The sequence below is a fragment of the Alteromonas sp. KUL106 genome, assembly GCF_009811415.1.
In the GTDB taxonomy this organism is placed as follows: domain Bacteria; phylum Pseudomonadota; class Gammaproteobacteria; order Enterobacterales; family Alteromonadaceae; genus Alteromonas.
On sequence record NZ_BLIG01000032.1, the window covers coordinates 1 to 115,343 of the forward strand.

105 protein-coding genes (1 of these 105 running past the window's edge) are annotated in these 115,343 nt (G+C 45.0%); 58 read left to right on the forward strand and 47 right to left on the reverse strand.

What is annotated here, in order from left to right:
• From ftsY to ftsX, 3 genes are all read left to right on the forward strand, one after another.
• On the forward strand, positions 1 to 965 hold a 965-nt coding region (gene ftsY / locus GVO63_RS11700; RefSeq protein ID WP_236552132.1), incomplete at its 5' end, for a signal recognition particle-docking protein FtsY.
• A 26-nt stretch (positions 966 to 991) separates the two neighbouring features.
• A complete protein-coding gene (ftsE, locus tag GVO63_RS11705) occupies positions 992 to 1,705 on the forward strand; it encodes a cell division ATP-binding protein FtsE (protein WP_159492892.1) in 714 nt (237 codons plus the stop codon).
• The gene (ftsX, locus tag GVO63_RS11710) at positions 1,702 to 2,682 is read left to right on the forward strand and encodes a permease-like cell division protein FtsX (protein WP_159580046.1); all 981 of its coding nucleotides are present in this window, start codon (positions 1,702 to 1,704) and stop codon (positions 2,680 to 2,682) included. The genes ftsE and ftsX overlap by 4 nt, the downstream gene beginning before the upstream one ends.
• A 21-nt stretch (positions 2,683 to 2,703) precedes the next feature.
• Here ftsX and GVO63_RS11715 read toward each other — a convergent pair whose 3' ends face one another.
• Together GVO63_RS11715 and GVO63_RS11720 are read right to left on the reverse strand one after the other, a co-directional pair.
• On the reverse strand, positions 2,704 to 3,945 hold the full coding sequence (locus GVO63_RS11715) for an EAL and HDOD domain-containing protein (RefSeq protein WP_159580048.1): 1,242 nt from the start codon (positions 3,943 to 3,945) through the stop codon (positions 2,704 to 2,706).
• Between the two features lie 152 nt (positions 3,946 to 4,097).
• Positions 4,098 to 5,327, reverse strand: a complete 1,230-nt coding sequence (locus GVO63_RS11720) for an EAL and HDOD domain-containing protein (protein ID WP_159492895.1) — start codon at positions 5,325 to 5,327, stop codon at positions 4,098 to 4,100.
• A 601-nt stretch (positions 5,328 to 5,928) separates the two neighbouring features.
• On the opposite strand from GVO63_RS11720, the gene rpoH reads away from it, so the two are divergent.
• Positions 5,929 to 6,783 (forward strand): RNA polymerase sigma factor RpoH, encoded by an 855-nt coding sequence (gene rpoH / locus GVO63_RS11725; RefSeq protein ID WP_159580050.1) that lies wholly within the window; start codon positions 5,929 to 5,931, stop codon positions 6,781 to 6,783.
• 102 nt (positions 6,784 to 6,885) lie between these two features.
• On the opposite strand, the gene GVO63_RS11730 is transcribed toward rpoH, so the two are convergent.
• From GVO63_RS11730 to pip, 3 genes are all read right to left on the reverse strand, one after another.
• Positions 6,886 to 7,797 (reverse strand): bifunctional GNAT family N-acetyltransferase/hotdog fold thioesterase, encoded by a 912-nt coding sequence (locus tag GVO63_RS11730; RefSeq protein ID WP_159580052.1) that lies wholly within the window; start codon positions 7,795 to 7,797, stop codon positions 6,886 to 6,888.
• A 117-nt stretch (positions 7,798 to 7,914) separates the two neighbouring features.
• Positions 7,915 to 8,352: a D-aminoacyl-tRNA deacylase gene (gene dtd, locus GVO63_RS11735; RefSeq protein WP_159492898.1), complete on the reverse strand. Its 438-nt coding sequence runs from the start codon at positions 8,350 to 8,352 to the stop codon at positions 7,915 to 7,917.
• Positions 8,349 to 9,326: a prolyl aminopeptidase gene (gene pip / locus GVO63_RS11740; protein WP_159580054.1), complete on the reverse strand. Its 978-nt coding sequence runs from the start codon at positions 9,324 to 9,326 to the stop codon at positions 8,349 to 8,351. Before pip ends, dtd begins: the two co-directional genes overlap by 4 nt.
• Positions 9,327 to 9,514: 188 nt before the next feature.
• On the opposite strand from pip, the gene GVO63_RS11745 reads away from it, so the two are divergent.
• Together GVO63_RS11745 and GVO63_RS11750 are read left to right on the forward strand one after the other, a co-directional pair.
• Positions 9,515 to 9,757, forward strand: a complete 243-nt coding sequence (locus GVO63_RS11745) for a hypothetical protein (protein WP_159492900.1) — start codon at positions 9,515 to 9,517, stop codon at positions 9,755 to 9,757.
• Complete coding sequence (locus GVO63_RS11750; RefSeq protein WP_159119347.1) at positions 9,754 to 10,392, forward strand: DUF2959 domain-containing protein; 639 nt, start codon at positions 9,754 to 9,756, stop codon at positions 10,390 to 10,392. Before GVO63_RS11745 ends, GVO63_RS11750 begins: the two co-directional genes overlap by 4 nt.
• 181 nt (positions 10,393 to 10,573) lie before the next feature.
• On the opposite strand, the gene GVO63_RS11755 is transcribed toward GVO63_RS11750, so the two are convergent.
• Together GVO63_RS11755 and metF are read right to left on the reverse strand one after the other, a co-directional pair.
• Complete coding sequence (locus GVO63_RS11755; protein ID WP_159492902.1) at positions 10,574 to 11,458, reverse strand: virulence factor BrkB family protein; 885 nt, start codon at positions 11,456 to 11,458, stop codon at positions 10,574 to 10,576.
• 207 nt (positions 11,459 to 11,665) lie between these two features.
• Entirely contained in the window at positions 11,666 to 12,553 is an 888-nt protein-coding gene (gene metF / locus GVO63_RS11760) for a methylenetetrahydrofolate reductase (protein ID WP_159492903.1), read from the reverse strand.
• Positions 12,554 to 12,712: 159 nt separating this feature from the next.
• Between metF and metJ the strand changes: the two genes are divergently transcribed.
• The gene (gene metJ / locus GVO63_RS11765) at positions 12,713 to 13,045 is read left to right on the forward strand and encodes a met regulon transcriptional regulator MetJ (protein WP_105932194.1); all 333 of its coding nucleotides are present in this window, start codon (positions 12,713 to 12,715) and stop codon (positions 13,043 to 13,045) included.
• A 166-nt stretch (positions 13,046 to 13,211) separates the two neighbouring features.
• Here metJ and GVO63_RS11770 read toward each other — a convergent pair whose 3' ends face one another.
• The gene (locus tag GVO63_RS11770; RefSeq protein WP_159580056.1) at positions 13,212 to 14,447 is read right to left on the reverse strand and encodes a malic enzyme-like NAD(P)-binding protein; all 1,236 of its coding nucleotides are present in this window, start codon (positions 14,445 to 14,447) and stop codon (positions 13,212 to 13,214) included.
• Between the two features lie 637 nt (positions 14,448 to 15,084).
• On the opposite strand from GVO63_RS11770, the gene GVO63_RS11775 reads away from it, so the two are divergent.
• Positions 15,085 to 15,402 carry a hypothetical protein gene (locus GVO63_RS11775; RefSeq protein ID WP_159580058.1) on the forward strand — a complete coding sequence of 106 codons (318 nt, stop codon included), beginning with the start codon at positions 15,085 to 15,087 and terminating at the stop codon, positions 15,400 to 15,402.
• Between the two features lie 136 nt (positions 15,403 to 15,538).
• On the opposite strand, the gene rpmE is transcribed toward GVO63_RS11775, so the two are convergent.
• Positions 15,539 to 15,751 carry a 50S ribosomal protein L31 gene (rpmE, locus tag GVO63_RS11780; protein ID WP_014977577.1) on the reverse strand — a complete coding sequence of 71 codons (213 nt, stop codon included), beginning with the start codon at positions 15,749 to 15,751 and terminating at the stop codon, positions 15,539 to 15,541.
• Between the two features lie 370 nt (positions 15,752 to 16,121).
• On the opposite strand from rpmE, the gene priA reads away from it, so the two are divergent.
• The 3 genes from priA to GVO63_RS11795 all read left to right on the forward strand — a co-directional run bounded on the left by priA (position 16,122) and on the right by GVO63_RS11795 (position 19,847).
• Positions 16,122 to 18,311: a primosomal protein N' gene (gene priA / locus GVO63_RS11785; RefSeq protein WP_159580060.1), complete on the forward strand. Its 2,190-nt coding sequence runs from the start codon at positions 16,122 to 16,124 to the stop codon at positions 18,309 to 18,311.
• Positions 18,312 to 18,442: 131 nt separating this feature from the next.
• Positions 18,443 to 19,021, forward strand: coding sequence for an SPOR domain-containing protein (locus GVO63_RS11790; RefSeq protein WP_159580062.1), 579 nt, complete (start codon positions 18,443 to 18,445; stop codon positions 19,019 to 19,021).
• A gap of 85 nt (positions 19,022 to 19,106) precedes the next feature.
• Positions 19,107 to 19,847, forward strand: coding sequence for a hypothetical protein (locus GVO63_RS11795; protein WP_159580064.1), 741 nt, complete (start codon positions 19,107 to 19,109; stop codon positions 19,845 to 19,847).
• Here GVO63_RS11795 and GVO63_RS11800 read toward each other — a convergent pair.
• A complete protein-coding gene (locus GVO63_RS11800) occupies positions 19,844 to 20,464 on the reverse strand; it encodes a DUF1294 domain-containing protein (RefSeq protein WP_159580066.1) in 621 nt (206 codons plus the stop codon). The two genes, GVO63_RS11795 and GVO63_RS11800, sit on opposite strands and share 4 nt — an antisense overlap.
• 303 nt (positions 20,465 to 20,767) lie before the next feature.
• On the opposite strand from GVO63_RS11800, the gene hslV reads away from it, so the two are divergent.
• Entirely contained in the window at positions 20,768 to 21,292 is a 525-nt protein-coding gene (gene hslV, locus GVO63_RS11805; protein WP_014950969.1) for an ATP-dependent protease subunit HslV, read from the forward strand.
• 82 nt (positions 21,293 to 21,374) lie between these two features.
• Complete coding sequence (gene hslU / locus GVO63_RS11810) at positions 21,375 to 22,703, forward strand: HslU--HslV peptidase ATPase subunit (RefSeq protein ID WP_159492910.1); 1,329 nt, start codon at positions 21,375 to 21,377, stop codon at positions 22,701 to 22,703.
• Between the two features lie 100 nt (positions 22,704 to 22,803).
• Here the strand turns inward: hslU and GVO63_RS11815 are convergent, their stop codons facing one another.
• The 5 genes from GVO63_RS11815 to GVO63_RS11835 all read right to left on the reverse strand — a co-directional run bounded on the left by GVO63_RS11815 (position 22,804) and on the right by GVO63_RS11835 (position 27,900).
• Positions 22,804 to 23,775, reverse strand: coding sequence for a RimK family alpha-L-glutamate ligase (locus tag GVO63_RS11815; RefSeq protein WP_159580068.1), 972 nt, complete (start codon positions 23,773 to 23,775; stop codon positions 22,804 to 22,806).
• Between the two features lie 115 nt (positions 23,776 to 23,890).
• Positions 23,891 to 24,103 (reverse strand): hypothetical protein, encoded by a 213-nt coding sequence (locus GVO63_RS11820; RefSeq protein WP_159580070.1) that lies wholly within the window; start codon positions 24,101 to 24,103, stop codon positions 23,891 to 23,893.
• A gap of 47 nt (positions 24,104 to 24,150) precedes the next feature.
• A complete protein-coding gene (locus tag GVO63_RS11825; protein ID WP_159492913.1) occupies positions 24,151 to 24,462 on the reverse strand; it encodes a helix-turn-helix transcriptional regulator in 312 nt (103 codons plus the stop codon).
• Positions 24,449 to 26,644: a peptidase domain-containing ABC transporter gene (locus GVO63_RS11830; RefSeq protein WP_159580072.1), complete on the reverse strand. Its 2,196-nt coding sequence runs from the start codon at positions 26,642 to 26,644 to the stop codon at positions 24,449 to 24,451. Before GVO63_RS11830 ends, GVO63_RS11825 begins: the two co-directional genes overlap by 14 nt.
• Positions 26,645 to 26,646: 2 nt before the next feature.
• Complete coding sequence (locus GVO63_RS11835) at positions 26,647 to 27,900, reverse strand: HlyD family secretion protein (protein WP_159580074.1); 1,254 nt, start codon at positions 27,898 to 27,900, stop codon at positions 26,647 to 26,649.
• Positions 27,901 to 28,324: 424 nt separating this feature from the next.
• Between GVO63_RS11835 and GVO63_RS11840 the strand changes: the two genes are divergently transcribed.
• Entirely contained in the window at positions 28,325 to 29,869 is a 1,545-nt protein-coding gene (locus GVO63_RS11840; protein WP_159492916.1) for a hydroxymethylglutaryl-CoA reductase, read from the forward strand.
• Between the two features lie 37 nt (positions 29,870 to 29,906).
• Here the strand turns inward: GVO63_RS11840 and GVO63_RS11845 are convergent, their stop codons facing one another.
• The 10 genes from GVO63_RS11845 to GVO63_RS11890 all read right to left on the reverse strand — a co-directional run bounded on the left by GVO63_RS11845 (position 29,907) and on the right by GVO63_RS11890 (position 43,660).
• Entirely contained in the window at positions 29,907 to 30,857 is a 951-nt protein-coding gene (locus tag GVO63_RS11845) for a VWA domain-containing protein (RefSeq protein WP_159580076.1), read from the reverse strand.
• A gap of 13 nt (positions 30,858 to 30,870) precedes the next feature.
• On the reverse strand, positions 30,871 to 31,929 hold the full coding sequence (locus tag GVO63_RS11850) for a vWA domain-containing protein (protein ID WP_159580078.1): 1,059 nt from the start codon (positions 31,927 to 31,929) through the stop codon (positions 30,871 to 30,873).
• Positions 31,930 to 31,944: 15 nt separating this feature from the next.
• Entirely contained in the window at positions 31,945 to 32,715 is a 771-nt protein-coding gene (locus tag GVO63_RS11855; RefSeq protein WP_159580080.1) for a MotA/TolQ/ExbB proton channel family protein, read from the reverse strand.
• 125 nt (positions 32,716 to 32,840) lie between these two features.
• Positions 32,841 to 34,823 carry an SUMF1/EgtB/PvdO family nonheme iron enzyme gene (locus GVO63_RS11860; protein ID WP_159580082.1) on the reverse strand — a complete coding sequence of 661 codons (1,983 nt, stop codon included), beginning with the start codon at positions 34,821 to 34,823 and terminating at the stop codon, positions 32,841 to 32,843.
• An 11-nt stretch (positions 34,824 to 34,834) separates the two neighbouring features.
• The gene (locus GVO63_RS11865; protein ID WP_159580084.1) at positions 34,835 to 36,283 is read right to left on the reverse strand and encodes a hypothetical protein; all 1,449 of its coding nucleotides are present in this window, start codon (positions 36,281 to 36,283) and stop codon (positions 34,835 to 34,837) included.
• An 86-nt stretch (positions 36,284 to 36,369) separates the two neighbouring features.
• On the reverse strand, positions 36,370 to 37,626 hold the full coding sequence (locus GVO63_RS11870; RefSeq protein ID WP_159492922.1) for a hypothetical protein: 1,257 nt from the start codon (positions 37,624 to 37,626) through the stop codon (positions 36,370 to 36,372).
• A gap of 23 nt (positions 37,627 to 37,649) precedes the next feature.
• Positions 37,650 to 38,180, reverse strand: a complete 531-nt coding sequence (locus GVO63_RS11875; RefSeq protein ID WP_159580086.1) for a hypothetical protein — start codon at positions 38,178 to 38,180, stop codon at positions 37,650 to 37,652.
• A 206-nt stretch (positions 38,181 to 38,386) separates the two neighbouring features.
• Positions 38,387 to 41,722, reverse strand: coding sequence for an amidohydrolase family protein (locus GVO63_RS11880; RefSeq protein WP_159580088.1), 3,336 nt, complete (start codon positions 41,720 to 41,722; stop codon positions 38,387 to 38,389).
• 356 nt (positions 41,723 to 42,078) lie between these two features.
• The gene (locus GVO63_RS11885; protein ID WP_159580090.1) at positions 42,079 to 43,332 is read right to left on the reverse strand and encodes a type II toxin-antitoxin system HipA family toxin; all 1,254 of its coding nucleotides are present in this window, start codon (positions 43,330 to 43,332) and stop codon (positions 42,079 to 42,081) included.
• Entirely contained in the window at positions 43,322 to 43,660 is a 339-nt protein-coding gene (locus GVO63_RS11890; RefSeq protein ID WP_159492925.1) for a helix-turn-helix transcriptional regulator, read from the reverse strand. Before GVO63_RS11890 ends, GVO63_RS11885 begins: the two co-directional genes overlap by 11 nt.
• A 313-nt stretch (positions 43,661 to 43,973) precedes the next feature.
• Here GVO63_RS11890 and GVO63_RS11895 point away from each other — a divergent pair, with 313 nt between their 5' ends.
• A complete protein-coding gene (locus tag GVO63_RS11895; protein ID WP_201281910.1) occupies positions 43,974 to 46,163 on the forward strand; it encodes a molybdopterin oxidoreductase family protein in 2,190 nt (729 codons plus the stop codon).
• Positions 46,164 to 46,339: 176 nt separating this feature from the next.
• Here the strand turns inward: GVO63_RS11895 and gorA are convergent, their stop codons facing one another.
• From gorA to GVO63_RS11920, 5 genes are all read right to left on the reverse strand, one after another.
• A complete protein-coding gene (gene gorA, locus GVO63_RS11900) occupies positions 46,340 to 47,689 on the reverse strand; it encodes a glutathione-disulfide reductase (protein WP_159580094.1) in 1,350 nt (449 codons plus the stop codon).
• A gap of 251 nt (positions 47,690 to 47,940) precedes the next feature.
• Entirely contained in the window at positions 47,941 to 49,245 is a 1,305-nt protein-coding gene (locus tag GVO63_RS11905; protein WP_159580096.1) for a response regulator, read from the reverse strand.
• 73 nt (positions 49,246 to 49,318) lie between these two features.
• A complete protein-coding gene (locus GVO63_RS11910; RefSeq protein ID WP_159580098.1) occupies positions 49,319 to 50,992 on the reverse strand; it encodes an ATP-binding protein in 1,674 nt (557 codons plus the stop codon).
• A gap of 11 nt (positions 50,993 to 51,003) precedes the next feature.
• The gene (locus GVO63_RS11915; RefSeq protein ID WP_159580100.1) at positions 51,004 to 51,828 is read right to left on the reverse strand and encodes a phosphate/phosphite/phosphonate ABC transporter substrate-binding protein; all 825 of its coding nucleotides are present in this window, start codon (positions 51,826 to 51,828) and stop codon (positions 51,004 to 51,006) included.
• 20 nt (positions 51,829 to 51,848) lie between these two features.
• Positions 51,849 to 52,409, reverse strand: coding sequence for a response regulator (locus GVO63_RS11920; RefSeq protein ID WP_159492931.1), 561 nt, complete (start codon positions 52,407 to 52,409; stop codon positions 51,849 to 51,851).
• 259 nt (positions 52,410 to 52,668) lie between these two features.
• On the opposite strand from GVO63_RS11920, the gene prlC reads away from it, so the two are divergent.
• From prlC to GVO63_RS11960, 8 genes are all read left to right on the forward strand, one after another.
• Positions 52,669 to 54,705: an oligopeptidase A gene (gene prlC / locus GVO63_RS11925; RefSeq protein WP_159580102.1), complete on the forward strand. Its 2,037-nt coding sequence runs from the start codon at positions 52,669 to 52,671 to the stop codon at positions 54,703 to 54,705.
• 6 nt (positions 54,706 to 54,711) lie between these two features.
• Positions 54,712 to 55,401, forward strand: coding sequence for a DNA-3-methyladenine glycosylase I (locus GVO63_RS11930; RefSeq protein WP_159492933.1), 690 nt, complete (start codon positions 54,712 to 54,714; stop codon positions 55,399 to 55,401).
• A gap of 112 nt (positions 55,402 to 55,513) precedes the next feature.
• Positions 55,514 to 56,311 (forward strand): bifunctional demethylmenaquinone methyltransferase/2-methoxy-6-polyprenyl-1,4-benzoquinol methylase UbiE, encoded by a 798-nt coding sequence (gene ubiE / locus GVO63_RS11935; protein WP_159580104.1) that lies wholly within the window; start codon positions 55,514 to 55,516, stop codon positions 56,309 to 56,311.
• The gene (locus tag GVO63_RS11940) at positions 56,311 to 56,955 is read left to right on the forward strand and encodes an SCP2 domain-containing protein (RefSeq protein WP_159580106.1); all 645 of its coding nucleotides are present in this window, start codon (positions 56,311 to 56,313) and stop codon (positions 56,953 to 56,955) included. The genes ubiE and GVO63_RS11940 overlap by 1 nt, the downstream gene beginning before the upstream one ends.
• Positions 56,956 to 56,968: 13 nt before the next feature.
• Complete coding sequence (ubiB, locus tag GVO63_RS11945; protein WP_159580108.1) at positions 56,969 to 58,597, forward strand: ubiquinone biosynthesis regulatory protein kinase UbiB; 1,629 nt, start codon at positions 56,969 to 56,971, stop codon at positions 58,595 to 58,597.
• A 293-nt stretch (positions 58,598 to 58,890) separates the two neighbouring features.
• Positions 58,891 to 59,100: a cold-shock protein gene (locus GVO63_RS11950; protein WP_012519905.1), complete on the forward strand. Its 210-nt coding sequence runs from the start codon at positions 58,891 to 58,893 to the stop codon at positions 59,098 to 59,100.
• A gap of 234 nt (positions 59,101 to 59,334) precedes the next feature.
• Entirely contained in the window at positions 59,335 to 59,991 is a 657-nt protein-coding gene (locus tag GVO63_RS11955; RefSeq protein ID WP_159580110.1) for a hypothetical protein, read from the forward strand.
• Positions 59,992 to 60,072: 81 nt separating this feature from the next.
• Positions 60,073 to 60,555 (forward strand): Lrp/AsnC family transcriptional regulator, encoded by a 483-nt coding sequence (locus GVO63_RS11960; protein WP_159492938.1) that lies wholly within the window; start codon positions 60,073 to 60,075, stop codon positions 60,553 to 60,555.
• Positions 60,556 to 60,756: 201 nt separating this feature from the next.
• Here the strand turns inward: GVO63_RS11960 and GVO63_RS19525 are convergent, their stop codons facing one another.
• The 4 genes from GVO63_RS19525 to GVO63_RS11975 form a co-directional block, all read right to left on the reverse strand.
• On the reverse strand, positions 60,757 to 60,921 hold the full coding sequence (locus tag GVO63_RS19525; RefSeq protein ID WP_012519908.1) for a hypothetical protein: 165 nt from the start codon (positions 60,919 to 60,921) through the stop codon (positions 60,757 to 60,759).
• A gap of 389 nt (positions 60,922 to 61,310) precedes the next feature.
• Complete coding sequence (locus GVO63_RS11965) at positions 61,311 to 62,318, reverse strand: cytochrome d ubiquinol oxidase subunit II (RefSeq protein WP_159580112.1); 1,008 nt, start codon at positions 62,316 to 62,318, stop codon at positions 61,311 to 61,313.
• Between the two features lie 11 nt (positions 62,319 to 62,329).
• Complete coding sequence (locus GVO63_RS11970) at positions 62,330 to 63,703, reverse strand: cytochrome ubiquinol oxidase subunit I (protein WP_159580114.1); 1,374 nt, start codon at positions 63,701 to 63,703, stop codon at positions 62,330 to 62,332.
• Positions 63,704 to 63,714: 11 nt separating this feature from the next.
• Positions 63,715 to 64,272, reverse strand: a complete 558-nt coding sequence (locus GVO63_RS11975; protein ID WP_159492941.1) for a GbsR/MarR family transcriptional regulator — start codon at positions 64,270 to 64,272, stop codon at positions 63,715 to 63,717.
• A gap of 223 nt (positions 64,273 to 64,495) precedes the next feature.
• On the opposite strand from GVO63_RS11975, the gene GVO63_RS11980 reads away from it, so the two are divergent.
• Positions 64,496 to 67,222 carry an ATP-binding protein gene (locus GVO63_RS11980; RefSeq protein ID WP_159580116.1) on the forward strand — a complete coding sequence of 909 codons (2,727 nt, stop codon included), beginning with the start codon at positions 64,496 to 64,498 and terminating at the stop codon, positions 67,220 to 67,222.
• A 109-nt stretch (positions 67,223 to 67,331) separates the two neighbouring features.
• On the opposite strand, the gene GVO63_RS11985 is transcribed toward GVO63_RS11980, so the two are convergent.
• From GVO63_RS11985 to ubiD, 5 genes are all read right to left on the reverse strand, one after another.
• Entirely contained in the window at positions 67,332 to 68,357 is a 1,026-nt protein-coding gene (locus GVO63_RS11985) for an ABC transporter substrate-binding protein (protein WP_159580118.1), read from the reverse strand.
• A 217-nt stretch (positions 68,358 to 68,574) separates the two neighbouring features.
• Entirely contained in the window at positions 68,575 to 69,969 is a 1,395-nt protein-coding gene (locus tag GVO63_RS11990; protein ID WP_159492944.1) for a M28 family metallopeptidase, read from the reverse strand.
• A 151-nt stretch (positions 69,970 to 70,120) separates the two neighbouring features.
• The gene (locus tag GVO63_RS11995; RefSeq protein WP_159580120.1) at positions 70,121 to 71,467 is read right to left on the reverse strand and encodes a hypothetical protein; all 1,347 of its coding nucleotides are present in this window, start codon (positions 71,465 to 71,467) and stop codon (positions 70,121 to 70,123) included.
• Between the two features lie 316 nt (positions 71,468 to 71,783).
• On the reverse strand, positions 71,784 to 72,479 hold the full coding sequence (gene fre / locus GVO63_RS12000) for an NAD(P)H-flavin reductase (RefSeq protein WP_159580122.1): 696 nt from the start codon (positions 72,477 to 72,479) through the stop codon (positions 71,784 to 71,786).
• Between the two features lie 99 nt (positions 72,480 to 72,578).
• Complete coding sequence (gene ubiD, locus GVO63_RS12005) at positions 72,579 to 74,045, reverse strand: 4-hydroxy-3-polyprenylbenzoate decarboxylase (RefSeq protein ID WP_159580124.1); 1,467 nt, start codon at positions 74,043 to 74,045, stop codon at positions 72,579 to 72,581.
• A gap of 245 nt (positions 74,046 to 74,290) precedes the next feature.
• On the opposite strand from ubiD, the gene GVO63_RS12010 reads away from it, so the two are divergent.
• The gene (locus GVO63_RS12010; protein ID WP_159492947.1) at positions 74,291 to 74,542 is read left to right on the forward strand and encodes a TIGR02647 family protein; all 252 of its coding nucleotides are present in this window, start codon (positions 74,291 to 74,293) and stop codon (positions 74,540 to 74,542) included.
• Positions 74,543 to 74,716: 174 nt separating this feature from the next.
• Positions 74,717 to 75,361 carry a tetratricopeptide repeat protein gene (locus GVO63_RS12015; RefSeq protein ID WP_159580126.1) on the forward strand — a complete coding sequence of 215 codons (645 nt, stop codon included), beginning with the start codon at positions 74,717 to 74,719 and terminating at the stop codon, positions 75,359 to 75,361.
• A 107-nt stretch (positions 75,362 to 75,468) separates the two neighbouring features.
• On the opposite strand, the gene GVO63_RS12020 is transcribed toward GVO63_RS12015, so the two are convergent.
• The 3 genes from GVO63_RS12020 to GVO63_RS12030 all read right to left on the reverse strand — a co-directional run bounded on the left by GVO63_RS12020 (position 75,469) and on the right by GVO63_RS12030 (position 77,646).
• Positions 75,469 to 76,035: a cytochrome b/b6 domain-containing protein gene (locus tag GVO63_RS12020; protein WP_159580128.1), complete on the reverse strand. Its 567-nt coding sequence runs from the start codon at positions 76,033 to 76,035 to the stop codon at positions 75,469 to 75,471.
• Positions 76,036 to 76,136: 101 nt separating this feature from the next.
• Entirely contained in the window at positions 76,137 to 76,418 is a 282-nt protein-coding gene (locus GVO63_RS12025; protein WP_159492950.1) for a PepSY domain-containing protein, read from the reverse strand.
• 313 nt (positions 76,419 to 76,731) lie between these two features.
• The gene (locus GVO63_RS12030; RefSeq protein WP_159580130.1) at positions 76,732 to 77,646 is read right to left on the reverse strand and encodes a LysR family transcriptional regulator; all 915 of its coding nucleotides are present in this window, start codon (positions 77,644 to 77,646) and stop codon (positions 76,732 to 76,734) included.
• A gap of 122 nt (positions 77,647 to 77,768) precedes the next feature.
• Here GVO63_RS12030 and GVO63_RS12035 point away from each other — a divergent pair, with 122 nt between their 5' ends.
• From GVO63_RS12035 to GVO63_RS12055, 5 genes are all read left to right on the forward strand, one after another.
• Complete coding sequence (locus GVO63_RS12035; protein WP_159580132.1) at positions 77,769 to 79,217, forward strand: NAD-dependent succinate-semialdehyde dehydrogenase; 1,449 nt, start codon at positions 77,769 to 77,771, stop codon at positions 79,215 to 79,217.
• Between the two features lie 19 nt (positions 79,218 to 79,236).
• The gene (gabT, locus tag GVO63_RS12040) at positions 79,237 to 80,520 is read left to right on the forward strand and encodes a 4-aminobutyrate--2-oxoglutarate transaminase (RefSeq protein WP_159580134.1); all 1,284 of its coding nucleotides are present in this window, start codon (positions 79,237 to 79,239) and stop codon (positions 80,518 to 80,520) included.
• A gap of 187 nt (positions 80,521 to 80,707) precedes the next feature.
• The gene (locus GVO63_RS12045; protein ID WP_159580136.1) at positions 80,708 to 81,586 is read left to right on the forward strand and encodes a LysR substrate-binding domain-containing protein; all 879 of its coding nucleotides are present in this window, start codon (positions 80,708 to 80,710) and stop codon (positions 81,584 to 81,586) included.
• A 254-nt stretch (positions 81,587 to 81,840) separates the two neighbouring features.
• The gene (locus GVO63_RS12050; RefSeq protein WP_159580138.1) at positions 81,841 to 84,144 is read left to right on the forward strand and encodes a TonB-dependent receptor; all 2,304 of its coding nucleotides are present in this window, start codon (positions 81,841 to 81,843) and stop codon (positions 84,142 to 84,144) included.
• 108 nt (positions 84,145 to 84,252) lie between these two features.
• Positions 84,253 to 85,677, forward strand: coding sequence for an APC family permease (locus GVO63_RS12055; protein WP_159580140.1), 1,425 nt, complete (start codon positions 84,253 to 84,255; stop codon positions 85,675 to 85,677).
• 119 nt (positions 85,678 to 85,796) lie between these two features.
• Here GVO63_RS12055 and GVO63_RS12060 read toward each other — a convergent pair whose 3' ends face one another.
• Both GVO63_RS12060 and GVO63_RS12065 read right to left on the reverse strand, forming a co-directional pair.
• Complete coding sequence (locus GVO63_RS12060) at positions 85,797 to 85,988, reverse strand: hypothetical protein (RefSeq protein WP_236552133.1); 192 nt, start codon at positions 85,986 to 85,988, stop codon at positions 85,797 to 85,799.
• Positions 85,966 to 86,130, reverse strand: coding sequence for a twin-arginine translocation signal domain-containing protein (locus tag GVO63_RS12065; protein ID WP_159580142.1), 165 nt, complete (start codon positions 86,128 to 86,130; stop codon positions 85,966 to 85,968). Before GVO63_RS12065 ends, GVO63_RS12060 begins: the two co-directional genes overlap by 23 nt.
• A gap of 304 nt (positions 86,131 to 86,434) precedes the next feature.
• Here GVO63_RS12065 and GVO63_RS12070 point away from each other — a divergent pair, with 304 nt between their 5' ends.
• The 26 genes from GVO63_RS12070 (at position 86,435) to GVO63_RS12195 (ending at position 110,550) form a co-directional block, all read left to right on the forward strand.
• Positions 86,435 to 86,794, forward strand: coding sequence for a HigA family addiction module antitoxin (locus tag GVO63_RS12070; RefSeq protein ID WP_159580144.1), 360 nt, complete (start codon positions 86,435 to 86,437; stop codon positions 86,792 to 86,794).
• A 324-nt stretch (positions 86,795 to 87,118) separates the two neighbouring features.
• A complete protein-coding gene (rnr, locus tag GVO63_RS12075) occupies positions 87,119 to 89,530 on the forward strand; it encodes a ribonuclease R (protein WP_159580146.1) in 2,412 nt (803 codons plus the stop codon).
• Positions 89,531 to 90,271: a 23S rRNA (guanosine(2251)-2'-O)-methyltransferase RlmB gene (gene rlmB / locus GVO63_RS12080; RefSeq protein WP_159580148.1), complete on the forward strand. Its 741-nt coding sequence runs from the start codon at positions 89,531 to 89,533 to the stop codon at positions 90,269 to 90,271.
• Between the two features lie 568 nt (positions 90,272 to 90,839).
• On the forward strand, positions 90,840 to 92,504 hold the full coding sequence (locus GVO63_RS12085) for a S8 family serine peptidase (RefSeq protein WP_159580150.1): 1,665 nt from the start codon (positions 90,840 to 90,842) through the stop codon (positions 92,502 to 92,504).
• 354 nt (positions 92,505 to 92,858) lie between these two features.
• On the forward strand, positions 92,859 to 94,253 hold the full coding sequence (locus GVO63_RS12090; RefSeq protein WP_159492961.1) for a DUF4397 domain-containing protein: 1,395 nt from the start codon (positions 92,859 to 92,861) through the stop codon (positions 94,251 to 94,253).
• Between the two features lie 127 nt (positions 94,254 to 94,380).
• Entirely contained in the window at positions 94,381 to 96,489 is a 2,109-nt protein-coding gene (locus GVO63_RS12095; RefSeq protein ID WP_159580152.1) for a GAF domain-containing hybrid sensor histidine kinase/response regulator, read from the forward strand.
• A gap of 221 nt (positions 96,490 to 96,710) precedes the next feature.
• Entirely contained in the window at positions 96,711 to 97,079 is a 369-nt protein-coding gene (gene rplN / locus GVO63_RS12100; RefSeq protein ID WP_012519228.1) for a 50S ribosomal protein L14, read from the forward strand.
• Between the two features lie 12 nt (positions 97,080 to 97,091).
• On the forward strand, positions 97,092 to 97,406 hold the full coding sequence (rplX, locus tag GVO63_RS12105; RefSeq protein WP_014950912.1) for a 50S ribosomal protein L24: 315 nt from the start codon (positions 97,092 to 97,094) through the stop codon (positions 97,404 to 97,406).
• 17 nt (positions 97,407 to 97,423) lie between these two features.
• Positions 97,424 to 97,963: a 50S ribosomal protein L5 gene (rplE, locus tag GVO63_RS12110; protein ID WP_159492963.1), complete on the forward strand. Its 540-nt coding sequence runs from the start codon at positions 97,424 to 97,426 to the stop codon at positions 97,961 to 97,963.
• Between the two features lie 12 nt (positions 97,964 to 97,975).
• A complete protein-coding gene (gene rpsN / locus GVO63_RS12115) occupies positions 97,976 to 98,281 on the forward strand; it encodes a 30S ribosomal protein S14 (protein ID WP_105932243.1) in 306 nt (101 codons plus the stop codon).
• Between the two features lie 13 nt (positions 98,282 to 98,294).
• Complete coding sequence (gene rpsH, locus GVO63_RS12120) at positions 98,295 to 98,687, forward strand: 30S ribosomal protein S8 (protein WP_105932244.1); 393 nt, start codon at positions 98,295 to 98,297, stop codon at positions 98,685 to 98,687.
• Between the two features lie 13 nt (positions 98,688 to 98,700).
• Complete coding sequence (gene rplF / locus GVO63_RS12125) at positions 98,701 to 99,234, forward strand: 50S ribosomal protein L6 (protein WP_159492964.1); 534 nt, start codon at positions 98,701 to 98,703, stop codon at positions 99,232 to 99,234.
• Positions 99,235 to 99,246: 12 nt separating this feature from the next.
• Positions 99,247 to 99,600: a 50S ribosomal protein L18 gene (gene rplR / locus GVO63_RS12130; RefSeq protein WP_105932260.1), complete on the forward strand. Its 354-nt coding sequence runs from the start codon at positions 99,247 to 99,249 to the stop codon at positions 99,598 to 99,600.
• A gap of 9 nt (positions 99,601 to 99,609) precedes the next feature.
• The gene (rpsE, locus tag GVO63_RS12135) at positions 99,610 to 100,110 is read left to right on the forward strand and encodes a 30S ribosomal protein S5 (RefSeq protein WP_012519221.1); all 501 of its coding nucleotides are present in this window, start codon (positions 99,610 to 99,612) and stop codon (positions 100,108 to 100,110) included.
• 6 nt (positions 100,111 to 100,116) lie between these two features.
• Entirely contained in the window at positions 100,117 to 100,296 is a 180-nt protein-coding gene (rpmD, locus tag GVO63_RS12140) for a 50S ribosomal protein L30 (RefSeq protein ID WP_012519220.1), read from the forward strand.
• Positions 100,297 to 100,299: 3 nt separating this feature from the next.
• Positions 100,300 to 100,734 carry a 50S ribosomal protein L15 gene (gene rplO / locus GVO63_RS12145; protein WP_159580154.1) on the forward strand — a complete coding sequence of 145 codons (435 nt, stop codon included), beginning with the start codon at positions 100,300 to 100,302 and terminating at the stop codon, positions 100,732 to 100,734.
• A gap of 5 nt (positions 100,735 to 100,739) precedes the next feature.
• Entirely contained in the window at positions 100,740 to 102,059 is a 1,320-nt protein-coding gene (secY, locus tag GVO63_RS12150) for a preprotein translocase subunit SecY (RefSeq protein WP_159492966.1), read from the forward strand.
• Between the two features lie 38 nt (positions 102,060 to 102,097).
• Complete coding sequence (gene rpmJ / locus GVO63_RS12155; RefSeq protein WP_012519217.1) at positions 102,098 to 102,214, forward strand: 50S ribosomal protein L36; 117 nt, start codon at positions 102,098 to 102,100, stop codon at positions 102,212 to 102,214.
• A 174-nt stretch (positions 102,215 to 102,388) separates the two neighbouring features.
• The gene (rpsM, locus tag GVO63_RS12160; protein WP_071816100.1) at positions 102,389 to 102,745 is read left to right on the forward strand and encodes a 30S ribosomal protein S13; all 357 of its coding nucleotides are present in this window, start codon (positions 102,389 to 102,391) and stop codon (positions 102,743 to 102,745) included.
• 14 nt (positions 102,746 to 102,759) lie between these two features.
• Positions 102,760 to 103,152 carry a 30S ribosomal protein S11 gene (rpsK, locus tag GVO63_RS12165; RefSeq protein ID WP_159580156.1) on the forward strand — a complete coding sequence of 131 codons (393 nt, stop codon included), beginning with the start codon at positions 102,760 to 102,762 and terminating at the stop codon, positions 103,150 to 103,152.
• A gap of 24 nt (positions 103,153 to 103,176) precedes the next feature.
• Entirely contained in the window at positions 103,177 to 103,797 is a 621-nt protein-coding gene (gene rpsD, locus GVO63_RS12170; RefSeq protein WP_012519214.1) for a 30S ribosomal protein S4, read from the forward strand.
• Positions 103,798 to 103,816: 19 nt separating this feature from the next.
• Positions 103,817 to 104,806 carry a DNA-directed RNA polymerase subunit alpha gene (gene rpoA, locus GVO63_RS12175; protein ID WP_105932247.1) on the forward strand — a complete coding sequence of 330 codons (990 nt, stop codon included), beginning with the start codon at positions 103,817 to 103,819 and terminating at the stop codon, positions 104,804 to 104,806.
• A 41-nt stretch (positions 104,807 to 104,847) separates the two neighbouring features.
• Complete coding sequence (gene rplQ, locus GVO63_RS12180) at positions 104,848 to 105,249, forward strand: 50S ribosomal protein L17 (protein WP_012519212.1); 402 nt, start codon at positions 104,848 to 104,850, stop codon at positions 105,247 to 105,249.
• 280 nt (positions 105,250 to 105,529) lie between these two features.
• The gene (locus GVO63_RS12185) at positions 105,530 to 106,885 is read left to right on the forward strand and encodes a flagellin (RefSeq protein WP_159580158.1); all 1,356 of its coding nucleotides are present in this window, start codon (positions 105,530 to 105,532) and stop codon (positions 106,883 to 106,885) included.
• A gap of 209 nt (positions 106,886 to 107,094) precedes the next feature.
• Positions 107,095 to 108,501 (forward strand): mannose-1-phosphate guanylyltransferase/mannose-6-phosphate isomerase, encoded by a 1,407-nt coding sequence (locus tag GVO63_RS12190; RefSeq protein WP_159580160.1) that lies wholly within the window; start codon positions 107,095 to 107,097, stop codon positions 108,499 to 108,501.
• Positions 108,502 to 108,684: 183 nt separating this feature from the next.
• Positions 108,685 to 110,550 (forward strand): hypothetical protein, encoded by a 1,866-nt coding sequence (locus GVO63_RS12195; RefSeq protein ID WP_159580162.1) that lies wholly within the window; start codon positions 108,685 to 108,687, stop codon positions 110,548 to 110,550.
• A gap of 66 nt (positions 110,551 to 110,616) precedes the next feature.
• Here the strand turns inward: GVO63_RS12195 and GVO63_RS12200 are convergent, their stop codons facing one another.
• Genes GVO63_RS12200 through GVO63_RS12210 form a run of 3 tightly spaced genes read right to left on the reverse strand, consistent with a single transcriptional unit; the run spans position 110,617 to position 113,551 of the window.
• Positions 110,617 to 111,375: a CatB-related O-acetyltransferase gene (locus GVO63_RS12200; protein WP_201281911.1), complete on the reverse strand. Its 759-nt coding sequence runs from the start codon at positions 111,373 to 111,375 to the stop codon at positions 110,617 to 110,619.
• Positions 111,376 to 111,395: 20 nt separating this feature from the next.
• The gene (locus GVO63_RS12205; protein WP_159580164.1) at positions 111,396 to 112,757 is read right to left on the reverse strand and encodes a hypothetical protein; all 1,362 of its coding nucleotides are present in this window, start codon (positions 112,755 to 112,757) and stop codon (positions 111,396 to 111,398) included.
• Between the two features lie 26 nt (positions 112,758 to 112,783).
• Positions 112,784 to 113,551 carry a hypothetical protein gene (locus tag GVO63_RS12210; protein ID WP_159580166.1) on the reverse strand — a complete coding sequence of 256 codons (768 nt, stop codon included), beginning with the start codon at positions 113,549 to 113,551 and terminating at the stop codon, positions 112,784 to 112,786.
• A gap of 75 nt (positions 113,552 to 113,626) precedes the next feature.
• Here GVO63_RS12210 and GVO63_RS12215 point away from each other — a divergent pair, with 75 nt between their 5' ends.
• Positions 113,627 to 115,343, forward strand: partial view of a glycosyltransferase gene (locus tag GVO63_RS12215; protein ID WP_159580168.1) — the 5' portion only. 1,055 nt of this gene lie beyond the right edge of the window; only the first 1,717 of its 2,772 coding nucleotides appear in the window; it begins with the start codon at positions 113,627 to 113,629; its stop codon lies beyond the right edge, outside the window.

Consider the following 115,343-nt stretch of genomic DNA (forward strand, 5'->3'; position numbering starts at 1 on the left):
AAAAGCCGAAAGAGAAGAAGTCTCTATTTGCGCGTTTGAAAGAGAGTTTGTCTCGTACAAAAGAAAACTTAGGTAGTGGCATTGTTAGCCTATTTAAAGGCAAAGCCATTGATGACGAGTTGTACGAAGACTTGGAAACTCAGCTTTTAGTTGCTGATGTAGGTATGGACACTACCCAGAAGATCATCAACCATCTTACCGATAGTGCCTCGCGCAAAGACCTTAAAGATGCGGAAGCCTTGTTAGAGATAATGAAACAACAAATGTCTGGTATGTTGTCACAGGTCAATCAACCCCTACCTGAAGTGATAAAGGCACATGACGCCAGTGAAGGACCGTTCGTTATTTTAATGGTTGGCGTAAATGGTGTAGGTAAAACCACCACCATTGGTAAGCTGGCTAAGCAATTCCAGCAAGAAGGGAAAAAAGTCATGCTTGCTGCAGGCGACACATTCAGAGCTGCAGCGGTTGAGCAACTTCAAGTTTGGGGTGAACGTAACAATATTCCTGTAATTGCACAGCATACAGGTGCAGACAGTGCATCTGTACTTTACGATGCACTTGAGGCAGCAAAGTCTCGTGGTACAGATATTTTAATTGCGGATACCGCAGGGCGTTTACAGAACAAGAACAACTTGATGGAAGAGCTCAAGAAAGTGGTTCGCGTAATGAAGAAGATTAATCCCAACGCACCTCACGAAGTTATGCTGACTTTAGATGCCGGCACCGGGCAAAATGCAATTAGCCAAGCGAAGTTGTTTAACGAAGCAGTGGGTTTAACGGGTATTACCTTGACCAAGTTAGACGGTACTGCAAAAGGCGGTGTTATTTTCTCTATTGCTGACAAGTTTAATATTCCTATAAGGTATATTGGTGTGGGTGAGAGTATTGATGATTTGCGCCAGTTCGACGGGCAAGAATTTATTGATGCGCTATTTAGCGAGATGGAATCGCCTGAAAGCTAAGAATGGTAAAGCGGTAGGGAAAGAGAATGATAAAGTTTGAGCAGGTAAGCAAAACCTATCCGGGCGGTCAGCGCGCGCTTAGCAAAGTGAACTTTCATATAGCTCCTGGTGAAATGGCCTTTTTAACAGGGCATTCAGGTGCGGGAAAAAGTACGCTCCTCAAACTTATCAGCTTAATGGAGCGTCCTACGGTCGGGCGTGTTTTGATAAATGGTCATGATCTTAATGCCATTACCCGCCGAGATATCGCCTATATTCGTCGCGATATTGGGATGATTTTTCAAAGTCATCAGCTTTTGATGGATAAGTCTGTTTTTGACAATGTGGCCTTGCCGCTAGTGATTGAGGGTTATACTCACAAAGAAATACGTAAGCGCGTTGAAGCTGCACTTGAAATGGTTGGCCTTCGAGATAAAACTCGGTGTTTACCCATCACCTTATCGGGTGGTGAACAGCAGCGCGTGGGAATAGCACGAGCAGTTGTTAATAAACCTCCACTACTTCTTGCCGATGAACCTACGGGTAATCTCGATCCCAAACTCTCTATGGAAATCATTCGCCTGTTTGAAGACTTTAATCAAGCCGGTGTATCAGTGTTAATTGCGACCCACGACCTCGGCCTTATTGCCCGAATGCGATACCGCACGCTGACGCTAAAGAATGGCCAAATGATTACTGATGGCCTGACAGACGGCCTCGACAATGGTGCAGACGGCAGTAGTGAAGGAGCCTGGTCATGAGTATTTTGTTCAAAGGACGAGCGAAGGGGGCGACGTCAGCGAAGGTTGGGATTGTTCAATCTATCGTTATGTTCTTCGTTAGCCACGTGCGTCAAGCGTTATCAAGTTTAGGCGAACTCTGGCGTCAACCGCTAGCATCATTAATGACAATTGGTGTATTGGGGCTAAGTATTACGTTACCTAGCACCCTTTATATTATGGTCAAAAATACGGAAAAAATTACCGCTGGCTGGGATCAGGCCTCGGAAATTTCGTTATTTTTAAAGCCCACTACTAACGCTGCAAGTTCACAGCAATTGGTGGCTAGGCTGAACGCATGGTCTGAAATAGACAGCGTCGTTTATATTCCCGCTGACGATGCACTCAAAGAGTTCCAGCATTTATCAGGGCTTGGTGATGCGATAGCATATCTGGAAAAAAATCCACTACCAGATGTGGTGCTCGTTACTCCTGCTGAAAAGCATGCGTCCCCCACGGCTGCAAAAGCGTTATTAGATAAGCTTCGCCAGCAGCGAGAGGTCGATATGGGTAAACTGGATATTGAGTGGTTAGAGCGTTTATATGCAGTTATTGATATTGCTCGCGATCTTGTTACTTTAATTGGGCTGCTGCTCTTTATTGCCGTTGTGCTGATTATCGGCAATACCATTCGCCTTAACATCCTCAATAAATACGATGAAATTGTGGTAATGAAGTTGGTAGGCGCCACCGATGCGTTTATTCATCGCCCTTTCCTCTACACGGGGTTCTGGTATGGGTTATTAGGCGGGCTAATGGCATGGTTCGCCGTCATTATTATTCTATGGTGGATGGATAGCAGTATTTCTACCTTTGCAGCCATGTACCAAAAAGATTTTAATATCACCGGTTTAACGGGAACAGCGTTGCTAACAATGCTTGGACTGTCTGTGCTTCTAGGGTTACTAGGCTCACTTATATCAGTTCAGCGCCACGTTAGAGAAATAGAGCCTAAGTAGCGGCTTAGTGCAACGGCATACTTACGATTGCGCGATGGCCCGAGGGTAGTGTGAGGTTACCGCACTGCGTACGCCATTTCCCCATACAATGGCTTGGTTATACAACATGTGAAGCTGCTTTTGGTCGATATTTAGCAGTTTCGCTTGTTTTATCACGTTCATCCAAAGCGCACTTTCAAAGGCGCGGACTAACGTCATGTAATTGGCAATTTCAACGTTTTTACCAAGTAGCGCCTCGTTCACTTCTTCTGAGAGCGGCAGTTGCTTTAAAATATCAGTCATCGACTGGTCAAGCAGCCCTTCAAGCAATGAGAATAAGCCGACTAAGAATGCTAAAGGAGGATCGTTTTTCATTCCTCTTCGCTCGGCCAAAAGGTCAAAGAACTTGGCGCGAACCAGCGACATGTGAATGATCTCAAGTGGCTTCTCGTCGCCTAAATTCGTCAAACTTAACAAGGCAATAAATTTTTTAATCTCCACTTCACCCATATAATTTAGGGCGTGTCTTAATGAAGTAATTTTATAGCGCTTGTTGATGGTGGGGTTATTAATAAACTTCAAGAGTAAAAAGCTAAGCGATGCATCACGCTCAATAATCTGACCAATGCGATTAATGTCAAACGTGTTGTTAGAACTTTCACCCATTAAATCGACAATGTTCATTTTAGACGCAGGAAGCTGTCTTAAAATTCGCGCTTCTGGCTGAGAAAAAAAGTAGCCTTGGAAAAAGTCGAACCCTAATTCAACGCACGTTGAGAAATTGTCTTGCGTATCGACTTGTTCAGCTACTAATTGAACATTCGCGTCGTGGTAGCGTGGAATGTGTTTTTCGATGGTTTCAAAGCGCGCCTTCGATACATCAACTTTAACGATATCAATTAGAGGGAATATATCGTGTTTCGATGCCATCATCATCGGGTCGTCTATTGCCAACTTGAACCCTAATTGTTTTATATGTTGGCAGGCTTCAAATAAGCCGCTGGACGTGTCAGTTGGATCGGCGAGTTCGACAACGACAGACTCTGGGTTCATTGTAGTGGGAAAACGGGAAATAAGCGTTTCGGAAGAAAAAGAAATGAAAGATGTTTTCTCACCACTGATATCATCAAGGCCTAAAGGATGAAAATGTTCAGAGATAAACTTTGCTTTTTCCTCTTTATGTTCAGGGTAGGCGCCACCTTTGCCATCTCGGAACAAAAGCTCGTAGGCAAATACGCTTTTGCTTTTATCTAGAATAGGCTGACGGGCTATAAACGCGAACATAATTTCTTCCTGCTGAAAACGAACTTACATCGTTATTAATTCTAATTCCAAGATTAACTCAACAAACGTTAAGCTACTCTCTAGTCTATGATATGTATTCGTAATCTAACAACTATTCAATCATTAATTATCAACTCTCTGCTAAACGATACTTATTCGGTACCGTTTAATGCAGATTGATGAATATGTTTGGCCCATTTAATCGCTTCGTTGTAATAGCTGTGTAAAAGGTCTTGGCTGATAGCATATTTTGCTGCAAATTGTTGTATTCCAGCCCATTTTGCACGTTCAAATAACTGAACCAATGTTAAGCAGTGTCTTAGCATACCAGGCCCTCCGCATAGTGCGGTTTTTACATCGTCACTAATGGGGACTTTACTGACTAGGTCGTCAATACGCTGCTCCATCATGGCGTCTAGCAAGGAGAGTAAGCCGGTGAGAAACCCTTTAAGCGGGTTATCTGAAGCTTGCAGCTGAGAAAATACTAACTCGCAAAATTTTGCGCGAACTAATGCCATTTGCAATAGCTCTGTAGGTTGTCCATCACTTAAATTGGCAAGAGCAAGCAGCGAAATAAACTTCTTCACTTCAACTTCGCCCATAAACGTCAAGGCGTGCTTGAGAGAAGTAATTTTATGTCGCTTATTCACCATTGGGTTGTTGATAAAGCGCAATAATAAATACGTAAGTGACGGGTCTCGCTCAATAATTTTGTTCACTTCATCAAAATTCAGCTTCGCTTGGCTACTGAGCGAGAGAAGCTCCATCATAGTGAGGCTACTTGGACCTAGCTTCCGGTGCTTAACAATTTCTGGCTTTGCTAAAAAGTAACCTTGGAAAAAGTCGAAGCCCATCGCTTTAAACTTATTGAACTCTTCATACGTTTCGATTTTTTCTGCGACAAGCTTTATGTTTTGAGACTTGAATCGTTCCACCAACGCCGGAATTTTTTCGTGTGCTATTTCGGTAATGTCGATTTTTACGATACTGGTAAAAGGGAGAAACGCTTCCCACTTTCCCTTCATGTCGTAATCATCCAGGGCAATAGGGTATCCAAGACCGCGAATGTGTTTACAAGCAGAAACCAGTGCCTCATCTACTTCAACCGTTTCTACAATCTCAATGACAACCTTATTGGCATCCAAAGATGTAGGAAAGCGAAACATAAGCGTATCACGGTGAAAGTTTATAAAGGCTTTTTTATCTCCGGTTATCTCTTCGATACCTAAGCTCAAATGCGTTGAGGTTAATATCTTTGAGGTGGCTTCATCGGGCGGGATGTCAGGAAAGCAATTCTCTTCGCCAATACGAAAAAGTAGTTCGTATGCATAGACCTCTCGGTCTACATCGAATATGGGCTGTCTAGCGACGTAAGCAAACATCAAAGTCCTCTTTGCTTCACTTGCCTTACTTCCTTGCTTAAGTATTTCCCTATTCAGCGCTGTGTCTATGTGTCTGGAAAATGCGTTGCTGCAGTTGTAGTGCAAAATCGATTAATCCAATCTATTATCTTCAGTTTTAAGAACGAAAAGCAAGCGTTATAATTGCAAGCGACGTATCAGAAGTTAGCTCAGTACTTAGCGCCAGTTTTGAAGCACGATCCCCCCGCGTTTAAGTTAGATGAAAGCGTTAGAATTCATGTCACTGAGATTAACGTTGTAATGACTTTTTTTAATTTACGTATTATAAAAGTGTGGTGAAAGTTTGGCTTTGGCGGTTAAATGCGTGTAAAAGCTGCATCAGCAATAACGCGTGTGACTTCAACCATTGCCATGGATGACGGATGATATCGGGGTATTTGCCAATTAAATAATGCAAAGACGATATATTGAACGTTAATTTGAACTTTTTTTCATAATTCAGGTCTTGATATTGTAGAAAGTGCCACCATACCTACATATCGGTAGAACTTCATATCTTAATTAGGTCTCGCGCAGCTTCGGTTACTTTGTTAATATGAAGCAGCAATAAATGAGGTGAATAATGAGCAACAATTTGCAATCTATGGCCCTGTCAGTGCCACACAGCGGTAGCATTGAAGGCTACATTCAAGCTGTAAGCAGCATTGATATGCTTAGCGCTGAGGAAGAGCGTGAGTTGGCAGTGCGCCTTCGCGAAGACGAAGACTTACAAGCCGCTCGTAAGCTAGTAATGTCACACCTTCGTTTTGTAGTGCACATTGCAAAATCTTACTCAGGTTATGGCTTACCACAAGCCGACTTAATTCAAGAAGGTAATATCGGTCTAATGAAAGCCGTTAAGCGCTTCGACCCAACGGTGGGCGTGCGTTTGGTTTCTTTTGCGGTGCATTGGATCAAAGCAGAAATTCATGAGTTTGTACTTAAAAACTGGCGAATAGTAAAAGTTGCGACGACTAAAGCGCAGCGTAAATTGTTCTTCAACCTACGCAAGGCGAAAAAACGCTTAGGTTGGTTTACTCACGCTGAAGTACAAACAGTGGCAGACGAACTTGGGGTCAGCACAAAAGAAGTGCTTCAGATGGAAGCACGTATGAGCAGCCAAGACCAAGCGTTTGACCTAACTGCAGACGAAGATGAAACGGGAAATTTCGCACCGGTTCAGTATTTAGAAGACAAGACTTCAGATGTAGAAACGGATGTTATCAATAATGACTGGGACTCTGCAGCAAGCAAGCGTCTGTATTCGGCCATAAAAACCCTAGACGAGCGTAGTCAAGATATCATCGAAACACGCTGGTTGGCAGATAACAAAATCACGCTGCAAGACTTGGCTGATAAATATCAAGTGTCTGCAGAGCGTGTTCGTCAAATTGAAAAGAATGCGATGAAAAAACTACAGGCAGCTATGGTTGCGTAGTAAAAGCAAGAAACTAAGATATAGTTATTGAAAAGCGCCCAAAGGGCGCTTTTTTATTGATTCAGATAAATTGCAGTTCAATCACCCGTTTGGTGAAAAATTTTACGCTCCCTGTTTCGCAACCGGCAATACGTAAAATACCCCTTCAAACTCGGCTACTGGCGAGTCACCATCTAATATGGCAACGCTCAACTCGAAACGCGCTTTATTGTCATTTTCTAATGGTTTGAATTTGCCCGATAGTGTTTCGATATTGCAAATAGCCCTAGGCTTCATTGTAATCGGTTTGTGATAGTGAATATTACCATCGCCCAACACAATATCACCATCTAGACCACGTTCCTTAAGCTGAAGGTAAATCATCCCCCACCCAGTGAGTGTGGCTAGCGAAAAGATACTTCCTGCGAACATCGTACCGTGAATATTAATATTTTTATTAAGCGATGCGCGGGTTTCAAGTGTGCGTCCCGTGTATTGATATAACTTAATCCCCATATGTTCAGTAATGGGAATGGTTTCAGACCATGTTTCTTGAAGTAGTTTGCACCATTTTGGATGAAGCACTAAGGTATTATTTTCGGTAAACTTTTTGACCATCTGTTGGCGTTTTAACATGCCGAGTTCGTTGGGCGCTTCTCGTTCTACTTTAAAACCACAGGCACTGAAGAAGTCGATTGAAATCTCGCGACTGTTTGTTACTGCCCGCTCTGCGCCAAGATCTTTCGCAACGTTTTCAAGCGCTGCCATCATCATTTGACCCAGCCCTTTGCGCAGATGTTGTGGGTGAACGGCAATGTGTCTGATTTGTGCTTCTTCAGCCGTATTTAAATGTACACGACCACATGCAACAACGTCTCCATTGCGATTGGTAATAATACGGTGCTCTGCGACTTGTTCATATTCGTCTTTCTCTGAACCTGGAGGGAAGTTCCACGGCTGGCGCAGGTGTTCCCACCGAAAATGAAAATAGGCTTCAAATTCGGCATCGCTTTTTGGCGTCACTACCTTATACACAATAAACCGGCCTTATTAAAAAAATGAAAGAGTATTTAAACGTAAGAATACACACGGTACAAGTTTAATTATATAAGCAGAATAAGGAGACCAGTACGGTGTTTAGTTACCGTACGACTATACGGTGAATTGAAATGTGACCGGCCCGTCGTTAATCAGTCCAACTTGCATATCAGCCCCAAATTCGCCAGTTGCCACTGTCATGCCTTTTTTTCTGAGTGTATGAACAAACTTGTCGTAAATGATTTGGCCATGTTCAGGGGAAGCTCCACGTGAGAAGCCTGGCCGGTTGCCTTTCTGTGTATCAGCTACGAGAGTGAACTGGGATACGACCAACATTTCCCCGCCTACTTGCTCAATATTAAGGTTCATTTTGCCGTCTTCGTCGTTGAACATGCGATAACGACAAAGCTTATTAGCAAGCTTTTCAATTTCTTCGTCACCGTCTTTTTTTTCAACACCTAAAAGCACCAGCATGCCGTTTCCAATTTCACCAATTACTTCACCTGAAACTGTTACGTTAGCTTCTGATACTCGTTGTATTAACCCTATCACTTACATGACTCCTGAATAAAACGTGACATATCACGGGTAGCGCGGCAGAGCGCGTAGCCTATACTCGGTTCTGACGTACTGTGGCCTGCATCTGGTATGATTTGTAGTTGGCTTTGAGACCATGCTTTGTGAAGCGTTTCCGCCGCTTCCGTTTTACAAATCATATCGTATCTTCCGTGGATGATCGTGCCGGGAATATGGCTTATTTTACCTATGTTGTTAAGAATATAGTTTTCTTCTAAAAAGCATTTGTTGGAGAGAAAATGACATTCCAGTGTGGCCAAGCAGGTTACCAAATGCATGGGATAATGGGTGGTGGAATCACCGACTCCTGGCGGCAGGGATAGGCGCGACAGACGTTCCTCCCATTGGTACCACCGTTTGAGGGCAGCATGACGAAGTACTTCATTGCTAGAGCGAACCATTGCGCTATAGAAGTCACAAACGGCTTTCGATGTGACGGGCGTTGGGACATCTTTGATGAACTTTCGGTAGTGTTCAGGAAATAATTGGGCTGCGCATCCGGACGGTGATAAAAACCAGTCTCGGTCTTGTTGCCTTGCCAGAAAAACACCGCGAAGTATGAGACCTGTTACATGCTCGGTATACGTCAGCGCATAGAGTAATGCGAGTGTAGAGCCCCATGAACCACCAAATAAAAGGAATTTGGATATATGAAGATGTACCCGTAAGGCTTCAATATCTTCGACATTCATCCATGTGTCATTATTAAGCGTATCTGCGATAGGTGTGGAGCGACCGCAGCCTCTTTGTTCGTAGCCAATAATGCGATACTTATTACTGTCGAAGAAGCACTTGTAATTAGGTGGTAGTCCGGCTCCAGGACCGCCATGAATAAAGAGTACGGGGATACCGTCTGGGTTGCCACTTTGTTCAAAGTAAAGCGAGTGCCCATTTCCTACTTCGATAAATCCATTCTCATAGCAGGTAACATCGGGGTAAAGTCGTTTCATTTTGTTTCTGCGCGTTGTGTGAGTGCCTGTTTTAGTTTAGTTTATTGTTATACAAACATTTGCGTGCTGACTGCTTCAACGCTGTTTATGCTTACATTTTATGTGTTAAACACAAATTGTATACTATAGAACAAATGTCATTACGTACTAGCTAATCATATTATAGTCATAAATGCGAGGATGTTTATATGGCGGGTCAAGGATCGGGCGGTAACGTAATTGCCGCAATTTGTAACTTTTTTATTCCTGGGTTAGGTCACTTGGTACAAGGTCGAGTATTGGGAGCCTTGTTTTACTTTGTGGCGGTTTGGGCTTGCTATGGACTTGTTTGGACTGTAATCCTCGCACCGCTCTTTGGCCCACTTGGGTTGATATTACATCTAATCAGCATCATAAGCGCAGCACGTTATAGAGGTGGAGTAACCGCATGAAATTAATCGCATCGGCATTGGTTGCTATGCTTGCCCTAAGTGGATGTCAGTCTGCATATTACGCGGCATGGGAAAAGGTAGGCGTTGAAAAGCGCGATATCTTAGTAGACCGTGTTGAAAACGCCAAAGAATCGCAAGAAGACGCGCAAGAGCAGTTTAGTTCAGCCCTTGAGGCGTTTAGTGCAGCCGTTGCTTTCGATGGCGGCGAATTAGAAGATATTTACGACCGTCTTAACGGACAGTACGAGGACAGTGTGGCCGCATCAGAAGAGGTAAGCGCACGTATTGATAAAGTCGAGAGTGTGGCTGAAGCCTTGTTCGATGAATGGTCTGAAGAGCTGGAAAAATACGAGAATGCTTCGCTCAAGCGCGACAGCTCAGCAAAGCTTCGTGAAACTCAGCGTCGCTATGCGTCACTGATGAAAGCCATGCGCAAAGCAGAGAGTAAAATGCCTCCCGTGCTCAGCGCACTGCAAGACAATGTGTTGTACTTAAAGCATAACTTAAATGCTAGCGCCATTGGTGCATTGCAGGGAGAGCTTTCTACGATTGAAAACAATGTTGCTCAACTCATTGGTCAGATGAATTCGGCCATTGCTGAGTCTGACGCCTTTATTGCATCAATGAAAAATTAGTCGTTAATTGCACTAAAAAAAGGGAGCAATAGCTCCCTTTTTTTGCAACCAAGACGCTCTGCTTATCGCATAATAACAACTGTCCCCATAGATAATTACCCGCTCAGCGAGACTTTAAATGTTGGTCATGGCGACGTGTTACCTCAAGTATACTTGGTTCAATCTGTTGCAAACGTGTTTGCTACTCTCTTGGAACTTTGCGAGGCGCGTTCTCTGCTTTCTTGTTCTCAAAAGCTTCACCTAAACTGCAGGTGAACTCTGCGCCAAATAGCACGATTATCCATGATAGATACACCCACAAAAAGAGAATGGGTACCACCGCCAGCGCGCCATAGATGAGCTCATAGGATGGAAAGTTCGTGACGTAAAGGGCAAATCCAGACTTTGTGATTTCAAAAGCAATAGTGGCAACGATTGCGCCAACGAAGGCGTGTCGCGCATAAACGCGTCTATTGGGCACAACCATATACAAAATTGCGAAAGCCAGCAGGGCTGCGCCGCTTGGTACCAGGCTTAATAAAAAGGTTCCAAGACCGGGAGTGTATTCTTCGGTGAACGCTGCAAGGCCTGTTAAATACGAGCTTACTACCACGCTTGATCCCATAAGCAAAGGACCAAGGGTAATCACCATCCAATATATGGCAAAGGTATATACTACAGGTCGGTCGCTCTGCGTGCGCCAAATTCTATTAAGGGTTTTGTCGACGTTAGAAATAAGCATTAACGCCACAACCAACAGAGACAAAATACCAATGGCGCTCATTTGAGAGGCATTTCCCACAAAATCGGTCATGTATTTGTGAACCACATCACTGGCAGTGGGAACGAAGTTGCTAAAAACAAAATGCTCTAGTTTACTTCGCACAGACGCAAAAGCTGGAAAAGCAGACATGATGGTAAAGGTCACCATAATAAACGGCACCAAAGATAACAACGTTACATAGGCTAAATGCCCGGCAGAGATAGTAATATTGTCTTCCTTGCAGCGTTTTATAAAAATGCTGAAGAGATCTCTCACCTGAGGAGCAACATTGTTATATAAGGTTTTAACCTTGTCTGAATCCACTCAACTTCTCCTGACGGTACCTTTAAATAAAAATAAAAAACCTATTGATGACAGGCCTTAGGGTATCGATAGCTCATGACTTGTTATTTCAGATGGTAACTGGGGGCGGCCTTGCTGGCAAAAGTTTAATATAAATTTTATACAAGAAAGGCGCATTAACTGCGCCTTCTTACCTTTGCTCTTAGCACCTTTGGGGGAATAAAGTACTTAAGCGCCAGAGCGCACACCCAGCATGTGACAGATGGCATAGCTTAGTTCACTGCGGTTGAGCGTATAGAAATGAAAATGCTTCACGCCTTCTTTAGCCAGTACTTTTACCTGGTCCATCGCAATGTTAGCGCCTATCAGATTGCGGGTCGCTTGGTCGTCAGCATCAAGGCCATCAAACATCTTGTGCAGCCAGCCAGGCACATGCACGTTTGTAAAGCCAGCGAACTTCACTAAGGTTTGGTAGTTGGTTACAGGCAAAATTCCAGGCACTAAATCTAAATCTACGCCTGCGGCCGCCGCGCGGTCTCTGAATCGCAAAAAAACGCTGGTATCAAAAAAGAACTGAGTGATGGCTTCAGTCGCTCCAGCTTCAGCCTTGCGCTTAAGGTTAAGCAAGTCGAATTGCGCATTGGGTGCTTCAGGGTGCTTCTCGGGATATGCGGCAACAGAAATATCAAAATCGGCAACGTCTTTTAAAAGCGCAACTAAGTCAGAGGCATACATTTCTGTTTTCTCTACCCCTTGTGGCAAATCACCTCGAAGGGCAACGATGCGGCGTATGCCTGAATCCCAGTAGTCTTTTGCGATTTGTTTAAGTTCATCTCGACTCGCATCAACGCACGTTAAGTGAGGAACCGCGGCTACGCCGGTTTGCTGCTGAATGCGTTTAACAACGTCGTGGGTTCTGTCACGTTCGCCACTGTTAGCGCCGTAGGTTACCGACATATAGCTAGGCTTTAATGGCGCTAGACGCTCAACTGATTTCCAAAGTGTTTGCTCCATGGCTTCTGTTTTAGGCGGAAAAAACTCAAAAGATACATCAATATCACGCAGTTCCGACAGGGACTGGTTTAATGCATCGATACCTTGTGCGTACGAAACCATGGTTATTCTCTCAAAAGTTTGTTCTTATGGACGTTTAGACGTCTAAATTAAAGAATATATGTCTAGACGTCAAGAGGTTTACACTGCTCAATTGACCTTTTCGTGAACTTGTTTAGAATTTCCGTTCATAATATAAAAAGAGTAGACCGAGTTAGCATAATGGCAGAATGGAATGGCAAATATATACACCCCTACGCAGAGCATGGCAAAAAAAGCGAACAAGTAAAGAAAGTCACCGTCTCTATCCCAATTAATGTACTTAAAGCACTGACTGACGAGCGCACTCGCCGCCAAATAAATAATTTGCGTCATGCCACTAATTCTGAGTTACTTTGCGAAGCGTTTCTGCATGCGTTTACCGGGCAGCCGTTACCTAACGATGATGATTTGCGAAAAGATAACCCTAATCGCGTGCCGGCAGAGGCTAGGCGTATCATGGAAGAAATGGGGATTGATCCGAGTTTTGAAAATAACGTGACCGAAGACGACTAGGTTTCACGTTTTAAGTAAACAATACTAAAGCGACGCCCTTACTGCGAATGACTCCGCAATAAGGCGTCGCTTTTTGCTGTCTGTAATGCTCGTGACGTAAACCGTTTGTTGAGAAGCCAGCGTGTGCGTTTTGCTCACGCTGCTTTCAACATCAGGACTATTGCATTTATTCGCCAGCGCTTTCAGGTAAACGGGCTACGCCAGACGCAATAGCCGCTTTTGATACTGCAGTGGCAATACGTTCACAAAGGCGAGGGTCCATAGGTTTTGGAATAATGTACTCCTTACCAAATGTCAGGCTAGCACTTTTACTCGCGGCTAAAACTTCCTCTGGAACGGGCTCTTTGGTAATACTGCGAAGCGCTTCTACTGCAGCCACTTTCATTTCATCGTTAATGGCCGTCGCACGCACGTCTAAAGCGCCACGGAAGATGAACGGAAAACATAAAACATTATTCACCTGATTCGGATAGTCAGAGCGGCCTGTCGCCATAATAAGGTCTTTACGCACTTCATGAGCCAGCTCTGGTTTGATCTCAGGGTCTGGGTTAGAGCAGGCGAATACGATGGGGTTTTCAGCCATCAAGGCCAGAGTTTCTGGTGGAAGAACATCCGGGCCTGACACGCCAACAAAAATATCCGCACCTTCCATGACATCTTCAAGGGTGCGCTTGTCAGTGTTATTAGCAAATAGTTTTTTATGCTCTGTTAAGTCTTCGCGGCGAGTATGGATAACGCCCTTTCTGTCTAACATGTAAATACGCTCGCGTTGAGCACCACATTTAATAAGCAGCTCCATACAGGCAACCGCTGCGGCTCCTGCACCCATACAGACGATTTTTGCGCTCTCTATGTTTTTGCCCTGGATCTCTAGGGCATTAAGCATACCTGCTGCGGTTACAATAGCGGTGCCGTGCTGGTCATCATGAAACACAGGAATTTTACAGCGTTTGATAAGCTCTTGCTCAATCTCAAAACATTCTGGTGCTTTGATGTCTTCTAAGTTTATACCGCCAAACGTATCAGCAATATTGGCCACCGTATTGATGAATTCTTCGGTCGTGCGATGTTTGACCTCAATATCAATAGCATCAAGTCCGGCAAAGCGTTTAAATAGCAAAGCCTTACCTTCCATAACAGGTTTCGACGCTAGAGGGCCTAAATTCCCTAAACCTAAAATCGCTGTTCCGTTACTTATAACGGCAACAAGGTTGCCTTTACCCGTGTATTTGTAAGCATTATCAGCATCTTCGGCGATCTCTCTTACCGGTTCGGCAACGCCTGGACTGTAAGCGAGGGCAAGATCGTCTACGCTATCTGCCGGTTTTGATAGTTCTACGCGGATTTTTCCAGGCGTGGGTTTAGCGTGATAATCGAGTGCGCGTTGTCTAAAATCTGACATGTAAAAAGGTATCCTTAGATGTAGGGTTCATCAGTGTTTTCGTTCACGCTCTACCGCTATTTTATTGTTGTTATCGTTAAGGGTAGGTGAACGTAAGCGCGTTATAACCAAGTAGTAACAAACGTTATTGTAAATAGTTGTAAGCACCTGGGCCTATAGACGGTTGGCAGTTAATTAAGAGGTAACCTCTTCTATCACTGCGTTATTACCTTGTTTGGCCTCTACCGTCACACGTTATCCATAAACGCCCTACAGGCCCTGATAGTTGAGCATTATTCATAGCATTAATGTCCACTATCAAAGTGCTGATCGCAACTCTAACACAGCCAATCACTGTGTACATATCTGATCAGAATTCTCACTTACCAATGTAGGTTAGGCATACTAATTAGACCAGTAAAATAGGGCTATAATTGCCATTCACACTATTTATTTTAATGTCTATTGTCATTCCTTTGATCTATCAGATATCGTGGGGTGTTGCTATCGACATTGCGTTCAACTCAACGCTAACGTCGGCCACCCGTGCAACGCTGAAAAATACTATGCAAATTGCTTCGAGTGCCAAATTTATGTTTTACTTTTTATAATAAACGTTTGTGAAACCCCACTTAACATTCGCATTACAGGCGAGGATATGACAGAGAGAAAACTAATAGATGTGCTAACTGAGGTCTGCGAAAACGTTAAGCATGATGGCAATGGCTTTTTATGGCTTACCCATGTAGGGCATTGGAGAGCGCCGCAGGTTATCGCTGTTTTTAATACTGAACAAGAGAAACAGCGGGCATTGTCTAACGGATGGGATATGGACTTCATAAACCGAGTGAATATTGCACTGGCGTCAATTAAGTCTATTCCTGCGGGTATCTATTTTGATAGCGAGGAGGCATGTAAAAAAGCCAGTAGCGGCAATTGGGAAAGGCATTTATCTAACGTTAAACATGTCCATTGAGCATATGTGACCTTGTTCTTAGTATGATTGTCGGTCGGCTCTGCGCATGGACTGGCATCACGGTTTTAATGTAATACCGAATTTTAAGCAATAAAAAAGCGCCGTAAAAGGCGCTTTTTCGAACTCGATATCAGGCTTACTTTTTGCCCAATGCACCGAAACGCTTCTTGAAGCGATCAACACGACCACCAGTATCAACGTTACGTTGCTTACCAGTGTAGAATGGGTGACATGAAGAACATACGTCTAGGTTGATGTCTTTACCAAGCGTAGAACGAATGTTCATTACGTTACCACATGAGCAAGTTGCTGTGATTGCTTCGTACTTAGGGTGGATATCTTGTTTCATGGGATTACCTCACATAATAAGGCCGTATCGCTATACAACCCGAAGTCGCACACCATACGTTACTTAATTCAAATGATAAGTCGTTCAAAGAACAGCCTATCGCAAAAAGAGCGGCGCATAATAAAGGATGGGAAGGGCTTGATCAAGGGGTTTTTGGCTAATTGCTACACAAGAAGGTCAAACAAAAAACATTCCTTTTATGCTTAACTGTAAAGTATGTTTAAATATTTAGCTTTCAAGGCAAGGTCAACACGATTGGGTAGCAAAAAAACTACAAGTAACAGCGAATGCTGTAATGTATTGCCACCTACGTGTTTCAACGAGCGCACAGCGCGCTGTAAGCATCATCAGATAAGGTAGAACGTTCGCAATGGCCTTTATTCAAGTTGCCGTGCCAGTGCCACTGCGCCAACTTTTCACATATACCCACGATAGTGCGCTTCGTGCCGGAGTGAGGGTGATTGTGCCCTTTGGTCCGCGCAAACTTGTAGGCGTTGTCGTTGAAACACTACAGAAATCTGAAAGCGACATCGACAATTCCAATAAGCTAAAGGCCATTGAATCGGTACTCGACGATAGCCCTATTGTAGATGAAGTTTTGCTGAAAATGGCCCAGTGGCTGTGGCAGTATTACCATCACGCACCCGGTGAGGTGCTGCACGCCATGTTGCCCGTTTTATTGCGTAAAGGGGAGTCAGCAGAACCCACGCCACAAGATATGCTAAAGCTTACCGAAGAAGGTAAGCAAACATCCGCAGATACTCTGTCGCGTGCGCCAAAACAACAAGCCTGTTTTACTGCGCTGGCTGGCGGTGCTTTATTAGCATCACAAGCACGTAAGCAGTATGGTACGCCTGCCGTCAAAGCCCTCGTTGAAAAGTCATTAGCAAATATCGAAGAGGTTGCGCCAGAGTATAAGCCAAGCAGTTGGCTTGCTTCGTTATCGCTGTCTGAAAAGCCGATACCGGACACGGAGCAGTCGGTTGCCATTGCCGCTCTGAATCGTCAGCAAGGCAATTTTGCTGTGAGTTTGCTTGAAGGAGTAACGGGTAGCGGTAAAACCGAAGTATACCTTCAGACCATTGAGCCCCTACTGCGCGAAGGGAAGCAAGTGCTTATCCTTGTGCCAGAAATTGGGCTTACGCCACAAACGGTCTCTCGTTTTGAAAAGCGCTTTGGTATTGCGGTGGGCGTATTACATTCTCAGCTTTCCGATAAAGAACGGTTACATGTATGGCAGAGAGCCAAGGCCGGTGAACTCGGTATTATTATAGGCACGCGCTCGGCTATTTTTACTCCACTGCACAACCCCGGCATGTTGATTGTAGATGAAGAACACGACGAGTCTTTTAAGCAGCAAGACGGGCTTCGTTATCACGCCCGTGACCTGGCAGCAATGCGTGCCAAGCAGCATAATATTCCGCTGTTACTAGGAAGCGCCACGCCCGCGCTTGAAACACTTAATAATGCGCTAAGCGGCCGCTATGCTCATTTGCAGCTCACACGGCGAGCGGGAGGGGCGAAAAGCACGCATCAGCATGTGCTGGACGCGCGCGACCAACCCATTCACTACGGTATTTCCCAAGGTCTGCTAACGATAATGCGCCAGCATATCAGCGCGGGGAATCAGGTATTGGTGTTTGTGAATCGCAGAGGCTATGCGCCCGCGCTGCTGTGTCATCATTGCGGTGAAACCGCTATGTGTAAGCGTTGTGACCGCTCTTATACCGTGCATAAAGCGCAAAATCGATTACAGTGTCATCATTGTGGCGGCATGCGGTCAATGCCATCAAGTTGCGAAGCGTGCCATCATAATGAATTAGTGACAGCGGGCACAGGGACCGAGCAAGTTGAGCAAGGCCTCGCAAGCTTATTTCCCGGTGTTAAACAGGTTCGAATAGACAGTGACACCGTGCGGGGCAAAGACAAACTGCACCAAACACTTGATGCAATTAACCGCCAAGAGTACCAGTTGCTAGTAGGTACCCAGATACTATCAAAAGGTCACCATTTTCCTCACGTAACGTTAGTGGCGGTACTCGATTGTGATGGTGCACTGTTTAGCGCCGATTTCAGAGCGCCGGAAAAGCTCGCTCAGCTTGTGACGCAGCTTGCTGGAAGGGCGGGGCGCGCGAGTAAACCCGGTGAAATGTGGCTACAAACCCATAACCCTCACCATCCTTTACTACAAGATTTAGTACACAATGGCTATGGGCACTTCGCCAGACATGCACTAATGGAGCGTAAGGCAGCAGGACTACCGCCCTTCATCAGTCAGTTTGTTATTCGAGCAGAGGCAACCGATAGCAGTTTAGCGTATCGCTTCTTGCAAGAAAGCAAGCAGGTGTTTAATCAGCAGCATGCCATAGAGACGAACGGCCCATTTCCCTGTTTAATAGAAAAGCGACAAGGCAGGTTTCGGTTTATGCTGGTATGCAGTCATGAAAAGCGCGCGCCACTTCACCATGCCCTGCGTTTGGCACTGCCGTTTTTACAGGCGTTGCCCCAAGCAATGAAAGTAAGATGGTCAATAGATATTGATCCTACCGATTTCAGTTAGCTTGTTGTGATGCAATACGTTAAAATTTTGGCTCGATAAACGGTGCGGTAATCACTTTCCCTCGCCAAATTTGATATACGACGTTTCCTTACGAATACAAACAACGATAACAAGTAGGAATATAGCCGACTATGGCCCAACGCGATTATGTCTCTCGTGGACGCTCTACCCAAAAAAAGAAGTCTGCAGGTAAAGGCCGAAAGCCTGCTGGAAATGCCCAAATCAATGGGGCTGCAGGTGCTAAGCTACCTATAATTCGACTTATCGGCGTGTTTGCTCTTCTCATTGGCTTTGGTGTGTTTTTGTGGTCAATTAAAGATAATGTAGAGGATGACGTTGACACGCAAGTATCACGTCCTGTTGCCCCTACAGAAGAGTCGTTGCCCGAATTGCCCGAAGAAGAGTGGGAGTATATTAAGACTCTGCCAGGATACGAAGTTGAAGTAGACGTGAAAGAACAGGAGAAATCCGACAAACGCTATTTGATGCAGTGCGCTTCATTTAGAACCCGTGCACAAGCCGAAGAGATGAAAGCTAAAATTGCGTTCCAAGGTTTAGAGGCGTTGATTAAACAAAGCTCTGGCAGCAATGGCGATTGGTTTCGCGTTATTCTGGGCCCTTACGAGTCTAAGCGTGATGCTGAAAAAGCGAAGCATAGTCTGCGTAAAGTGAATATTGCGACATGCCAAATTTGGTACTGGAATTTGTAGCAGTTTATTGTAGGCAACACTTAATGCGTTGTATACGGCGCTGAAATAGCGCGTAGAGAAAGGATGCGTTTACAAGGAAGTATCAATGAGTATTGCCAACACCGAACAACCAAATTACGCCGCTTATAGCATAGAAGAGCTTGAGGACGTTCTGGAAAATATTGATAAGCAGGCCTTTCCAGAGCGCTACCAGGCAGCAAAGAATGAGCTCGCTTCGAAACGAGCAACGCAGCCACCTGAGAATGATGCGGACAGCGCCCATCATGATGAGCATGTTACTCGACCTAAATGGTCTGAGCTTCATCCAATAACACGTATCAGTAACGGTACTTTTTTTGTACTTATTGGCGCTTTATTTGTGACGGCATTCACTGACTTTGTCGTGATTAACGCGTGGCTAAATAATTCGACATGGGCCATTGTTTTACTTACTTTTATTTATAGCGCCCTTTATTACCTTTCTGTTTTCCTCGATAAGCGGCACGGGCAATTTGTGACTAAAGATTTGCGTGGGAAAATGACATTAGTTGGTATGCCGCTATTAGCCTTTTTCTTAAGCTTTAGTTTTGTTGATACGGCATTGCCTTACACGCTTCATTTAGCCTCCGATAAACAAAAGACAGAAAGAAAATTTGCTTATGAAAAAGGCAGCGGTTCTAAGCAATGTCGACATCCACTTTTGCTAAAAGAGAACGGCCCCCTGTCTGATGGGCGCTTATGCTTAAGGGAAAGCGAGCACAAACGCCTACCGAATAAAGGGTGGGTGTATGTAAAGGGATATGAAAGTGGTTTTGGTTTTAAAATTGAAAGATATCGATTTCGCTAAATTTCCATCTTAAATGCTTGCGTATTAATCACTTCAAATGCGATTAGCCCAAGCAAAAAAAGGTTAACTACTACCGTTACCCAATAAACCTTCATAAATGACGATTTACTACGCTTGTGTTTAAACATCTGCTGGGCTAGCAATGCGCCAGGCCAGCCCCCCACTAAACTTAATAGGTGCAGTTTTGCTTCTGAAATTCGCCACATGTCGTTTTTAGCTGCCCATTTATCAATACCGTAAAACACTAGGGTAAGCATACTTAACGCGCCATAAAAGATCGGTACTATAGAGGGTAACTGACCTGATAATGTGAGTAATGCAAGTGCACCGAAGAAAATACTCAGAATGATAATATTACGTTTTCTTTGCGAGGTTGGCTTATTGGCGCGTGAACGTTTTGCTTTGTGGTCTTTGAGTAAGCTGATGTTGCAGGCGCGGTGATTGCCTTTTCTATCCTGCTCAACTTCATAAACAATCATGTCGCCATTAACAGGGCGCCTAGAGCGTTGTTTAAACGCTTTGATATAAGTAAACGCGCGCGTGCCTCCACCGTTAGGCTCTACAAAGCCAAAACCTTTAGCATCATCCCACTGTTGAATTCTTCCCTGATACTTCACTACCACTCCTTTAATATCATTATATAGCGACTTCAGTGTTGCTACTTTATCTGCATTTTATTACCTAGGCATTATTTAAAGTGGCCGTAGGGTTTGTTGGCGAGAGTATGCACTCAATAAATGATGTATTCAATACACTGGCGAACACGCTAAGCCCATAGAGTAGGCAGTTCAGAGCGCACATTCTTTTGTCTTACCCTTGAAATTAAAAAGCCTTCCCCCACTTACTTGTTATTGAATTTGAATGCTGCTGCCTTTGCTAGACGAAAAACGCAGTAGCGCCCAGCTAAACGGGGAATTAACGTGACAACGATTGTATCTGTACGACGTGGGAATCAAGTGGTAATGGCCGGTGACGGGCAGGTATCACTGGGCAACACCGTAATGAAAGGTAATGCGCGCAAAGTGCGCCGTTTATACCACGACAAGATTTTAGCGGGCTTTGCTGGTGGCACAGCCGACGCATTCACGCTGTTTGAACGCTTTGAAGCAAAGCTTGAAGCTCACCAAGGCCATTTAACCAAGGCGGCGGTAGAACTTGCGAAAGACTGGCGAACTGACAGGGCGCTTCGCAAATTAGAGGCTCTGCTTGCCGTAGCAGACGAAACTGCATCGTTTATCATCACCGGTAACGGCGATGTTGTGCAACCTGAACAAGATCTTATTGCTATTGGTTCAGGTGGTAACTACGCACAAGCCGCAGCTACTGCATTACTTGAAAATACAGAGCTAAGTGCAAAAGAGATCGCGGAAAAAGCATTGACCATTGCAGGTGATATTTGCGTATTCACTAACCATAGCCAAACGGTTGATGTACTAGATTACTAAGTAATAGCTGAATGCTGTTATCGGCTTGCTGTCGCTCATTTTAATACGAGTACAACAAGCCCTGTTAGAAAAGGGTTTATTCATGTCTGAAATGACACCAAGAGAAATTGTTCACGAGTTAGACCGCCATATTATCGGTCAACAAGACGCTAAGCGCGCTGTGTCTATTGCACTTCGAAACCGCTGGCGTCGAATGCAACTTGAACCAGAGCTGCGCCAAGAAGTTACGCCAAAAAATATTTTGATGATTGGCCCAACGGGTGTGGGTAAAACTGAAATTGCTCGCCGTTTAGCAAAACTCGCTAACGCGCCGTTTATTAAGGTTGAAGCGACAAAATTCACCGAAGTGGGTTATGTAGGTAAAGAAGTAGAGACGATCATTCGCGATCTTGCCGATATTGCGGTAAAGATGACGAAAGAAAACGAAATGAAGAAGGTGAAATTCCGTGCAGAAGAAGCAGCGGAAGAGCGAATTTTAGACGTTTTATTGCCTCCACCAGAAGATGCGTGGGGCAATAAAGAAAACGTTGAAGATCGCGGCACGCGTCAGGCATTTCGTAAAAAGCTTCGTCAGGGCGATTTGGACGACAAAGAGATTGAAATTGATGTAGCACTTCCGCAGGTGGGCGTAGAAATTATGGCGCCTCCAGGTATGGAAGAGATGACCAACCAGCTTCAAGGCATGTTCCAGAACTTGTCGGGTTCGCAAAAGAAAAAGAAAAAGCTGAAAATTAAAGATGCCTTCAAAATGCTGATAGAAGAAGAGGCGGCGCGCCTTGTGAATCAAGAAGATTTGAAGGAAAAAGCGCTTGAGTCGGTTGAGCAGCACGGTATCGTGTTCATCGATGAAATTGATAAAATTTGTAAGCGCGAAGGTAATTCGTCAGCTGATGTATCTCGCGAAGGTGTTCAGCGTGACCTGCTTCCGCTAGTCGAAGGTTCAACGGTATCGACAAAACACGGCATGGTTAAAACTGACCATATCTTGTTTATTGCTTCGGGCGCATTCCAAATGAGCAAGCCTTCGGACCTTATTCCAGAGCTTCAGGGCCGTTTGCCTATTCGCGTTGAGCTTTCTGCCCTTAAAGTCGGTGACTTTAAACGTATTCTTACCGAGCCGAATGCGTCGTTAACGCACCAGTACATAGCGTTAATGAAGACAGAAGGCGTGGATATTACGTTCGATGATTCTGGTATTCAACGTATTGCCGAAGCAGCATGGCAGGTGAATGAGCGCACTGAAAACATTGGTGCCCGCCGCTTGCACACCGTGCTTGAGCGTCTTATGGAAGACATCTCGTTCGACGCTTCAGAGAAGAGTGGAGAGTCGTTCGTGATTGATGCAGACTACGTTAATAGCCACTTAGAGACTTTGGTGGATAACGAAGATCTGTCGCGCTTTATCCTTTAATTTACCGCTAGGTTGAGGCCTCCCGAAAATAGTTGGGTTATCCAATTCAAAGGGAGGCTTTATTATTTATCGCATACAAAGTCCTCATATCAGCTGTCAGTCAAGTCCTCACCAGCAGTGCTACCAACTTTTCTGTAATATCCAAGCCAGTATCGTTTTCTACTTTCAAAAAATAAGGGCTGGGGTTGGCCTCTAAAAAAAAGTACTTTCCTTTCGCACTTTTGCGCCAGTCTATCGCGCACCAGTGCATACCTAATGCTTTACATATTTTGACAGCTAACTGCTGAACGTCTCTGGGAACTAGGGTTACTGACACACTGGCGTTGTCGTCGTTCCTGTAATCCAATTCACTTGAGTCAATTTGTACGCTGAGTACGTCATTGCCCAGCACATAGCTTCGTATGTTTACACCCGCAATATATTTTTGAAAGGTAACAGGGCGTTCACTGAGTAAGTTGTTGAGTAAAGGGCGCATATTGGGTTGTTTATTTACAAATTGTGCAGTTCTTCCGCCGCGTACAGGCTTATAGATAACCTCGCGCATATTACTGCAAAACTGCGTGGCGACTTCGGGCGCATTGCCTACAAAGGTGTAGGGAATATGTGCGCCTAGTTTACCAGCAATACGCGATTGATAAGGTTTGCACTGGTGGCTTCGGACAGCGTCGATAGGGTTGACCCACTTAATGTCAGCATAACTGAACCAGCAAAGCAAAGTGCTGGCGCGTTCCTGTTCAACCCAACCGTCATTTACGAGTACACTCGCGCGCCGACCTTGCGCTTCTTCTTCCTTTCCCCCAGATTCACTTTTATTGTCTCGTGAAAATCCGGGCAGGTATTCATGCCAGTAAGCGGCTTTGGTATTTGAAAAGGTCACTCTAGGCTGGTCACATAGCGACGATGAACTGAAATGAATGAGTCCGTCATCAAAATCGGGGTCATAACTGATGGTCCAGGAAATGCCAAAGTAGCGTGTATTGGCGATATAAAAAGGTATGGCAATTTGACGTAGCGCTTGTGCTATATGCTGAATTTGGGGGTCTTGTTCACTTCCTAATAATGCGACGTGCATCCGTGCTCCTTGTTTGTGTAAACATAATCAATGACGAATGATAAAAACAACACGTGCATGCACATAGATCCTCCGTGCATACATGTGTTGTTGCGGGATTCATTGGTGTCTGGGGTTAGGACAATATGTCAGGCAGTTTGCCGCCGCCCTCGCCAATAGCCAATGTGATATACACAGGCTCTTTAGGCTCGGGAACGATCGCCGGTGGGGTTTCAATCAATCGTGCTCGTACGCCCCCAGACACCTCAAAAAGCTGGGCTTCGGCAAGTTGAACAGGGGGTACGTTCTTATTGTGTTTGTTGCTAGGTTGATGTGGGTGATTTTTCATAGTTTACGCTCCATGTAGTGGCGTGTTGAGTGACAAGACAATTTCACCTAAAGTGATATCGCCTCTTGGTAAAGGGTTCTAAAGCAGCCTGCGATAAGCGCAGAACGATTTGATATATTGAGCTTTTTATAGATGTTGGCGCAGTGAAATTTCACTGTCCTTTCGCTAATAAATAGCTCTGAGGCGATGATTTTATTAGAGCAGCCTTCCATAATTTTGTGCGCGACTTGCCGTTCTCGTTTAGATAGACAGTTAATTGGGATCACGCTGCCATAGGCGGTAATACCATGGGTATCTATCTGCAAACGTTCAGCGGCTGTTATCAATACCGCGGGTTCATTTATTTCATGGTTTTTCATTAGATTTCTCCGTTTTTACCTGATATTGCGTCCCAATTACGTCAGCGGGAGAGCAGGGGTGTAATACGCCGTCTACCAGACGATAAACCTTGTCTGCCATGGCGATTGACTGTGGACGATGAGCCACAACAATTCTTGTCATATTTAAAGATTGAAGGTGATGATTTATTCGTGCTTCATTAGCGGTATCTAAATGGCTGCTAGCTTCATCTAGAAAAAGAATGTCAGGGTTTTGATAAAGTGCTCTGGCGAGGAGTAATCGCTGCTTTTGACCGCCGCTTAAACTGCTGCCCATGTCCCCCACCAACGAGTGGTATTGCATAGGCAGTTTCATGATGTCCTCGTGAATACATGCAAGATGGGCAACGTGAACCATTTTTTGGACATCAGCCGGTTGTTCAAAGCAGCAAATGTTCTGGGCTATGGTGCCGCTCAGGCAAGCGTCTTCTTGTAGCACTGACGCGATGACAGGATGTTGCGCGTTCGGGTAGGTAACGCTGCCTTTTGATAGCGGGTAAAGGCCCATTAAGCACTTTAATAATGTACTTTTTCCGCAGCCACTTTCACCAATAATCGCCACGATATCGCCTGCGTTGATTGAAAGATTGATCTGTTTAAATACCCACTCACTCGACTCACTGTATCGATAGCCAAGGGATTGGGCGTTAAGTGCGATATGGTTTGATAGGGTATCGGTTGGGAGCGTTTCAGAATCGCTATGTGAGGGATTGTTGTTCAATACCAAACGTGTATTTGGCGTTACTTGAGCAGGCGTTAGCAATATATCGCTGAGGCGAGTGAAATGGACGCCTAGCATATTGAGCTCAATCACTTTGTTAACTACCCCGTCAAGCGCGCTCACGAAGCGAGTTTTATAGGCTATAAAAGCGAGCAACATACCGATTGAAAGTGTGCTTTCCATGACGAGACTCGCGCCGATGTAGACAACCACCAAGTTCTCAGCGCCAAATAAAAGCTGGTTGGAAAGCGTGCTGCCTATATTAATCTTACCCAGGGTTATATCTTTATTTAACGTAGCAACCAGCTTGTTCTGCCAGTGACCGTGGCGCTGCACTTCTTGCCCGTAGACTCGAATAGGCAATATTGCCCTGACGCTCTCCATAAAGTGACTTTGTTCTGAAGCGGAAAGTGCGATACGTTCTGTTGTAAGCCGCTTGATTAAGGGCAACAGGCCCAGTCGAATAGATAAATACACCAGCATGATGGCGACGACCACAAGGGTGAGTTTTATCGAGTACAGCATCATTACAGCCAGCGTGATCACGGCCATGAGCCCATCGAGCAGTGCGGTAACCACGCCAGTCGTTAAGAACTCTCTAATGCTTGCTAGCGACCCAAACCGAGACACCACATCGCCAATGTGGCGCTTATCAAAGTAATCTAAGGGAAGTGAGAGTAAGTGCTTAAATACCGATGCCGACATCTGAAGTTGAAGGCGAGAAGACACCGATAAAATAACCAATTTTCGAATGCCGCTGGTAAAGGTTTCTACCACTAAGAGTAGAGCAAAACCCATGGCGAGTGCCTTGAGTAACGCATCGTTGTTGTAAATTAATACGTCATCGACCACCGTTTGCATATAGTAAGGTGCTGCAAGTGCAAAGAGTTGCAACACTATCGACAATGCGAAAAGGGTAAGAAGATTGCGTTTGAAACCTATCGCGCGCGAGAAAAACTGTGTCAGACCAAGGCGAGGCGTAGACTTTTTGGGGCTAAATGTATCGCTTGGTGAGACTTCTAGTGCAATACCCGTGATGTATCTTGAAGCTTCTTCAACAGTGAGTGTCCTTTGTCCAAGCGCGGGATCGTGGATGGTGATGGTTTTCCCTTTCACTTTTGTTAACACCACAAAGTGATTCATACTCCAGTGCAAGACCGCAGGGCAGGATAATTGCGCAAGATGCGCCATTTCTATTTTAATTGCGCGGGTTTGAAAGCCTAAGGTACTCGCAATACGCATAACATCTTTTAGGGTTGTGCCTCTCAGCGATACAGACATGGTTTGGCGCAAGGCATTAAGATCTCGCTTATCAGAATAATATTGGGCAATCATGGCCATACAAGCGAGTCCACATTCCGCTGCTTCGCTTTGTAAAATAACCGGAACACGCTTTGTGGGTTGAAGAAATTGCGTAGAAAGAGGGTGTGTCATACTCATCATGATTAAAGCTTCCCTGTAATGCTATAAAGCGGTTCCATTAACCATTCCATTAGGGTGCGCTGGCTTAAATGTACGTCGGCAGAGAAAGTCATACCGGCTTTGAGCGAGATACGGTTGCCGTAAGCCATAATTTCTTTTGTACTTAACGTCGCGGTCACTAAATAGGCGGGTTCGCTAATTGAAATCGGCACGTCGACAAGTTCGCCCGGCAAGACTAATGAAGGTGAGATGTTGGTAATTTCCCCAGACTGCACACCAAACTTCTGATAGGGAAAAGCGTCATAGCGGATGTGCAGGGCTTGCCCCTCGTGCAAAAAGCCAGCTGAGCGCACCGGCACGGCGATACGAGCGTGGATGTCCGTATTGACAGGAAGCAAAGTTAGTAAGGGGCGCGTACTATCAACGGTATAGCCAGCTTTAACATAAAGGCCTGATACTCGTCCGCTACGAGGCGCATAAATGGTTTCTTCCGCATGGCTGTTGTGGTTAACAATTTGTTGTTGAAGATCGCTCAGTGCGTTCTCTAAATCCGCCAGTTCGTTTGCCTGACGCTTAGGTAGTGTCGCAATGTCATGATGTAAATTCTTAATATTGGCCCGTTCTATTCGTCGGTCTTTTTTAGCCAGTGTAAGCTGTTGTTCTGCGGTTAAACGCTGCAGCGTTTGGTTTTCAACATCAGCGCGACTCAAATGGCCTTGGTTCAAGAGCGCCTGTGCAACTTCCCATTGCTTTACAGCCATGTTCCAGTGTGTTTCAGATAGCTTGACGATGGCGTTCAAATCGTCGAGTGTGCGCTCAGCCTGTGATAGCTGATCGTTCAAACTCTCGACTTGTGCGATGTGAAGGGCGCGAAGCCGGGTGATATTTTCTAGCGTTCGTTCTCGCTTAGCTTCAAGCTCTTTAAGCAGTTGGGTGCTCACACGATTACCTGAAGCATCACTATTACTATAATCAATGGTGATCAAAGGCGTGCCTTTCTCAACATGCTCTCCGTCATGGACTAGCACATCAATGACTTTTCCTTGCCGTGTGTCGGCGTAGAGCTTAAATACGCCATGGCTCGGCTCTAACCATCCAATCACAGATGCCTTCCTAGCATAGCTCCCCATGTTAAGGTAAATAACCAATGCTGCTATCCACACAATAAGCAACAGTGCGACTGTCGAATAAACAGGTTTAGGGGTCATTAAGAAACTGCCGTCGAGTGTGTTCGACTGTTCATCCACGGCTTCTTTTCGAAATAGTCCTGTTCTCATCTTCGTTCCTTGTATTGAGGCTGTGCTTATATGTTGTTGTGTTTGTGAAAATCCCTTTCACGTTCCACACATAGCGTATCTGGCTGCCGCTTCCCTACCGGCTGTTCATCCATGGCATCGCAATCCTTGATGCCTCCTTTGTCGTACTGCCAGATACTTGGTGGTCAACACTACTGCGGTGACGGTTTTCACTTTAGAGGGATAGGTAAGTTGATGAATTTCTTGAGAGGTCTATATTTTAAGTACACAGGGTTCATTGATGCTTGGCGCATTTTTAAAAGTGCTTGGCTCAATTTTAGAGATTGATTTGACGCAAATAATTAGCACGCAAATAAAAAGAAGTCATAGATCTGTATAAAGAATGTGCTATAAAAAACGAAGAAATATGAAAATAACACGATAAAAATACACAGAAGGAAGCCTCATGTTTGTGCCCAGCATACTTTTAAAACAACTCTACACGCGCGCGAGTCTAACCAAGACAGAAAAAGGCCTATCGTTTTCTCTGAAGAACAGATTAAAAGACGCAACCATCAAAGAATTGAATTGGATATCTCTTGATGGGGAAAAAATTCCAGAAGACAAAATATCTCTTCAGCTTACCGCCGATACCTGTATATCAATGGACGCGCTAAACAAATCTGGTGGTGAACCCTTTGGTTTGCGTCAAACCATTACTGTGCATTTAGACATTGACGAGGCTCCTTGTCCTGAAAAGCGCAAACTGGGTATTTGTTTTTCTGCATCTCCTTTTGGCAAACTCAAATTTGAAGTAGAAGATAATATTACTGCGCCAGGGCAGCGCAGCGCCTCTATCCCTCGTGATGACTTGGATGACTACGGTGAGAGCATTATAAAAACACGCCAAGAATATTTCGAAAGCGCCACGGGCAAGAAGATTGACCATGTAGGTAAGTACTCCATCGATCCCCAGGCTCTACAAGGGAATATCGAGCACTTTATCGGCGTTGCCCAAGTGCCCATCGGTATTGCAGGGCCCCTAAAAATAAACGGTGAACATGCGCAAGGTGAATTTGTAGTGCCGTTGGCGACTACAGAAGGAACGCTGGTAGCTTCCTATAACCGCGGCATGAAACTCCTCAACATGAGTGGCGGTGTAACAGCAACGGTGGTTGACGACGCTATGCAGCGCGCACCGGTATTCATATTTAAAGATGCTCGAGGCGCAAGAGACTTCGTCAAGTGGGTCAAAAAGAATTTTGACAAGATAAAGGAAGAGGCTGAAGCCACGTCGAGTATTGCTAATCTGACATACATCGATAATTTCCTGTCTAACAAATTTGCATTTTTGCGCTTTAACTTCAAGACGGGAGACGCTGCGGGTCAGAACATGGTTGGGCGAGCGACTTTCGCCGCTTGTGGGTGGATACTGGACCATTATGAAGGGATAGAAAACTTCTATCTCGAGTCTAACTTTGCTACGGATAAGAAAGCGTCACAGATAAACATTATGCGCACTCGCGGTAAGCGGGTTACTGCCGAAGCCACAATTAAGCGGGAACATTTGTTAGAGGTAATGCGCGTAGAGCCTAAACAAATTGACTACCACGGTCGTGTTGCCGGTGTCGGGTCGTTCTTGTCTGGTGTCAATAATACGGGCCTTCATTCACCAAACGGTATAACGGCTATGTTCATTGCCACAGGACAGGACGTGGCAAACGTGTCTGAATCGTCGGCAGCAATCATGTATTCAGAGTTAACGGAAGACGGAGACTTGTACGTTTCTATCACCATTCCTTCGCTTATCGTTGCGACCTATGGTGGTGGCACCGGTATCGGCACCCAGCGGGAGTGTCTAGAGCTTCTCGATTGTTACGGTCGTGACCGCGTGTATAAATTCGCGGAAATCGTTGCGTCAGTAGTGCTAGCTGGTGAGATATCGCTGGCTTCTGCTATTAGCTCATCAGATTGGGTATCGTCTCACGAGCAGTACGGAAGAAACCGATAAAACATAGGCGGCGGTCTCTTTTATCGGTCAATCAGAGTTAGAAGTATTGGCCGATAAAAGCGCCGCGGTTGCGTTTTGCTACCGCCTGCATAAAGGCACTAAAGCGCTGCGCATTGCCGTTACTGCGGCTAAACCCAACACCGTGAATTCGAATCACGGGCTGCCCGTTAGTGCCTTGGTTAGCTTGCGTAATTTGGCCAACAATTTGGTCTAAGTTAGTCCTTTGATAATCATCACCAAATACGTAAAGGCTTACACGGCCCTTGGTATTTTTATACAGTTTTATGGCTTTTAAAATTCCCGCTTCTGGCTGACTTGCCCCGCCTTTAAAGCTTTTCATTTGGCTCATTGCCGTATCTCGCATGGTTTTTCTGTCATCTAACCATTGACCTGCTTTACTTGAAAACATAAAGCTGCCGTCGGCGGACATAATTTGAAACCCCTTCATTTTGGGGTGATTCTTTAAGATGTCGTTAACCACTGTGATTACGCGATTCCATCCGCTACCTGAAGACATGGACCCTGAATTATCGATAGCGAAAATGACATATTCAGCGTCGGTGGGAATACCGCCTACATCATCATCAGGGGTATCTGTGGGGTTGGGCGTGTTTAACATGGCCGTAGCTTGACGTATTTCTCGGCGCAGAGACGACGCTTTATCCTTCATCTGATTAATCGTTTGTTGCGCCCGGGGTATCGAAGCCTCTAAGTTGTCTTTTTTCTCTGTGACTGACGCGGTTTTACTCTGCGCAGCTTGGAGTTCTTGCTGCTTATCCGACAGGGCTCCTTTAAGCGTTTCAACGTCAACTTGAGCTTGTAATACCTGATCGATCAATACGCTCACATTACTTGGACCGCGCTCGGTATCCTCGGTACCGTTTTTGGCCAGCAGTACAAGCATCACTACCGCACCAAAGGCACAAGAAATGATGTCAAGAAAGGCAATGTTGAATACCTCAACAGGGGCACGCTGAATTTTCCTCACGGTTTCATTCTCACTATGGCCACTCCGGAGCAGGTGAAAGGAAAGTGCCGCTGGTTGCACGGGTCCATTCCCAGTACATCGGAGATGCAAACGGATCGCCTTCTATCGGCAGCAAAATCACGTTGTAGTGCACGCCTTTTTTAGCCCGTTTGACGGTTTCAACAAATAGGGTCTTACGGCAATCAGATGAGATTGACTTTTTGCTACTAATGAAATTTTTACAGCTTAGTGGCAATCCATCGCCAAGCGTGGGCAAGCCATCGGTGACGATATACACGTCGGTAATATTTGGGTTAGCCTTAAATAAAATGGTTAAGCCTTCTTGGAGGTTTGTACCGCCGTTTGGCACTATGCCGCCAAGGTCCTTAACCATTGCGTTCATCGAACCGCTCACTTTCGCGCTGTTTACGTCGCGAAGGCCCAAGGTTTTGGCTGTATCTGAGAACGCCACCATGGTAACTTTTGACTCTAACGGCACGCGAGCTAACATCCACTGCGCAACACGTTTTGTGCGCACCCACTTGGGTGTTGAGACTTTTTGTCCGTCACTTAATGCCAGCTTGCCTAGAATATCCAACAAGTTGTCGCCCATCATTGACGCGCTTTTGTCGATAAGGAGGCCTATTTCAGCGCCTTCTATTTTCATGCCGGTGATATAGTTTTGCTCGCCCGTACCTTGCATTTGGATATTGGCTGACTTTTCTACTTCTTTCGACAGTGCTGCAAGTTGATTCTCTAGATCTGCCACTACCGCCATTTCGGTAGACATATCTTGAAGCAGCTTCGACTGGTCTTGAGTACTATCTGCTCGGGCTTGTTGAGCGTCATCTTGCTTTGCTGACTCAAGTGCAATTTTGTCATTTATTTCGTCAATCGACTTTTTAAGCTTCTGCTGTTCTTGCTCTGCTGCCGCGAGTTCTTGTTCTAATTTTTCTTTCTCTTCTGTTGGCGTAGGCGTGAAAGCTTTAAAATCGACCAGAATAAAAATCAAAATGACCGCGCCAAGACCACAGGCCATCACATCCAAAAAGGCTAGGTTGAATCCGTCTTCGGCTTTACGCACTTTAGGCATTGGAATATCGCCTAATTAATTGTGAAGGTGTGACAGTAAGTGATGTTCGCACGACTCTTGAGTGCGAATAACCATTTTGTCCTGACGGCCATTTAAAAGATGCATTAGCAACATCAAAATCAGCGAGATGAAAAGCGCCACTAACGTTGAATTAAAGGCAACACCTAGCGAGGCGGTCATACCGGCAATGTCGCCATCTAACGCGGCATCTGCCTGGGCCAACGCTGCGCCTATGCCTCGAACGGTGCCGACGAAACCAATAGAGGGGATTGCCCAGATAATGTAGCGGATCACGTTGTTACCACTTTCCAATTGCGCCGCAATGTTTTCTACCGATGCATGAATAGCGTCGGCGGCATGCTGTACATTTTGTGTATTTTTAAAACGCCTAATACAGTTAATCCACGTGCTATAGGCTGGTGTATCGCTGTATGACGACGATGAGAGCTCATTGAGTGCTTTGTCTACATCAAGTGGCGTATCTTTGTTATGTTCAGGTAAGAGATCACGTGAATAGATTTCCTCTTCATCGAGGAGCTTCCAAAGCTTGTAAACCATCAAAAAAATACAGAACAACATGAGTGATAGACAGACTTGCTGCTCAACATCTTTGAGAATAACCCAAATAGAAGAAAGGGACGCAGTCCCCGCTGTCGCCATGACTTTCTCTGCAGCGGGGCGAATAACGCCTGCGAATAGAAAATGCACCAAGGCGAAAATAAACAGAAATACCCCACCGCTTACAAGAAAGCTGGGGTTCATTGACAATGTATTCTCTTTACGCATGCTCGGTCCTTGATACCTAAATATTGGTCGGGAAGTCTTGTGGCGAATCTAGCGATACAAAGTATGCGCTGGCTGTTCCCGCTATGCCTAAAAGCACAGCAATGATTAATAGTTTCTTTTTCATATTAGTTCTCGTATCTCGCTATGCGAAAGCCTATGTCGTCAGCTGGCGCAGATTCACCACTACGTACACTTGCGCGAATATTTTTAAGCCTGCCAGTTTGGTAAGATGCGCCTTTTACCACATGTTTACCCTGACCCACAGGGCCTAAATAATCGGTGTAGCTCCCAGATTGGGCCGACAGTGCAACATCGTAAGTATCGTGAACCCACTCACGCACATTGCCATCTAAATCATAGAAGTCGCCGCGTTCGGCTTTAAAAGACCCCACCGGGGCTTTGCCAGCAAATCCATCATCATAGTCTTTTAATATAAAGGTTTGCTTGCCATTGAGTGAGGCGTCGGCGAAGTTTCCCTGCTTGTCTCGTAGACTATACTGGTTACCCCACACAAATGTTGTTGGCGACGCGCGGCGGTTCAATTTGGCGACAAACTCCCACTCAGCTTCAGTGGGCAGGCGGTATCCTTTTGAAGTAGCGTCAACACCTGTCACACGTCCATTTTGAATAACGTAAAATGGCGTCAAACCTTCTTTTTGACTTAACCAGTTTGTGAATGCAGCGGCTTCACTCCAAGAAATATTGGTGACCGGCAGTGCGCTACCTCCCCCTTTTCCGGTGAAAGCGGCAAACTGGGCCTGTGTTACTTCATGCTTGGATACCCAGAACTTGCGAGAAAACGACACGTCTCTTTGCACTTCATTGCGTTGACGATCTTTTTCGTTGGCTGGAGAACCCATGGTAAAAGATTTTGGCGTTATCAGCGTTAGTTGAATACCCAGCGTAGTTGCGAAAAGAGGTTTACCTTCACGGCGTCGGGCTTCAAATTCAGTGAGCATGTCTGCATGCACGTTCACCGGGCGTTTCGCGCTAGGTGTTATTGTTTTTGTTACGCTGCGATAACCGTCGCGCTCAAAGGTAACCGCATGTGGCAAGGCTTGAAGACTCAAACTTAACGGCGTTTGGCCCTGAGGTGCGCCGTTAATGGACACCTTTGCATTCAGTGATGCCGTTATATCCACTTGGCCGAGTTCTTTGCTAAGGCTAAACGTTAGCGTTCTGTTTTCACCAGGTGCTAAGGTGATTTGCTTGCTTTGCGAAATGAACCCTGTCCTTTCGTATTTAACTGTATGTTGTGTGTTGGCATCGACACGGGCGTTATTGTCAACCGGTTGATTGTTTACGGTAAGCACGCCGCCTTGGGGGGTGGTGGATACAGATAGCTGCGCTTGTAGCGGTTGAAGATTGTAGTTTCGAGACGGTGAAAGACGCTGATTAGTCACTTCAATCATATCCTTCAGAGGTTCCAAGCCTGCTTTTGTTACCACAATCGCGTACTTCCCACCCTCCGCATTATAGGTAAGCGGTGTGAGACCTATATCCTTTCCGTCGAGAGAAACAGACGCGCCAGAGGGAGTAGAATTTATCGTGATCGCGCCTTTAAGCGCAGACAAGGATATCTCTTTTTCAATAATTTGCGCGATGTCAGCGTCAAACGTTACCTCACCCGTCTGAAAGTGCGGATGGCTGGCGCGAACCGTATAGCTACCCTGACTCAGCGCTGTGGTAAACGTGCGTGATACCGACATCTTCTCTTCATTCAAATACCATGTAATGCCGTCGAGCGAGGGAATGGTTGATGCTGTGAGTTCGGCTGGCAGTGGCGTAAGTGTCACCTTGACGGTACTTGGCGACGTATCGTCAATGACAACACTTGCAGTTTGATATTTAGGCGCTGCTACCTGTATTTCTGCGTCACTGCCAAAAACGTATAATTTATCGCCGATAAACAGAGCGTTGCCACTGGTAACCGCAAATTGCGGCGCTGTCGCGGCTCTTTCTGGAGCAACAGCAAAGGCATAACCTTTAGTAAGAAACAGCCAGCTAAAATAAATTACAAGTACAGCAGCCAGACCTATGAGTGAAGCGATAGCTACGCCTTTTCTACGTTTTTTTCCTTTAGCAATGGCGTCATCAATACTGCTCACTAGATAGATCCTTATACTTTTTCAGTACATTCAACATGCACTGTCAGGTTGTTAGCTGATGGTGATACAATAATTTCTTTAATCACAGAGCGGTAACCCTCGCGACTTCCTTCAAGTCGATATGTCCCCGGTTTAAGTTGAATGGTTTTACTTTTGGTTTCACCAACAAGTCCAACCCCAAGCACCTTGATGTAGGTGTCGTTGTCAGACGTAATAGTGACAGGGCGAGGCTGATTAATGTCATCGATAATCTGCTCTAGCGAAGTAATTTGTGCACGTAACTTGGCGCTTCTATCGGCATAGTTGCGAGCCTGTTCGATATCTTGCTGGGCTAGATTTCTTATATTGTCATCGGACAATCGTTCAGGTTTTTGTTGATAAGCGTCTATCCGCTTGCTCGCATTTATAATTGCATCGGCGTCTTGTTTTGCTTTAAGCAATGTCGGGCTGGTCGAAAAAGAAGTAAGGCCTTTACTTGCCAAAAGCTGAACGGTTTTCCATTCATCTGCGTCCGCAAAAAGAGTGACTTGGTTTTCAATTTTTTGCTGTTCACTACCGGCGATCAAAGAGGCTAATTTTCTGCTGATGATAGTGAGCTCGCTACTTGAAGATTTGAGAGTTTTAGCCTCATTGATATGTTGTGTTGCTGCGCTGAAATCACGAACATCGATAGCTTTGTTGGCTTTGGCAAGTAAAGTGTTAAATCGGCTATCAAGCAGTTGACGCTCAATTGCATCTAGCGCTTGCTTGGCGTCTTCTCGAAATGGGTCAAGCGAGACGATCTTTGCGTAGGCATCGCGCTGTTTTTGTATGTTATTTTCAACACGGCCAACGCGTGCCTGTTCATAAGCGTCCTGCACGTCGTTATACACATCGATACGCTGCTGCAATACCTTGGCTTTGTCGAAATCCGGGTTCGTTGTAAGCGACAGTCTGTTTGAGTTAAAAGCCCCCGAAATATCATCGTTCTTAAAAGCAAGGAGCGCACTTTCGTAAGGGGCGGTATAGGCGTTTTCGTAATCAAGGCTTATAGTTGCAACAGACGCATTGATTTGTGCTAAGGCGCTTTCAACCTCGCCATAGTTAGATGCGCTGTAGTTGTTAAACGCGTCGTTTAACGCATCGTCAACAAGGTTTACTTTTTCTGAAAATTCTTTTGAATGTGTAACCCGCTGCGCAAGCTCGCTCACCCGTTGTTTGCTATCACTTAGCGCCATTTGAAGTGCCTTTCGTTCTTCTGGACTAAGCAGGGGGGAAGTAGGGCTTTTAGATGGCTGACGTAACGCTTCTGATTCATCAACGGCTAGATCAACGTCTGGTGAAGCGCTTGGCATATAAGCGATAAGGACGGCGCTTGCCATACCAACAAACAGCACTACCGCGAAGCCCAGCATTGTCTTTTTAATGATCGTTTTTTTCTTGGCTCTGCTTTGCTCGATTTGCTGTTCAACGCTTGGCATGCGTAGTCCTTTGTTTTCTTATCTTCACGTGAAATGAAATGGCGGTGGAACTCAATATTGAATCAACATTAAAAAAATGACTACGCTTAAAGCGCAGTCATTGGTGTTGATTCCATTTCATATATATCTTTAAGGCGAGATCGCAGCTGGTAGTACTGTTCGGCAGCGGTGCCTTGTAGTTCGATGCGCTGGTTGTCAATTTCAACAATTTGATCAGCAACTTGAATATCAAGGTTTTGCCCCATTTCGTCAAACAAGTCACGTTGGGCGTGAAGTTCTTTATTGGTTTGTATTGCTTGGCTAAGTGAACCAATAGCGGCAATACCAGCACCAGCAGCGGCCACTTGACCAACGGTAGAGCTAGAGTTAGAGCCTAACAGCACAGAAGCCACTGCAAACAAACCAGCGGTTACCTGTTTGGTAGTGCGCTCAGCTTCAAGTTCCCGGATTTTCTTGGCTTCAGGTAGCGTTTCTTTCTGGTATTTTCTATAAGGCGCTTCTGTCGTCACCCAGAATGAATCGTAGGTTTCTTGAAGGCTGTCAATAAACTGCTCGTCTTTTGCTTGAATGGCGCGTATGCGACGAAGCATTGGGTCGCTTTCAGAAGGTGCACTAACAAGCTCAATCTCGCCTTTTCGGTTCTGAGATAGGTACTGGCTAAACGATTCTGGGCTATACATTTGCGCGTAGCGTAAATCAGATACCATCTGTACTTCTTGCTTGTAAGCCTCTGACTTCTTAATCAGCAGGTCATAAACAAATTTAGCAATTTGCTCGAACACTGGGCCATTCGGGTTTTCTCCACGAGACATTGCATCGCGGTACCAGCCTTCACTGACACGGTATTCAAATTCTTCTTCGCCCCATACGGTGTTTTTGGCGTCCATGACTTTTACGCCAATTTCTACCGTTTCGGTATCTGAGTAATTGATCTTTCCAAGAACGTACACGTCGGCAAGTGCAGACGCGTCAGGCGTCACATTGATGCTGCCAAACGATTTGGTTTCGCCTAACGCTTCTTTGGTAGCAATGGCAAAACGGTTCGCTTCTAATCGGCGAACTTGTGGCCAGATGCCTTCTTCTTCTATTTCGTCGTAATCGATAGAGCCATCACGATCGGTAGGAAAGCCAGGATCGAAAACGGGAACAGCGACATCCATGTAAATTTCTGAGTTGTAGTTATAGCTATTTCTCTGTGCACCTAAAGGCTGGCCAACGCTAGGACCTACCATAGATGGACCAACGCTGGACACATTCGTTTGCGTTGAACCACAGCCACCTAAAAGTATAAACGATGCCGTTGCGACCACTGTAAACAGGGCCTTTGGTTTAAATGAAGACATTTCCTTTCCTTCCTCTGAGTTTATTAGCAGCCGTATTGCTCTTTTAATGCTTGGAAGTGAGCCTTTTCAGCCTCATCTTTTGCTCCTTGTAAACCGGCAATTACGGCGCCACATACCGCTGAACTACCACCTTTCGCTTGTCCGCCAACGGATTGTTTGGAAGGATCAGAGCTTGATGTCGTAGTTTGTGTATTCGTTGATGAATCTTGAGATTCTGTACTGCTTTGCGAATTAGCTTGCCCAGCACCCGCGCCAGAAGATGCGGTAGGCGATGAATTTCCAGAGCCTGCGCCTTGTCCAGCTGCATTCGCAACGCTTTGTGCACTCGATTGAGCGGCGGCGTTCATGCATTCTTCGCTTTGATTTAATGCGCCGAAAAGAGAGTCATCTAGCGCTTGTATTTTTTCCGCTTCCGTCATAGTCGACATATCTTGTTCACCGAAGTCGAGTATGGAGCAGTCTTTATAATAGGTAGGAGTGACGCTTGATTGTGCGAAAACAGACGTTATCGAAAATACACAAAGTAATATAGCAAAGGGCAGATAGTTCGGCATGGCCATTAAGTCCTTTTAATTGCGATATTTTGAGACATATGTAATACCTCGCTCCTTTTTTTATATATAGCATCCTTTTAGCCAAGACAAAACACAGATTTTAATTTAAATAAAAGCAATAAAATAAAAAGCCGATAAAACTCAATCTTTTATCGGCTTATCGGCTTATCGGCTTATCGGCTTTTTGATGTCATAGCATTAATTAACTAATGCGCCCAATGATAGTGGTGTGCTTTCGCTTCCACATCATCTGCTGTTTGCTGCGGCATAAAGGTCGCATTGTCTTGTTCAAAGAAGAACGGCTTGCGCTTTTCTTTGCTGCCCACTTCATTCATGGTAGCCGACTCGTATACGCGTCCATTTAGTACAGTGTATTCGACGAATTCACTCTTTCTAATGTCGCTCAGTACGTCGCCATCAATCACGACTAGGTCAGCAAGCTTACCTTCCTCGATACTGCCAATATCTTTACCCATACCTAGGTGTTTCGCACCATCAATAGTACCGCCGCGTAGCGCTTCCCAAGGCGTGAAGCCGCCTTGTTCCATGATCCACAACTCCCAGTGAGCGGCTAAACCTTCACGCTGGCCGTGAGCACCAATATGTACACTGACCCCATTGTCTCGAAGCGTTTTGGCGTAGCTTGCTACGTTCTGGTGGTTGTACTGATTTTCTGGTGCAGTAGGTCGGCGAATGGCGCGGCTGTCTAGAATAGTCGATGGGGTATAACGAAGAAGGCGGGGGTTCTTCCACACTTCTGTTTTATCGTACCAGTATTCTTCACCCATCATGCCGCCGTACGACACAACGAAGGTCGGTGTATAGCCAAACTCAGTAGCTTTCCATAGCTGAGTGACGTCGCTGTAGCCTTTTTCAACAGGAATGCTGTGCTCAAGACCCGTGTGGCCATCTACCAGCATAGTCAGATTCTGCTGAAGCTTACCGCCCCCTTCAGGGACCACCATCATCTCTTGATTTTTTGCCGCCCAAAGGACCTGTTGGCGCTGATCACGACGGGGCTGATTGTAGCTTTTCACTGAAATAGCACCGGCTTCTTTCAATCGCTCGACGTGGAAGTAGGCGTCTTCATAATTGTTGATAATGGCTTTGTAGCCTAGCCCTTCTGCACCGTATAAGATGGTGCCGGTGGAATAGATACGCGGTGCAACAATATCGCCTTTGCGTTGCAATTCAGCCGCAGCAAAAATTTCTGTCGTGTCGTTTGATGGGTCGTGAATAGTTGTTACACCGAACGACACATTCGAGTACTGACTCCAGTTTTGCTGAGGGATAATCTCGTTGCGGCCCTGCGAGCCGTGTGCGTGGGCATCAACAAGCCCAGGAATGATGGTTTTACCCGAGGTGTCTATCTGCATGGCGTCATCAGGAATGGTCACTTCGCCACGTTTGCCAACCGCTTCAATGCGGTTGTCTTTGATGAGTACAACACCATCTTCAATCACTTCTTGTGTATTGTCAGCATCGCGCATGGTTACCACTTTGCCGCCAACCAAGGCTTTGTATCCAGATGGCTTGTCAGCTTTCGTCGTAAACGACAAGTCCATCCCTTCAGCTACCGGCTCAGGCAAAGTTTCAGCGGCACCATCAACAAAGGCAAAAGCTTCATCCAGTGAACGGCTAAATAGCGTGGGGCCATTAAACCAACTTAAGGTTTTGTTGTCAGGCGACCACGTGAGGTACTCACCCGCGCGGCTTGAAAGCTGCGTAACTGGTAACGAGGTCATATTCGGACCAATAGTAATACGCTTGCCATTTTCAACAAAAGGCGCCACGTAAGTTTTGAACTGGTAAACAAACGCAACCCACTTCTTATTGTGAGAAAGCTTGTACTCACTTACTTTATCTGCGCCATAAAGGTGAGTTCGCTTGTCGTTGCCTTTAAGATTCACGCTGGAAAGTTGCGTTTCATAATAGGCTTCACCGCCCGCTGACTCGGTGAAATACACCCGGTCATCGCTACCCGCGAAATGCGCGTTGTAGCCGCCTTCGGTCACTTTTTCTACCGTATCTTCTTCAAGGTCAGCTACGTAAATACCTGGCTCAACCGAATATTTGGGGTCTAGCAAATAACCGCCCGTAAACTTGCGGAAAACCACCTTCTCGCCATCGGCAGAAAACGACGGTTCAATGTAGTGGCCAGGCTGCTGGGTAATGATTTTTCCTTTACCACCGCGGGCAGAAACCACGCGAACGGTGCCTAAATCTTGGTCGTTCCATGTGGTATACACAATCGACTTGCCGTCGTTAGAAAAGCGCGGATAGTATTCGTCGTGATCGTTTTGTTTAGTTAAACGTTTAATTTTGCCTGACTTCACATCGCGCACATAAAGTTTACCAAGGGCTTGGAAGAGCACGGTTTTACCGTTGGGTGACATCTGAGACCAGCGAATCATGCGTACGTCAAATTCATCTGGTGCCACATCAACGTCAAAGCGAAGGGCATCTGCGAATTTCACGGTACCTTCAACGGTTACGTCCATTGTGCTAGTGATTTTATCTTTTACGTCGATGGTGTGGAATTTACCGCCTGTCCAATATACGATTTTGCTGCTGTCAGGCATCCAGTCGAAGTAGGCAAAGTAGCCTTCCGAACCAAAGCCTTCCTGCATATCACGCTCTAATTCCAACGTCAGCGGTGTTTCCACACCTGTTTTTATATCTTTGATGAAAAGTGCGGTTCTATCTTTAACGCGACGAATAAACGCAATGTGCTTGCCGTCAGGAGAAGGGGTAGGGACTACAGCGCCGCCGGTACCGCTGATATAGCGGCTCTCTTCGCCGGTTTCGCGGTCGTAGCGAGTAATAGCAAAAATGCCTTCTAACGGATCACGGTTATATTCAAAACGGGCGCCTGGAACCGTATTTTCGGTGAAGTAAATGTACTTTCCGTCGTGAGAAAATACAGGGTCGGCAATGTTTTGCTGGTCGCGTTTTCCGCTGTTACGTGCTTTGATTTGAAGGCCGTCGCCACCCGATTTGTGATACATCCAAATCTCGCCTGCAGGAATACTGCGGCTAGACATAATGCCTTTGGTGACGACTAAGTATTCACCGTCTGGGCTCCATTTAGGCGAGTGAATAAGATTGCTTTTCTCTTTGGTTATTTGACGAAGATTACTGCCATCAATGTCCATAACCCATACGTTGCTTAACCCGTCTTTATCCGAGATAAACGCGATGTGCTTTCCGTCCGGAGATATGGAAGGATGGATATTCCATGCGAAGTCTTGCGTAAGTGGCGTCGCGTCGCCACCCTTCATACTAACTTTGTATAGGTCACCGAGCATGTCAAAAACCATAAACTCGCCGTTAGGTGCTATGTCTAAGCTAGACCAGGTCGTCTCATTGGTTTTGATCGTGACTTCATTAAGGGCATAAGGTGGGTTATTTACGTCCCACTTTTCAATGTCAGATTCTGTTTTTTCTTCACTGTCGTTTTGGGCGTATAAAGTAGGTGCAACACCTAAACCCAAGGCACTTACTAGCGTGATGGCCAGTAAACGTTTCTTTGTCGTTATCATAATTGTGTTTCCAACCGCTTATTATTTATTTTGTGTCTACATCAGAGTACATGAGTTAGCGTAAACTGCCGCACTCTTGAATTGTAAAGCTCACGTTAATACTACTGCAAAGTGTAAGAGTTTTATTTAGCTAATGCGATTGTAAGTCTGATTTTAGCGTTTAACTATCATTGAACTATTCTCGATAATCGTTACTTTTAGTGCTTATTTCACATTTGTCTCGCTGTATGTAAGCAATATTGTGAGACTTTGGGTACGACAACTACAACTTGTTATAAAAGCGCTACTCAGCGGCTGGTCTAAACCAACAGCACAGCCACCCCGCCGCGCTTAACGGGAAATAGCGACGCTGGGTGCTATTGTGTTATTGAGTAAGGGTTTAAAAACTGCCGCCGCCAAAACAACCGCTTATCGATTTCAGACAGTTCAGCTTCGGCACAGACGGTATCAAAGTTAGCTTTAATTATCTGAATTTGATGTTCAAAAATAGCCTTCGCTTCCTCCTGCGATAGCAGAAAGTTATGCGCGGTTTGAAGGCAAGTTGCGAGTTGGCTCATTTTATTGCTACCTGCAATTAGCATGGCCTGAGACGCTTCGTTTCCGGTACGCCCCTGAGGGCATACATCATAGGCCGGTGTTAACGTTAGTGTGTGGCCATTCCAAAACGCTGCATGATTGCGAGCATGATCGTCTGTATTGCCGCAAAGAATATTAAAGGTCAGGCGGCCAAACAGTTCCCGAAGTGTCTCTTTCGGTCTAGTAAATCTGTGTCGAATGATTTCTGCCAGTGTCTCATAGCTGGCATACCGCGCCATCATGTCATCCAGTGCAAATAGGGTAAGTGCTGACACAATAGATTTTCTTTCCCAGCCTTTCTCTGAAGCTACACGATCAAACCTTTTTACTAGCAGTACGTCTTTATTCGCGGCTTTGGTTAGTTTGACCGGCGCCACATCAAGTCCAGCCAGTTTGGCTAATCGCATGGCGATGTATTCAGCCTTTACGACACTGTAGATATCATTACTGGCAGAAAACTTTGCGATGTATTTTGTTCCGTCCTCTTCAATCAGGGCTTTAGGGCGTGCGCCACCAATTGAACTTCCGTGAAACAGGGCTTGGTCTAGTTCGGGCGTTAGCGGTACGCCTTTTTCAACGCGTTCTGCCGATTTTGCTAGCTCCTCCATGGAGACATTCATCGCAGAGCGTGGCACGTATTCGGTAGGAGAAAGCTGAAAATCTAGTGCACCAATGCGGTCAGACCCAGACTCCAGAAGATAGGTCAGCTCATCTAGCTGAGTTGTATCGATATCATCACCTTTACACCCGAGACGTCGGTTAATAATAACACGTCTGCCCCATGCATCTGGCGCACTGTCACGGATACAGCCGGGCACACTGAGCCCGTCTAATAACGAGAGTGAACCTGGACGCAGGGGGAGTTCAGGTTCATAGATAGGTACTGCATCCTTTACTCTCTCTAAGTAACTTTTACCGTAGTTGAAGATCAAATTATCGCCATCAGGAGCGAGACGACCTGCCACGACAGGCTTGGTCTCCTCGGGCAACCAAATCCAGACGAATGCTTCTTTATATTCCTGTTTAGAAGTCATCTATCACTTCCATCTTCGTTTTTCGTGCACTTTTAGGCAGCAGTGACAGCTTTTCTTCAATTTGCCTGACCTGCATAGTCAGTCGGCTAGGTTCTGCCTCAAATAATGTTACACCGACGATTCTGGCTACCTCAAAAGTTGCTCCTATTTCGCATTTAGGATCTGCCTTTTCTATGCGGGAAAGCATCCCTCTGGAAATACCTGCTCGGTCTGCCACCTCCTGCGCGCTCATCTTTTTCTCGAGTCTTGAGGCTCGAATGAGCTTCGCCAACAATGTTAGCGCTTCTTCGGTGTAACTGGAGTAACTTCTGACTATAGATTTTGGCATTTGAGTCGCATATAGAACATTTAAATGGTTAATGAGCTATATATAGTGCACGAAAATGGACTAGTCAAATCTGATGACTATTAATTTGTTCTATATATGGTACGTAATGATTTTATATGTTCTATATATGGCGCAATATTTTTAAATTATATGGCAACTTGGTGTAGGGCTTATCAAATTATATAAACGAGACTTCCGTTCGCGGGGTTATCACAAGCTTCCACTCATCATCACTTTCAGTGATGCTTGTCTATTACAGCAAGAACCGCTAATTTCTAACAAGTTATTAACAATGAATTGTGTAGGAATTACCGTGAGCAACGCTGAACAACAATTGCATTATTCTACTTGTACGCTTTGTGAGGCAATGTGTGGTATTGAGGTAGCGACAAAAGGCCAACAAATACTGTCAATTAAAGGGGACAAAGATAACCCATTTAGCCAGGGGCATATTTGCCCTAAAGCGAGTGCCCTTAAAGATTTGTACGATGATCCCGACCGTCTAAAACGTCCTGTGAAGAGAGTTGACGATACGTGGGAAGAAATTACGTGGGATGAAGCCTTTGATTTGATTGCAAACAACTTACACCACATCCAGCAGGCACACGGGAATAATGCGGTAGGTGTGTATTTAGGCAATCCTAATGCGCACAATATGGGTTCTATATTGTTCGGTCCATATTTCTATCGTGCTCTTAAGTCGCACAACCGATATTCCGCTACATCCGTTGACCAGTTGCCACATCACATTGTTAGTCGACGACTTTTTGGTCATATTTCTCAAATCCCCATTCCTGACATCGATAACACACAACATTTTATGATCATTGGCGGCAATCCGCTGGCCTCTAATGGCAGTATTATGACAGTGCCAAACGTGAAAAAGCGTTTGAAAGCCATTCAAAAACGCGGTGGTAAAGTGGTCGTTATTGACCCCAAACGCAGCGAAACCGCCGATATCAGCTGTGAGCATCACTTCATTCGCCCCGGAAGCGACGTGTTGCTGTTACTGGCAATGCTGCACGTGCTGTTTGAAAAACAGCTACACAGAGTGGATGCAATTTTACCTTATGCCGAAGACATCAAAGAGGTTGAAAACTACGTTCGCGATTATTCACCACAAAAGGTCAGCGAGTTTATCGGTATTTCGGCTTCACAAGTCACTCAGCTTGTTTTGGACTTCTGTCACGCTGAGTCAGCAGTTTGTTATGGCAGAATGGGGGCTAGCGTACAGGCGTTTGGAACGCTCACTCAGTACCTTATCATGCTGTTTAACATGCTCACTGGAAACCTAGATAAGCGAGGTGGCATGATGTTTACCCAGCCAGCCGCTGACGTACTACCGGTATCAGGCAAGGGCAGCATGGGCGGATTTACCTCTCGCGTAAGAGGGCTTCCGGCGTTTGCTGGTGAGTATCCGGTAGCGTGTTTAGCCGAGGAAATTTTAACCCCGGGAGAAGGGCAAATTAAAGCCATGGTGATCGGAGCGGGCAACCCAGTGGTTACTACACCCAATGCAGAGCAGCTTGATAAAGCATTTGCTCAGCTCGACTTTATGGTTGCGGTAGATTTCTACATTACCGAAACCTCTCGTCATGCGGATGTTATTTTGCCTCCGGTAACCGCGCTAGAACGCGACCATTACGACATTGTTTTTCACAACTTTGCAGTGCGAAATTTTGCTAAGTACTCTGAAGCTGTTGTGGACATTGACAAAGACCAGCTGACCGATTGGCAAATCTATCTGTCTTTAGCCGAGCGGCTAGACGCGTTAAATGGAAAAAGCACGGCTCACTATGCCGCACTTTGGGAAAAGCAACCTAAAGGTGTGGTTGATGATTTATTGAAAGCTGGGCTTTATGGACGAAACGCAAATAAATACAAGGACGCGGATACTCACTCAAATGAAACCTCAACCGTTATTCCAGCAGAGGGGCTGTCTATCGAAACGCTAAAAGCACATCCCCACGGTATTGACTTAGGGCCACTTCAACCGTCTTTGCCCCACGCATTGTTCCATGAGGATAAGAAGGTTCACTTGGATTTTGATTATTTCATGGCGGATTTAAACAGGGTAAACACCCATTTCTTTGAAAGAGAGAACCAATCTCAATCAATGGTTTTGATAGGTCGTAGGCATATTAAAACTAATAACTCGTGGCTGCATAACAGTCCGCGCATGGTGAAAGGAAACAATCGATGTACGCTACAGCTGCACCCAGATGATGGCGCGAAATACGGCATTGGAGATGGTGACGAGGTAAACGTGAAATCGCGGGTAGGTCAGCTCACTATTGAGGCTGAAATTACGGACGCGATGATGCCCGGCGTAGTGTCTATTCCTCACGGCTGGGGGCACAACAAGAAAGGTATCAAGTTGTCTGTAGCAAGTCAGCACCCGGGGGTTAACACCAACATTCTCACTGACGACCTGCAGGTGGATGAACTATCAGGAAATGCAGTGCTAAATGGCGTGCCGGTGATACTAGAAAAAGTAAGCTGAGCTCATAAAAAAACCGGCATTTACATGTGAGGAAATGCCGGCTTTTGTGAGAAAATTTTCAAGGAGTAAACCTTCTCCTCATTGTGCTTTTACCAGTAACCTTGCTTGTGACTAACCTTTCAGAAGTCCGCAAAAAGAACTCATCTACATCAAGTTAATCAGTGAATGGCACACCGTTATGTCATAGTAACAAACTCTTCAGCACTGGTAGGGTGAATAGCGACACACGCGTCAAAGTCAGCCTTTGTTGCGCCCATTTTAATGGCAACAGCAAAACCTTGCAGAATTTCATCCATGCCGTGACCAATGCCGTGAAGGCCTACTACTTTCTCGTCTTCACCTGCACACACAAGCTTCATTTTGGTCATTTGGCGATGGCGGGTGACAGCGGTGTACATCGACGCAAAGCTAGACGTGTACACTTTAATACTGTCCTCGCCGTATTCTTCAATGGCTTCTGGCTCAGTTAAGCCAATGGTGCCAATGGGAGGATGACTAAACACGACAGTAGGAATAAGCGAATAATCCATGTGCGCGTCTTTTTGACCGTTAAACAAGCGCTCGCTCAGCAAGCGACCTGCTTTCACTGCCACCGGAGTAAGTTCTGCTTCACCGGTAATATCACCGACAGCGTAAACATTTTTCGCAGTGGTATTTTGATATTTATCCACTTTCACCGTACCGTTATCGTTTAATTCAACGTCGGTATTCTCAATATCAATTTTATCAGTTGAGGGTTTGCGGCCAATGGCCCAAATAAGGCAGTCAGCTTTTAGCTCTTCACCATTGGTTAGGTGTATTGAAAGCTCACCATCGTCGGCCTTTTCCACCTTCTCAACGCTGGCGTGAGTGTGCAGTTTGCAGCCTTCGGCGTGGATCATATCCACCAAGGTTTCATGAATAATAGGGTCGAAATTTCTTAATGGAGCGTGCTTGCGAACGACAAGGTGTGACTCTGTGCCAAGAGCGTGAAGTACGCCGGCCAGTTCAACACCAATATAGCCTGCGCCAACCACTACCGCCCGCTTAGGCTGCTCTTTTAATGCAAAGAATCCATCTGAATCAATACCGTACTCAGCACCTTCTATATCTGGAATAATAGGGCGGCCGCCAACGGCAATCGTTATATGATCAGCCGTATACTTTTCACCGTTGACTTCCACGGTGTTGTTATCGATAAACTTGGCGAAACCACGAATTAAGGTGACATCATTTGCAGTAAGCACACGGTCGTAAGAGGCATGAATGCGCTCAATATAGGCTTGGCGGCTAGCAATAAGGCTGTCCCAGCTAAAGTGATTTACCGACAAGTCGAACCCGTATTCCGGCGCATAGCGATGAATAGCCTCAGCAACCTGAGCACCGTACCACATGGCTTTTTTAGGCACGCACCCTACGTTTACGCAGGTGCCACCGATATCTTTTGCTTCAATGATGGCGGCTTTCTTGCCGTGTTTCGCCGCGCGATTAGCAGACGCTATACCGCCGCTACCACCACCAATACAAATATAATCAAAATGTGTCATACAAAAAGCCTTTTCTGTCGGTTAGGCGAGCGCAGACCGATAAACGTTATTCATCATTATTACGGTTCGCTCGCAAAGCAAAGTTGACGCTGCTGCGTTTCACCTAGAAGAGTATTCTAGAGACCAGAACTCGCTTCAAGGTATTTCAACTAGTTTATCAATGGGGATAGAAGTAGCGAAATAAAAGGTTGAACGAGATAAACATGCTTTACGTGTTTACCCCGCTCTGCATAAGCGCCCTAGATGTTGTTCTAGCTATTTATAGTTTCAGAAAGGTTTTCTGGTTCTATTTGAATACTAAAAGCTTTGCCTCGCTCTACTTCAAAGTGCACGAGTTTCTGTATGGTGGCGTCACTTAACACGTGACCTTCAGGAAGTATAAGAATGTGGCTGTCGTTATAAAGGTTTTGAGCCAATATCATACCGGCTTTAAGCTGTGACGCTTTCAACGACGTTGAGAGCAGTTTAGACGTAGTCACGTCCTCAGCCTCTAAGAGAAGGTCCAGAAACTCTCCATCATAACGCGTGTTTCGGTGTTTTTTCATCTCTAGTTTCGCATCGCGAGGGCTCATCTCAATGCCGCTCATTCGACCGGTCACAAGTCGCCAATAGTCGCGCGCAATAGCAAGTATACGAGCCCCTGCCGGAATTTCTTTGGCGACTTTATTGTAAAGACCTGAGCCATTGTAGTGCTCAAACTGGAACTCAATGATATCTGATACTTGGTTAAGTTCATGGGCTGGCGCCAGGATCAGCGCGGCTTGTTTAGTTTGCGATAAATAATTTTGTTGCTGTTGATATTTGAGCTTTGAAAATGGCGCTTTAAAATCTTCGGTTTCTAACCCTAAAAGCCCGATTTCACAGATCAAACCCGCATAGCGAACGTGCTTTATATCGTCTTTATCAAAGCGAGCGATGCGCGCAATTTTTGCGGCTAGTTCACTCACTTCAATAGCAAACTTACCATCTATGTTGGGGTTGATACTGATAACATTAAAAAGCACCTGCTCCATTGCAATATTGTGCTTCTCAATTTTATTCAACGCGGCTTTTATTTGGCGGGTGCGCTTTTGAACAACCTGCTCTAGGGATGCGTTAACATCACGGAGTTTTTTATTCTGTAGTCGGGTGAGTTTCTGCAGGCGTAGATTTTCTGTTTTTAATTTTACTCTTTCCAGCCCTTCTTCAACTACCGCAATTAATTCCTGATTATCCCATGGCTTTTGCAAATAGCGGTGGATTTTACCTTGGTTAACCGCCTTGATAGTTGACTCGATGTCTGCGTACCCGGTGAGCACAACTCTGAAAGTATCTGGATAGTTAGTTGCCACTTGCTCTAAAAGTTCTGCGCCAGACATCTGCGGCATTTTCATGTCAGAAATTACCACGTGAACTTCGTTTTGACTCATAAGCTCTAACGCTTTTGCTCCGCTATCAGCGAGAAGCAGGGTAATGTCCATAGTGAAAAGCGCGCGTTTTATCGCACGAAGAATATTGGGTTCGTCGTCGACAAATAGCACCGTGTAGGTTGTCGCTTTTGCGTTAGGCTCTGTCATAAATAATAATCCTTATGCACGACACTGTAGCTGTTACTTGTTATAAAGCATGAAATCACCGAGGCCGCGTCCATTATTCGTGTTCTCCCTCAGCGTGATTTTCTGACGCCTCTGAGTTAATAGGAAGCGTAAGAACGAACGTACTGCTTTTTCCTTCAATGCTCGTTGCTGAGAGGGAACCACCGTGCTCTTGAGCAATTCCGAATGAAATTGAAAGGCCAAGACCTGTGCCTTGTCCTTCAGGTTTTGTCGTGAAAAACGGGTTAAAAAGCTTATCGAGATGACTGGCAGGAATACCACACCCCGTATCTTCTACGCGCAGTTCAATGAAGTCGTTCAGCTTACACGTGGTAATTATAATTCTGCCGTTTTTGCCAGTTGCCTCGATTGCCTGACCCGCATTGATCAATAAATTCGTAATAACTTGTGAAATTTTACCCACGTTCATCAATACATCAGGTACCTTGCCTAAATGCGTCTCCACAGTACAGATATATTTTAATTGGTTATTTACCATAGCCAATGTGGTACGAACGCAGTCGTTGATATTGTGCTGCTGCATTTGGTCGCTATCAACACGGGAGAACAACTTAAGTCCTTTCACAATCTCAGCAACACGATGAAGGCCTTCTTGCGAGTCAGCCAATAGTTCTGTTATATCCTCATTGATAAACGCCATATCCTGATTAGCTAACATGTTTTCTAGCTCCTTGAGCGCAGCGTCTCTCGCCTTATCTTCCTTGGCTTTAAGTGCAACGTTTATTTGTGAAAAAATCATTTGATAAGTAGCAACATATTCACTTAAGGTTGCGATGTTACTGCCAACGAAGCCAACGGGATTGTTAATTTCGTGGGCAACGCCAGCTGCCAACTGACCTACCGATGCCATTTTTTCTGCTTGTAGCAGCTGAACTTGCGTTTCTTTAAGGTCTTTATTGGCTTCTTGCAATTGATAGTTTTTCTGATTCAAAAGAGAGGTTCTATCTTGCACTTTTTCTTCAAGTAATGTGTTCAGCTCTTTTAATTCATCTTGAGCGCGCTGTCTTTGCTCGTTTTCCTCTTTTAAGCGCTCAACCAACTGATTAAAAGCTTCAGCCAGTTCACTTAATTCGTCTTTACCGCGAACAGGTACGAAGACCTCTCTGTAATCATTATTTTTGACTGCATCGCCCAAATGCTTGGCACCCTCGTGTAATTGGTGCAGTTGTGACATGAGAAATGAACCCAGCAAGTATGAACAAAGGCCAACCAAGAGAAACTCTAAGAGCGCCAGTGTCACTGTCCAGCTCTTTATCCGAGACACTGACTCGGTAACGGAGGCTATGTTCAACCCAATCTCTACGTATCCATAGAGCGTATCGCTTACCATGATAGGCGCTCGTGTATCATAAACTCCGTCGTTGGATTCAGACACGGAATTATCTGGACTAAATTCACGAGCGAGCGCTTCTTGATTCCCTTTCTCTACGAATACGTTGCCGTCTTTATCTTTAACTTTGACGTAGGAGACGTTGGGATTCGTGAGGATTTCTGACACATCGGCATCGAGGGATGCCAAGTCGTAGCTTAAAAACGCATTTTTGGTGGTTGAGACAAACAGTGAAGCCGTTGTATCGGCTGATTTTTTTACGCTGCTATCAACAAGATCATTCAGCAGTTGAAACACCGTAATGAGCAGCACCAACAGCAATAAAGCTGCAATGGATGCAACCCCTGCTATTGTTTTTGTACGTAAAGAAATCTTCATGCTCAATCTACTCAAAGGTGAGGTCTAGAAAGGGATGCGATTCCAAGTGACCTTACATCATCCCACTCGCTGTCATCAGATGCGGTAAAGCCACTTAAACCGATATTCTTTAAAAGCCACGATTTACTAGTGTCGTTAGATACTGCTATTAATGAATTAAGAATAGCTTGTCTGTCGGCTTCTGCCATATTCGGATGGGTTGCAATGGGGTGAGGGGTATAACCCTCACTTGTCCAAAGGATGCGTAAATCCTTTTTAATGTCCGCTGGCAATGCATCAAACGTACGCAGAATGCCACCCCCCGCGCTAAAAAAATTACGCTGTACAGCGAGATAAACTGAATCGTGTGAATTCACATAGCGGGGGATGAACGGTATGTCATTGTTGCGAAGGTGAGCGCTCGTAATAATGGATGCAGCAAAGGCCGCAGGTGCCGGAAAAGCAATCTCAGAGCCAGCCAAATCATTGACGGATTCAATCGGGCTGTCTTTATGTACAACAACTAAGCCGCTTAGTCTTTTGTCTTTTTGATGCACCAGTGAACGGTAGCCTACCGATGCATTAAAAACCACAAAATGGTATGGGTTCATATAGGCGAGATCATACTTCCCTTGCGCTAACTCAGATTCAAACGTAGGGATGTCTTTGGCTGTCTTGAATTGAACATCAAGTCCAGTGAAATTGCTTATATAATCTATTAATGGCTGCCACTTCTCTGCCATTTTCTTTGCTGACTGCTGAGGCACAACACCGAAGGTGATAGGGTCTGCACTTACGGAATATGCGCCAAAAGTAAGGGAAGCAGCTAAAACGAAGTACCGGACAAACAAACCCATATTCACTCCCTGTAGAAAAATCAAATCGACATAAACTGTTCAAGTACGACAGTTAAATCATGATTAGAAAATGGTTTTTGAAGCGTTGCATCTGCCCCGATATCTAAGGCGCGTTCTAGGCTGGAATCATCTAAAGCTGAAATGACGACGATTTTTAAATCTCTGAATTTACTCTGGTCGCGAGTGAATTCGATAACGCTGTAACCGTCCATACCGGGCATGCTCAAATCAAGCGTCATGACTTTGGGTTCATACTGGCTCAGCATTATTCCTGCCTGGAACCCACCGGTCGCAATATGTGAGTCGAAGCCTGCCCGCCTAGCAACGCGCTGAATAGATTTTGCGACAGGCATTTCGTCATCAACGATAAGAATTGACGACGAGGCGATTCCTTTCAAGGCATCAGGGATTGGCATTTCATGACGCTCCAAGAATTCTATAAAGTCTTCAACCAGCACGCGATTGTTGCCGCGCCCAGGAAGCTTGAAACCCTTGAGCTTACCGCTTTCTATCCACCGTATCACTGTGCGGAGATTGACGTCGCAAAAAGACGCTATCTCACCAGATGTCAACGTTTTCATATTATTGCCTTGTTGGTTTATTGGCCAAAATTATAGTATGAGAAGTAGTGTGAGACAAAGTAGACAAAAGGATGATATGTGACATTTGCGACAGCCTTGTATTTAAAAACATGTCGTACGGCGTGTAGGACGAGGCCTGATCCTTCACTTAACAATAGAAGTAGAACCTAAGTAGGTCAACAACAGGTTAAGCAATGGCTTGCTTTTACTTCGTGAAGCCCCATCATTATGCTATCAAAGTACTAAGAGTGAAGAGACTATGACAACCCCTGCAATTGAGAAGGTCGACGGCCTACCTATTTTTTCTGCTATAGAGCCTGAGTCTATTAAACCTGCCATTGAAAAAGCTATTGAGGCATGTAAAAGCGAGATAGAAGACGTTGTGGCGTCGAAGGATTACTCTTATAAAAATTTGGTGCTGCGATTAGAGGAAGTGGACGACCGTTTGAGCAAGATGTTCTCACCGGTGTCGCATATGAACAGTGTGGTAAGTAGTGATGCACTTCGTGAGGCTCACGATGCCTGCCTGCCGCTTCTCTCCGAATACGGAACTTGGGTTGGCCAGCATGAAGGGCTATTCAATGCCTACTCTGAGCTTAAAGCATCGGACGAGTTTGATACGCTAACCGAAGAACAGCAGAAAGTCATTGAGAATGCCGTTCGTGATTTCACCCTTTCCGGTGTCGCACTTCCCGAAGATCAAAAGAAACGTTTTGCAGATATCCAGGCAAAGCTAAGTGAGCTTTCGTCAACATTTTCAAATAACGTCATGGATGCCACGATGGGGTGGACAAAGCATGTGACTGATGAAGCCGAGCTCGCTGGTATGCCAGAATCAGCCCTAGAAGCCGCTGCTCAGGCAGCGCATCAAAAAGATCTTCAGGGATGGCTATTTACCTTAGATATTCCCTCTTATCTCCCGGTTATGCTTTACGCTGATAACCGCGAGTTACGCGAAGAGATGTATCGCGCCTATTCTACAAAGGCTTCAGAGCAAGGCCCGAACGCAGGTAAATGGGATAACACTGAAATTATCAAAGAAACTCTGATGCTTCGAACTGAGCTCGCTGAGCTTTTGGGTTTTGATAGCTATGCCCAGCGCTCTCTTGCAACCAAAATGGCTGAATCTACTGACCAAGTTATCGGCTTCTTGCGCGATTTGGCTGCGAAGTCAAAACCTCAAGCTGAGCGTGAATTAGAAGACGTAAAGGCTTATGCCAGAGACAAACATGGTGTGACCGAACTCAGCGCGTGGGACTTGCCGTATTACAGTGAAAAACTGAAGCAGGAAAAGTACACCATTTCTGACGAAATGTTGCGTCCCTATTTCCCTGAAGACAAAGTATTATCAGGCTTGTTTGAGGTGGTACATCGTCTTTATGGCTTAACAATTATTGAACAACCGGGTATTGATACTTGGCACAAAGACGTTCGCTATTTCACCATTACAGACGATGCCGACGTAATGCGCGGTAGTTTTTATCTCGATTTGTACGCACGAGCGAAAAAACGTGGCGGAGCTTGGATGGACGAATGCCGCGTTCGCCGAGAGAAGTTAGATGGTGAACTGCAGCTTCCAGTGGCTTACCTTACCTGTAACTTCAATGCGCCAGTAGGTAATAAACCCGCATTGTTTACCCATGATGAAGTCGTCACTTTATTCCACGAATTCGGCCATGGTATCCACCACATGCTGACAAAGATGCGTGTGGCAGGTGTATCGGGTATCAATGGTGTTCCTTGGGATGCGGTAGAATTACCTAGTCAGTTCCTGGAAAACTGGTGCTGGGAAGAGGATGCACTCAACTTCATTTCAGGACATTATGAAACCGGAGAGCCACTGCCGGCTGATTTACTAGAACGTATGCTGGCGGCAAGAGACTATCAGTCAGCGATGCAAATGGTGCGTCAGCTTGAATTTAGCTTATTTGATTTTCTGTTGCACAGTGAGAAAGGCAGTAATGTCGACGTTCAAGGTACGCTTGATAGCGTGCGTAAAGAAGTTGCTGTCTCTATTCCACCTTCATTTAACCGCTTCCAAAATAGCTTTGGGCATATTTTTGCTGGCGGCTATGCGGCGGGATACTACAGCTATAAGTGGGCAGAAGTGCTTTCAGCAGATGCCTATAGCAAGTTTGAGGAAGACGGTATTTTTAATCGCGAGACAGGCAAAGCCTTCTTAGAAAATATTCTTGAGATGGGCGGTAGTAAGTCGCCAATGGACTTGTTTGTAGCCTTCAGAGGACGAGAGCCTAAGGTAGATGCGCTTCTTCGCCATAGTGGTATAAAGGGCTAAGCGTAAATGGCAGAGTCTTTTCAAACTATCTACCGCCGAGCCTGTGAACGCAAAGGCGGAGAAAGGGTGCTTGAAGCTATGCTTCAAGCGCCGCTTTCTCGCGCAAACATAGAGGCGATCCCTGACCATCGTTTTTTGGCCGCGATGACAAAGCAAGTTTTCAAGTCTGGCTTTGTGTGGCGAGTCATTGAGCAAAAATGGCCAGATTTCGAAACCGTTTTCTTTGGTTTTGATGTGGACAAAGTGCTGTTGATGCCTGATGAAATGCTGGAGCAAAAAGCATCAGATAAGAGAATTGTGAGAAACTATAAGAAGGTCACAACAATTCGCGACAACGCCATGATGATTAAAGACGTGGCGCTTGAATACGGATGTTTTGGCAAGTTTGTTACAAGCTTTGAAAAAGAAAATATCACAGAGTTGTGGGATTTTTTGAAAAAACGCGGCGCGCGCTTAGGCGGGAATACTGGGCCTTACATGCTTCGCGCACTGGGTATCGATACTTTTTTGTTTTCTCGGGATGTCGAAGACTATTTGCGAAAACACGATATTGTTGACGGTGGGCTAACGTCCAAAAAATCACTAGCCGCAGCAAACGCGGCTTTCGCACAGTGGCATAAGGAAAGCGGGCGTTCTCTTCAAGAGCTCAGCGCGATCGTCGCTTTCAGTTGGGGGACCAACAACAGGCCCGTTTAAGTCGAATTTCACGCATGAGGCTTGACATACAACTCGGGCATAAAGCTTTTGCTTGGCAACACAATCCTATACACTTCGGCATTAATAAAAATATTCACATTACAGGACTGTCATGAGCGACAATCAGACTTCCGCTACGCAAGTAGACTCCGCAACAGACAATGCAACCGGGCAAACCACACACTTTGGTTTTAAACAGGTTGATAAAGGCCAGAAAGCGTCTTTGGTGGCTAATGTTTTTGATTCGGTAGCGGCGAAGTACGACGTAATGAACGACCTAATGTCAATGGGAGTCCACCGCCTGTGGAAACGCTTTACTATTGATTGTAGCGGTGTACGTGCAGGCAACAATGTGTTGGACATTGCGGGTGGTACTGGCGACCTGACTGCCAAGTTTTCTCGTTTAGTTGGTCCAACGGGACTGGTTACCCTTGCCGATATTAACTTATCTATGCTCAAGGTAGGTCGCGATAAACTGCGCGATCGTGGCTTGGTCAGCAATATTGACTATGTACAAGCAGATGCAGAAGCACTGCCGTTTCCCGACAATCATTTTGACGTTGTAACCATGGCATTTGGCCTGCGCAACGTAACGGAAAAGCAGAACGCGCTTAATTCGATTTATCGTGTGCTTAAGCCGGGCGGTCGATTGTTAGTGCTTGAGTTTTCAAAACCAACTACCGAACAACTCAGCAAGCTTTATGACATGTATTCGTTTCATATTTTGCCCAAAATGGGGCAGCTTGTAGCCAATGATGCAGAAAGCTATCAGTATCTCGCTGAGAGTATTCGCATGCATCCTGATCAAGAGACGCTAAAAGGCATGTTTGAGCAAGCAGGTTTTGAGCAGTGTGATTATCAAAATCTAACCGGTGGCATAGTTGCGCTACACAGAGGTTACAAGTTTTAATGCCTACCTCTGCGCTTGTTGCAGCAGCTGCTGAATCGGTTATAAATAAGCTGCTTTCATTAGATGAAGATAGCGAATCAAGGCTGAAGCCTCTTCGTGGTGCTAGGCTTACGGCATTCGTCTCGCCGCTGCCCTATGGCATAACACTGTCATTTTCCGACCGCATAGACGTACTCACCGAGCAAGGCACCTTTGAGGAGACCGTTGCGTCTTTAGGGTCGAAAGACTGCTGCATTAAAACGTCCCTCCAAACGCTGCCCGAACTGAAAGAAACCAGCCAGCTAACTCGTCTTATTCAACAAAAAGCGTTGATATTAGAAGGGGAGTTAAACGTAGCCCAACAAGTTAGCGCGCTTTTTCAAGAGCTCGATATCGACGTTGAAGAATTATTGGCGCAAAAGACAAACGATGTCATTGCCCACCAAGCAGTTAACACAGTAACGGCAGTGCATGAAAAAGCGACCAGAGCAGTGACATGGATAGGGCAAGTGGTAGGTAACGCCCTAGTAGAAGAAAAACAGCTTGCTGCTCATAAGCTTGCGGTTATGCATTTTAGTGATGAAGTCAATGTGCTTCGTGATAGAACAGAAAGTGCAGAGGCGCGGTTGCGTAAATTAGAAGAAAAGTTAAAGAACGTTTTTTAAAACAGGCTTATAGATGCGTATTGTTAGGTTTTACCGTATTAACAAGGTATTGTTAGAACACGGCTTAGACGAATTGATCCCGCCAAAGTGGTTACCCTGGTATGCGCGAGCGATGCGACATACCATTTTCTGGGTACGAAATAAGCACAAGGGAAAATCTGCCGGTGAGCGCATCACTCTTGCACTTCAGAGCCTTGGGCCAGTTTTTATCAAGTTCGGCCAAATGATGTCTACTCGCCGTGACTTGCTTCCTCCTGCCATTGCGAATGAACTTGCACGCTTACAAGATAAAGTCCCGCCATTCTCATCAGATGCTGCACAAGACATTATTAAACAAGCGTTAGGCCTTGACGATTTAAGTGACTTATTCAGTGAATTTGAAAAAACACCGCTCGCTTCAGCGTCTATAGCTCAAGTTCACGCAGCGAAGCTAAAATACAACAATGAAGATGTTGTTGTTAAGGTATTGCGACCGGACATTCGCGACACCATCGTCGCTGATATGGAACTACTATTTAGTTTGGCGAATGTGCTACAGCGTTGGCTGCCCGACGGCAAACGTTTGCGCCCGGTTGAAGTGGTTGTTGAGTACCGCAAAACCATTGTTGATGAGCTCGATCTGTTGCGAGAGTCGGCAAATGGTATTCAACTTGGACGCAATTTTGAAGGTTCTGATGCGCTGTATGTACCGAAGATATACAGCGACTATTGCCGAAGTAACGTGCTCATAATGGAGCGTATTTACGGCTTACCTATTTCAAATATCGATGCACTGCTTACCCAGAATACCAACATGAAGAAACTGGCAGAACGCGGTGTAGAAGTGTTTTTTACGCAGGTTTTCCGCGACAGTTTTTTCCATGCTGATATGCATCCTGGCAATATCTTTGTATCCACAGAGCATCCTGAAAACCCCAAATATATTGCTATCGATTTTGGCATAGTGGGCACCCTTAACCGTGAAGATAAACGTTACTTGGCGGAAAATTTTATCGCGTTTTTTAACCGCGACTACCGCAAAGTAGCCCAGCTTCACGCAGACTCTGGTTGGGTGCCACAAGATACCAATATCGATGAATTTGAAATGGCGATCCGTACGGTGTGCGAGCCTATTTTTCAAAAGCCCCTCGCCGAAATTTCTTTCGGTAATGTGCTATTACAGCTCTTTAATACTGCGCGCCGCTTTAATATGGTCGTGCAGCCTCAGCTTGTTCTTTTGCAAAAAACACTGCTTTACATAGAAGGGTTAGGGCGACAGCTTTACCCGCAGCTAGATTTGTGGAAAACCGCCAAGCCATTTCTAGAAAACTGGATGAAAGAACAAATTGGCTTTACCGCGATGATGGGGAAAGTAAAAGATAACTTGCCGTTCTGGTCGGAAAAGCTGCCTGAAATGCCAGACCTGCTTTATGACAGTTTACAGCAGATGAAGCGCTTGCCCTTACAGCAACAAAGAGCCCACTTAGCGCTGATTCAAGAGCAGAAAAAGACAACTCAGACCACTCATTTAAGTGTGGTTGGAGCGACTTTTATGCTCACATCGCTAATCCTTCCAGTTTATGATTTATCGTGGTATTTCCCAGCATTAACGGGCCTGATAGGCACAATTTGTTGGTTTATGGCGTGGCGGAAAGGGCTGTAACTTTTGTTACGTTGGGGTGAAACATTTATGAAATCCGCTGTTTAGTGATTAATTTGTATAGTAATCGTCCCGAAGAGTGTTATAGTGGTCTTGGCTCTTAGCCAATGTCTTTAAATAGACGCGATTTTGTATTATTTGCTATATGTTAAACCGCTCGAGTTACCCTGTAATTTGTTGTAAGTTGTTTGTCCATTCGTAAGTAAGACCCAATACTCCGCCAATTTAAAGACTTTAAAGAACTAAGTTACACGCGCTTATGCGCAATTTAATATGATATTTGAGGTCTATACGACATGTCTAAAGTTACAGGCACAGTTAAGTGGTTCAACGCTGATAAAGGTTACGGTTTTCTAACACAAGATAATGGCGGCAAGGACGTTTTCGTTCATTTCCGTGCAATTATCTCTGACGGTTACAAAACGCTTCCAGAAGGTCAGCGAGTAGAATTTGAAGTTGAAGAAGGTCAAAAAGGTCTTCAAGCTGCTAACGTGCAAGCTATCTAAGAATTCAAAAACGGCGGTCATTAGACCGCCGTTTTTCTTTCTACACCTTAATTCAAAACTCACCTTTCATACCTCAACCGTTTTATCTTCAAGCTGCCAATCAAGTAATGCGTAGCCGCTTACCCTCTTGATGCTTACCCTGATGACTGCTTAATCAGCAGTAGCAAATATTGCGTCGCAATAGACTTTAATGCTTTACTCACCGTATCAAAGACATTTTCCACGGAGAGCTCAATGCAAATTACCGTTTTCTTGCGAGTATTGTTTATCACGGCACTTTTAGTTCTTACCACGCAGTCTGTCAACGCTGCCCCCCAGCCAGCATCTCAGCCTTTGAATGAGGCTGATGACAACGTATTGGCTGTAGTGTTAGAAACCAAGGTTACTCGCGCAGACGTATTGCCCAATGAGAAAGAGCAAAAAGAGATAAAGGAACAGGCTAAAGAAAACTTTAGCGAAATGCTCGATTATATTATTCGTGTAAATGCGTCGACGAAAATCTATGAACTGATCTTAGATGATTTTGCTGACAAAAAAGGGATTGAACTTAACGAGGCACTTGTAAGCAAGTTTAGTGAAAAGTTCGCCAACCAAGTGTCTAAGGAAACCGACGGCAAGTCTATCGAAGAAATTGCGCGAAAACAGGTTATGCAATACCAAACCGAAAAAGCCATGTTTGAAGAGTTTGGCGGACGGGTAATATTCCTTCAATCTAATCCGCAAATGCCAATTGATGCATACAATGCGCTGCTCACTCGCTATCGTGAAAATGGTCAATTACAGATAATGGACGAGGCATTGAAAGAATCATTCTGGGATGTTTTCACACCTCCATTTCAATATGAAATTGCGCCGGAAAACGTGGATTTTACTCAACCATGGTGGCTTTAGTGAGAGACGAGAACACGATAGCTATCAAACTATTCAATGTCGTTGTGCAGTGTATCTTTATGAAAAGATCGGCTTACCGCTATGCGAAATGATAAAAACATGAACATAGATGCTATTGATAAGGCTATTTTGGGGTGGCTTCAAAACAATGCTGAGACACCGGTTGCAGAAATCGCGGAGCAAATAGGCCTAACGGTCACGCCGTGCTGGCGTCGTATCCAGAAACTCGAAGAAAAAGGGTTTATTTCAAAACGCGTTGCGCTGTTGCAAGCAAGGCAGCTTGGTCTCACTATGACGGTGTTTGTGCAAGTGAAAGCAGGTCGACATGATGGGAAGTGGCTTGCTTCGTTTGCCAAACACGCCGCTTCGTTCGATGAAGTGGTAGAATGCTATCGAATGTCGGGAGAATATGATTATTTGCTCAAAGTGTTAGTCACTGATATGGACTGCTTTGATCATTTTTATAAACGGCTTGTCAACGGCATTGAGTTTTCGGACGTGACATCAAGCTTCGCTATGGAACAAATTAAATACACCACGGCGGTGCCATTAAATCACCTTTAGTCGATATGGTATCAACGAAAGTGAAGGGTAAAGGGAAGCCTTGCGTGTCTTCATTCTGGGAATTTGAAAGGGAACAGCCACTCCTGCATTCCCACGCTTCACTAGGAAACTTGCCAGCACCTTGTGAGTGGGTAATTATCTATGCGGATTGGTATTAGAGCAGGCAAAAAAATAGGGCCGGTTTGACGGGCCCCATATTAATTAATGATTTTGGTCTTCAACGTGCTGTTCGGCGAATATCTTGGATTTCTTTTTGATTTTACATCCTAAGATACGCTGCGCATTCTTTCTGCCGATATAATGGGCTACCGGATAGGGGTGTGCGCGCTTGAAGAACCTTGAGATTGAATGGAATACATTTTCCATAAATTGGCTCCTTCTAGTAAAAATTGCCCCAAATAAAATGTACTAATATTACAGTTTGATGTCAACAACGTTTTGATCGTTTTTTTGCATGGCGTATTGCTTACATTTCCCAAGTGAGGATCTACGCTGATCTAACGCTATTACTTATTTTTATTGCCTGACGAGGTGAAAGGATCATTTTTTATAGACTTTAGTTTAGGGTCTGTCGATAAAACGTGCATTCAGCAAAGTAAGGGAAAAAAGAAAACGCGATAGCTGGGGATCATACCGAGATCATGATCCCTCAGCATTATCATAACGCCCAAAAGAGAGCGAACACCACTAAATACTAGAAATGTTCGCTATTGCTAAAAATAATTGCTGTCAGGTTAGGGTGTAGCACTATTGCCTTAGTAATAAGATAGCTTTTCAGACTTGCCTGAGAAGATTTTATACACCATCGCAGTATAGGCGAGAATGATCGGAACAACGATGACTACACCGACTAATAGAAACCGTAACGAGCTTGCGTCGCTCAGTGCGTCTGAGATCGTCATCTGCCCTGGTATGATGAACGGATAGTAGCTAATTGCAAACGCGCTGAAACAAAGTAAAAAAACCAATAGTGCGATAAAAAACGGCAGCCATTCGCCTTTTCCGTCAGCGTCTGGCAGCTTCTTTAATAAAACGCCGCATAGCGCTAACAGTGCAAAACACGTCACTGGAATAGCAAACAGCACGTAGCCTAAGGGGGCAGATAGCCACAATTCTCGAACCGAATCGTGCAACGTCAAGTTCGCAATACTCACTGCAATGATACCTAACGCGAGTACACCTAAGCCTCTGCGTGCCCAATAATACGCTTTCTGCTGTAGTTCTCCTTCGGTTTTTAAAATTAGCCAACAAGACCCGATAAAGGCGTAGGCAGCAGTCACCCCAAAAGCGGCCAGTAGTGCAAAGCCCTGTGCCCACATATCTGTACGAAGTCCCGTTACGTAAATCCCCAACATATAGCCTTGAGCTAATGTGGTAAGCAAAGAGCCGTACTTAAATACCAAGTCCCATTTTCGCTTTTTTACTTGCACGACTTTGGCCCTAAAATCGAATGCCACGCCGCGGAGTATCAGCCCTAGCAACATAAAAGTAGCGGGTAAATAAAGGGTTTGTAGTACTTCACTGTGTGCCTCTGGAAAAGCAATAAGTAATAGCCCGATAGCGAGGACTAGCCACGTTTCGTTTGCATCCCAGTAGGGCCCAATAGAAGCAATCATGTCATCGCGGAAGGTTTCAGTCCTTGGCGGTATCAGTACACCCACGCCTAAATCATAGCCATCTAAAATGGCATACAGTAAAACCGATAATCCAAGTAACCCTACATAGATATTACCGAGCATTTCTGCTGATACATTCTCAAACATCTTTGCTCTCCTTAAACGGTGCTAGGATCGGGATCGCTAGGCTGCATTTTAGCTTTCGCAACTTCGCGTTCTTCCGTTGTAATTTCTTCTATTTCAACGGCTCTTCTGCACATCAACATTAACGTTCCCATATACGCTATGAGCAACACCGTATAAATGATCAAGTACAGTGTGAACGACACTGCAATGTTCCCAGGGGGAAGTTGCGTTACTGCGTCAGAGGTTCTCAGCACGCCGCTCACCAAATATGGCTGCCTGCCTATTTCAGTGACATACCAGCCAGCAAGGGTAGCAATCCAACCGCTAAAGGCCATGCCGGCGAAAGTACGTTTCAGCCATAAAGGAAAGTCTTTTTTGCGCATAAGATACACACTGCCTATCCATGACACCGCAAGCATCAGCATTCCCATACCTACCATCACCCTGAAGCCAAAAAACACAGGCGCGACAGGAGGGTGCTCCCCTTCAAACTCATTAAGCCCTTTGATTTGACCTTTTAGCTCATGGGTAAGTATTAAGCTTGCGCCGTAAGGAATAGGAATTTCAAAATGGTTTTCTTTACTTTCCTCATCAGGTATTGCGAAAAGTAGCAAAGGTGCACCTTCAGTGGTTTCCCAAAGGCCCTCCATTGCCGCTACTTTTTGCGGCTGGTGTTCAAGGGTATTTAAACCGTGCATGTCGCCTGCAAATATTTGCAGCGGTATTAAAACAGCAGCAGTATAAGTGGCTGTTTTAAGGGCAAGCTTCGGTGCTAATTTATCGTCGCCTTTAAGCATACGATAGGCAGATAAACCTGCGATGAGGAAGCTTGCCGTCAGCCCAGATGCAAGCATCATGTGCACAAATCTGTAGGGGAAAGAAGGGTTAAAAATAATCTCTTTCCAATTGGTGGCATACACTACGCCATCAACGACTTCAAAACCCTGTGGGGTTTGCATCCAGCTGTTGAGCGCTAATATCCAGAAAGCAGAGGTTGTAGTGCCCAGGGCAACGATAAGCGTAGAAGCCGTATGCAGCCAGTTGGGAACACGGCGAATACCAAATAGCATGATGCCCAGAAACGTGGCTTCTAGGAAAAAAGCAGTGAGGACTTCGTAACCTAACAGCGGGCCAGCAACATTACCTACTTTCTCCATGAATCCCGGCCAATTGGTGCCGAATTGAAAAGACATGGTCACACCGCTCACAACGCCAAGCGCAAAGCTCAGTGCAAAAACACGTACCCAAAAGCGGTACATGCGCATCCAAACAGGGTGACCTGAGGTGTTTGAGCGCAATTTGAAATAAAATAAAAACCATCCCATGGCCATCGTGATGGTTGGAAATAAGATATGAAAGCTAATATTTAGCGCAAATTGTAAACGAGACAGCAAGAATGCATCCACAGAAGGCCCCCTTAGTTAACGCTGTTTTTTCCCGGAAGTAGCTTATCCTTAAGCTCGAGCATACGGCCTACGCCAGAACCTAATTTCATCAGCGTGTTCAGTTTTTCAGGTCCAAGGTTTTGAAGTTCTTGCGACCATGCCGTAATTGATTCGAGTAAATCGTGAATTTCGTTCAGTTTGTGTTGAGCATTGGCTTCTTTTTCATTGGCCGGAGTATCAAGTAAAAGGTCGCGCAACAAGCTCATGGTCGGGTCTATTTCACGCTTTCTCCGTTCTTCAAAGACGCGATTGGCAAGCGTCCAAATATCGCCCGCAGGCACGAAGAACTCTTTTCTTTCGCCAGGCACTAATTGTTGTTTAACCAAGCGCCAAGACTGGAGCTCTTTTAACCCCATACTGGTATTGCCTCTGGAAATATTAAGGGCGTCCGCAATTTCTTGCGCTGCAATAGGTTCTTCATTCAACACGATGAGAGCAAGAATTTGTCCCACTGTTCTATTGAATCCCCAGCGACTACCCATTTCGCCAAAATGCATAACTGCGGAGGTAATTAGCGGTGTCATTTTCATTTTGATATTCCAGAAGTTTCAGAAATTACTGAAAGTTTATTGCGCCAAATCAAAAAAAACAAGATTAATTTTGGTTTATGAGCGATTTTTAATAAGGAATTTAATGAAAATTAATTAGGAGGGCGAAGCGATAAAACATGATCTTTATTGTGTAACTTGTTATCGTGGCACTGATTATTTATCCACTACGAAAGTTCGCTTTCCCATTTTCTCGGCCAAGGCAATGCAACACATTACAGATACAAATACAAAGCCGCTTCAGAACTGTGAAGATGAAGCCATTCATTTAATCGAAAGTGTTCAAAGCTTTGGATACGTTATAGCGATAGATCCTGAATCAAAAAAAATCCAAGTTTTCAGTGAAAATATCAAAGACCTATTTAAGGTTGATATTATCCCCAATCAAACGCTCATCACTGAACTTATCGATATTCCTTCACCGGACGCCCCCACTTTCCAAAACATATATGAGACGGTTAAAGGTGGAAATATTCGCCGTGCATATCAGTGGAAGTTTACTCAAAACGCGCTTTGGCTCGACAACTGGGAAAAAGAAGGTAGTGGGGTCGCATTTGACTCTAACGGTTTGCTCGTCATTGAATTAGAGCCAACCCCACAGCTTAGTTATGAAGCCGCCCAGCGGTGGGTGCCGATGGATGTTGATATACGTACGCTGTTACCCGATGTAGATGATTGTGATTCAATCAATGATGTAGCAGACGCTATCGCAAAGGTATTTAAGCAATATATCGGCTTTGATTCTGTGATGGTTTATCAGTTTGACAACGATTATTGCGGAGAAGTCATTGGCGAAGCCAAAGTCGGTTCTTCACGCTCTTTTAAAGGCCTAAAGTTTCCCGCCTCTGATATTCCCAGTCAAGCGCGTGAGTTGTATCTGAAAAATAGGGTGCGCTGTGTTTTTGATGTTGAAGAGACGCCAATTGGCTTAAATCCTTGTATTAAAGAGTCAGGCCGTCCGGCTATTGATTTATCAATGTCGATGGTACGCTCTGTTTCCCCGGTTCATATTACGTATTTGAAAAACATGGGCATTCGCTCTTCGTTTTCTGTTTCCCTTGTATTTGAAGGAAAGTTATGGGGCTTATTGGCCTGTCACAATAACGAGCCTAAGTACATAGACCAGAAGAAACGATTAGTATGTGAATCGCTTGGTCATCTTTACGCGTGGCAATTGCATACAAAAGCGCTACATGAAAAGAAAGAGCAGTTTCAAATTCGACAGCGTAAGCTAAATATCATTATTCATCAGCTAACAAGCTATCAAAACCCGCTAGAAGCGATTACTCAAAAAGAAGCCGGGCTATTGGATGTGGCCAACGCATCTGGCATGGCGGTTATAACGCCGTTTGATAAATACTTAGTGGGCAGAACACCGTCTGAAAAAACATTAACGAAGCTACTTGATAAACTGGTCATTGCCAATTCGGAAGAATCAATCGCGATCAATAAGTTAGCTAATGAAGTCACCGATGACTGTGACCTTAACGGTATTCGGGGAATGTATATATCATGTGTGTCGGCTAAGCTAGGGTATTATACGGTATGGTTCAGAGAGCCTAAAGATCGGACCATACGCTGGGCCGGGAGAGACGCCGCAAAAAAAGATATTGGTAAATCACTCACACCTCGCAACTCCTTCGATTTGTACCTGCAGAGCGTTGCGGATGAGTCAGTGGCATGGACAGAGGACGACCAGCTAATCATAGAAGGTTTCGACCACCTGTTTATTCCTTATGCGCTAAGTTTGAAAGCGTCTTTAGACAAACAAATCAGTAAGCTAGAAGAGTTAGATAAAGCGAAAGATCAATTCCTTGCCAGTATTTCTCATGAACTGCGCTCGCCACTTAATTCTATCGTTGGGTGGACCGATTTGGCGCTAATGGATGTAAAAAATGTTGATAGGATGACTGACGCATTAGGGGTGATAAAACGTGCAGCGTCTACTCAGGCAGCGTTAATAAACGACATTTTAGACCTCTCTCGCATTATTTCAGGCACAATGAAACTCAGTATCCATTCTTTGAATATCGCATCGTCAATTTCAGAAGTGGCAAAGTCCTTCGAGGCAGGGTTCGTTAGCAAGAATATTAAGCTCTCTATAAACTGCGAAGACGAGCACACCCAAATTTTAGGTGATAATTTGCGTATTAAGCAGGTCATCAACAACTTGCTAAGCAATGCGCTTAAGTTCACGTCTAAAGGTGGCACAGTACATGTGCGCGGAAAGCGAGAGCACTCTAACTACCTGTTTCGTGTTAAAGACAATGGCAAGGGAATGACCCAAGACCAAATAGCCCGAGTATTTGAACGTTTTTACCAAGGTAAAAATGAGCATAATAAGTACGGCCTTGGGTTGGGGCTATCCATTGTGAAAAGCTTAGTAGAAATGCATGGCGGCGAAATTTACGCAGAAAGTGATGGGCTCAATTCAGGAACCACCTTTTTTGTGTCGTTGCCCATAGCCCCACTGAGCTTGCACGATGACATAATTGAAACGAAAAATACGGAAATTAGCGACTTGACCGAGTCTTTGCGTCTTAGTGGCTTGCGCATTTTAGTGGCGGAAGACGAGCAAGATGCCAGAGATTTCATTAAGTTGTTTTTGGAGTCAAACGGTGCCCGCGTTAACGTGGCGAAAAACGGTTTGTTGGCGTGGAAAGAGCTCAACGATATGCCAGAAGCGTTTGACCTTTTACTGTCTGATATTGGCATGCCTGAATTGGACGGGTTGGGGCTTGTCACTAAAATTCGCGCAAGTGAGGTTCCGGAAATAGCCAAGCTGAACGCGGTAGCGTTAACGGCGTATGCATACACGTCAGACAGGGTAAAAGCGCTCAAAGCAGGCTTTAACAACTATGTTTCTAAACCCGTAGACGGCGAAGAGCTGCTGACTATTTTGGAAATGTACCTACCCGAAACGGCTCATTAAAACGTAAGCTGTTATCAACACGAGCCTGACAACGTTCATATGTGCGCCTTTGGTAGCAACGAGTTACCAAAGGCGTTTTATTTACATTGTTAATTAGTCTATTAGCCCTCTACCAGCGACGCAGCAGGCGTTGATATGTGGTTTTATCTAGCAAAGAGGACCTAGGCGAGGATGCATCGTTAAGGGTGAGGTAGCCCCGTGCATCGTCTAGCGAATCGTAACCTTTACCATCTATATAAAATCTACTGTCAGGTGATGTTGACTTTCCGTCGAGAGAATAAGCAGTAGCTAGGCTGTCAGAGGGGCGCGTGATATCGCTGTGTCCAATAAAGTCTGCAGTACCGTCACCGTCCACATCTTTTGTTAACCATGGCAGCGAGAGCGGGCCGTTAAATTCTCCATTTTTCTGCATTAGCGATACTGTTTGATTAAACTGTTCAACCAAGGTTTCCCCGTTGGCAAGGTCTTTTCTGACAGCAAGCTGAAAGCCCGTTTTTGCGAGCGGTTTGGCAGAAAAATGCAGGGTTTCCTCGTTGTCGTTTGCCAATAAAATATTGAGTTCGCGAGCAAGGAGTTCAGTGGTTAATAAAAAGGGAGCACGGTCATCGGCAAGTTGACGGAAAGCGTCAAAAGTACTTGGATTGCGCGACCATTTTATCTCTTTAAGCGTTCTGAACGTGGGTGTGTTTGCAAAGCGGTTTTCAATGGCAACACGATTATCTTTCAGGTGGGGAAACAGCTTTACGCTTTCTACATCTGGATTTTTGCTGACTGCGTATAAGTATATAGGCAGATAAACGTCTGACAGGATCAGATGACCATTGTCTTCGCCTAAATTAATGTAAGCGAATTCACCATCTAGCTTACCGGTAAGCACTGAGCTGCCCAAGAACGCATCGCGCATGACGCGAAGCTCTATGTCCAACCCTGCTTTTTCAAACACGCTTTCCAATAGCCTATTGATGCGAGCGGGTTCACCGTCGTCGCTGATATAGGTTTCAAATGAGGACGCGCCAAGGGTTGTAGGCGCTGCATGAAGAGCAACAACCATGCAACAATAAAGCGCTAGGCCTACGCCCAAAAACAGGAAGCGACGAGTTGAAAAGGAAAGCGGGAAAGCGTTACATCTTGCCAAAATTGAACTCCGTACTGCAACCGTGCATTAACTACACTCTAATGCAGTTAGCCGTTTAATTCCAATAAACTCGCCCTTGGCTAAATTAACAAAATGTAAGCGACATCAATATTTTGCATATTGTGTCGCTTACATGGCAAGTGAATGAGGGCGATGATGGATGTACTAAAAGCCGCACGGCCACATGCCACACCAGCATGGGCTAACGTTACACAATCTATTCACCGAAACTTCCTGCGGGACCTGGATACACCACGACGCTCTCAACACCCTCGTTGTTAACGCTGGCAACGCCAAAAAAGTAATTGTCGATAACCACGTTTTCAAGCACTGCTTCTGTGACGTTACCTACATATTTACTGTATTCCCACTGTGGCGCGTCTGTATGACGCCAGTACACTTTATAGCCCTTAAGCTGTGGATTTTGCTTGGCATCTAACGCATCCCACTTTAGGGTCGTTGAAGGCTGAACAGCGCCAGCGATTTCTACATTTGCCGGTGGGTTTGGTGCCCACGCCATAGCAGCAAGGGAAACGGCGTTTAGTCCGGTTAGTTTAGCGGCGTAATCAAAGTCTACACCGTCCAATGTATCGCCGTATTCAATACCGTTTTCAACGCGCAGGTCTTGGTGCTGACGCGTGTAGTTTTCGTTGGTTTCCATGATGCGGATGCCCGGGTAGCCTAAGTCATTAAACGGGCGATGGTGGCCACCACGACCAAATCGGTCTAAACGATAGATCACCATGGTGTCCAAATTCTCAATGTACTTATCGGCAATGTTATCGATATAGCGGGCAAGGTTGCGGCTTGGCGAGTCGACTTCACCACCGGTGAAACGGCGCATGCGCGCCTCTTTTTCGGTTTCCGTCACCCGCGTTCCTTCAGCAAACAAACGAGCGGTAGTGTTATTAATTACACCGTTAACCCCTTCAATATTGCCAATCATATCGTTGTTGAGTACCGCTTTAATTCGCCAGCCGTCTTCTTTGGCTTTATTCGCCATTATACGGCCGCCGAAAAGGCCTTGTTCTTCGCCTGAAAGGGCGGCATACACAATACTGCCGTTAAATTTGTATTTGGATAGAACTCGTGCGGCTTCAAGGGTACCGGCAACACCTGAGGCGTTGTCGTTTGCACCGGGTGAATCAGACGTGAAATCCATCACATCAGACACCCGTGAATCGATGTCGCCAGACATGATCACGTAGCGACCCGGGTCTGTGGTGCCGCGCTGAATGGCGATAACACTCACGACTTCTACTGGGTCGGGAATACGCTTCTCACCGCTGATGACTTCCGACTGGTAGTACACTTCTAAGCAGCCACCACATTCTTGTGAAATTTTATCAAACTCAGACTTTATCCAACGTCGCGCTGCGCCAATACCACGGGTATCAGATTTGGTGTCCGATAGGGTATGGCGAGTACCAAAGTTCACCAGCGTTGTGATGTCTTTTTCAATGTTTTCGGCGGAAACATTTTTAGCAATATCGTAAAGTGCCTGTTGCTGTTCGGTTTGGGCGAAAGCTGCAGTAGATAATGTTAGCGCAATTGCGGGAGCAATTTTTCGTAGCATAAGGTTTGTAAGATAAAAGGGCTGTGATTTATTCATTGTTTTCTCCATTTTCTGCACAGACCATACTGAATGCGTCGAAAATGGACAATGAATATCGATGTAATTAACTTTATTTAAGAGGAATACAATATATCGGCACGAAACACTCCGTGCCGATATATTTATAGTTTACAAGACTTAAGCTTGTTTAAAAATCGAAGTAAACAATACCGTAAGCGGTAACATCATCATTTTTAAGTGACTCAAGATAATTAGTCGTGCTTTGCACATCATAAGCTTCCAGTGATATGTAACCCGACGCAGGCTCTTCATCGAAATCGAAGTTCGAGGATAGGGGAAAGTCGACGCCCTCAATGTCTAAGTTCTCTAAAATTGCAAGAGAACCCTTATTGGGGGTGGTTAACTGGAAATAGTAAAGCAGATTACCAAAAGAATCATTTCCAGACATGGTAATGGTTACTGAATCTGCCCCTAACGCCGACAAGTCATAACTTTCATCATTAAAGAATGTTAAAACTTGTTCGGAAAATAAATCATAAGACATCATTGATAAGTCTAATGACTCAGTGTGGGTTGAAGGTACTGTTACCTGTCCCCCCGTATAGATGGATACTTGAACATCTGTGCCTTCACTGCTAAAGCTGTCGAACTCGAAATTGTAAGCATCGATATACGTTTCAGGCGTGTCAAAGATAGGAACTGAAGGTGAAAGTTCCGCTACATCCCAAACTTGCATATTATCAGCATAATGCAGCCAGCCATCTTTTCGCCCGCGCAGCACAACGCGCAGACTTGAGTTACTGTTCACGTTATTATTGAGCACCGAAAAAGGTACTTTTCTAACAAGCTCGGCGTTATTGACTACAAATGTTTCATCAAAACTGTAGTCACTAAGGACAGCAGTGTAATAAGTTTCAGCCGGTTCTTCTTGTACGCTAGTTAGCGTAAGGGCAATGTCTGGCCACTCGCCGCCAGCAGGTCGACAGACGTTAGCTTGAGCCAAGCCGTCTGTGTCATTAATATCGAAAGCGGAAGCCGATGTCGTGGTAGAAACGACGACACTGGCCATGGGCGAGGCAACGGGAACGCTACTAATATCGAACGTCACATTATTGCATTCGCACGCGTCACCGTTGCCAAAATCTGCGGCGATAATACGCGTATTTTTTATTTTATCTGCGGTGATGTCTACGTAGGTATGTACGCGAGGATAGGCAGTTTCACCCCAATAGCCAGCACTTAACATTGTATACGTTGCCACACCGGCATAATCGATAGCGATATTTCCGTCATCGTCAGCTTCATAGACAGCAGCTACTGCACCGCTGTCGTCATGGCGAATAACCATCGCGTCGGTTTGTGGCGTTAACTCGCCGCATGAATTAAAGTAATTTGCACTAACCACATGCTCGAAGTTTGACGTAGGCGGAGTGCTTCCGTTGTTGTTAGTAGGAGGTTGTGATGAGCTACCACCGCCACATCCGGCAATAGCAGCCGCTAGGCCTGTTATTATCAGTTGTTTGTTGTACTTCATATATTTTGCTGAAAGGCGTAGTAGTAGGCTGGACACATGTCTAAGCAGCGCGGACTGCTAAAATCAAACTGGTTACCCTACCAATACTTCCAATTCCCTATGTTTTTGTATTTGATCTGTTGGATGAATTTTGATGTTAGCAGTTTTTTAGAAGTGAAAACAGACGGCTTTTATTTGACTTAATTTAAGTAAGAAGATGGGATGAGTAAACGGAACGCCATGTCGACCATATGTAGTTTTGTGTGGTCAACATGACGGACTAGAGGTAGATAGAGTGCTCACGACATGAGCATTGTTTTCTATTTATATTTCACGCTTAAATAAACGCAAACGCGTCACCAAATAGGTTCTCAACTTTTAGGCCGCGCTGCGTAAAATCATCGCGCACCACTTTCGCCATCTCAAAACGACCTGCAACGTATACCTGGATATTGGAAAAATCGGCGTGATCTGCCATGACTGCATGATGAACCCAACCTGTTCTGCCTTTCCATTCATCACAAGCAAATTCAACAACCGGCACAAAAGTGAAGTGGTCGTTTGCTTCAGCGAGTGCAGTGAGTTTGTCGGCTAAATACAAATCAGATGCGTGCTTTCCACCCCAATACAGAGTCAGTGGCGTTTTGTCACCGCTGTTAAGATGCTCTTGCAGAATTGAGTAGGTATACGAGAAGCCCGTTCCCCCCGCAATCAGTACCATGGGCAGGCCGTTGCTTTGCAAAAAGGCATTGCCATTACCCACATTGACCGTGATTTCGCCATCTGTGCGCATACGCGCAAGCACTTCACCTGCATAGCTGTTGCCAGGCTCTGCGCCAATATGAAGTTCAATGCGGCGGTTATCATACGCAGCATTGGCAATAGAGAATGGACGCATATCCTTTTCGCCCATAACAACCATGGCGTACTGACCCGCTTTAAATTCAACCGGGCTTTCTGGTGTTAATTCAACTTTTTGTACCACTTCGGTTAAAGGCGTGATGCTTGCAACCTTACACTTAATTTCTGACATGTATTCTCTTTTAACCTTCTTGCTTAGCGTGTCGCCTTTACATGCGCTCTTAAAAAGCGCACGCATCAATGCAAAATAAAATAGCGCTGATATTGGGTTCTACATAATACCAAGACTGTCCCAAATATCATCAACGTGTTTCTTGACGTCTTCGTCCATCACAATAGGTACGCCCCACTCGCGGTCGGTCTCGCCGGGCATCTTATTGGTAGCGTCCATCCCCATTTTTGAGCCAAGGCCTGACACCGGTGACGCAAAATCTAAATAGTCGATAGGGGTGTTTTCTATCATTACCGTATCGCGGGCAGGGTCCATACGTGTGGTGATAGCCCAAATTACATCATTCCAGTCGCGCGCGTTGACGTCATCATCGCACACTATCACAAATTTCGTGTACATGAACTGACGCAAGAACGACCACACACCCATCATGACCCGTTTCGCGTGCCCTGGATATTGTTTCTTCATGGTTACCACAGCCATGCGATAAGAGCAGCCCTCGGGGGGGAGGTAGAAATCGACGATCTCAGGAAATTGCTTTTGCAAAATAGGGACAAACACTTCGTTAAGCGCAACACCTAAAATAGCCGGCTCATCAGGCGGGCGGCCTGTGTAGGTTGAATGATAGATAGGGTCTTTACGGTGCGTAATATGCGTTACGGTAAACACAGGGAAATCGTCAACTTCGTTGTAATACCCCGTGTGATCGCCATAAGGGCCTTCAGGTGCGGTTTCATCTTGGGCAATATAACCTTCAAGCACAATCTCTGCGCTGGCAGGAACTTGCAAGTCGTTGCTGATAGACTTAACCACTTCGGTTTTATCACCGCGCAATAAGCCTGCAAAAGCGTATTCAGACAAGGTGTCGGGGACAGGCGTAACCGCACCCAATATTGTAGCTGGATCAGCGCCAAGGGCCACTGATACCGGGTAGGGTTCACCCGGGTGAGTTTGACACCACTCACGAAAATCAAGGGCGCCACCACGGTGTGACAACCAGCGCATTATGAGTTTGTTTTTACCAATAACCTGCTGACGATAGATACCTAAATTCTGACGCTTTTTATGCGGTCCTTTCGTTACGCTCAATCCCCACGTCACCAACGGCGCAGCATCTCCCGGCCAACAGCGCTGTACTGGGATTTTCGATAGGTCTACGTCGTCACCAGTGAGCACCACTTCCTGACAGGGGGCTTTCTTGAGCACTTTAGTAGGCATATTCAGTACTTGCTTAAACACTGGCAATTTTTCCCAAAGGTCTTTCAAGCCTTTAGGGGGCTCAGGCTCTTTCAAATACGCCAACAGTTTGCCGACTTCACGCAGTGCTTCAACCGAATCCTGACCCATGCCCATCGCCACGCGCTCCGGCGTTCCAAATAAATTGGCGAGTACGGGCATAGTGTGGTTTTTTGGGTTCTCGAATAATAGGGCTGGGCCGCCAGCTCGCAATGTGCGATCTGCAATTTCCGTCATTTCTAAGTCGGTGTCTATGGGCTGGCTAATGCGTACTAGTTCGCCCTTAGCTTCTAATTGGCGAATAAAGTCGCGTAAATCTTTGTATTTCATCAGTGCAGGTGTATCCACGAATGTAATTTATGGCAAGAATATACTATTTAGCGTTAAAGTCCGATCAGTAAGCACTGCTAATCTGCGATTAAACCTTTTACAGACAAATTAACCTTTACAGACGCCCTGTTTCTGTGTGATATAAGAAAGCGTTAAAAAATTTAACAAATCCAGGCTGTGTCTTTCTTCACTGTATACTGTGTATCTGAAGAGAAGCAGGCCTACCTTTTGCCTAAGGTGGTTACATGAGCTCATTCGATCAGGACATGCTAGACGAATTAAATTTGCTGCTTAAGTTCCCTACAGACAGTTTACTACAAGGCCTTAAAATTCATCACGACGCGAGTCAAGCAATGGTCAACGCAGCATCACGGTTGTATTCAAAGGGGTTAGTGACTCAGCCCGATGGTGGCTATCTCACTGATTTAGGCATTGACCTTGCCGATCATGCCCGTCACATCCAGTCAGCATTGTGCCCGAGAAAAAGCGGCCATTAGGTGTTTTAAATGGGGAAATGGTTCTTCTTCAAGAAAGGCCTTACGCCCTATGAAAACAGTTAATACTGAGCTACTTTCTAGGAATTTTGTAAAGAACGGTATGTCTTAGTTAAGATAATCTACATTACGTCGATAACTTAACTAAGACACTGCATTCATCATAAAATTTTTGCTATGAAACGTTTTTTATCTACCGCTTTATTTATGTGCGCTTCAGCGACAGGCTTTTCCGCGTGTGCGCTTGAAGGTGAAACAATTGAAGAGCTTCGCGCTGTTCAGCTTTACAGCCAAGACGCATTAATCGATATGATCAATGCTAATACGCATTTAGATAAAGTAGTGGAAGATAGATGCCAGCTTGTGCAGGACATTGAAGCGCGCGCCGACGTCCTCAAAGTACCTGCTTACCAGTTCTTATGGGGCGATATGCTAGCATGGGGCGTATGTGTTGATGCTGCGCCGGCGCGAGGCATTGGCTACATGGAAGACGCTGCCAATCAAGGCTTGCCAGCAGCGCTTGAGCAACTTGGGCGTTATTATGCTAAGGGCACGCTTGTGCAGCAGGATAAGTCTCGTGCCGTTGTGTACTTGCGAGAAGCTGCGGCGCTTAAAAACTTGAAAGCACAAATCAGGTTGGTTGAATTATTTTTAGAGGGCTACGGCAGCCCTTATGACTACCAAGATGCCTATCATTGGCTGTATAACTCAATAACCAATGATAAAAAGCAGCATCAGCAAATAGCGTCTTATCTCGCGCGTTTGGAAAAGTTAATGCATCCAAAAGCAGTGCGCGAGGCCAAGCGTCCCATGGACAGCTAAACAATTCCAGTGGTTTAAACAGTGAGCCTTTCTTTTACCGCTCCGTGCTATTCATCCTATTGAGGGAAGGAAATCAACTGACAACAGAAATCGGTCACGCCGATAACCTAACGCTTTCGCCAGCCGCTGAGCATGGGGCGTACAAGTTGAATATTGCCCACGTATTGCACGACAAACACTGCGCCAATATGCACTAAAACGCAGGCGTACAGCACATCGGCCATCATGCCGTGTATCCATTCCAACGTGCTATTGCCAAACATCGCATCTATTTCTTCCATCATAAAACCGGAAATACCTAATCCCAGCATAAGAGCAATAACGGCAATCACCATAAGCCAGCCAAAGGGGTTGTGACCATGGTGGGTTGGTATTTGCTTTTGTTTTAAGTGCTGGATATGTTCACTAAAGGATTGCTTGTTCAGCGAAATGTTGGAAAAGCTCGCGTTTGACGAGTTGCTTTGGTGCGTGTTCTCTTTGTTTGAATAGAAGCCCCAAACAACGCGCGTGAATATGAGTGCTAGTGCAATGTAACCGGCTATTTCATGATAAAGCCGGCCTGGCTCTACAATAAAGTAATTAGTAATAAAAGCCGCAACAATGCCCCAGTGACACACGCGAACAATCCTATCCCAAACGTAAATTTCTGATGGCGTGTCTTTCGCTTTTTTCATTACGTGCTCTTTTTAAGTTAAAACAAAAACGCTGCAATAGTTTGCAGCGTTTTTATCAAATGTTAAAGCAAGCGGCCTATGTACAGCCTGCTAAAACACACTTAGTGCATTTCTTTCTTAACAATGCTGCCATCAACCGGGTTGAAGTAAATTTCAACTTTATTCTCTTCTTTATCGAAGCCGTAAATTTCGTAGCAGTTGCCGCCAGTCACTTTAAACTCATTAATTTTGTAGCCTTGCGCTAGCAGCTGTGCCTGAAACGCATCTTGGTTTTGCCATTCTGCTTCCGGTGCAGTAGTGCATTGCGTTGTGCCATGCTCTGAGCTACACGCGCTTAATAAGGTCGCAGCGCCAATAGCTGTAGCCATCATAAGTTTTTTCATTGCAGTCTCCATTTCGCTTTTTGGTTAAATGTTATTGCTGTCCTAGACTAATAGTGTACTGAGATAGTTCTTTCGTGCATAGGGGCTGCACAACTTTGTTATACAGAATTGGGGCCTGTTCGGTTTCCTAACGGCTGACAGAATATTTGTCACAAAATTGCTTCCAATATGTCGACTATGGTTCATCGAACCGTCTCAAAAGCGCTTAATTAATCAAGCGCTTTCATGACCCTAGTCACATCACCTTAACTATACCTTAACTGTATCTAAATCACCTGAGCTCTCAATTTTCGAGAATACAGAAATAGAGAGGTCAGTTATCCTGAAGCTCTTGCATAAACAAGTTCACTATACGTTGGTTGGCCAGTGGCTTTTTTCTGATGGCATGATAATCATTGGTGTAGCTTAACACGTCAGGTAGCAGCGGCTGCAGTTTATCGCTGTAGCCCAACATGGAAACAAAGTGCTCTGGCAGATAGCCTATGTACTTACCGGTTAACAGCAGGGCAATGCGGGATTCCTGTTGGTGGGCCCGTGCAGTGATTGGCCAGTTTTGATGAATGTCACCAGGCTCGCGCCCCACCACCATACGGGGAGATTCAACAATCCCGTAGGCGCGAACTTGCTCAACAGTTAACTTTGCGTGTTGATGTAACGGGTGGTGGCGCAACGCATATAAATGCATGGTCTCACGAAACAACGGTGTTGCGTCTAACGCACTGTTTGAACGTGACAGCACCGTAATACCAATATCGGCTCGGCTCTGTAATACGGCTTCTTCTACTTCATCTGAGCCAATGGTCGACAGACTCAACGACACTTTAGGGGCTTTGTCGGAAAAAGACTCTAGTGCACGAACGATTGTCCCGTTATGGATCCCAGGAATATGCTCAGCCAATGCCAGATTTAAGCTGCCTAGAATTTGTTCGTGACTTTGGTTTACCACCTGTTTAAACGCTTCCATTGAGTTAAACAGGTTGCGGGTCGCGTTGTGCACCACTTCACCTTGCTCGGTCAAACGAAAACCGGAGCGCCCTCGTTCACACAGCTTCATGTCCAGACGCTTCTCTAAATTAGAGATGTGATTAGAGATAGTGGAATTTGCCAAGTTAAGCGTTAATTCAGCGGCGGTATACCCACCCGCTTCAACGACCGCTAAAAATATTCTTAGCTGTCGAATATCCAAATCGGTCAAATTTCCAGCCAGTATCGCTTTGTTTTTACCCATACATTTGCAAATTCAAAAGTGAATAATGATAAACAATTATATAAGCAAAAGTATCGTGGGGCTATGCTGCATTTAAAGTTTAACGCCGTGCCTCAGGCACCCTTGGTTTAAAGGATCTGATTATGCAACCCCACGCGTTACAAACGCTCATTAAAAATGGCTCGTACATTAATGGTCAATGGCAAGCTAGCCAGCACACGTTTGATGTCAATAATCCGGCGACGGGTGAACTGGTGGCCCGTGTGGCAGATGCGACAAAAGACGATGCACTGGCGGCAATCGAAGCAGCAGATATGGCCTTTAAAAGCTGGTCAAAAACCACCGCGGCAGAACGCGCCTCGCTATTAAGAAAGTGGTTCAACCTTATGATCGAGCATGCAGACACGCTGGGTCATTTGTTAACGCTTGAGCAGGGTAAGCCTGTGGCTGAGGCTATCGGCGAAATCAAATATGGTGCTGCGTATGTTGAGTGGTTTGCAGAGGAAGCTAAACGGGTCTATGGCGATACCATTCCGGGGCCGTCTCCAGATAAACGTGTCGTTGTTATCAAGCAGCCCGTGGGTGTTGTTACTGCGATCACACCTTGGAACTTTCCGAATGCCATGATCGCTCGTAAAGCCGCCGCTGCACTTGCGGCAGGTTGTACTTTTGTGGTTCGCCCAGCCTCCGAAACTCCCTTGTCAGCACTGGCCATGGCCGAGCTGGCGGAGCAAGCCGGAATACCCGCAGGCGTGTTGAACATAGTCACAGGTACGCAGGCTTCCGATATCGGTAAAGTACTTACCCAGCATCCCCGCGTGGCGAAATTTACCTTCACGGGTTCAACCGGTGTAGGTAAGACCCTCATTGCTCAGTGCGCAGATGGCGTGAAAAAGGTGTCCATGGAGCTTGGCGGAAATGCGCCGTTTATCGTTTTTGACGATGCGGATATAGACGCCGCCGTAGACGGCGTCATAGTGTCGAAATACCGCAACGCCGGGCAGACATGTGTATGCACAAACCGCATTTACGTGCACGACAGTGTACATGACCAGTTTGTTGAAAAACTCATTACCAAAGTCAGCGCGCTTAAAGTGGGCAACGGTCTGGATGAAGGGGTGAATATTGGCCCGCTTATCCATCAAAAAGCGGTGCAGGGCGTAAAGCGATTGCTTGATGATTCCGTCGAGCAAGGCGCAAAAGTCGTGTTTGGCGGTGCGCCACAAGATGGCTCTAATTTCTTTGCTCCTACGGTTGTCACCGGGGTAACACAGCAAATGCCGCTAGCCGTAGATGAAATCTTTGGGCCAGTTTCAGCCATATTGCGATTCAACGAGGAAAGTGAAGTCATCGCCCAAGCGAATGACAGTGAGTATGGGCTTGCCGCGTATTTTTACAGCCGCGATATCGGCCGAGTGTGGCGTGTAGCCGAGCAGCTTGAATTTGGCATGGTTGGAATAAACGAAGGCGCTATTTCAAACGCTGCGGCGCCATTTGGCGGTGTTAAACAATCAGGCAATGGTCGTGAAGGCTCCAAGTATGGTTTGGAAGATTATCTAGAAATTAAATATTTGTGCATGGGCGGCATTTAAGCAGTTAGAGGGTAAAGCAATGAAAAATCAATCACTACAAGAAAGAAAAGTACAGGCGTTTGCCCGCGGTCAGGGCAATGCTTATCAAGTTTACGTTGAACGTGCACAAGGTTCGGAAATGTGGGATGTGGAAGGTAATCGATACATCGATTTCGGTACCGGCATCGCAGTGTGTAACACCGGGCACAGCCACCCAAAAATCGTTGAAGCTGTGAAAAAGCAGGTTGATAAGTTTAGTCATACCTGTGTCATGGTAAATCCATATGAAGTGGCCGTTGAACTGGCTGAAAAACTTAACGCTGTTGCACCGGGCGATAGCGAAAAACGCGCAATTTTTGTGACCACAGGTGCTGAAGCGGTCGAAAACTGTGTGAAAATTGCACGTGCTCACACCGGTCGCCGCGGTGTAATCGCGTTCAACGGTGGTTTTCATGGTCGTACTAATATGACGATGGGGTTAACCGGTAAAGTAACGCCGTATAAAAATTTATTTGGTCCTTTCCCGGGTGATATCTACCATGCGCCTTACCCTAATGCGCTTCATGGCGTAAGCGTTGAAGATGCACTTAAAGGTATTGAAAACCTATTCAAAGCCACTATTCCCGCGCAGGATGTGGCCGCTATTATTTTGGAGCCGGTTCAAGGTGAAGGTGGGTTTTACGCAGCACCGGTTGAATTCATGCAAGCGCTTCGCACGCTGTGCGATGAGCACGGTATCGTATTGATCAGCGATGAAATTCAGTCTGGCTTTGCCCGTACAGGTAAAATGTTTGCCACTGAATATGCCGACATAGAGCCAGACCTCATCACCATGGCAAAAGGCATCGCGGGTGGTTTCCCGTTAGCTGCTGTCGTTGGCAAACAACATATTATGGATGCATCACACCCAGGTGGACTTGGCGGAACATACGGTGGCTCGCCGGTAAGCTGTGCGGCAGCGCTTGCGGTGCTAGATATTATTGAAGAAGAGCAGTTAATCAGCAGTGCAAACACCATTGGCGAAACCTTCTTGGCAAGATTGAACGAACTTAAGGCGCAATTTCCAGCGCTTATCAGTGAGGTTCGCGCCAAGGGAGCAATGATTGCATTAGAGCTTTGTGAAGACGGCGATGCAGACAAACCGAATACACACCTGACACAGCGGCTTATTGCCAATGCAGCAAAGCACGGCTTGGTGCTGCTTGCGTGTGGTTATTATGGTAATGTTATTCGCTTTTTGCCTGCGCTTACCATTACTTCCCAAGTGCTTGAAGAAGGTCTGGACAAGTTCACAACACTGTTTACCGAGCAGGCAAGCGTTTAACGTCCCTGCAATAAAAAGAACGCAAAACGTTGTGACTGCCAACCGGTTATAACAGGAGCCTTTTTCGCCTGACTTGCGCACTTCTCAATGTTGATGATAGTTTGCATGCTTGTTATTTTTTCTCACAAAATATAGTATTTTGTGAGAAAAATTCCATCGGCATAAATGACCAACAGCGAGAAGCAAAATGGACAGGCGGAAACTTCCTCTTTCGGCGTTAAGGGCGTTTGAAGCAGCAGCGCAAACCTTGCATTTGGGTAAGGCCGGTGAACAACTGGGCGTTACCCACGGTGCTATAAGTCATCAGATAAGAGCACTGGAAGAGCAGCTCGGCGTGGTCCTGTTTTCACGGGCCAATAATAGAATGGCGCTAACGGCTGCGGGTATCAGTCTGTATGACTCAGTACGCGACGGCTTTGACTTAATCGCCGATGGCGCGCGCCATTTAAGTCGCGATAAGATGAGTGGGACCTTGCATATAGCCTGTACTCAGACAATGGCGACATGCTGGGCAACCAAACACATTTGTGAGTTCAGCGAGCACTATCCCAACATAACCATTCAAGTGTCGGTCATCGACGCAATGCAAACTCAGATCCCAAAGGACATCGATATTGCGTTGTGCTATGGCAAACCTCAAGAAGATGAACGGCAGGTGAGCATGCTGGTCTCACCCCCGCTTTTTCCTGTGTGCAGCCCCACATTGCTCAATAAAATCGGTCACAATATCAGCGTTCAACGATTAGTCGAACACACTTTGATCCACGAAGGGCATGGTCAATGGCCTCGTTGGTTAGAGCAGTATAATGCGCGTCGAACCCCCGCTAATAATATCTATTTCTCTAATACTAGTCAGGCTATCGCCGCCGCTTCCCAGGGCTATGGAATCGCGTTGGCAAACAGCTTTGAAACCCTTGAGTTCATTAAAAACGGACAATTAGTTCAGTGTATGAACAAGCCGCTCGATGAGCCTCATAACTATTACATTTTGCGCCAACCTGATGCTTATCTTCCACTTAAAGTGAGGTTGTTTGAAGAGTGGATCATGCGTGCGCTGCACAGCTGATCAGACCAATTTACCAATTGGAAATTTAAATAAGACGTGCACCTCCTGCTTTGTCTAAGTCTGTGAGTTTAATTCACAGGGGTGGATAATTTTTATCCATTGTTTACTGCGAGTGGTAACGCTAGTTTGGATAGCGGGTAAACTATATCCGGAAAACAAAAACGAGCCACTTGATGCCCGTTACCGGATGCAAAAAATAATAATCGCCAGTTGCCCGAAAAATAAAAAAAGTGAATTGTTGGAGGAACCACATAATGAAAATGGGAAAACATGTTTTCTGGCGCACTGCGATTGCCTGTGGCGTAGCAATGGCAACAAGTAATAGCGCAATAGCACAGCAAGAATCAGAAGAAGAACCGTCTCGCGGGTTAGAAGTTATTCAAGTCACATCGCAAAAGCGTGTACAAAGCGTACAGGACGTGAGTGTGGCTGTTACCGCCTTTGATCAAAAATCAATGGAAAAGCTGGGTATCCAAGAGCCAATTGATATTGCAGTTCATACCCCAAACTTAAATGTTAAAAATGTACTGAATAAATCAGCGCCCATCTTTACTATCCGCGGCATAGGTAACGCCGCGTTTACTTCAAATAGTGTTGCGCCGGTAGGTGTTTATGTTGACGAGTTGTTCCTGCCAACCAACACCATGATGAGCTTTTCTGTCTTTGACACTGAACGTGTAGAAGTACTTAAAGGGCCCCAAGGTACGCTTTTTGGGCGTAACACGACGGCAGGGGCAGTCAGTTTTACCACAGTAAGACCCGATCACGACGGTCGCGGTTATGCCAGAATTGGCGTGGGTAATTACGAATCGGCCGATGCTGAAATTGCTAAATCGTTTTCTTTAACCGGAGACGTTGCAGCGCGGGTTTCAGCGAAGTGGCTCTATCAAGGTGAAGGAACATTCACCAATCGTCTGGATGACTCAAACCGAGATCTAGGAAGAGTAAATGCATTCGCAGTACGTACGGGTTTCTTATTTGATTTAGACAATGGAGAGCTATACGTCAATCTGCATGGCGGCCGCGACCGCAGCGAAAACGAGCCATGGGTAGGGATTGGGCGCAGCGCTCTCGATAACCCAACAGGCCCAGCACCAGAGTTGCCAGGCGTTAATGGGCAGCAGTATCGCAACAATTGTTTGAGTCGTGCAGACAATGACATCCACGCGTTCATTAACAACAGCAACTGTGTTAACCGTGTAGGTTACTACGACCCTTATACCGATGTGCGTGAAGGGGAATTCAGTCAAGAGCCGGTGATTGAAAGCGACAGTTTCGGCGCGCTAGCTCATGCTACCCTTGACTTCGATGCATTCTCATTTGTTTCAATTACTGCATTTGAAACCCTTGATAAAACCACCGAAGAAGATTTTGACGGTAGCCCATTTCGCATAGGTGATACGTCATACAGCAACGATATTGATGTGTTCAGTCAAGAGCTTCGTCTGACATCTGCCCGTCCACTGGCTGGAAAAACGGACTGGATCACTGGTTTGATGTACTACCAAGATACCCAAGAAGTGTTCGACCTCTATGGTTACACTGACCGCGTAAATCACGATGTGCAGGTCGATTTTACCCAAGACACCACCAGTATTGCGGCTTACTTGCACACTGAAACTCAGCTCTCCGACAAGTGGAAGCTGATTGCAGGTGCGCGTATCACAAGAGATGAAATTTCGTTTGATGGTGGCACCACAGTCGTCAATTTAGATGATGATTTCACTGGCGACGTGACATTCTTTTCTGTAGACACGCCAATCCTTGTTGACGACGAAGAAATTAGTTCAACCGAGTTAACCTATAAGGTGGGTCTGGACTACGTGTTAAGCGATGATGTGTTGTTGTATGGTAACTTTAGTCACGGCTACAAAGCAGGCGTATGGAACGGCTTCTGGGCGGCAACGCAAGGCGATCACAGCTCTGCCGAGCCTGAATTTATTGATGCGGTTGAGTTGGGCGTTAAGTCCACGCTTATGGACAATACCCTTCGATTAAATGCGGCAGTGTTTAACTACGACTATGACGATATGCAGTTATTCGCTGATTTACCTGACGGTCGCTACACCATTTTCAATGCTGGCTCAGCCAGTGTAAAAGGTGCTGAAATTGAAGCGAACTGGCTGCCTACGGATAATTTAGAGATTATCGCTGGCGCGGGTTATACCGATGCAAGTGTTGATGCGGAAGTTGGACTGTTGTCTTACTCCGACGCTACACCAGCGAACACGCCAGAGTTTACTTACAACGTCGTTGCCCGCTATTTTCATGACTTAAGCGGCGGGCTATATGGCTATGCGCAAGTTGACTACACCTATCAAGATGATGTTTTCTTTTCACTTGATAACTTAAAAGCAGTGAGTCAGGAAGCTTACGGGCTTACCGGTTTTAGGATTGGTGTGGAGTCAGATGAAGGGTGGGAAGCCAGCTTTTGGGTGAAAAACCTGACCGACGAAGAATACTTCACTGAAATTCTGACCTCTGGAAGTGCCGGTGTGTTGTCTGGGCAAGTAGGTAGCCCTCGCATGTTCGGATTCACATTTAAAACAGAGATTTAATTTTCAATTTTACCGACGGTATTTCACAGGGCAAACCATCTTGTAGGTAACATGTTTGGTTTGCCCTGTCCGCGAGGTAAAAGGATAAAAGCAGGGGGGTCGATTGCAATGACAACAAAAAACACTGCGCTTGATAAAGAGCTCGGATTAAAAGATACATTGGCACTGGCATTTGGCTGCATGATTGGCTGGGGCTGGGTAGTGCTGGTTGGTGAATGGATCAGTGTGGCTGGCAGCATGGGCGCTATCGGCGGCTTCTTGGCCGCAGGTGCAATACTGGTCGTCATTGGGCTTTTGTACGCAGAGCTTGCTGCTGCCATGCCTATGGCTGGCGGGGCTCAAAATTACTGTATGCGCGCCTTTGGCCGTTGGCCTGCATTTATTTGCAGTTGGGCTTTGGTACTGGGCTATGTGTCAATTACGGTATTTGAAGCGGTGGCGTTGCCACAGGTAGCGGAATATTTTGTAGGACCATTAGACCAAGGCCACTTGTGGACCATCGCCAATAACGATGTATATTTGACCTACGGCCTAATGGGTGCCGCTGGTGCCATCGTGATTGGTCTGCTAAATGTTCGTGGTGTGAAAACCGCTGCGTTATTTCAGACTCTCGTTACGCTGGTTATTTTAGCCGCCGGCGTTATGTTGTTTACTGGTGCCACCTTTGAGGGTAACGCCGAGAATTTGTCTCCTTATTTTGTCAACGGTGTGACCGGCTCTATTGTCGCGGTTATGGTTATGGCGCCATTTCTGATGGGAGGCTTCGATGTTATCCCACAAGCTGCTTCAGAGATTAATTTGCCGGCAGCCAAACTGGGTAAACTTATTGTCGTCGCTGTGGTAGCGGGCGCCGCCTGGTACTGCGCGGTTATACTTTCCGTTTCAATGATATTTGACGGTAAGGGTTTGGCAGCGGCCAATCTCCCGGCTGTAGATGCAGCGGGCAAAGCGTGGGGGCAAATTGGCTGGCAAGTGCTGATCATCGGCGGGTTGGCAGGCATTCTCACCAGCTGGAACGGTTTTTTAGTTGGCGGAAGTCGCGCTGTCTATGCATTAGCAAGGGAAGGCATGTTGCCAGCATTCTTCGCACAGTTACACCCAAAATATCGCACGCCAACTAACGCCATCTGGACAATTACTGCCCTTGGCTGCATCGGTCCTTTCTTTGGTAAGCAGCTTCTTATCTGGGTGTCTAATGCGGGTAGCCTCGGTTTTGTATTAGCGTATTTGTTTGTCGCGCTATCATTTATCAAACTTCGTAAGAGCGAGCCGAACATGCCACGCCCTTACAAAGTACCTTACGGTATGTTTTTTGGTGTTGTTGGTCTGCTCGGTGCGTTAGGTATGACATGCTTATACTTGCCCGGCAGCAATGGTGCTTTGCTGTGGCCAAACGAGTGGCTAATTGCCGGATTGTGGTTTGCTTTTGGCTTTGCGGCATTTATCTATGCCAGTAAAAAAAGTGCCCTACAGCGAGCAATCAGTCAGAAAACATCTACGGGCGCGCGCCAGAGCAAACGCGTCAGCGCCTAAATTTTTGTCCCCTGGTAAGCAAAAAGCCTGGCTCTGTCCAGGCTTTTTTATCTATGCAGACGGGTATAACGTTCCCGCTTTACAGCTCAATGCCCTACACGTTACAGCGTTGTAGAACGCTATGCCTTAATCTCATAGCTTCGTGTATTAACCACTTTTCCAGCCTTGGTTAAAATCGCATCCACATAATGCCAAGTCGCTGTAGCGCTATCTTGGCTGACGGCCAATGTCATAAAGCCGCGCTGGTGAAGATTACAGTACTGCAAGTCTTCAATAAGTAACGGAAGATCATCGGCAAGCGTTTCTGCCACTTGCCACACCATGGGTAAAGGTTGCGTTAGTTTGTGGTTGGCTTTTTGCTGTAGTGCTAACCGTACAGCCTTCTAGCCCTGTAGACACTGCCACGGTCGCACCTGCGAATGACGACAGCTTTATAAACGATCTTCTATCCATATGCCTGCTCTTTATAGGTTTTGTAGGGAAGTAGAGTATGTAGTGTTTTGTTAAACGCCCGTTCAACAAAAACGAAAGTCCATTTTTATACTAAGTGTTTGTGACATAGAGATGTCAGGCTGCGCTGAATCTAGAACCGGACTTTGGATCGAAGTTGATGCATCTGTAACTGGGTAAAATGTGTACATCTTTTTGAGAAAAAATTACCTCTGTGGTAATCTTTATTGGATGTTCTATTGGCAATAATAAGTTTTGTCCACGATAAGCTCCTTTGTTTCTGCCTTGATTACAGAGAATACAACCCATGAAACACAGTATGCATATAGGTATTGAATACAATGGTGGCCGAGGCAAAGCACTTATCGATACTGGAGAGCGAGTATCAAGGCCTGAACATCTTAAAAGGCCTCATCCTGGTGAAGTTTTTAAACGCAGGTGCATGTCAAAGTCATCGCTGAAGCAAAATGAGATCGCGCAGTGCTTAAATATCTCAACGAAACATTTATCGCGGTTTATTAACGGGCATTCGAATTTAACCATTGAGCTTGCTCGTAAGTTTGAAGCTGTGAGCGGTATTAGTGCCCAAACATGGATGCATTATCAGGTTGCATACGACCTATATAGAACCGCAAACAACAAGCCCAATTTAAAGTCAATCTACTAGCAAGTATTTCGGTTTACAAAATTGTTGCTGCAACTTTCATATGTGCTGACTTAGCAACATGCTTTCTATTCTTCACCACTGAAAATCCGCTATTCAAAGTTGTAGGCCCCCGCTCACAGCAAAATAGTTTGCTAAACGTTGTAAGCCTAATAACGCACAATCTTTTACTGCAAATACTGTTATACTGTGCAGCAATTAACCACATGAACCAAAAACGGTTTGTGTGTCTAAGAAATCATATTTAATGTTTTCCATAGCGCTTTGAAAAATTAGGCCACGAACGAAAACATTCTGAGCAAAATACGAAAGGTAAATTAAAAATACATGAGTGATGATCCGCATTATCAGCGCGAGAAAGAGAAGTACGACAACCCGGTAGCAAGCCGGGAATATTTAATGAGTTTACTAAAAGAACACGACAAGCCATTGTCGTTTCTTGATATCTGTAATTTGGTGAACGCCTTCGATGAAGAAGCGAGAATTGGTATTCAGCGCCGACTGCGTGCTATGGAGCGCGAAGGGCAGGTGCAGTTCACCAAACAGAAGAAATACATACTTCAAAACCGTGATGAAATCATTAAAGGTCGAATAATAGGTCACAGAGATGGTTTCGGTTTTTTGCGTCCTGAAGATAAAAGCGGTGATTTATTCATAAGTGCTGGGCAAATGAATTTGTTTCTACACGATGATGTTGTAGAAGCGCGCATCAGCGGTACTGACCGCCGGGGTAGAAAAGAAGCCTTTATCACACAGGTGATTGAGCCTTGTAGTGAACCCATCGTAGGTCGATACTTTGTTGAGCAGGGTTTTGGCATGGTAGTGCCAGATGACAGCCGTTTACAGCATGAAATCGTTATTCCGCCAGAGAGTACGCATGGTGCGCGCATGGGGCAGGTGGTAGTGGTAGAACTTACCCAGCGTCCTCGCCGTAAAATGAATCCGGTGGGTAAAATTGTTGAAGTACTCGGTGAGCACATGGCGCCTGGTATGGAAATCGAAATGGCCCTTCGCACGTTTGATATTCCTCACCAGTGGCCAAACGGCGTGACTAAGCAAGTAGAAAAACTTACCGACCAAGTGCCCGATGACGCCAAAGAGGGCCGCATCGATTTGCGTCAGCTTCCGCTAGTTACCATTGACGGTGAAGACGCCCGTGACTTCGATGATGCGGTGTATTGCGAACCGTTAGATGATGGCGGTTGGCAGCTCTGGGTTGCCATTGCTGACGTAAGCCACTACGTACGTACCGGCACCGCCCTCGATGATGAGGCGCAGCAGCGTGGTAACTCGGTGTACTTCCCTGACCAAGTTATCCCTATGCTTCCAGAGGTGTTGTCGAACGGCCTGTGTTCACTAAACCCAGAGGTTGACCGTCTTTGTATGGTATGTGAAATGACCATTAGCGCACAGGGCAAACTGGACGCGTTTCAGTTTTACGAAGCGGTAATGAATTCACATGCACGCCTGACTTACAACAAAGTGTGGGGAATTCTTCAGGGCGATAAAGAGCTGCACCAGCGCTATGAGCCTCACGTTCCACATCTTAAAAACTTACACGACTTATATCGCGCGCTTAAAAAAGCACGTGCTAAACGCGGTGCGATAGAATTTGAGACGCAAGAAGTGAAATTCGTCTTTAACGCACAGCGCAAAATTGAAAATATTGTGCCGCTAGTGCGCAACGACGCCCACAAGCTGATTGAAGAATGCATGATCATGGCAAACGTAAGTGCGGCGTTAACCCTTGAAAAGCACGAGGCGCCCGCGCTATATCGCGTGCACGACAAGCCAGATGCCGACAGACTTACTGCATTTACCAGCTACTTAAGTGAAATTGGCATTCCTCACCGTATTGTTGAAGATGCAGAGCCTGCCGCGTTTACCGATGTGGTGCTTAAAACACGTGGTCGGGTAGACGAAGAGCTTATTCAAACCATGTTGCTGCGCTCAATGAAGCAGGCCGTATACGATGGCGAAAACGTAGGCCACTTTGGTCTTGCCTTAGAGGCCTATGCGCATTTCACGTCACCGATTCGACGTTACCCTGATCTCGTAGTGCATAGAGCACTTAAAGGCATCATTGCAAAACAGAAGGGTAAAAAAGCGGTAAGTGGTGCAAAAAATTATACGGTAGAAGAAATTGAGCAACTTGGCGAACAGTGTTCAATGACTGAGCGCCGCGCCGATGATGCAACCCGCGATGTGGCAGACTGGCTCAAGTGTGAATTTATGCTCGATCACGTTGGCGACACCTTTGAAGGCGTGGTGAGCTCGGTAACCAACTTTGGCTTGTTTGTTCGCTTAACCGAATACCATATCGACGGCTTGGTGCATATCACATCTTTAGACGATGACTATTATCGCTATGATGAGGTTAAACAAGCACTCGTTGGAGAGTCAGGCCACCGCCAGTTCAGACTCGGTGATACCCTAGAAGTAACCGTAGCAGCGGTCAATCTTGATGAAAGAAAGATTGATTTATTGCTTGATAAGTCTATGCTGCGCTCCGCTAAAGGCAAGAAGGTGAAAGTGAAGTCAGCCAAAAAGGCTTCAGATAAACCTACTCGCTTTGATAACACGGCTCGCTCTGACAAAGGCTCGCGCTCTGATAAGAAAGGGGGCAAAGGCGGTTCAGGCTCGTCTAGACGTAGCGGTGCAAAACCGTCAAGTCGCGGCGGTGCAAAAAGCGGTAGCGGCGGCAAAACATTGTCATTGAATAAAAGAGGTAAGCGTTAAATGGCGCAGCAAGAATGGTTATACGGGTTACATGCAATGCAGTCGGTGCTTGAAAAAGAGCCAGAGCGTGTAATGGAAGTGTGGGTTTTAAAAGGGCGTAACGATGAACGCTTAACCAACATTGTTAACCAAGCACGGCGTTTTGGCATTTCAGTACAGTTTAGTCAGCGTAAAGCGCTAGACGACAAAGTGAAAGGCGAGCAGCACCAAGGTGTAGTGGCAAAGGCTAAGCCAGCTCGTGTGCTTGACGAAGCCGATCTGGATAAAATCCTCGAAAACGAGGCGCAGCCGCTCATTCTCGTATTAGACGGTATTACAGATCCGCACAATCTCGGCGCATGTTTGCGTACGGCCGATGGAGCAGGCGTTCACGCGGTTGTGGTTCCTAAAGATAATTCTGCGAGCCTAAACGGTACAGTGAGAAAAGTTGCCTGTGGTGCAGCGGAGGTTGTGCCGCTTATTCAAATTACAAACCTGTCTAGAACATTAAAGCATCTTCAAGATAAAGGATTATGGGTTATTGGTACGGCAGGTGAGACCGACAAAACCCTCTATGATGTTGATTTAAAAGGCCCTGTCGCGCTGGTGATGGGCGCTGAAGGTAAAGGAATGCGTCGCTTGACGAAGGAAACGTGTGATGAACTGGTAAAATTGCCCATGGCCGGCAGCGTAACTAGTCTAAACGTATCGGTGGCCACTGGCGTTTGTTTGTACGAGATAGTAAGGCAACGTAGCGTATAGTGCTACCCGAACGTTGTTGTGCCCCCCTGTTGGTGCAAGAACACACAATATAAGTAAATTCAAAGGCGTTCAGAACGATTTCTGAGCGCCTTTTTTATTTCCGGTTGCTCTCAACCTAGACATCATTCCTTCTTATAAATGCATAAGCAAAGCTAAATAGATATTTAATATTTTGTTACACTTCAATTTGTAAAATAAATGTTAATTATAGATTTTCATTCCTAAACTGAATTCGCTCATAGCGCACGTTTAGCGTGGCTTTCACGAATAAAGAGAATTTTTTACTCATTTTAAAAGGTATGAAAAATGCTCATCAGGGTTGAGGTTACATACTTAACTCATTGATAAGCCGCATAATATGAGCTTTGTGAATACTCTGATTGATTCAGATGTTTACATACCTGACAAACGGGTAGGTCGTTGCAACGCAGTTGCGTCGGTTGTCATGGATGAGCTTTTCGTATGAGGTAATGGTTATACCTGTATGTCATTTAATAACAAATAGCTTCAAAAGCACGGACAAAAACAGTGTTGAAGTTAATAAGACAGATAAAACAGGAAATAAATTTTGAACTCAAAATTAAATAAGAAACACACATGTCTAACTGCAGCTGCTCTGGCTGTATCATTTAGCCTTATGGGCAACTCTGCAATGGCAGCAGGCGAAGGCTTGGTAAAAGTTAAAGAGAAACCTCAAACTCTTAAGCAAGCACTAGGAAAGCGTCTTACTGTCGACCGCCTTGTTACTGCGGACCAAGAACGCTACATCATTAAGTTCAAAGATGAAATGGTGAGCGAAACCTTAGAAACAAATGCAGCAAAAGGTAAGCTACAAAGCGCCAAAGCTAAAACCAAACAGCCTTTTGACATTGCGTCGGCTACATCTGAAGTGAGAAAAGCGGGTGGTGCTATTAAGAAAGAGCTGAAAAAGCACAAAATGGTCGCGGCTACTATGAGCAAGTCTGCGCTAAACAAGCTTCGCAGCAATCCTAATGTAGAAAGTATCGAGGTGGATGTGCGTCGTAAGCCAATGGCGCAAACAACACCTTATGGCTACACCATGGTACAGGCAAATCAGTTTGCACAATCAGACACTGCCGCTCGTAAGGTCTGTATCATTGATACGGGGTACAACTTAGGCCACCCAGATCTACCGGGCACTAATGATGGCGTGACAGGTCAGGCCAATAACAGTGCTGTAGGGAATTGGTACAACGATGGTAACGGCCATGGTACTCACGTGGCAGGAACCATTGCCGCATACGATAACAACGAAGGTGTCGTTGGTGTGTATCCGGGCGTTGACATGCACATCGTTAAAATTTTTAACGATAACGGGCAGTGGACTTATGCGTCAGACCTTATTGATGCAATCACTCAGTGTCAAAACGCAGGTTCAAACGTCGTCAACATGAGCTTGGGTGGCGGCAGTTCTTCCACCACAGAGCGCAATGCAATGCAAAGCTTCACTGATGCAGGCATGTTGCTAGTGGCTGCTGCGGGGAACGATGGTAATAGTGCGAAGTCTTACCCAGCGTCATACGATGCAGTGATGTCAGTAGCCGCAGTAGACTCAAATGAAAACCGCGCCAGTTACAGTCAATACAATGATCAGGTAGAAATAGCAGCACCTGGAAGCGCGGTTCAATCTACCTATCCAACCAACACGTATGCTGCACTGAGCGGTACGTCAATGGCCACTCCGCATGTGGCGGGTGGTGCAGCGTTAGTATGGAGTTACTTCCCACAGTGTACAAACAATGAAATTAGAAGTGCACTAAATGCTACCGCCAAAGATAAAGGTAGTGCAGGCCGCGATAACTTTTATGGTTATGGCCTAATGCAGCTGGCTGACACCTATAACTATCTGAATACTAACGGTTGTGCTGGCGGCGGCACAGGCGACGGTGGCGGCGCTGAACCTGGCGTAGAGCCAGTGTCAGGCCAGCTGACAAACCTGTCTGGAACGCGCAGAAACTGGGATCGTTACACATGGACCATTCCTGAAGGTGTGACGCGAATGACAATTCAAACTTCTGGTGGTTCTGGCGATGCAGACCTTTACGTGAAATTTGGCTCTCAACCAGAGACAAGTAGCTTTGATTGTCGCCCCTACCAAAATGGTAACAACGAAGTATGCACATTCGATGCGCCAGCCTCAGGGACTTGGCACATAGGTATTCGCGCTTACTCTTCGTACAGTGGATTAACGCTTTCTTACTCTTACGAGTAAATGTCGGCGTCTCCCTAAAAACATGGCAAAGCCTGCTTAAGCCGGCTTAGATTGACGATAAACCCCTCTTTTGGAGGGGTTTATTTTTTTGGCAGCCGATGGCTTCGTTTTTATTAGTTTTCACAGGTTATAACCCCTATTTTGCCTTAAAAATGTCCTATCGGTCGGCATAGATAACTCCCTTTAATAAAGAAATGTCAGCTTTGCAAAGATAGCGTAAAGCTAAGAACTAATCGCTTCGATGGCAGCCCTATCGCTGTATTGTGCAAGTTCCCAACGCACGCTAACGGTGCCAGCTCATTTGAATTACGGCATTCATCCAACAGAAGAACAATTTTAAAGGACATTCAATTTATGCAATTGACCTCTCAATCTTTGCTTTCAGGAACGTGGTTCCGCGCATTAGCAATAGGATTTGTTGCTCTCATAGGGCTTACCGCGTGCGGTGGCTCAGACAGTACGAGTTCAGATTACTCTTATGCGTATCTGCAGTTTTACAACGCGTCGCCTAATGGTGCGAATGTAGAAATGCGTGAAGTAGATGGCGACAGCTTTGGTTCAGCGCAGTTTGGCGACACGACCTCAATGTTTTCTATGGAGGATGGTGAGCTAGCTCTAGAATTTATACGCACCGATGCGAACGATCAGGAAGTCTACATCGACACGGTTACGGTGGATCTTAAAGAAGGGTACAAAACCATAGTCGTAATGAGTGGAGACTTTGGCTCGCCTATATTTGCAAGCTATTCGTATGCGCGAGAGACCATGGAAGACCACTTTCGCTTGTTCGGCTTATCAGTGGCGGTAGACGGTTCATCTTATGACTTTTATATGAGTGAGTCGGGTGACCCGTTCGAGGCTGCTAACTTTCTTGGTACGGTGACTACCTCAGATATGCTTGAGTTTGACTACTGGGATAAAGATGACGACAGCGATTATTTTGATGAAGGCGAATACACCATTTTTCTTACTGAACCTGGCAGTGATGACGTAGTGTTTGAGTCGCAAACCCTTAATTTCGTTTATGAGACCGAATACCTAATGACCCTTCGTGATGTGAGTGGTGCGATTCAAGATGGTCTTGTTGTTGATACCTTATTGAATTCTTCAACAGTCACTGCATTAACTGATGTTGAAGCTGACTCTCAGTATCGTATTTACAATTCAACTAATCTTGAAACACCTCTACAAGTGACGTTTGGCGGAAATACTGACGAAGAAGACGTGAGTTTTACTCTCGCAGCAGGCGAACTTTCAGAGTTTAGTGCAATCCGCTACGGTGACTATCGGGTTACGGTTACCGATCCTACCGGCTCAATAGCGGGTCTTAGCAATAAGCTTGTTACGCTTAATCAAGGTGAAAGTAAGGCTATTTTAATTTACGACACGAATGAAAAATTAGGTGCGGCGACGTTTGTTGAGAGTGGCTTGCCTCAGGCCTATGATAAAACCGTGAACTTTATCAACCTTGTGAGTGACGTTGATGATGTAGATTTTTATCTAGTACGCAACGATGAAACTATCGATACTGCTGAATACGATGTTCAAAACCTAGAATTTGCGGAGAACACCAGCGAGGTGTTGCCTTCGGACTATTATGAAGTAATTGCTGTTTATGAAGATGGGAACGAAGAACAAGTATTATTGGATAGAACGGCGTTGTTTGGTTTTACCGAAGAAGAAAATTACATTGTTACCGTAGAACCGGCAGACACACCGACGGGTTATGAAATAAACATTCTTTATTAATAGGTTAAGTTTTTTTTAGACTAATTGATGAGGTTGAAAACTTTCATTTACTGAAATTTCTCTTACGTTTAAAAGGCTGACATATGAAATGTCGGCCTTTTTTATCGTTGTCTTTACTGAGATCCTCATGAGTATTATCAAAGAGCTTCAAATCATCTCTAATGACTACACGATGTCCTTAGACAATAAGCTAGAAAGCCTGTTGGCTATAGGCACAAAGTTTCTTGGGCTCGAAACGGGCATTGTGAGCAATATTCGGGGCGAACGCTATAGTGTAATGAGCGCAGTAACGGAAGATAACAGTATTTCGGTTAATAGCGTTTTCGCACTCTCAGACACCTACTGTGCAGATGTTGTCAATGCACAGTCTCATATCGCCTATCATGACATCAATTGCGAGCCAGGTGCATCACACCCTTGTTTTGCTAAATATACCCTTAAAAGCTATCTAGCAGCCCCTATTTCTGTAGCCGGTGAGTTCTTTGGTACCGTGAACTTTTCTTCACTAACACCAAGACATGAGCCTTTTACTTCAATCGAGGTGGACTACTTGCTGCTGCTCGCCTCTTGGATAGGTAATGAGCTTGAGCGCCAGCAGATAATGGAAAATATCAATGCACAAAAAGCCATCTTGGCAGAGCGCAATTCATTGCTAAATCAAGTGACGAACTTGGCTGGCGTGGGGACATGGGAACTCAACCTTGAAACACAGGCATTAAGTTGGTCGGGCGCACTTAAGCGTATGCTGCACATGCACGGAGAAAAAATTCTCAAACCCGAGGATGTAACCAACTTAATCACGAATGAATACCAACGCAAAGAATACCTTGAACGCTTTGCTGAAATGATAAAAACAGGAAAGGATTTTGTCTATGAGCTAGAGGTGCGCACAGACGTGGGAGAGCCCCGTTGGCTAGAAAGCAGAGCACACCCTATTATGGAAAATGGACGCTGTACAAAAGTGATTGGTGCGACAATAGATATCACGCAAATTCACTTAGATAAGGCGGTATTACAGCATAAGTCTGAACTCGCAGAGAGTGCGTTAAAAACCCGAAGTGAGTTTCTGGAAAAAATAAGCCATGAGATACGAACCCCCATTCACGGTGTACTGGGTATGCTAGAAGCCCTAACGGGAACGACACTTAGTACCAAACAGCTACAACTTGTTTCAGTTGCAACGAAAAGTACAGATTCATTGCTAAAGATAGTTGATGACATACTGGATTTTTCAAAAATTGATTCAGGTGATATTCCTTTTGAAGAAAGCCCTACTGATTTAGCGCTAACCATTGAAGAGCAAATCCCAATGTTTACGCGCCTCGCTAAGCAAAAAGGGCTTGAATTACACGTCAATACAGAGGCGCTTAAAGGGAAGGTATTTACAGCGGATAAGTTGCGCCTAGGGCAGATTTTTTTGAATCTTCTCAATAATGCGATCAAATTCACCAATGAAGGTAAAGTTACTGTAGATACCAAATGCACTGGTTATGGCAAAGGCAAGTTTAAAGTAAAAATTGTGGTAACAGATACCGGAATAGGAATAAGTGAACAGCAGCAAAAAATCATATTTTCTCCCTTTATGCAGGGCGAAAACCCAGAGCAGCGACGATTTGGTGGGACTGGATTGGGTTTATCACTGGTCAAGAAAATAGCAGAGCATTATCAAGGTAGTGTTGAGGTAAGTAGCCATCTAGGGGTAGGCGCAAGGTTTACAGTGGTGCTGATGCTTGATGACGCTATGACAGGAGCTACCATTGAAAATGCCTATGCTAATAAAAACTATTATACGCCGACGCGACAAGAGCTTAGTGGGTTGAAAGCACTCATCGTAGAAGACAATGAAATAAACCAGTTAGTGATAAAAGAGCAGCTTAAGGAAGTTGGCCTAACCAGTGATCTTGCAATCAATGGAAAGGAGGGCGTTGAAAAGGTAAAACGCGCGTTGGCGGAAAATTCGCCGTACGCGGTCATTCTAATGGACTGCCATATGCCGGTAATGGATGGTTTAGAGGCGACACACCAAATACGGAATTTGGGTGAACACGCTCGAGCAATTCCTATTATTGCCTTAACCGCTAATGCATTAACCGGAGATAAAGAAAAATGCTTGAAATCGGGTATGAATGACTTCATATCTAAGCCTGTCGGTGTAAGTCGTTTAAAAGAATGTGTGTTTAGGAATTTGAGTAATCGGGTTCACAACAATGATTCTGCGCTAAAAGATCCTGCTTGATAACCTATGACGTGGTTATCTGCCCCGGCTTTTAGTCGGGGTTTTTTTATTGGTCGCATAGTCTAAAAATAATTCAATTTACCGCTATCACTTCCAAAAGTTTTCTGTTATTATTTCGCGCCCTTTTTATGGGGGTATGTACATAAAAGCAACGATATCCAGTTGTTTTTTAGCAGCACTAACGACTCGGGAGAGTCTTAATTTAAGAGCGGAGCACTAACATGATCCAAATGCAAACTAACCTGGACGTTGCAGACAACAGCGGCGCTCGCAGGGTTCAGTGTATTAAGGTTCTTGGTGGCTCGCATCGCCGTTATGCAGGTATCGGTGACATCATCAAAGTTACTGTTAAGGAAGCAATTCCTCGCGGTAAAGTTAAAAAAGGTGACGTACTGAACGCAGTGGTGGTGCGTACTAGAAAAGGCGTTCGTCGTGCAGATGGTTCTACCATCCGTTTTGACGGTAACGCGGCTGTTATGCTTAATGCAAACAAGCAACCAATTGGTACGCGTATCTTTGGCCCGGTTACCCGTGAGTTGAGAAGTGAAAACTTCATGAAAATCATCTCATTGGCCCCAGAGGTACTATAAGGAGTCACGATAATGGCTAATAAAATTCGTCGTGATGATGAAGTAGTCGTATTAGCGGGTAAAGACAAAGGCAAACAAGGCAAAGTCCTTAAAGTGCTTATTGCTGATAACCGTGTAATTGTAGAAGGCGTTAATCTCGTTAAGAAGCACACTAAGCCAAACCCACAATTGGGTGTAGCTGGTGGCATCGTTGAGAAAGAAGCTTCTATTCACGTTTCTAATGTTGCGATTGTTAACCCGGCAACGGGCAAAGCAGATCGCGTTGGTTTCCGTTTCGAAGACGAAAAGAAAGTACGTTTCTTTAAGTCTAACGGCGAACTTGTTTAATTATATTGGAGAGTACGATGGCGAAACTGCATGATTTCTATAAAGAAACAGTAGTAGCTGAACTTGCGAAGCAGTTCGGATACAAAAGCGTCATGCAAGTCCCTCGGATTGAAAAAATCACTCTAAACATGGGTTTAGGTGAAGCAGTTGCTGACAAAAAGGTGCTTGAAAATGCTCAAGCTGACATGGCGGCTATCGCCGGTCAGAAGCCTGTAGTCACAGTTGCAAGAAAATCAGTAGCGGGTTTTAAAATCCGTGAAGGTTATCCGATTGGCTGTAAAGTAACCCTACGCGGCGAGCGTATGTGGGAATTCCTAGAGCGTTTGATTTCAATCGCTATTCCACGTGTTCGCGATTTCCGTGGTTTGAATCCTAAATCATTCGACGGACGTGGTAACTACAGCATGGGCGTGCGTGAGCAAATCATTTTCCCTGAAATCGATTTCGATAAAGTGGATAAAGTTCGCGGTATGGATATCACTATCACTACCAGTGCGAATACAAATGAAGAAGCACGTGCTCTGCTGGACGCGTTTAACTTCCCATTCAAAAAGTAGGGGTGTAGGGTTATGGCAAAAGAATCAATGAAGGCACGCGAAGCGAAGCGTACTAAGCTAGTAGCTAAGTATGCTGAGAAGCGCGCCGCACTTAAAGCGATTATCAGCGATGTTAACGTTTCTGAAGAAGAGCGTTGGGATGCTGTTCTGAAGCTACAACAACTGCCACGTGACTCTAGTGCGTCACGTCAACGCAACCGTTGCCGTGTAACTGGTCGTCCACATGGTTACCTACGCAAATTCGGTCTTAGCCGTATCAAGCTTCGTGAAGCAGCGATGCGCGGTGAAGTCCCTGGCCTTAAGAAAGCCAGCTGGTAAGGAGTAGCTGATAATGAGTATGCAAGATCCTATCGCGGATATGTTTACCCGCATCCGTAACGGCCAGATGGCACAGAAAGTTTCTGTGACTATGCCTTCTTCAAAACTTCGCGTTGCAATCTGTGAAGTATTGAAAGCAGAAGGTTATATCACTGACTTCACTGCTTCTGGTGACGTTAAGCCTGTTTTAGAAGTTACGCTTAAGTACTTCGAAGGCAAGCAAGTAATTGACACAATTGAACGTGTAAGCCGTCCTGGTCTGCGCATCTATAAGAAAAAAGATGAGCTTCCAAAGGTTATGGGTGGTTTAGGCGTAGCTATCGTGTCGACTTCTAAAGGTGTGATGACTGACCGTGCAGCGCGTAACGCTGGCATGGGCGGTGAGATCATCGGTTATGTAGCATAACGGAGGAGTTGAAATGTCACGTATAGCAAAAGCCCCAGTAGACGTTGTATCAGGTGTAGAAGTTTCTATCTCTGGTCAAGAAGTTACTGTTAAAGGTAGTAAAGGCACTTTGACCCGCGTTTTTAACGACGCTGTAGAAGTTGCACAGGAAGAGAACCAACTTAAAGCACTTCCACGTGAAGGCTTTGTTGACGGTTGGGCACAGGCTGGTACTGCGCGCTCTATCCTTAACGCAATGGTTCAAGGTGTTTCACAAGGTTTCGAGAAAAAATTGCAGTTGTTAGGTGTTGGTTACCGTGCACAAGCACAAGGTAACAAACTAAACCTTACACTAGGTTTCTCTCACCCTGTAGCATACGAAATGCCTGAAGGCATTACGGTTGAAACTCCTAGCCAAACTGAAATCGTCGTCAAAGGCGCCGATAAGCAGGTGGTTGGTCAGGTTGCGGCGAACATTCGCGGTTACCGTCCACCAGAGCCTTACAAAGGCAAAGGTGTACGTTATGCTGATGAAAACGTACGTCGTAAAGAAGCTAAGAAAAAGTAGGTGGGTGATACGATGGATAAGAAAACAGCTCGCATTCGTCGCGCTACTCGCGCACGTGCAAAAATTCGTGAACTGGCCGCGCATCGCTTGGTAGTAAACCGTACACCTCGCCACATCTACGCTCAGTTAATCGCTCCTTGCGGTTCTGAAGTGTTGGCTGCAGCTTCAACTGTTGAGAAAGATCTTGCAAAAGGTCTTAAGTCTACAGGTAACGCTGAAGCAGCGACGGTAGTCGGTAAAGCAATCGCAGAGCGCGCACTTGAGAAAGGCATTAAAGCAGTGGCTTTCGATCGTAGTGGTTTCCAATACCACGGTCGCGTTAAAGCATTAGCTGATGCAGCTCGCGAAGCTGGTCTTCAGTTCTAGGAGTTTATAATGGCTAAACAAGACGTTCAAAATGGTGAATTTCTAGAGAAATTGATCGCTGTAAACCGCGTTTCTAAAGTGGTTAAAGGTGGTCGAATCTTTAGTTTCACTGCATTGACAGTAGTGGGTGACGGTAACGGTCGCGTTGGTTTTGGTTACGGTAAGGCACGTGAAGTACCTGCTGCAATCCAAAAAGCAATGGAAAAGGCACGTCGCAACATGGTTGACGTAGACCTTAACGGTCACACGTTACAGCACCCGATTAAAGGTCGTCACTCTGGCTCTAAAGTTTACATGCAGCCAGCATCTGAAGGTACCGGTATTATTGCTGGTGGTGCGATGCGTGCAGTACTAGAAGTAGCTGGTGTACAAAACGTACTTTCAAAATGTTACGGCTCTACAAACCCAATCAACGTTGTACGTGCAACAATCAACGCGCTGACAGAAATGAACAGCCCGGCGAAAGTTGCTGCGAAGCGTGGATTGTCTGTAGAAGAAATTTTGGGGTAATCAGACATGGCAACGATTAAAGTAAAGCAAACGAAAAGTGCAATTGGCCGCTTGCCAAAGCACAAAGCTACGCTTAAAGGTTTAGGCCTTCGTAAAATCAACCATGTTCGTGAACTGGAAGATACCCCAGCCGTTCGTGGCATGATCAACCGTGTACATTACATGGTTGAGATAGTGGAGGAGTAAGACATGCGTTTAAATACAATTTCTCCAGCCGAAGGTTCAAAGCCTACTGGTAAGCGTACTGGTCGTGGTATCGGCTCAGGTCTAGGTAAAACAGGTGGCGTAGGTCACAAAGGTCAAAAAAGCCGTTCAGGTGGCCGTGTTAAGCCAGGATTTGAAGGTGGTCAGATGCCATTACAGCGTCGCCTTCCTAAGTTCGGTTTCACATCACGCAAGAGCTTTGTTACTGATCAAGTAACTCTTGCTGAAATCGCGAAGGTTGATGGTGATACTGCGTCTCTTGAAACTTTGAAAGCAGCTGGACTTGTTAAGAAAGAAATCCAGTTCGTTAAAGTTGTAAAGAGCGGTGAAGTTTCACGCGCTGTTACAGTAAGCGGGTTAAAGGTTACTAAAGGCGCTAAAGAAGCGATTGAAGCTGCTGGCGGTAAAGTAGAGGAATAAGCTAGATGGCTAAACCAGGATTGGATTCAGGCGCTAAAAGCGGCTTGAGTGAGCTTAAGGCAAGATTGTTGTTCGTACTTGGTGCGATTGTTGTTTTCAGACTAGGTTCTTATGTTCCTATCCCTGGCATCGATCCAGCTGTACTTGCTGACTTGTTCGAGCAACAAAAAGGCACCATTGTAGAAATGTTTAACATGTTCTCTGGTGGTGCGCTTGAGCGTGCATCCGTTCTGGCTTTGGGCATTATGCCATACATTACTGCATCCATTATTATGCAGTTGCTCTCGGTGGTTCACCCGCCGATGGTGGAGCTTAAAAAAGAAGGCGAAGCAGGCCGTCGTAAAATTAGTCAGTACACGCGTTATCTAACGCTTGTATTGGCTATCTTCCAGTCAATTGGAATTTCGACCGGTTTGCCTAACCTGATTAATGGATTGGTGATAAACCCTGGCTTCGGATTCTACTTTACGGCAGTAGTAAGCCTAGTCACAGGAACGATGTTCCTAATGTGGTTAGGTGAGCAAATTACCGAACGAGGTATTGGTAACGGTATCTCTATATTGATTTTTGCTGGTATTGTTGCCGGTCTGCCAACAGCGATAGGTCAGACTGCGGAACAAGCAAGGCAGGGCGACATTAACTTGTTGTTCCTATTGTTGATTGCTGTGATTGTTATTGCGCTTACATACCTAGTTGTATTTGTAGAGCGCGGACAGCGCAGAATTGTGGTAAACTACGCGAAACGTCAGCAAGGCCGTCAGGTTTTTGCTGCGCAAAGCACCCATTTACCGCTAAAAGTCAACATTGCTGGTGTAATTCCACCAATCTTTGCTTCTAGCATTATTCTGTTCCCGGGTACTATCGCAGGATGGTTCGGACAGAATGAATCAACAGCGTGGTTGCAAGATGTAGCGCTTATGCTATCTCCTGGTCAGCCGCTGTACGTGATGTTATACGCAGCTGCGATTATCTTCTTCTGCTTCTTCTACACGGCGTTGGTGTTCAACCCGCGTGATACAGCAGACAACTTGAAGAAATCTGGCGCGTTCATTCCTGGCATCCGCCCGGGTGAGCAAACGTCACGATACATTGACAAGGTAATGACTCGCCTTACACTGGCTGGCGCACTGTACATAACCTTTATTTGTTTAGTGCCTGAATTCATGCTAATTGCTTGGAATGTGCCGTTCTACTTCGGTGGTACGTCACTATTAATTATCGTAGTAGTTATCATGGACTTTATGGCACAAGTACAGACACATTTGATGAGTAGTCAATATGAGTCTGTGCTGAAGAAAGCTAACCTTAAAGGCTACGGCCGATAAGTTAGCCCCTTAATATTGATAGAAAGGGGAAAGATGTAATGAAAGTTCGTGCATCAGTAAAAAAGATTTGCCGTAACTGTAAAGTTATCAAGCGCAACGGTGTTGTGCGCGTAATTTGCAGTTCTGACCCAAAGCATAAGCAGCGTCAGGGCTAATCAAAGCGGTACAGAATATTTGCAAGACTAAGAAAGCAGAACCTGAATTGTACTTATCAGGTTCTGCTAGTTTTGTTTAAAGTATTTTGAACCTTAATTTGCAATTTAGTCGACGGATAAGTATCCTATCGGGCTTTTTAGGTCGTCGACAAATAAACAAGAGGAGTGCTGTTAATGGCCCGTATCGCTGGCATTAACATTCCTGAGCACAAGCATGCTGTAATCGCTATCCAAGCGATTTATGGCGTTGGTCCCACACGTGCGAAAAGCATTTGTGCGGGTGCTGGTGTTGCAGAAGATACAAAAATCAAAGAGCTAGACGAAGCTACTATTGATAAGCTTCGTGACGAAGTGGCTAAATTCACCGTTGAAGGTGATTTACGCCGTGAAGTCTCTATGAGCATCAAACGTTTGATGGACCTGGGTTGCTTCCGTGGTATTCGCCACCGTCGTAGCTTGCCTCTACGTGGTCAGCGCACTAAAACCAATGCGCGTACCCGTAAAGGTCCTCGTAAGCCAATTAAGAAGTAAACGGGGAGTAAGTTATGGCTAAAGCACCAGCTCGTGGCACGCGTAAGCGCGCTAAACGTCAGGTTGCAGACGGTATGGCTCATATCCATGCGTCTTTCAACAACACAATTGTGACTATTACAGACCGTTCAGGCAATGCACTAGCATGGGCGACATCTGGTGGTTCAGGTTTCCGTGGTTCACGTAAATCTACCCCATTTGCTGCACAGGTAGCTGCTGAGCGTGCAGGTGTTGCTGCACAAGAATACGGTCTTAAGAACCTTGAAGTATTTGTTAAAGGTCCAGGTCCAGGCCGTGAGTCTGCGATCCGTGCTCTTAACGCTACAGGTTATAAGATCACAAACATTACCGATGTGACCCCTATTCCTCACAACGGTTGTCGTCCACCGAAAAAACGTCGCGTTTAATCGACGGACAGTTGGAGAAAGATCATGGCAAGATATTTGGGTCCAAAACTCAAACTTAGCCGTCGCGAAGGAACAGACCTGTTCCTAAAAAGCGGCGTTCGCGCAATCGATTCTAAATGTAAGATCGATACAGCGCCTGGTCAGCACGGTGCCCGTCGTGGCCGTCTGTCTGACTACGGTGTTCAGCTGCGTGAAAAACAAAAAGTTCGTCGTATGTACGGCGTTCTTGAAAAGCAATTCCGCAACTACTACAAAGAAGCTGCACGTCTAAAAGGTAACACAGGTGAAAACTTGCTACAGCTTTTAGAACAGCGTCTTGATAACGTAGTTTACCGTATGGGTTTCGCTAGCACTCGTGCAGAAGCACGTCAGCTAGTTAGCCACAAGGCGATCATGGTAAATGGTCAAGTTGTGAACATCCCATCGTTTAACGTTTCTGCCGAAGACGTGGTTTCTGTTCGTGAAAAAGCTAAGAAGCAAGCGCGTATCGTAGCTGCTTTGGAACTGGCTGACCAACGTGAGAAGCCAACCTGGATTGAAGTAGACAGCAGCAAAATGGAAGGCACTTTCAAGCGCGTTCCAGAAAGAACTGATTTGTCTGCGGAAATTAACGAACAGTTGATCGTCGAACTTTACTCTAAGTAAAGCTAACTAAAGAGGAAGCATTGTGGGTTCTGTGACTGAATTCCTAAAACCGAGATTAGTTGAGATCGAAAACGTTTCTCCTACTCGTGCCAAAGTAACTTTGGAACCACTAGAGCGCGGCTTTGGCCACACTCTAGGTAACGCCCTACGTCGTATTTTATTGTCATCTATGCCAGGATGTGCAGTTACCGAGGTAGAAATTGATGGCGTTCTTCACGAGTACAGCACCAAAGAAGGTGTACAGGAAGACGTTATCGAAATCTTGCTAAATCTAAAAGGTTTAGCGGTTCGCCTTGAAGGTAAAACTGAGGCAACCCTAACTCTAGTGAAATCTGGCGCTGGCCCTGTTGTTGCTGGTGATATTCAGCATGATGGCGACGTAGAAATTACAAACCCTGAGCACTTAATTTGTACTTTGACTGGCGAAGCTGAAATCAGCATGCGTATCAAAGTAGAAATGGGCCGTGGTTATGTACCAGCTTCTACCCGTCGCTCCTCTGAAGAAGATGATCGTCCAATTGGTCGTTTGTTAGTTGACGCTTCATACAGCCCAGTTGAACGTATTGCTTACACTGTTGAATCTGCGCGTGTTGAACAACGCACAGACTTAGACAAGCTAATCATCGACATGGAGACGAACGGTACTTTGGATCCTGAAGAAGCGATCCGCCGTTCTGCTACCATCCTAGCTGAACAGCTAGATGCATTCGTAGACCTACGTGATGTATCTGAGCCAGTAGCGAAGGAAGAGAAGCCAGAATTCGATCCGATTCTGCTTCGTCCAGTAGATGACCTAGAGTTAACAGTACGTTCTGCAAACTGTTTGAAAGCAGAAGCTATCCAGTACATTGGTGACCTGGTACAGCGCACTGAGGTTGAGCTACTTAAAACGCCAAACCTTGGTAAGAAATCGCTAACTGAAATCAAAGATGTTCTAGCATCTCGTGGTCTTTCTCTAGGTATGCGCCTAGAAAACTGGCCGCCAGAGAGCATCGCTGAAAAAGATTAATCAGGTTTTTATCAAACTGATTTGTAGAGAAGGATAAAACTATGCGCCATCGTAAGAGTGGTCGTCAGTTGAATCGCAACAGCAGCCATCGTCAAGCTATGTTCAAAAACATGGCCGGTTCTTTGGTCAAGCACGAAGTGATCAAAACTACGTTACCAAAAGCGAAAGAATTACGTCGCGTAATCGAGCCTCTAATCACTATGGCTAAAGAAGACAGCGTTGCAAACCGCCGTCTAGCTTTTGCCCGCACTGGTGACAAAGAGGTTGTAGGTAAACTATTCAACGAGCTTGGTCCTCGTTACGAAGCTCGTCCAGGCGGTTACACTCGCATTCTTAAATGCGGTTTCCGTGCTGGCGACAATGCCCCAATGGCATATGTTGAGCTAGTTGACCGTCCAGTTGTAGAAGCTGAAGAAGAAGCAGTAGAAGCAACTGAAGAGTAATTAATACTCGATTAGAAAAAGGGGCCTGAGTGAAAACTCAGGCCCCTTTTTTTGTGCCCAAAAAATAATAATGGGGTCAGCGTCACAGCTCTGACCCCATCGTTCTTTCTACTTAGTAACTGCACCAGCAACCTAACTTGTTTGTTTCTATTTTTAATTATTACTTTGGCTTAATGTTTGCAAAAAGCTTTAGGAAATTAAGCTAAAAGCGTATAGAAAACGCCAAATTGAGCCATGTTTTTCAACTTATGTATTTCAGTTATCCATAACAAGGAAGTTTATGTTAACAACGTCATCGTTCACGCAGTCGCTTTCATCAACCCCTTTGTTCAGTAAAACACTATCTACTGCTTACGAACGGTTGAGCTCAGGCCTAAGAATAAATAAAGCTGCAGATGACAGTGCGGGTCTACAGATATCGACTCGATTAACGTCAGAATCTATGGCGAAAGGTCAGCTTCGCCGTAATCTAAATGACGGTATTAGCTACGCACAAATAGCGGAAGGCGGGCTGCAAGAATCTGCCGATATCTTGCAGCGTATGCGGCAATTAGCCATGCAATCTCAAAATGGCATCAATTCAGATGCTGATAGGCGTGCACTTGATAAGGAGTTTCAGCAGTTAAAAAACGCACTTAATGGCATTGCCTACAACACCGAAGCATTTAACCGTTTGCCTTTGTTAGGTGATAACGACCTCTTATCTGACAATGTTCCATCAATAGGCGATACCTTTGTCAAAGGCACTCCAACCCGGCTAAATAGTGGTTTACGTTCTGTGGCTTATATTCCCGCTGGTTCAACAAACGTATCCATTAATGTTGATAGCTTTTCTTTAGATGATGATCTTCAAGTATTTACCGCAAGCGGCAGACATTTGGTCGGTACACCGCTGTCAGACAACGTGTGGACTTCCAATAACATAAGTTCAGCAAGCGACATTAAACGCTTGTTATTCTCAACCGAAGAAGGCTACACACCAACGGCTAGCTACGACAGCAGTTCGCTCATAACCAATGGTGCGGGCACAATTAACGGAACAACATTTACTTTCTCTGGTGATCAACACCCCGGCATAACAACAGAAAGCCTAACCATCGATAACACAAACGAACCACTCATTATTGCAGTAATTGGGCAAGGCGTGTTTGATGCAACGGTAGATTGGGATACGTTAGGCTCTCCTGGAAGCGGTGGAAACAGTTTTGAAGCCGGCCCAGTTGATATTACCGCTACTAACTCGCTGAGCGATGGCACAGACTATATAAACCTTATAAAAACCCCAGTGGGTTTATCCGATTTAGACATGGTAGAAAGCGACGTGCTTACTTTTGAAAACGCAGAGGCAGCGTTACAGCAAATAGACAATGCTCTCGCGTACGTAAGCGAAAGCCGCGCTTTTTACGGCGCAAAAATGAATCAAATGGCATCGGCATTAAAAGTGAACGATCGCATGCATGAAGGCTTAATGGCGGCCCGTTCTCAAATCCTTGATACTGATTTCGCCGCAGAAACTGCCAAATCTACACAGGCGCAAATCGTGGAGCAAGCGAGTATCTCAGTTCGGGCGCAGGCTAAGTCAAGTGATGAGCAGGTGTTGGGTTTGTTGGATGAGACGCTGAGCCAACGTTCATGAAAAATGGAATCGAAGTCCCGATTCTCACCCTATTATTCTTTTAGCGTTCCACTATAAACTCTGTGTGACATGACACTAGTTACGAGCACTTCATTTGTAATTCAGTACAACTTTGCCATTTAATCGCAATACAAACCTTTGTATACTGAACAGAGAATATATAAATAACAGGACGTGAGCATAGCACTCACACATCAAGGATATTACAAATGAAACCAGTAGTATTAGCTGGCGGCTCAGGTAGTCGCTTATGGCCAAAATCGCGTGCAGCGCTTCCAAAGCAGTTTCTGTCTCTCACATCAGACAGCACCATGCTGCAAGACACGATCACACGCTTAAAAGGCACACCAGCCCAAAACCCAATCTTCATTTGTAACGACGCACACCGCTTTCTAGTGGCGGAGCAGCTTCGTCAAAAGAATATCCAACATGGCGGTATTCTTTTAGAACCGGTTGGTCGTAATACGGCACCTGCAATTGCATTAGCGGCACTGCATGCAAACATAAATGGCGAAGATCCCGTTCTTCTCGTATTGGCGGCAGACCACCTTATTAAAGATAACCCAGCGTTTCACACTGCTATTGCTAAAGCCGAGAAGCTAGCAGAGCAGGGTAAACTCGTCACCTTCGGTATTGTTCCAGACCAGCCGCATACGGGTTATGGATATATTAAAGCGGGCGAGCAAGCGGGCGATGGTTTCGAAGTAGCTCAGTTTGTAGAAAAGCCTGCTTTGGAAACTGCAAAAGAATATGTAGATTCTGGGAGTTACTACTGGAACAGCGGTATGTTTATGTTCAAAGCAAGCCGTTACCTGGAAGAGCTAGAAAAGTATAACCCCGAAATGCTAGACGTGTGTAAGCGTGCTATCGACACAGAAACGCCAGATCTAGACTTCATTCGTGTCGACCACGACATTTTTGCTACTTGTCCAGACGATTCAATTGATTATGCGGTTATGGAAAAAACCGACAGTGCAGCCATGGTGCCGCTAGATGCAGGCTGGAGTGATGTAGGAAGCTGGACATCACTATGGGAAACTGCTGAAAAAGACGAAAATGGCAACGTATCCGTTGGCGATACTATCTTAGAAAACACCAAAAACAGTTATGTAAACGCAGAGCAGCGTTTAGTGTCGGTCATCGGACTTGAAGACGTAGTAGTTGTAGAAACTAAAGATGCGGTTATGGTTGCCCACAAAGATGATGCGCAAAGCATTAAAAATGTGGTCAACAAACTAAAAGCTGAGCACCGCCCAGAGTTTGAATTCCATCGCGAAGTATTCCGTCCGTGGGGTAGCTACGATTCTATCGACAGTGGCGCTCGATTCCAAGTTAAGCGTATTACAGTAAAACCAGGTGAAAAGCTATCGGTTCAAATGCACCACCACCGCGCTGAACACTGGATTGTGGTTTCTGGTAGTGCAAATGTAACTATAGATGAAGAAACGCAGTTAGTTACCGAGAACGAGTCGGTATACATTCCTATCGGTGCGGTTCATGCGCTAGAAAACCCAGGTAAGATACCGCTAGAGCTTATTGAAGTGCAGTCTGGTGCATATCTTGGTGAAGACGATATTGTGCGTTTTTCTGATAGATATGGGCGTGTTGCTAAATAATTGTTAAGCAAAGAAGTTGACGGTTAAGTGAAAGAAGAGTAACTTTTTTAAAACTGACAAAAAATAAAAATTATCTAAGCAGTTTTTACCCACTAAAACTATATCTTTCGACCGGCAGTTGCCGGTCTTTTATTTTTCAGAGCATGTATGGACTAGTTCTTTCTGCTCAAAAGGATTTGATTTATGAGAAATAGACGTTTTCTATTTGTATTTTTTTATATTGTTATTAGCGCTTTACAATTATCTGCTTGCAGTAGTGAAGATAAAACATTTGACTTAGATATAAGTATATCGGGGTTAGAGTCTGGCTCCCTAACTATCGAATCTAGCATAGGTGAGCGAGTAAGCATAAACTCCAATGGAGTGTATAGATTCAAAAATGGTTTCGAATCACTGAACGAAGCAAATGTTAGCATAATCTCACAACCAGCTGGTTTGTTATGTGAAATTACACAAGACTCAATCCAAGATAATATTAAGATAGTGAACATCGTGTGTCATGGCGCACCAACCCCATCAATATTATCTATAAATTATGATGTCAAAAAAATTATTTTAGAATGGGTTAACAATTCGTCAAAAAATATGTCCCATTCTATTCTTCTTCGCCAAAGTGAAAGCGATACATTTGTCCCAATCAAACGCGGGATTTCAACTAACTCTTATGAACTCATTGTGAATAGCTATGAGTATGCGAGCGCGGAAATCATCATTGAAACTTGTAATTCACTAGGATGCGCGCAGTCAGAAATTTCAAGCGTTAGCGAAAACTTATTAGAAATAATACTGTTTACAGAGTTAGGCAGCGTGGATGAGAACTTCTATTATGGTCGTGAAGTGGCGGTTTCCAGCGAAGCTAATTTGTTATTAGTAAGTGCGAGTAAGAAGTCTTCGGACGTAGAAAGTGGACTTGAATATCGTTTCGGCTCTGTCTACTTATACTCCTTAGCCACTGGATCGCCCGTAGAAATTGAAAAGTTTGAGTTACCGAATGCTGAGCTTGATTTCGGAGAAGGAGTCGGGGTTTCTGATAACGGTCATGTTTTAGTTATTTTAGGAGAAGTTTTGTCAGAGACAGATTCTTCTGAAAAGCTAAATGGAATTTATATCTTTGAGAAACAATCAGAGGGTTCATGGCTTCTAAGTCAAACTATAGCTCTAAATGGCTTAGGCGATTGGCATGGTGGCAATGCTATTGATTTAACGTACTCGGGGAATTTAATTGTAGTTACAAATTTTAAATATGGAGACTCTCTAGGGCGAACGGTTGTTTTAGAAAAAGGCCAAGACGAGAATTACCATTTTTCTGTTATTGAAGACCCAACTCAGTCCAATAAATATACAGGTTATGGTAATTCCATATCAGTATCTAGAGACGGTAACTTTTTTGTTGTAGGCTCACCACGAGAAGATGAAAAAGTTATAGAAGTCGATAATGATGATTTCTTCACCTTCACTTATACCGAAGGTGCAGCTTTTGTGTATGAGAAATCAAATGGCGAATGGTTAGTTACTTCAAAACTGAAATCGAGTTCTCCTCGAATTGACGATGCATTTGGCACTGGATTAAATATATCAGATGACGGCCAATTAATTGCGGTAGGTTCTCCGGGGGGGGAGGGCACTTCAGGTAAAGTAGAAATTTTTGCTATAAAAGACGGATTGTGGAGCCAAGCTCATTTATTAAACTCACCTTCTCCTTCACCCTATTCAGAAGACCGTTTCGGTTACTCCTTGTCATTCAATCATGGTGCCGATGATTTATTCATTGGCGCACCGGGCGAAAAAAGCGATTTATTTGGTATAACAAAGGTATCTTCTCAGAACGTAGGCTCGAATGGTTCAGGAGCTATATATCACTACAGTATTAACTCCACCGAACATTGGGAAAATAAGACTCTTATTAAATCTAAATTTAATTTCAAATATGAAGGATTTGGAAGAAAGGTTCTTTTAACAGAATCTGGGACCTTAATTGCAACGGGATTTAACTACCCTGCGATAGTAGGTGAAAGGAAAGAGTCACCCGGCGGCTTCTATATTTACTAGTAAGCTTATAGCTCGCTTGTTGAAATGAGAGATTTTGAGCAAGCGAGCAACCAGTTAAAATTCTACTTAGTTAAAAACTTCATGAAACTTCACTAATAAAGGCTGATAGCGCTCTATGCTACCAGATTCTATTTTTTCTCTTAATTTATCACACAATTCTTCAGGCTCAGCATCAGCTTTAATCTCATTAAAATCCGTGTAGGCATAGTTCCACCATTGAATTTCCGTCAAATTTTCTATTTCTGTTTCTGAAAATCGATATTTAACAACTTTAGCCGGAACACCAGCGACAATAGCGTAAGGAGGAACATCTTTTGTAACGACGGCTCTCGTTGCGATTACTGCGCCATTGCCGATAGATATTCCGGTAGCTAAAGTTACGTTATTACCTATCCAAACATCGTGGCCAATAGTAATGGAGAGGTCTTGGTTCTGATGTGGATTAGCAATTTGATAGGGGCTATCTAGTCCAGCATCTTGCGCTGATGATGTAGATAGTATAAATGTTGGATTGTAGGTAACCGCAGAGCTGGAAAAGCGTTCTATAGGATGCTTTTCTCCCATGACACTAACTCCGCTAGCGATGGAGCAGTATCTTCCAACAACGGTATGCTCTGGTAGCTCGCTCCACGAATATGAGAAAGCGCCCATTGTATGTAATTTATTACCTTCAAAATAGCCAGTATAGGGCTCTGCAAATGAACTAGAAAAGAAGCTAACCCGTTCATTTTCTCTAAACCTTCCACGTCCCTTTTGAGTGAAAAATATTCGCTTGTTCTGAAAAAAAGAATTTAGCGATGTGTTAAAAAACCTTTTATGAATCATGTAATTATCTTTTTATCGTTTTAATTTTCATCTAGAGAATTTTGGTCATATTGAGTTACGAAGTTGATAATACCCGTTAATTTTTCATTTTGCGATGTTATTAAAAGCTCTTGGTTTAATAAGGGGGAGGGGGTAAAAGATGAGTCTTGGTTTTCTAGCTTTTCTTCTAAATAGGTAAAGTAGTTTTCATCTACACTTGGTGGCCTAATGATAAAACGTGCATTACTTTGAGTTAGAACGTAATCTGGAGAAATTGCTTTAATAAAACTTATATCTAGGTTGCCTGCGCAATGGACAAAAACAACTATCTTATAGATCCTACATAGATAGTTGAATAAGGTGTAGCTAGAAGACGAGCCAAGGATTAGAAGTACTTCATCATAAATTGCATTATCATAATAAATAACACGCATTCGCCCGAAGTTTGGAAGTTTATTGTCAAAAACGACATATTTTTGATGATTAAAAGAAGCTAGAAATTCCTCGTCGTGTTTTTTATTAGGGTAGATTTTGTTGCCTAAATCCCCAGTCACGTGTTTGGTCTTGTAACGATCATTATTAAATAACTCTACAAGCTCACTAATGTCAGTTTTTTGGTGCGATGCTACTTCAACGCTCGCCTTCATGGAACCAAAATGACTCCAATGTGTATCACACATTCGATAGCTTCGCTTTTCTGATTCCTGAAGTACTCTAACCGGAAATATTACATCCAATTTTTCCGGTACTAGGTTTAAAACCTGATCAATAGCGGTATTTTTCCCTCTTTCAAATGGATAGTACTGTGGAAAAACCATCTCTTTTGAAGGAGCTATGAGCATACATACATGGAAACCACAAGTCTCTTGCAAATCTAATAGAGTTCTAAAGTAAACTTTCCACACTGCTCTATCTTGCCTAGAAAGTTTTAACTTTCCGGTGAATTGCTCAACACTATTGTTGGTATCGTTATCCAAAAATAGCCAATTTTCTTGACCTTCTATTATTTCAAGTGCGCCTTTCAGTTCAAATTCAATCAGAGTGTTAAAATTACCTTTTCTAATAAAGCCAATTTGAAAAAACTGGGATGAAACATCTAAGGCCGTTTTGAATCCACACATTAACAAAGGGTGGCCACTAGAACACTCTTTGAGTACTACTTCGATAACATCGTGTCTCTCAATGTTCAATTCTATTGGTGTGACTCGACTACCCTCTAGTGCGACCAACTGAATATCTTCTCCTATTTCAGAGAGAAACCAACCGCTTAGCTCAATTCCATTATTTTCGATATTATCACTATCTATTTGGACGTCATTTTTTGGAGAATCAACACACCACTTAATAACTCCATCGATTGTCGGCGGGGCAACTATTTTGTTTTTTATTGTAAACGCTGACAATTTTCTCTCCTTTGAAACCTTCAGGATTATATATAACGCTCTACGATATCGTATTCATCCCTCAAATAGTGTCTGAGGGTTACATAATTTGGAACGTTTTGACTGACGTTGCGAATATTTTTGTGGCTTTCAGATAAAGGAACACCCATGTCTTTTCCTAATCTTTCTAGGTCTTTTTGGTATCTGTGGACGGAGCCAATGAATTCAATGTTATCAATGCTCACACGTTCAAAAAATCGTGCGTAAGCTTTAGTAAATTGAGGCAATGTATTGTTAGTTATCATATCAAATACAATATCCTCAATCTTTGAGACTCCATTCATAACATATATTTTTTTTAGTATTAGGTATTGTGGGTGATCTCCACCTGTTTGTAATAGGTGTCTCACTAAGCTGTAAACTCGAGCGACAGGATCTCTTACCCAAACCATCCTCTTCGAATTGGGGAAAACTTCAAGATGACTCTCGTGAGGTTTAAAGTGGCCATGGATGATTTTACAATGTTTAGGAAGCCACAAAGGCTCCGCCCTAGAAATTTCTTTTGCACCAGTAGATGCATATGCACCGAAAACCTGAGATGGATAATTCTGCTCAAGGCTTGCTCTCAAAGAGCTTCCAGCTGTTTTGGGTATGTGATAAGAAATCCATCTAATGTTGGTGTGAGGGTGACCTTTCGAGTACTTTGAAGGATTGACGAGCTTTTCTAAAGCCCATGCTATTTTTCTATATTTCATTGAGTCTTTAATCGGAGAAAACTGAAAAAGAATGTGCGGTAAAGGATTTTCTTTAAACAAGGAAAAAGAATTACCCTAGACGATTGCGCAAATCATCAATACCATTGCCCACAATGTTATTCTCAGGATATTACCATGCCTAAGACGCCGTCCCAATTAGTAATCAATTATTTTGATTCATCTTGGTATCTTAAAGCCTACCGTGACGTAGCAAATGCTAGCATAGCGCCTGAAAAGCACTTTGTTTTGTTTGGTTGGAAAGAGGGACGGTGGCCTTGCGATTTTAACGCTGTTCGCGCAGACCAGGACTTGTGGGAAGATGCGAAAAGTGGCAGCGCGCTAAGCCAACTCAAGAGCTTGTTTGAGGCTGATTGTCGTGCTGAAAAAAGTTTAGCAGCGTGGTTTTTGGGGCGTTGGTATGCAAGTTTCAATAAATGGGAAGAAGCACACTATTATTCGAGGCATTTTGCAGAAGATGACTTCATACTTGAGTTAATACCTCATGACGGTCCTATAACTTTGCTTGCAATGTCTTGCTTGAAAGTGGGGGATTTGGAAAAAGCAAAATCTATAATTTCGACAGCAACTTGGAAAAGCACCTGGGAGCACACGGTTGTTTCGAGTTTAGCAGCATCTGGCCAAAATAAAATCGCCATCCTAAACAAAATGTATACCGAAGCCAATTTACTTAAACTAATTGAAAAAGATGTTGGTTTAGATGGCCTTACTTGCATACCGGGTAAAAATCACAGAAGCTCATGGCTAAAGCCTTTGGTAACGGTCATTATTCCTTGCTTTAATGCTGAAAATTTTATCCGAACTGCTCTTAACAGTCTACTTGCCCAAACTTATGAAAAAATTGAAATTATCGTCGTTGATGATGCTTCTACTGACAATACAGAGAAGGTTATTAAAGAAATTGCATCAACAGATAAGCGTGTTCGTTATTTAAAGTTAGAACGGAACGGCGGTGCTTATAACGCTAGAAACGTTGGGCTCAAGGCAGCGAAAGGAAGTTTAATAACCACGCATGATTCTGACGACTGGTCACACCCTCAAAAAATTGAAGTACAAGTAAATGCTTTTAAAGCAAATAGGAATATAAAAGCGAGTGTTAGTTCATGGGTTAGAACAGATAACAGCCTCGGGTTCCAACGTTGGCGAATTGATGATGGCTTAATACACAGAAATGTATCTAGCTTAATGTTTAAGAGAAGTGTTTTGCGGAAGTTGGGATATTGGGATTCAGTCTCAATAAATGCAGATACTGAAATGTATTACCGAATTCTTTCACATTACGGACAGTCCTCAATAGTTGAGGCTTATCCTGGAATTCCCCTCGCTTTCGGTAGAGTTGAGCCTTCTTCTCTCACTAATGCTGGGCCAACTCACATTCGAACTCAATTTTCAGGACTGAGAAAAGAATATTTGGATAGTGCTCTCAAATGGCATAAAAGTGGGAAAGGACTTTATATGCCCGATAAGGGAAAACGAAAATTTATCGCTCCACCTTATATATGTAGAGGAACGGAGTTAAGCAATAAAGACAATCTTAAGAATTACATAAATGGTTCGGAAGCGTTTGATAAATGTTGGTATCTAGCCAAGTACAAAGATATTGCCAGCGCAGGTATAGATCCCATTGACCACTATGTAAGATATGGTATTCATGAGGGGAGGGAGCCAAATTCTCTTTTTAATCCTAGTGCTTACGCTTGGATTAAAAAAGTTTCTTTGTCCCAAGCGTTTATTTTATGGCTATCGGATAGAGATAATCTTACAAAAATATTATCTCTAGAAGGAGAACCTAAAGCGGATGGTGAAAAGAGCGTAATGATGTTTGCACATCTTG

Bases quoted from the DNA above. Each gene is read 5' to 3' on its own strand.
- ftsE (WP_159492892.1), top strand. From the start codon at position 992: ATGATAAAGTTTGAGCAGGTAAGCAAAACCTATCCGGGCGGTCAGCGC.
- ftsX (WP_159580046.1), top strand. From the start codon at position 1,702: ATGAGTATTTTGTTCAAAGGACGAGCGAAGGGGGCGACGTCAGCGAAG.
- GVO63_RS11715 (WP_159580048.1), bottom strand. From the start codon at position 3,945: ATGTTCGCGTTTATAGCCCGTCAGCCTATTCTAGATAAAAGCAAAAGC.
- GVO63_RS11720 (WP_159492895.1), bottom strand. From the start codon at position 5,327: ATGTTTGCTTACGTCGCTAGACAGCCCATATTCGATGTAGACCGAGAG.
- rpoH (WP_159580050.1), top strand. From the start codon at position 5,929: ATGAGCAACAATTTGCAATCTATGGCCCTGTCAGTGCCACACAGCGGT.
- pip (WP_159580054.1), bottom strand. From the start codon at position 9,326: ATGAAACGACTTTACCCCGATGTTACCTGCTATGAGAATGGATTTATC.
- GVO63_RS11745 (WP_159492900.1), top strand. From the start codon at position 9,515: ATGGCGGGTCAAGGATCGGGCGGTAACGTAATTGCCGCAATTTGTAAC.
- GVO63_RS11750 (WP_159119347.1), top strand. From the start codon at position 9,754: ATGAAATTAATCGCATCGGCATTGGTTGCTATGCTTGCCCTAAGTGGA.
- metF (WP_159492903.1), bottom strand. From the start codon at position 12,553: ATGGTTTCGTACGCACAAGGTATCGATGCATTAAACCAGTCCCTGTCG.
- metJ (WP_105932194.1), top strand. From the start codon at position 12,713: ATGGCAGAATGGAATGGCAAATATATACACCCCTACGCAGAGCATGGC.
- GVO63_RS11770 (WP_159580056.1), bottom strand. From the start codon at position 14,447: ATGTCAGATTTTAGACAACGCGCACTCGATTATCACGCTAAACCCACG.
- GVO63_RS11775 (WP_159580058.1), top strand. From the start codon at position 15,085: ATGACAGAGAGAAAACTAATAGATGTGCTAACTGAGGTCTGCGAAAAC.
- rpmE (WP_014977577.1), bottom strand. From the start codon at position 15,751: ATGAAACAAGATATCCACCCTAAGTACGAAGCAATCACAGCAACTTGC.
- priA (WP_159580060.1), top strand. From the start codon at position 16,122: ATGGCCTTTATTCAAGTTGCCGTGCCAGTGCCACTGCGCCAACTTTTC.
- GVO63_RS11790 (WP_159580062.1), top strand. From the start codon at position 18,443: ATGGCCCAACGCGATTATGTCTCTCGTGGACGCTCTACCCAAAAAAAG.
- GVO63_RS11795 (WP_159580064.1), top strand. From the start codon at position 19,107: ATGAGTATTGCCAACACCGAACAACCAAATTACGCCGCTTATAGCATA.
- hslU (WP_159492910.1), top strand. From the start codon at position 21,375: ATGTCTGAAATGACACCAAGAGAAATTGTTCACGAGTTAGACCGCCAT.
- GVO63_RS11815 (WP_159580068.1), bottom strand. From the start codon at position 23,775: ATGCACGTCGCATTATTAGGAAGTGAACAAGACCCCCAAATTCAGCAT.
- GVO63_RS11820 (WP_159580070.1), bottom strand. From the start codon at position 24,103: ATGAAAAATCACCCACATCAACCTAGCAACAAACACAATAAGAACGTA.
- GVO63_RS11825 (WP_159492913.1), bottom strand. From the start codon at position 24,462: ATGAAAAACCATGAAATAAATGAACCCGCGGTATTGATAACAGCCGCT.
- GVO63_RS11830 (WP_159580072.1), bottom strand. From the start codon at position 26,644: ATGATGAGTATGACACACCCTCTTTCTACGCAATTTCTTCAACCCACA.
- GVO63_RS11835 (WP_159580074.1), bottom strand. From the start codon at position 27,900: ATGAGAACAGGACTATTTCGAAAAGAAGCCGTGGATGAACAGTCGAAC.
- GVO63_RS11840 (WP_159492916.1), top strand. From the start codon at position 28,325: ATGTTTGTGCCCAGCATACTTTTAAAACAACTCTACACGCGCGCGAGT.
- GVO63_RS11850 (WP_159580078.1), bottom strand. From the start codon at position 31,929: ATGCCTAAAGTGCGTAAAGCCGAAGACGGATTCAACCTAGCCTTTTTG.
- GVO63_RS11855 (WP_159580080.1), bottom strand. From the start codon at position 32,715: ATGCGTAAAGAGAATACATTGTCAATGAACCCCAGCTTTCTTGTAAGC.
- GVO63_RS11865 (WP_159580084.1), bottom strand. From the start codon at position 36,283: ATGCCAAGCGTTGAACAGCAAATCGAGCAAAGCAGAGCCAAGAAAAAA.
- GVO63_RS11870 (WP_159492922.1), bottom strand. From the start codon at position 37,626: ATGTCTTCATTTAAACCAAAGGCCCTGTTTACAGTGGTCGCAACGGCA.
- GVO63_RS11875 (WP_159580086.1), bottom strand. From the start codon at position 38,180: ATGCCGAACTATCTGCCCTTTGCTATATTACTTTGTGTATTTTCGATA.
- GVO63_RS11880 (WP_159580088.1), bottom strand. From the start codon at position 41,722: ATGATAACGACAAAGAAACGTTTACTGGCCATCACGCTAGTAAGTGCC.
- GVO63_RS11885 (WP_159580090.1), bottom strand. From the start codon at position 43,332: ATGACTTCTAAACAGGAATATAAAGAAGCATTCGTCTGGATTTGGTTG.
- GVO63_RS11890 (WP_159492925.1), bottom strand. From the start codon at position 43,660: ATGCCAAAATCTATAGTCAGAAGTTACTCCAGTTACACCGAAGAAGCG.
- gorA (WP_159580094.1), bottom strand. From the start codon at position 47,689: ATGACACATTTTGATTATATTTGTATTGGTGGTGGTAGCGGCGGTATA.
- GVO63_RS11905 (WP_159580096.1), bottom strand. From the start codon at position 49,245: ATGACAGAGCCTAACGCAAAAGCGACAACCTACACGGTGCTATTTGTC.
- GVO63_RS11910 (WP_159580098.1), bottom strand. From the start codon at position 50,992: ATGAAGATTTCTTTACGTACAAAAACAATAGCAGGGGTTGCATCCATT.
- GVO63_RS11915 (WP_159580100.1), bottom strand. From the start codon at position 51,828: ATGGGTTTGTTTGTCCGGTACTTCGTTTTAGCTGCTTCCCTTACTTTT.
- GVO63_RS11920 (WP_159492931.1), bottom strand. From the start codon at position 52,409: ATGAAAACGTTGACATCTGGTGAGATAGCGTCTTTTTGCGACGTCAAT.
- prlC (WP_159580102.1), top strand. From the start codon at position 52,669: ATGACAACCCCTGCAATTGAGAAGGTCGACGGCCTACCTATTTTTTCT.
- GVO63_RS11930 (WP_159492933.1), top strand. From the start codon at position 54,712: ATGGCAGAGTCTTTTCAAACTATCTACCGCCGAGCCTGTGAACGCAAA.
- ubiE (WP_159580104.1), top strand. From the start codon at position 55,514: ATGAGCGACAATCAGACTTCCGCTACGCAAGTAGACTCCGCAACAGAC.
- GVO63_RS11940 (WP_159580106.1), top strand. From the start codon at position 56,311: ATGCCTACCTCTGCGCTTGTTGCAGCAGCTGCTGAATCGGTTATAAAT.
- ubiB (WP_159580108.1), top strand. From the start codon at position 56,969: ATGCGTATTGTTAGGTTTTACCGTATTAACAAGGTATTGTTAGAACAC.
- GVO63_RS11950 (WP_012519905.1), top strand. From the start codon at position 58,891: ATGTCTAAAGTTACAGGCACAGTTAAGTGGTTCAACGCTGATAAAGGT.
- GVO63_RS11955 (WP_159580110.1), top strand. From the start codon at position 59,335: ATGCAAATTACCGTTTTCTTGCGAGTATTGTTTATCACGGCACTTTTA.
- GVO63_RS11960 (WP_159492938.1), top strand. From the start codon at position 60,073: ATGCGAAATGATAAAAACATGAACATAGATGCTATTGATAAGGCTATT.
- GVO63_RS19525 (WP_012519908.1), bottom strand. From the start codon at position 60,921: ATGGAAAATGTATTCCATTCAATCTCAAGGTTCTTCAAGCGCGCACAC.
- GVO63_RS11965 (WP_159580112.1), bottom strand. From the start codon at position 62,318: ATGTTTGAGAATGTATCAGCAGAAATGCTCGGTAATATCTATGTAGGG.
- GVO63_RS11975 (WP_159492941.1), bottom strand. From the start codon at position 64,272: ATGAAAATGACACCGCTAATTACCTCCGCAGTTATGCATTTTGGCGAA.
- GVO63_RS11980 (WP_159580116.1), top strand. From the start codon at position 64,496: ATGCAACACATTACAGATACAAATACAAAGCCGCTTCAGAACTGTGAA.
- GVO63_RS11990 (WP_159492944.1), bottom strand. From the start codon at position 69,969: ATGAATAAATCACAGCCCTTTTATCTTACAAACCTTATGCTACGAAAA.
- GVO63_RS11995 (WP_159580120.1), bottom strand. From the start codon at position 71,467: ATGAAGTACAACAAACAACTGATAATAACAGGCCTAGCGGCTGCTATT.
- fre (WP_159580122.1), bottom strand. From the start codon at position 72,479: ATGTCAGAAATTAAGTGTAAGGTTGCAAGCATCACGCCTTTAACCGAA.
- ubiD (WP_159580124.1), bottom strand. From the start codon at position 74,045: ATGAAATACAAAGATTTACGCGACTTTATTCGCCAATTAGAAGCTAAG.
- GVO63_RS12010 (WP_159492947.1), top strand. From the start codon at position 74,291: ATGAGCTCATTCGATCAGGACATGCTAGACGAATTAAATTTGCTGCTT.
- GVO63_RS12015 (WP_159580126.1), top strand. From the start codon at position 74,717: ATGAAACGTTTTTTATCTACCGCTTTATTTATGTGCGCTTCAGCGACA.
- GVO63_RS12020 (WP_159580128.1), bottom strand. From the start codon at position 76,035: ATGAAAAAAGCGAAAGACACGCCATCAGAAATTTACGTTTGGGATAGG.
- GVO63_RS12025 (WP_159492950.1), bottom strand. From the start codon at position 76,418: ATGAAAAAACTTATGATGGCTACAGCTATTGGCGCTGCGACCTTATTA.
- GVO63_RS12030 (WP_159580130.1), bottom strand. From the start codon at position 77,646: ATGGGTAAAAACAAAGCGATACTGGCTGGAAATTTGACCGATTTGGAT.
- GVO63_RS12035 (WP_159580132.1), top strand. From the start codon at position 77,769: ATGCAACCCCACGCGTTACAAACGCTCATTAAAAATGGCTCGTACATT.
- gabT (WP_159580134.1), top strand. From the start codon at position 79,237: ATGAAAAATCAATCACTACAAGAAAGAAAAGTACAGGCGTTTGCCCGC.
- GVO63_RS12045 (WP_159580136.1), top strand. From the start codon at position 80,708: ATGGACAGGCGGAAACTTCCTCTTTCGGCGTTAAGGGCGTTTGAAGCA.
- GVO63_RS12050 (WP_159580138.1), top strand. From the start codon at position 81,841: ATGAAAATGGGAAAACATGTTTTCTGGCGCACTGCGATTGCCTGTGGC.
- GVO63_RS12055 (WP_159580140.1), top strand. From the start codon at position 84,253: ATGACAACAAAAAACACTGCGCTTGATAAAGAGCTCGGATTAAAAGAT.
- GVO63_RS12065 (WP_159580142.1), bottom strand. From the start codon at position 86,130: ATGGATAGAAGATCGTTTATAAAGCTGTCGTCATTCGCAGGTGCGACC.
- GVO63_RS12070 (WP_159580144.1), top strand. From the start codon at position 86,435: ATGAAACACAGTATGCATATAGGTATTGAATACAATGGTGGCCGAGGC.
- rnr (WP_159580146.1), top strand. From the start codon at position 87,119: ATGAGTGATGATCCGCATTATCAGCGCGAGAAAGAGAAGTACGACAAC.
- rlmB (WP_159580148.1), top strand. From the start codon at position 89,531: ATGGCGCAGCAAGAATGGTTATACGGGTTACATGCAATGCAGTCGGTG.
- GVO63_RS12090 (WP_159492961.1), top strand. From the start codon at position 92,859: ATGCAATTGACCTCTCAATCTTTGCTTTCAGGAACGTGGTTCCGCGCA.
- GVO63_RS12095 (WP_159580152.1), top strand. From the start codon at position 94,381: ATGAGTATTATCAAAGAGCTTCAAATCATCTCTAATGACTACACGATG.
- rplN (WP_012519228.1), top strand. From the start codon at position 96,711: ATGATCCAAATGCAAACTAACCTGGACGTTGCAGACAACAGCGGCGCT.
- rplX (WP_014950912.1), top strand. From the start codon at position 97,092: ATGGCTAATAAAATTCGTCGTGATGATGAAGTAGTCGTATTAGCGGGT.
- rplE (WP_159492963.1), top strand. From the start codon at position 97,424: ATGGCGAAACTGCATGATTTCTATAAAGAAACAGTAGTAGCTGAACTT.
- rpsN (WP_105932243.1), top strand. From the start codon at position 97,976: ATGGCAAAAGAATCAATGAAGGCACGCGAAGCGAAGCGTACTAAGCTA.
- rpsH (WP_105932244.1), top strand. From the start codon at position 98,295: ATGAGTATGCAAGATCCTATCGCGGATATGTTTACCCGCATCCGTAAC.
- rplF (WP_159492964.1), top strand. From the start codon at position 98,701: ATGTCACGTATAGCAAAAGCCCCAGTAGACGTTGTATCAGGTGTAGAA.
- rplR (WP_105932260.1), top strand. From the start codon at position 99,247: ATGGATAAGAAAACAGCTCGCATTCGTCGCGCTACTCGCGCACGTGCA.
- rpsE (WP_012519221.1), top strand. From the start codon at position 99,610: ATGGCTAAACAAGACGTTCAAAATGGTGAATTTCTAGAGAAATTGATC.
- rpmD (WP_012519220.1), top strand. From the start codon at position 100,117: ATGGCAACGATTAAAGTAAAGCAAACGAAAAGTGCAATTGGCCGCTTG.
- rplO (WP_159580154.1), top strand. From the start codon at position 100,300: ATGCGTTTAAATACAATTTCTCCAGCCGAAGGTTCAAAGCCTACTGGT.
- secY (WP_159492966.1), top strand. From the start codon at position 100,740: ATGGCTAAACCAGGATTGGATTCAGGCGCTAAAAGCGGCTTGAGTGAG.
- rpmJ (WP_012519217.1), top strand. From the start codon at position 102,098: ATGAAAGTTCGTGCATCAGTAAAAAAGATTTGCCGTAACTGTAAAGTT.
- rpsM (WP_071816100.1), top strand. From the start codon at position 102,389: ATGGCCCGTATCGCTGGCATTAACATTCCTGAGCACAAGCATGCTGTA.
- rpsK (WP_159580156.1), top strand. From the start codon at position 102,760: ATGGCTAAAGCACCAGCTCGTGGCACGCGTAAGCGCGCTAAACGTCAG.
- rpsD (WP_012519214.1), top strand. From the start codon at position 103,177: ATGGCAAGATATTTGGGTCCAAAACTCAAACTTAGCCGTCGCGAAGGA.
- rplQ (WP_012519212.1), top strand. From the start codon at position 104,848: ATGCGCCATCGTAAGAGTGGTCGTCAGTTGAATCGCAACAGCAGCCAT.
- GVO63_RS12185 (WP_159580158.1), top strand. From the start codon at position 105,530: ATGTTAACAACGTCATCGTTCACGCAGTCGCTTTCATCAACCCCTTTG.
- GVO63_RS12190 (WP_159580160.1), top strand. From the start codon at position 107,095: ATGAAACCAGTAGTATTAGCTGGCGGCTCAGGTAGTCGCTTATGGCCA.
- GVO63_RS12195 (WP_159580162.1), top strand. From the start codon at position 108,685: ATGAGAAATAGACGTTTTCTATTTGTATTTTTTTATATTGTTATTAGC.
- GVO63_RS12200 (WP_201281911.1), bottom strand. From the start codon at position 111,375: ATGATTCATAAAAGGTTTTTTAACACATCGCTAAATTCTTTTTTTCAG.